Here is a 111,961-nt window from a genome sequence, read left to right on the forward strand (position 1 = left end):
GATGGACGAGCCGTTCTCGGCCGTCGACCCGGTGGTGCGCAAAGGGCTCCAGGACGAACTGCTGCGCATCCAGGACGAGCTGGGCAAGACCATCGTCTTCGTCACCCACGACATCGACGAGGCCATCAAGCTCGGCACCATGGTCGCCGTGCTGCGCGAGGGCGGGCGGCTCGCCCAGTACGCCCCGCCCGCCGAGCTGCTGTCGGACCCCGCGGACGCCTTCGTCGAGGACTTCCTCGGCGCCGACCGGGGCATCCGCCGGCTGTCCTTCTTCGCCTCCGACGCGCTGGAACTCACCACCGACGCGGTGGTCCCGGCCGACGCGCCCGCCGAACGCCTCACCGCCGCCGGGGTGCCGTATCTGCTGGTGACCGACGCCGACGGCCGCCCGCTCGGCTGGAGGGAACGGGGGAGCACCGGCGGCACGGAGCGACTGCTGCCGTACGGGCGGCCGTTCCGCCCCGGGACGGACTCGCTGCGGGCCGCGCTGGACTGCGCGGTCCTCTCGCCCACCGGCTGGGCGGTCGCCGTCGACGCGGACGGCCGGGTGACCGGCGTGGTCTCCCAGCAGACCATCGGCGAGGCGATCCGCTCGGCCCACACCGCGGCCGGCGCGCACTCCGCCCCGGCGCGCGGCGAGGACGAGAAGGTCGCCGGATGAACGGCTTCTTCGACATCCCCAGCGACCTCCAGCACAGCTGGGCCGGCCTGATCGGGGTGCATCTGCGCGAGGCCCTGCTGCCGGTGGCCGCCGGGCTGCTGCTCGCGCTGCCGCTGGCGCTGCTGTGCAACCGGTTCCGCTGGCTGTACCCGCCGGTGCTCGGGGTGACGACCGTGCTCTACGCGGTGCCGTCCCTCGCCTTCTTCGTCGTGCTCATCGACTGGACCGGCCAGACCGAGCTGACCGTGATGATCCCGCTGGCCCTGTACAGCCTGGTGGTGCTGGTCCCGGCGATCGCCGACGGCGTGCGCTCGGTGCCGGACGAGACCCTTTCGGCCGCCACCGCCATGGGCTTCGGCACCGTACGGCGGTATCTCCAGGTGCAGTTGCCGATCGCCGCGCCCGCCGTCATCGCGGGCCTGCGGGTCGCCACCGCGTCCAGCATCTCCCTGGTCAGCGTCGGCGCCCTCATCGGCAACCAGGGCGCCCTCGGCAATCTGATGGCCGCCGCGCAGAAGTACGACCGGCCCGAACTCGCGGCGAACGCGGTGCTGACGACGGCGGTCCTCGCGATCGTGTGCGACGCCGCGCTGGTCGCCCTGCGCCGCGTGCTGACGCCCTGGATGCCCCGCTCCGGACGGAAGCGGACCGCCGCCCCGCGCGAGGAGCTCCTCACGAAGGGCGCCGCCCGGTGAACGTCCTCAGCTTCGTCCAGGCGTTCTTCAGCGACAGCGCCCACTGGCAGGGCTACGACGGCATCCCGTCCCGCTTCCTGGAACACGTCCAGTACTCGCTGCTCGCCCTCGCGATCGCCGCGGCGATCGGCCTGCCCGTCGGACTGCTGACCGGGCACACCGGACGCGGCGGCAACGCGATCGCCGTCGTCGCCAACGCCGCCCGCGCGCTGCCCAGTTTCGGCCTGCTGGTGCTGGCCGTGCTGCTCATCGGCTTCGGCCTGCTGCCCGTGATGATCCCGCTGGTCGTGCTCGCCGTGCCGCCCGTCCTGGTGACCACCTACGAGGCGGTCCGCGCCGTCGACCCCGCTCCGGTCGACGCGGCCCGCGGGATGGGCATGCGGGAGTTCCGGGTCTTGTTCCGGGTGGAGGTGCCGGTGGCGCTCCCGCTGATCCTCAGCGGCCTGCGGACCGCCGCCCTCCAGATCGTGTCCACGGCCACCATCGCCGCCTACGTCAGCCTCGGCGGGCTGGGCCGGTACATCATCGACGGGCTCTACCAGCGCAATTACGAGAAGGTGGTCGGCGGCGCGACGCTGGTGGCGGTCCTCTCCCTGATCACCCTCGTGCTCTTCTGGGGCGTCGGACGGCTCGTGGTGTCGCCCGGAGTGCGCCGCCGCTGACATTCGATCAGTTGTACGACAAATGTGACCCTGACGTTCTTGACCGGGCGTGAGACGGCTGGATTGGATCGGTGAATGACTTCTACGGCGAGAAGCAGCAGATCGAGGACGAGGCACCACGGGGCGGCGGCGGTCGCGCTCGCCGCCGCGGCGGCGCTGCTCACGGGGTGCTCCTCCGGGGACACCTCGGACAATCCGCTCGACGGCGACAAGGCCGAGGCGGGCACGGTCGTCGTCGGCTCGAACAACTTCGCCGAATCCACCCTGCTCGCCGACATCTACGGCGAGGCGCTGCGCGCCAAGGGCCTCAAGGTCACCTACAAGCACAACATCGGCAGCCGTGAGACCACGTACGGCCTGATGAAGAACGGCTCGGTGACGGTCCTCCCGGAGTACAACGGCTCCCTCCTCGCCTACCTCGACCCGAAGGCGGAGCAGACCTCCGCCGACGCGGTCGACGAGGCGGTCAAGGCGAAGCTGGACCAGCAGCTCACGCTGCTGGAGTCGTCGCCGGCCGAGGACAAGGACTCGGTCGCCCTCAACGCGGCGACGGCGAAGAAGCACGGCCTCACCGCCGAGTCCACGCTCGCCGACCTCAAGGACGTCGCGCCCGAGCTGGTCATCGGCGGCTCGCCCGAGTTCCAGACCCGGCAGCAGGGCCTCAAGGGCCTGGAGGCGGTCTACGGGCTGAAGTTCAAGGCCTTCAAGGCGCTGGACGCGGGCGGCCCCCTGACCCAGGCGGCCCTGGCGCAGAACGAGGTGCAGGCGGCGGACGTGTTCACCACGGACCCGACCATCGTGAAGGAGAAGTTCGTCGTCCTGAAGGACCCGGAGAACCTCTTCGGGTTCGCCAACGTCACCCCGCTGGTCCGCAAGGACGGGCTGCCGCAGAAGGGCGTCGAGGCGCTGAACGCGGTCTCCGCGAAGCTGGACACCAAGACGCTGCTCGACCTGGACGCCCAGGTGCAGCTGGAGAAGAAGGACCCGCTGGACGTGGCCAAGGCCTGGCTGAAGTCCGCCGGTCTCGGCTGAGACCCGCCGGGGGGTGCGGCGGATCGTTTCGCCGCACCCCGCGTGCTCATCCCGCGGCGGCCGCCGCCTGCGCGATCAGCAGGTCGATCAGCGCGATCAGCACGTCCCGCGAGGACTCCCGCTCCCGTGCGTCGCACAGCAGCACGGGCACCTCCGCCGGCAGCGTCAGCGCCTCCCGGATGTCCTCCACCGGGTACGGGTGCTCGCCGTGGAAGCCGTTGACGGCCACCACGAACGGGATGCCCCGCCGCTCGAAGAAGTCGATCGCGGCGAAGCTCGACTTCGGCCGCCGCACGTCGACCAGGACCACGGCGCCCAGCGCGCCGAGGGCCAGGTCGTTCCACATGAACCAGAACCGCTGCTGCCCCGGCGTGCCGAACAGGTACAGCACCAGATCGTCGGACACGGTGATCCGGCCGAAGTCCATGGCCACCGTGGTGACACGTTTCTCCTCGACGCCGTCCAGATCGTCGACGTCCAGGCCCGCCATGGTCAGCGGCTCCTCGGTGCGCAGCGGCCTGATCTCGCTGACCGAGCCGACCAAGGTCGTCTTGCCCACGCCGAAACCGCCGGCGATCAGGATCTTGACCGTGTCGGGCGCGCCGCCGTCGGCGGACGCCCGGGCGTCGGTGTCAGAGCCGGCCAAGGCCTTCCCTCACTTTCTGCAGCAGGTCCGGATCCGGGGTGGTGACGGAACGCGGTGGACGGACGGTGATCCGGCCCGCCTCCAGCAGGTCGCAGAGCATGATGACGACCACGCTCACCGGCAGGTCGAGCCGCGCGGCCAGTTCCGCGACCGCCATCGGGCGGGCGCACAGCCGCAGGATCCGCGTGTGCTCGGGCTGCGGCCGGGCGGCCGTCTCGGGCTGCGGGTCCGCCGCCGTCACCGTCGTGATGAGCGTGAAGTCGGCGCGGCTCGGCCGGGTGCGGCCCCCGGTCAGGGTGAACGGCCGTACCAGCCGGCCCGCCGAGTCGCTGCCGCCCACCTCACACGCCTGGGTCTTCGGCGGGACCGCCGGCGTCCCGCGGGGCCGCGCTGAGATGCTCGCCGATCTTCTTCACCAGCATGTTCATCTGGTACGCCACCACGCCGACGTCCGCCTTCGGGCCGGTCAGCACCACCAGATGGGCGCCGGGTCCCGCCGAGGTGAGGATCAGGTAGCTGTGCGCCATCTCGATGAGCGCCTGGCGCACCGGGCCGCCGCGGAAGTCCATGCTGACGCCCTTGCTCAGACTCATCAGGCCGGACGCGGTCGCGGCCAGACGCTCGGCGTCGTCGCGCAGGAAGCCGGTGGACTTGCTGACCACCAGGCCGTCCTCGGAGAGCACGACGGCCTGGTTCACGTCGGCGACCCGTTCCACGAGTCCGGTCAGCAGCTGGTCCAGCTGGGTGTGGGTGGCGGGCAGGGGGCGTGTCATGGAGGTGTTCCTTCGTCAGCGGTCGGCGGTCAGCGGTCGGCTTCGGCGGTCGGGTGCCCGGAGGCGGGCGCGGGCACGCGGGGCGGCCCGCCCTCGGGCACGTCGCCGACGGCGTCCCGCGCCCGGAGCGTGCCCTGCTGGAAACAGGCCAGGGAGGAGGCGGCGTGCTCGGCGGTGAACTCGTCGTCGCACGGGTCGGCGGCCGCGGGCTCCTCGAGCAGCTCGGCGGCGAGGCTGGTCTGCGGCACCCGCCGGGGGAGGGGCGCCAGCCCGCCCTTACGGGCGCCGCCGTCGTCCGGCTCGGGCGCGGCGGCCTTCCGCGGGGTGCCGGCGCCGTCCGGCGGGGTCGCGGAGCCGGCCCGCGGAGTCGCGGTGTCTCCGTCCCCGGACGCGGATTCCGCCCGTGCCGAGCCGGAAACGCCCCGTGCGGGACGGGAGCCGGCCCGCGTGGCCGCGGGACCGGCCTCCGAGGCAGCCGCGTCGTCCCGGTCGGTCGCGGACCCCTCCCCGGCGGCCCCGGGGCCGTCCGTGGCTTCGTCCCGGCCCGCGGAAGCGTCCTCGGCCGCGGCGCCGGAACCCCCGCGCGCCGTGCCCGAGCGGTCACGGGCCGGGAGGGGGCGCGGCGAGGAGGAGGCGTCCTGCGGGGAGGAGCCTGAGGCGGACGCCTCCCGCCCGGCGTCCGACGGCTCGTCGGTCACGACGACCACCTCGTGCGGGAGCAGCACGATCGCCGTCGTCCCGCCGTACGGCGACGGGCGCAGGGTGACCGCGATGCCGTGGCGGTGCGCGAGCTGGGAGATCACGAACATTCCGAGCCGCAGATCGTCGGCGAGGGCCACCACGTCGAACTGCGGCTCCTGGGCCAACTGGGCGTTCAGGGAGGCGTAGTCCTCCTCGGACATGCCGAGCCCCCGGTCCTCGACCTCGACGGCGAGGCCCTTGGCGACCATCGCCGCCCGCACCGTGACCGGGCTCGGCGCCGGCGAGTACACCGTCGCGTTGTCGATCAGCTCGGCGAGCAGATGGATCACGTCGGCCACCGCGGGCGGAGCGAGCGACACCTCCTCGTCGGCGAACACCTCCACCCGCTGGTACTCGGCGACCTCGCCCACCGCGCTGCGCAGGATGTCGATCAGCGCGACCGGTTCGCTCCAGCTGCGGCCGGGGCGCTCCCCGCTGACGATGACCAGGTTCTCCTCGTACCGGCGCAACTGGCTGGCCGCGGAGTCGAGTTCGTACAGGCCCTTGAGGACCTCGGGGTCGGTGTGCCGGCGTTCCAGCGCGTCGAGCTTGCTGAGCTGGAGGTTGACCAGGTTCTGGCTCTGCCGCGCGATGCCCAGGATGATCTTCTGGAAGCCGCGCCGGGTGTCGGCGAGTTCGACGGCGGTGTGCACGGCGGTGCGCTGCGCGGTGTTGAACGCCTGCGCCACCTGACCGAGTTCGTCGTCGCCGTAGTCCAGGGGCGTGGTCGCCGACTCGGGGTCGACCTTCTCGCCGCGCTCCAGCCGGGCCACCACGTCCGGCAGCCGCTCCTGCGCCAGGCCGAGGGTGGCCAGCCGCAGTCCGCGCAGCCGGCGGGAGAGCGAGCGGGTGATGCGCCAGGACAGGCCCACGCACAGCAGCAGCGCGAGCAGCCCCGCGGCGCTCAGCGACGCGGCGGTCACCAGCAGGCTGCGCGCCTCGTCGGCGCTGCGGGTGAGCAGCGCGTCGGTCTGCTGCCGGATCATGGCGCTGTACTGCGGGGTGACCTTGTCCATGGCCTCGGCCCACCGGTCCCGCAGGTCCGGCAGTTCGACCTCACGGGCCTCCCCCTCGGCCGGGGTGGCCAGCACCTGGTCCTCCACCGCCTCCAGCGCGCGCCACTCGGGGCTCGACAGGATCCGCTCGGTCTGCGTCTTCAGGTCGCCGCTCAGCGACGGCTTGATCTGGTCGGCGACCAGCCAGCGCCGGGTGTGCACCAGCTCGGCGAACTCCTGCCAGCTTTCGGCGTCCAGGCGCCCGGACGGCCAGGCGAGGGTGAGCAGCGCGTCCTCCTGGGACACCAGCTCCGCCGCGTGCTCCAGGGACACCAGCGGCTGCGCCTGGGAGGTGAGGTCGCCGTCGTCGACCTGGGACAGCTCCTGGAAGGCGTGGATCTGGTCGTCGATGACCGACGTGTACTGCTCCAGCGCCTCCTCGGCGGTGATGTCGCGGGGGTTGTCGATCTGGGCGCGGTAGTACTCCAGGCTGCCCACCGAGCCGAGCACCGAGTACAGCCGGTCCGAGATGCGCGCCGGCGCCTCGGCTATCGCGTCCGCCTGCCCCATGAGCCGGGCCACGGACCGGTCGGTGGCGCGCCGCTGGGTGTCCAGCGCGGACCGTGAACCGTCCGGTGCGGACAGCCAGTCGGCGGTCAGCGCCCGCTCCCGCTGGAGGTCGAGCGCGGCGTGCGTGCCCATCGCGCCGGTGGACCGGCTCAGCTGGGTCTGCGACCGCAGCTCCAGGCCTTCCGAGAACATGCGGATCGTGGTCACGCCCCACAGCCCGGCGAGGGCGACGCAGGGCACCAGGGCGAGCAGGATCAGCGAGAGGCGTATGGAGCCGAGACGGCGCCGGGCACCTGTCCGTGGAGACATCGTGGTCCTAGAGCTGTCGGGTGGTCGGGACGGTACGCACGGCGGCCGTCAGCGGGTTCCGGCGGCGGCGAACCCGGCGACCGAGTCCGCCTCCGTCTTGGTGACGAACGCCGGCCCGGTGAGGACGGGCGCGGCCCCGCCGCCGCTGACGTTGCCGTTGGTCCGGTACAGCCACAGCGCGTCCACGGCGAGGTAGCCCTGGAGGTAGGGCTGCTGGTCGACGGCGAACCGGACGTTGCCGCCGCGCACGGCGTCCAGCAGTTCCTCGTTCAGGTCGAAGGTGGCCACGTCGGCGTCGCTGTCCGCCTCGGCCGCCGCATCCACCGCGGCGAGCGCGAAGTCGGCCCCGTTGGTGACCACTTGGTCGATGGAGGGGTCCTGGCGCAGCCGGGCCGTGAGGATGCCGGAGACGGCCCGCTCGTCGGTGCCGTCGACGTACAGGTTCTCGGTCGTGCCGCGGAACGTCTTCTTCACGCCGGCGCAGCGGGCCTCGAGGCCGACGTTGCCGCGTTCGTGCACGAGGCACAGCGTGTGCCGGGCCTTCAGGTCGTTCAGCTTCTCGCCGACGGCGCGGCCCGCCAGGCTCTCGTCCTGGCCGAAGAAGGCCAGCAGCCCGGCCTTCTTCCAGGCGTCCACACCCGAGTTGAGGCCGACCACGGGGATGCCCGCGGCCCGCGCCTCGTTCACCGGGTCCTTCATGGCCTGCGGCTTGGCCAGGGTGAGCGCGATGCCGTCGACGCCGTCCCTGATCGCCTGGCGCACCAGGTCGGCCTGTCCGGCCCCGTCCGGGTCGCTGAGGTAGGTCAGTTCGACGCCGTCCTTGGCGGCCGCGGTCTCGGCGCCCTTGCGCACCCGGTCCCAGAACTCGTCGCCCTCGCTGCCGTGGGTGACCAGCGCGACCCGCAGGTCACCGGAGCCGCGCGCGGCGCCCGCGCCGTCGGCCCTCTCGTCCGTGCCGGAGGAGCAGCCCGCCACCAGCAGACCGATCGCGGCCGCCAGGACCGCCGTTCGGCGTCTCGGGATGCGGCGGGGACGAGTGTTCATGAGGAGCGCGGACCTCGCTGTGCGGCAGAGCTAAGTGCGGGGGAGAGACACCGACGGATTCGGGCCACCGCGGCGTGCGGCCATCCGGGTGACTCTCGCTGGCCGGAGCCAATCGCGTGGAACCACTGGTCGTCAAGTGAACAGCCACGCGAAGTGAGGTGCCGCTGCCGCATTGTGATGAACCGTGAGAACGTGGGAAGCGGAACTGCAGGCTCCGTACGGCATGAGGGGGCGCGCACATGGATACCTCGCGCGCTGTTTCACCTCGCGGCGTACGCCCTGTATGCCCTGTATGGTCAACTCGGCCCGCCCGCCGGGGTGATGAACGTCATCACACGGTGAGTTATCGTGTACGGGGCGTGAGAAACAAACGGCATGGCCCGTCGCTTTCCGGCCATAGGAGTGCAGTCGATGGCAAGGCAGGTACGCGCCGAGAAGACCCGCGCGACGATCATCACGGCCGCCGCGGACCTCTTCGACCGGCAGGGCTACGAAGCGACCAGTCTCAGCGACATCGTCGAGCACGCCCGGGTCACCAAAGGGGCCCTGTACTTCCACTTCGCCGCCAAGGAGGACCTCGCCCACGCCATCCTGGAACTCCAGTCCGCGACCTGCCGCCGGCTCGCCCGCGACACCGGAGCGCGCGGCCGCACGTCCCTGGAGGCGCTGATGCGCCTCACCTTCTGCATGGCCCGCATGTTCGCCGAGGACCCCGTGCTGCGGGCCGGCCTGCGGCTGGCCACCGGCGCCACCCGGCCGCGCCCGCCGCTCAGCCACCCCTTCACCGAGTGGCTCGACATCGTCTGGGCCCGGCTGGCGGCCGCCGTCGAGGAGTCCGACATCCATCCGGACACCGACATCGACGTCGTCGCCCACTCCCTGGTCTGCTTCTTCGTCGGCACCCGGGTCGTCGGCCGCACCCGCGAACCCGTCACCCGCCAGCCCCGGCGCACCGCCGAGATGTGGCAGCTCCTCCTCCGCGGCCTCGTCCCCGTCACCCGCCGCGCCCGCTACCTCTCCCTCGCCGCACGGCTGGAACGGGAGACCGCCCCGCTGTGACGCCCGGCGCGCGGGCGCCCGGCGGGTTACGGTGAGCCCCATGCCCGACACCCCCGCCGCCCCCGTGATCGTCGCCGACGAGCCCGGCACCTTCCCGTACGGCGTGCTGGCCGAGCGGCACCCCGCGATCCTCCGCCAGGTCGCCGAGGACACCCCCTACGGCCCGGAGCAGCGCCGCGCGCTCGACGCCCTGCTGGTGAACTGCACCGAGGGCGCCGTCACACCCCTGCCGGCCGGCGCCCACGACCGTGACCGCTGGGCCGCCTGGGGCATGGACGCCCACGCCGGCCGCTCCTGGCACGACGTGCCCTGGCTGTGGTCCGAGAGCTGGTTCTACCGCCAACTGCTGCACGCCGTCCGCTACTTCGAGCCCGGCCCCTGGCAGGGCGTCGACCCCTTCCGCCCCGCGAAGCTCGCCGAGCTCGACGCACCCGCCACGGACGAGGAACTCGCCGCGCTGGACGCCCTCGAGGACGTGCCCGAGGACGCGCGCGCCCGGGCCCTGCTGCACGGCTCCCTCTGGGGCAACCGCGCCGACCTGGGCTTCCGCATGTCCGCCGAGGGCGCCGAGGAGACCGCCGCCGTCCCCGCCCTCGTCGCCGACGACAGCGAGCGCCTGTGGTCCCTGCTCGACGGCTCCCCGGCCGGCGCCCTCTGCCTGGTCGCCGACAACGCGGGCCGTGAACTCGTCCCCGATCTGCTGCTGATCGCCCATCTGCTGGCCCACGGCCATATCGCCCGCGCCGTTCTGCACGTCAAGCCGCACCCGTACTACGTCTCCGACGCCACCACCGCCGACGTCCTCGACGCCGTGCGCCGCCTCACCGCCGCCAAGGGCGCCGCCGGGGCGTACGGACACCGCCTGCGCGCCGCCCTCACCGACGGGCGGCTCGCACTGCGCACCCACCCGTTCTCCTGCGCGCCCCTGCCGTACGCCGACATGCCGGACGACCTGCGCGCCGACTTCGCCGCGGCGACGCTCACCGTCCTCAAGGGCGACCTCAACTACCGCCGCCTGGTGGGCGACCGGTACTGGCCCCCGACCACCTCGTTCGCCGACGTCACCGCCTACTTCCCGGGACCTGTCGCCGCCCTGCGCACCCTGAAGTCCGACGTGATCACCGGACTGGACCCCGGGACGGAGGCGGCGCTGGACGCGGAGGAGGGCGGGCGCTGGCGCACCAGCGGCACCCACGCGCTGATCCAGGTACGGACCTGAGCCCTCAACTCCCGTTTTGGTGCAGGTTTCACGCGAAGGTGTGATCACCAAGCGGCCGGCGGATGCCGCCGGACCGGCACGGGTAGCCCCCGGCCATGACGCAGCCCTTCGCACTCCCGCACTTCTACATGCCGCACCCCGCGCGCCTCAATCCGCACGTGGACCAGGCCCGGGCCCACTCCGCGGCCTGGGCGCGCGAGATGGGCATGCTGGAGGGCAGCGGGGTCTGGGAGCGGGCCGACCTCGACGCGCACGACTACGGCCTGCTCTGCGCCTATACGCACCCCGACTGCGACGGCCCCGCGCTGTCCCTGATCACCGACTGGTACGTGTGGGTGTTCTTCTTCGACGACCACTTCCTGGAAAAGTACAAGCGCACCCAGGACCGCGCCGGCGGCAAGGCCCACCTGGACCGGCTGCCGCTGTTCATGCCCCTGGAGCCGGGGACGCCCGTCCCCGAGCCGGAGAACCCGGTCGAGGCGGGCCTCGCCGATCTGTGGGCGCGCACCGTGCCGGCCATGTCAGCCGACTGGCGCCGCAGGTTCGCCGTCGCCACCGAGCACCTCCTCAACGAGTCATTGTGGGAGCTGTCCAACATCAACGAGGGGCGGATCGCCAACCCCGTCGAGTACATCGAGATGCGCCGCAAGGTGGGCGGCGCCCCCTGGTCGGCCGGGCTCGTGGAGTACGCCACCGCCGAGGTGCCGGCCGCCGTCGCCGGGACCCGCCCGCTGCGGGTGCTCATGGAGACGTTCTCCGACGCCGTGCACCTGCGCAACGACCTGTTCTCCTACCAGCGGGAGGTCGAGGACGAGGGCGAGCTCAGCAACGGGGTCCTCGTCCTGGAGACCTTCTTCGGCTGCACCACCCAGGAGGCCGCCGACCTGGTCAACGACGTCCTCACCTCCCGGCTGCACCAGTTCGAGCACACCGCGTTCACCGAGGTGCCCGCCGTCGCCCTGGAGCAGGGGCTCACCCCGGCCGGGACGGCCGCCGTCGCCGCGTACGCCAAGGGGCTGCAGGACTGGCAGGCCGGCGGCCACGAATGGCACCTGCGCTCCAGCCGCTACATGAACGAGAACGCCCGCCCCGGCCCCGCCTGGCAGACCCTGACCGGCCCCGGCACGTCCGCCGCCGACGCCGGCGCGCTGCTCGCCCGCGCCGCCTCGGAGCGGCTGCGCCCCTACCGGCACGTGCCGTACCAGAAGGTCGGGCCTTCGGTCGTCCCGGAGATCCGGATGCCGTTCCCGCTGTCCCTCAGCCCGGCCCTCGAAGGCTCCCGGCTCCATCTGCTGGAGTGGTCGCACCGCATGGGCATCCTCAGCGAGGGCGTCTGGGACGAGGACAGGCTCGCCGGCTGCGACCTGCCCCTGTGCGCGGCCGGCCTGGACCCGGACGCCACCCAGGAGCAGCTCGACCTCGCCTCCGGCTGGCTGGCCTTCGGCACCTACGGCGACGACTACTACCCGCTGGTCCACGGCCACCGCCGCGACCTGGCCGCCGCCCGGCTGACCACGGCCCGGCTGTCGGCCTGCATGCCGCTGGACGGCGAGGAGGTCCCGCCGCCCGCCAACGCGATGGAACGGGCCCTCATCGACCTGTGGGCCCGCACGACGGCCGGGATGACACCCGAGCAGCGCCGCCCCCTCAGGACGGCCGTCGACACGATGACCGAGTCGTGGGTGTGGGAGCTGTCCAACCAGATCCAGAACCGCGTCCCGGACCCGGTGGACTACCTGGAGATGCGCCGCGCCACCTTCGGCTCCGACCTCACGCTCGGGCTGTGCCGCGCCGGACACGGCCCCGCGGTCCCGCCCGAGGTCTACCGCACGGGTCCCGTCCACTCCCTGGAGAACGCGGCGATCGACTTCGCGTGCCTGCTCAACGACGTGTTCTCGTACCAGAAGGAGATCGAGTTCGAGGGGGAGATGCACAACGCTGTCCTCGTCGTGCAGAACTTCTTCGGCGTCGACTACGCGACCGCGCTGCCCGTCGTCGCGGACCTGATGAACCAGCGCATGCGGCAGTTCGAGCATGTCGTCGCGCACGAACTGCCCGTGGTCTACGACGACTTCCAGCTGTCGGAGGAGGCGCGGGCGGTCATGCGGGGCTATGTGGCCGACCTGCAGAACTGGATGGCGGGCATCCTCAACTGGCACCGCAGCGTGGACCGGTACAAGGACGAGTACCTGTCCCGGCGCGTGCACGGCTTCCTGCCGCACCGGTCCCCGGCACTCCCGGTCCTCGTCTGACGGCCGGCCGCCATGGAACCTCCCGCGCTCCGCCCCCGGCCGATGCCCGGCGACCGCGCCGGCACCCGGCCGGAACCCGTGCCCGCCGCCCCGGGGACGCCGCCCTCCGGGCGCCCGAGGGGCCGGCGGACGGCCGCGCTGCTGGGCACGGCGGCGGCACTCGTGCTGCTGCCGGCCGGAGCCGGCCTGGGCGTACTGGTCACCGCACCGGCGGGCCCGGTCCCGGTGCCCGCGCCGGCCCTCTCCGCCCGGCTCGGGGTGGAGGTGACCGACGACGGCCGGCCGGGGGCCCTGGTGGTCGGCGTGCAGAACCCCGGCCCCGGCTTCACGGCCGGCCTCCGGAAGGGCGACCTGCTGCTCGCCGTCGGCACGACCCGCGTCGACACGGCCGCGGACCTGGCCCACGCGGTGTCCCGCACCCCGCCGGGCACGAAGATCCGCCTGACCGTCCGGCACCCCACGGGCGGCTACCAGCAGCTGACGGCGGTTCCCGGGATCCTCACGTGAGGAGGTGTGCGAGGGCGCGCGGTCGAACGAACGCCCGGACGCTCGGAGCGGAGCGGAGCGGGGCGGGGCGGGGCGGAGCCGGAGATTCCGCCCCCCGGAGGGGGCAACCCCCCGCAACCGGCTCGCGCCGTACCCGTTCGGCGGGCAGGATGCTGCCCGTAGCCCCGACGTCCGCCCTGGGAGGCATCCGGATGACCGGCACCGCGCCCGTGCCCTTCACCGCCGACGACTACAAGGCCCGTATGGACCGGGCGGCGCGGCAGGCCGCCGACGCCGGACTCGCCGGGCTGCTCGTCGCCCCCGGCCCGGACCTGGTGTGGCTCACCGGATACGCACCGCCCGCCGTCACCGAGCGGCTCACCCTGCTGGTCCTGGCCGCCGGGCGGGAACCCGTCCTCGTCGTCCCCACCCTGGAGGCCCCGGACGCCGAGAAGGCCACCGGCGCGCCCGCCCTCGCCCTGCGCGACTGGACCGACGGCAAGGACCCCTACGCCCTCACCGCCGCCCTGCTCGACGCCCAGGGGCGGTTCGGCGTCAGCGACAACGCCTGGGCGCTGCACCTGCTCGGACTCCAGAAGACGCTCCCCGGCACCTCGTACGTCTCCCTCACCGAGGCGCTGCCGATGCTGCGCGCCGTGAAGGACGCCGCGGAGCTGGAGCGGCTCGCCGCGGCCGGCGCCGCCGCCGACGCCGCGTTCGAAGAGATCAGGAACGTCCGCTTCTCCGGCCGCCGGGAGTCCGAGGTGGCCGCCGACCTCGCCGCGCTGCTGCGCCGCTTCGGCCACTCCCAGGTCGACTTCACCATCGTCGCCTCCGGCCCCAACGGCGCCAACCCGCACCACGAGGCCGGCGACCGCCGGATCGAGCGCGGCGACATGGTCGTCCTCGACTTCGGCGGCCTCCGGGACGGCTACGGCTCCGACACCTCCCGCACGGTGCACGTCGGCGAACCCACCGAGGAGGAGCGCCGGGTGCACGACCTGGTGCGCGAGGCGCAGGAGGCCGGCTTCCGCGCGGTGCGGCCGGGCGCGGCCTGCCAGGACGTCGACCGGGCGGCCCGCGCGGTCATCGCCGACGCCGGGTACGGCGAGTACTTCATCCACCGCACCGGACACGGCATCGGCGTCACTACCCACGAGCCGCCGTACATGATCGAGGGCGAGGAGCAGCCGCTCGTCCCCGGCATGTGCTTCTCCGTCGAGCCGGGCGTCTATCTGCCGGGGAGGTTCGGGGTGCGGATCGAGGACATCGTGACCGTCACGGAGGACGGCGGACGGCGGCTGAACGACACGGAGCGGGGGATGGTGACAGTCGACTGAGCGGCACCGTCCGGCCCTTCCGCCCCGTCCCCACCCTGCCTCTCTCCGAACGGCGATGGCGCGACCATGACCCAGGCACCGACACCCACCGTTGACACCGTCCGCCGACTGGCCCGGTCCCTGCTCAAGGACAGCGGACACGGGGGCGGCGCGTCCGCCGCCGCCCCCGACGTGCGGCCCGCCGGCGAGGGCGCCGACCCCACCACCTGGCTGGTGGGCACCCGGTACGTGCTGCACCTCGCCCCGGACCGCGCGACCGGCGTGCGGTGGCGCCGCGCGCTTCGGCTGCGCGAGGTGGTGCGCCCGCACGTGCCCGTCGCGCTGCCCGTCGGGGTGGCGCAGGGGGAGTGGGCGCCCGGCCTGCTGTGCTCGCTGGACACCCGGCTGTCCGGCGGCACGGCGGAGGAGAACACGGTGTCCGCCGTCGGCGAGACGGACCTGGCGGGCCTGCTCACCGGGCTGCACCAGGTGCCGGTACGGCAGGCCGAGTCACTGGGCGTGCCCCGTGTGCCTCCGCGATCGCTGGAGACCCTGCGGCGGGCCGCCGCGGAGGCCGTCGAACTGCTCGACAAGGCCGACGAGTTCGAGGCGGCGCGACTGCGCCAGTTCACCCAGGCCGCGACGGTGCAGCTCGCCGCGCAGGCGGGTTCGGCGGTGCTGGTGCACCACGCCCTCACGGGCGGGAATCTGGTGGTCGGCGCGGACGGCCGGGTGCGGGGGGTGCTCGGCTGGGACACGGCGGTGGTCGGCGATCCGGCCGAGGACATCGCGGGCCTGGCCCGCGCCGTCGGAGCCCCCGCCGCGGTCCGCGCGGCCACGCTGGCGGGCTACGGCGCACGCCCCTGCCTGCGCGGCCTGTGGCTGGCCCGCTGCGACTGCGTCATCCACCTCGCCGAGGCGCTCGTCCACCACGCCACGGCGTCCCTGCCCCTGCTCCGCACGCGCCTCCGCCGGGCCTGGGAGCCGATCATGCTGGAGCGCGTCACCGACCTGCGGGACAGCGACGCGGCCCCGTAGAAGCGGCGCCGTGCCGCCCCGCGCTCGCCCTCCGCCCCCCTCACTCCTGCAGCAGCACCACCGCCGACTCCCCCGGCAGACGCAGCAGACCGTCCCGGCCCGGGACGTCCACCGGTTCCCACGCCGCCAGGACGCGGGCCTCGCGGGAGCCCAGGGGGATGTCGGCCGGGCCGGCGCCCAGGTTCACCGCCACGCGGACGTCGCCGCGGCGGAAGGCCAGCCAGCGCCGGTCCTCGTCGTAGGCCACCTTGGTGTCGGCGAGGTCCGGGTCGGTGAGGTCCGGCTGGTCGCGGCGGAGGGCGAGGAGCTGCCGGTACCACGCCAGCATCCGCGCGTGCGGCTCCCGCTCCGGCTCGGACCAGTCCAGGCAGGAACGGTCACGGGTGGCCGGGTCCTGCGGGTCGGGCACGTCCTGCTCCGCCCACCCGTGCGCCGCGAACTCCCGGCGCCGCCCCTCGCTGACCGCCTTCGCCAGCTCCGGGTCGGTGTGGTCGGTGAAGAACTGCCACGGCGTGCCGGCCGCCCACTCCTCGCCCATGAACAGCATCGGCGTGAACGGCGCGGTCAGCGTCAGCGCGGCCGCGCAGGCCAGCAGCCCGGGGGAGACCAGCGCGGCCAGCCGGTCGCCCTGCGCGCGGTTGCCGATCTGGTCGTGCGTCTGGCTGTAGCCGAGCAGCCGGTGCGCGGCCACGCGCGTGCGGTCGAGCGGCCGCCCGTGGTGGCGGCCCCGGAAGCTGGAGTACGTGCCGTCATGGAAGAAGCCGCCGGTCAGCGTCTTGGCCACGGCCGTCAGCGGGGCCCGGGCGAAGTCGGCGTAGTAGCCCTGCGACTCACCGGTCAGGGCGGTGTGCAGGGCGTGGTGGAAGTCGTCGTTCCACTGCGCGTGGATGCCGAGGCCGCCGTTCTCGCGCGAGGTGATGACACGCGGGTCGTTGAGGTCGGACTCGGCGATCAGGAACAGCGGCCTGCCGGTGTCGGCGGCCAGCTCGTCGACGGCCTCCGACAGCTCCTCCAGGAAGTGGCGGGCGCGGGTGTCCGCGAGTGCGTGCACCGCGTCCAGGCGCAGCCCGTCGATCCGGTAGTCGCGCAGCCACGCCAGCGCGCTGTCCACGAGGTACGCGCGCACCTCGTCCGAGCCGGGCGCGTCCAGATTGACCGCCGCGCCCCACGGCGTGTGATGCGTGTCGGTGAAGTACGGGCCGAACTGCGGCAGGTAGTTCCCCGACGGGCCCAGGTGGTTGTGCACCACGTCCAGGACGACGCCGAGCCCCAGCGCGTGCGCCCGGTCGACGAACCGTTTCAGCCCCTCGGGACCGCCGTACGGCTCGTGCACCGCCCACAGCGAGACGCCCTCGTACCCCCAGCCGTGCCGGCCGGGGAACGGGCACACCGGCATCAACTCCACGTGCGTCACGCCCAGGTCGGCGAGATGCCCGAGCCGTTCGGCGGCGGCGTCGAAGGTGCCCTCGCGGGTGTAGGTGCCGACGTGCGTCTCGTACAGCACCGCGCCGGGCAGCGGGCGCCCGGTCCACTCGGCGCTCCACTCGAAGCGGTCGTGGTCGACGACGGCGCTGAGCCCGTCGGGGCCGTCGGGCTGGCGGCGCGACCGGGGGTCGGGCAGCACCGGTCCGTCGTCCAGCGCGAAGCCGTACCGGGAGCCGTCGTGCGCCTCGGCCTCCCCCCGCCACCACCCTTCCCGCTCGGGATCGCGCTCCAACGCCCGCGTGACGCCGTCGCACCGGAGCGTCACTCGGCCGGCCTGTGGTGCCCACACCTCGAACTGCACGGACGGTTCCCCTTCGTCTGCTCACCGTGATGAAGCGCCTCCATCGTGCGGCATCGGAGATCAATGCGACGGGGGATCCGCCGTTTTGCGGCGGGTGTCGCCCGAAGTACGCGTGCCGTGCGGCCGGCACGGACGGGGACGGGTCTTCCGTTCACGGGGTTTCTGGACAGCTCGCCCCCGGCTGACCGACAATCACCGCGTGACGTCGTCCTTCGAGTTCTCCACGTACCCCGCGCGGCTCTCCGACGCGGAGCGTGACAAGGCGCTGAGCGTGCTGCGGGACGGCGTCGCCAAGGGCCGCCTGTCCCACGACACGTTCATCCGGCGCATGGAGCTGGCGCTCGTGGCGCGGCGCGCCGACGAACTCGCCGCGCTCACCGCCGACCTCCCGCGCGAGAGCCGCCTCTCGCGCGCGGTGTTCGGCACGGTCGAGGCCGTCTCCGGGTTCACCGTCCGGCTGCGCCGTGCCTGGCGGGCCGAGAAGCTGCCGAAGCTGCTGCTGCCGCACCCCGCGCACGGGCATCCGCTGCGGATAGGGCGCGACCCCGCCAACGGGCTGCGGCTCACGCACGAGACGGTGTCCCGCGTGCACGCCGAACTCACCCACCAGGGCGGCCTGTGGGTGCTGCGCGACCTCGGCTCCACCAACGGCACGACGGTGAACGGCCGCCGGGTCGTCGGCGCGGCCGTGGTCCGCGACGGCGACCAGGTGGGCTTCGGCCGGATCACCTACCGTCTCGCCGCCAACTGACCTGGTGCCCGCTGCCGTTGACACATGACGGTGGCGGTACGGAGGACACCCGGAGCCTCCCGTTCGGGTGAGCCGGGCTGGGGTCCCGGGCCCACCGTGCCGATGCACCGGGAATGACGCACACCTCAGTGAAGACGGTAGGGGCGGGGCTGTCCGCCGCCGCCCTGCTCCTGCTCGCCGGCGCGACGCCCGCGGCCCGCGCGGACACCGCGCCGGAGCCCGGGAACTGGCTGATGCTCGGCGTGAGCCACGGGGACGCCCCGGCCGGCGCGGAGGACGGCACCCTGCTGCGCTGCGACCCGCCCGGCGGCGGCCACCCCCACGCGGAGGAGGCCTGCGCACAGCTGTCGGCCGCCGACGGCCGCATCACCGCCCTCCCCGCGCAGGACGCGCTCTGCCCGATGATCTACGCCCCGGTCACGGCCCACGCGGAGGGCATGTGGCGCGACCGCCCGGTCACCTGGAAGGAAACCTTCCCGAACGCCTGCGCGCTGCGGGCCCGCACGGGGGCGCTGTTCGCACTGGACGGGACCTGAACCCCCCTCACCTCAGCCCCACCCGCGCCTGCCGTGCGGCCGCCACCACCGTGCGGGACTGGTGTTCCACCTGGTGGCGGACCGGGACCCAGCGGGCGCGGAAGCGGGCGGCGAAGGCGTCGCTCCAGTGGGCGACCAGGCGGTCCAGGCGGGCCGCCGCCTCGGCGTCGGTGTCGCGCAGCGCGCGCCGCAGCATCGCCGCCGCCCGCAGCGGCACCCGGCGCGCGAAGGCGTCCACGCTGCCGACGTAGGCGCGGGTGCCGTCGGCGGGCGGGGTGCGGACCAGGTCGGCGGCCAGCCCCGGCACCAGCTCCAGCGCCCAGGTGGCCGCCCGCAGCAGCGGACCGCCGGCCTCGGCGGACGGCGGTCCGGGCCGTACGCCCTCCAGCACGTGCCGCACCTCGCCCGCGTCCCGCAGCAGGCGTTCCGCGAGCGCGTGCATCGCCGTGTCGGGCGCCGGGTGCGGGGCCGGGTCGTCGACCAGGTCGCTCGCCCACATCGGCACCTCGACCACCGCGGTCAGACCGCCGTACCGGTGCGCGTGGTACCAGGTGCTGTGCCGGGCGTCGTCGGTCAGGCTCGGGTAGGCCGGGGCGGCCTCCGGCGCGGGCATCACATGCACGCCGGGCCCCGACGCGGGCCAGCCCGCCGCGTCCGAGGCGCCCGTCTCCACCGGGATGTGCAGCTCCGCCGCGGACTTGGCGAACGGTTCCGCCAGTCCGGGCACGTCTCGCGTCAACTGCACCCAGCTGCCGCCCAGATCGGTGCCGTGCAGGGACACCTGGAGGAAGGGCCGCAGCTCGTCGATCACCCCGGTCAGCGCCCGCGTCTCCGGGGGCAGCCGGTCGGCGGGCAGCACCGAGGGCGCCCACTCCGGCTGCTCGGGCCCGGCCGGGCGGAAGAAGCCCAGGTGGTAGTCGTACAGGCTGCGCGGCGCCGGGGTGACGTGCAGGCTCGCCCCGTCGGGGTCCGCGCACAGCAGGAAGTGCCAGGAGACGCCGTCCCGCAGCTCCCGCTCGAGCAGGGCGCGCCGGGCCAGCGCGAGCAGCGTCCCGTTGCCCGCCGGCTCGTTGGCGTGGGCGCCCGCCACGACCAGGACGGCGTGCCGGGCGCGTCCCACGGACAGCAGGTGCAGCGGCCGTCCGCCACGGGACACCCCCACCTGCCGCAGCACACACAGACCCGGCCACTGGACGGTCAGTGCCCGGGCGGAGAAGACCAGCTCGGCCACCGTCGGATAGCGCGACTCCCGCAGCGGACCCACCCCCCGTCACCGCCCGCACTCGCACTGCGCAGTACCCCACGGCCGCGAGACGGTGTCAAGGGCGGCGCGGGGGAGCCGCCAGGGGGCGCTCGGAGGCACACCACGGCCCTCTTCCCGCACGTCGGCCGTCCCGCGCCCGCCGCGCGTCCCCCACGGGTCCGCACCGGCCGTGCGCCGACCGCGCACCGACTCCGCACAGCGCCCCCACCGAGGGAACCACCGTCACTCCGGCACCCGCTCCAACAGCGCCACCGGCGACGCGGCGAACAGCTCCGCCACCCGCGCCTCTCCTGAGAACTCCCGCCCCGGCTCCCGGACATCGGCCCACCGCCCCCGCGGCAGCGGCAGCCGGGTGTCGCCCCAGCCGCCCGACTCCGCGAGGCGCAGCGAGAGGCGGGTCACCGCGGTGACCACCTCGCCGGAGCGGGCGAACGCCAGGCAGTGGTCCGCCGCGGCCCCCACCGCGGTCAGCGGCTCGTACGACGCCGTCGTGCCGAAGACCTCCGGCCGTCGCGCCCGCAGCGCCAGCGCCGCCCGGGTCACCGCCTCCTTGTCGCCGCCGCCCTCGCCGAGCCGCGGGGGGCGCCGGTTGTCCGGGTCGACCAGCGCCCGGTACTCGTGCTCCGTGCCCTGGTACAGGTCGGGCACGCCCGGCATCGTCAGGTGCACCAGCGCCGCCCCCAGCACGTTCGCCCGGATGTGCGGCTCCAGCGCCTCCCGCAGCTCCGCGACCTTCCGCCCCGGCACCCCGCACGGCCCCGCCGTCACGAAGCGCGCCACCGCCTCCTCGTACGGCGGCTCCTGCTCGGTCCAGCTGGTGAACAGGCCCGCCTCCCGCACATGCTTCAGCAGCGCCGCCTGCACCCGCTCCTCCTCGGCCGGGCCCAGCCCGAACACCGTCTGCCAGGCCGCCCACGCCGTCTGCCCGTCGGGCACGGCCTGCCCGGCGCGGGACACCTCCGTGAGGACGTCCGCCCAGCGCTCCGGGCACTCGGTGAGCACGTGCAGCGCCGCCCGCACGTCCGCGCTGCGCTTGGCGTCGTGCGTGGACAGCACCGTCCCCGTGGCCGGCCAGTCGCGCTGCACGCGCGCGCAGTACGCGTGGAAGCGGTCCGGGGCCACCGCAGGGCCGCCCGGCTCGCCGCCCACCTCCGTCGCCGACAGCAGCGGCACGTAGCGGTAGAACGCCGTGTCCTCCACGGACTTGGCCCGCAGCGCCGACGCCGTCTGCGCGAACCGCGTACGGAACTCCACGTGCGCGGGCCCGTCCCCGTACCGCCCCAGCAGCAGGTCCCGCACGACGTCCACCGCGCCCGCCTCCTCCGGGACGGCGAACGCGCGCCGGGCCTCGGCCGCGGCCTCCTCGGTCACCACCGTGGCCGCGTCCTCGGGGGAGTAGGGCCGGTACACCTCCAGCCGCACCAGCAGCTCCGTCAGCGCGGTGCGCAGCGCCCACGGCGCGCGGTCCCGCAGCGCGGTCTCGGGGGCGGTCGCGCACAGCCGGCTCGCCACCCGGGTGAGCCGCTCGGTCTCGGCGGCCAGCTCGTGCGTGAGCACCTTGTACGCGGCCCGCCGCACGGTGGCGTCCCAGTCGCCGCCCCGGTCCGTCTGAGGGGCCGCGTACGCCCGGTAGCGGCCCTGCAGCTCCCCGAACCCGTCCGGGTCCATGAACAGCCCGTCGACGTGGCGCAGGGCGTCGTAACCGGTGGTGCCGGCGACCGGCCAGGAGGCGGGCAGCCCCTCGCCGTCGGCGAGGATCTTCTCCACCACCGTCCAGCGGCCGCCCGTCGCCTCGTGCAGCCGCCGCAGATAGCCGCCGGGGTCGGCGAGCCCGTCCGGGTGGTCGACGCGCAGCCCGTCGACCACGCCCTCGTGCAGCAGCTCCAGGATCTTCGCGTGCGTCGCCTCGAACACCTCGGGGTCCTCCACCCGCACCCCGATCAGCTCGGAGATGCTGAAGAACCGCCGGTAGTTCAGCTCGGTGCGGGCCAGCCGCCACCACACCGGCCGGTACCACTGGGCGTCCAGCAGCTGCGGCAGCGGCAGGGAGGCCGTGCCCTCGCGCAGCGGGAAGACGTGGTCGTAGTAGCGCAGCACGTCCCCGTCGGTCTTCAGCCGGTCCGCCTCCTCGCCGAGCGGCCCGCCGAGCACCGGCAGCAGCACCTGCCCGCCCTGCGCCTCCCAGTCGATGTCGAACCAGCGGGCACGGCGCGAGGACGGGCCGTCGCGCAGCACCTCCCACAGCGCCGGGTTGTGGCGCGGGGACATCGCCATGTGGTTCGGGACGATGTCCACCACCAGCCCGAGCCCGTGCCGCCGCGCGGTGCGGGACAGCTCCCGCAGCCCCTCCTCGCCGCCCAGCTCCTCCCGTACGCGCGCGGGGTCCACCACGTCGTAGCCGTGCGGGGAGCCGGGCACCGCCTCCAGGACCGGCGACAGATGCAGATGGGACACGCCGAGCGAGGCCAGGTACGGCACGGCCTCGGCCGCCGCCGCGAACGGGAAGCCGGGCTGGAGCTGGAGCCGGTAGGTCGCCGTGGGCACCGCCGGGTCAGGACGCTCAGGGGTGGTCATGGGACGTACGTACCCGCGTGGCCGCGTCTCGTGCCCTCGCTGCTCCGTTCGGGGGTTGCTTTCCGGCCCCTCCGGCGTTCGAGGAGCGGGGGTCCGGGGGGGGGGCAGCGCCCCCCGGGAGGCGCGGTCACGCCGGCCGTTGCAGCACCGTCATGCTCCGGTCGGCCAGCGTCAGCCGGGTGCCCGCCGACACCTTCGGACCCGTACCCGGGGGGACGCCGTCCGCGCGGGCGGTGTCGACCACCACCTGCCACTGCGCGCCGTGGTCCACGGGCACCACGAAGTCCAGCGGCTTGGGGGAGGCGTTGAACATCAGCAGGAACGAGTCGTCGGTGATCCGCTCCCCGCGCTGTCCGGGCTCGGAGATGGCGTTGCCGTTGAGGAACACGGTCAGCGCCGACGCCCGCGCCGACTCCCAGTCCCGCTGGGTCATCTCCGCGCCCTCGGGGGTGAACCAGGCGATGTCGGAGAGGTCGTCGTGGGTGCCCTCCACGGGGCGGCCGTGGAAGAAGCGGCGGCGGCGGAAGACGGGGTGGTCCTTGCGCAGCCACACCATCGCGCGCGTGAACTCCAGCAGCTGCCGCCGGACGTCTTCCCCGGCCCCCTCGCCCGCACCCTCCTCCCCGTCGGGCCAGTCCACCCAGGCCAGCTCGTCGTCCTGGCAGTAGGCGTTGTTGTTGCCGCGCTGGGTGCGGGCCAGCTCGTCGCCGTGGCTGATCATCGGCACGCCCTGGGAGAGCATCAGCGTGGCGATGAAGTTCCGCATCTGCCGGGCCCGCAGCCGCAGCACGTCCGGGTCGTCGGTGTCGCCCTCGGCCCCGCAGTTCCAGGACCGGTTGTGGCTCTCGCCGTCCCGGTTGTCCTCCCCGTTGGCCTCGTTGTGCTTCTCGTTGTACGACACCAGGTCGTGCAGGGTGAAGCCGTCGTGGCAGGTGACGAAGTTGATCGAGGCGAGCGGGCGCCGCCCGTCGTCCTGGTAGAGGTCGGAGGAGCCGGTCAGCCGGGACGCGAACTCCGCGAGCGTGCGCGGCTCGCCCCGCCACAGGTCCCGCACGGTGTCCCGGTACTTGCCGTTCCACTCGGTCCACAGCGGCGGGAAGTTGCCCACCTGGTAGCCGCCCTCGCCGACGTCCCAGGGCTCCGCGATCAGCTTCACCTGCGAGACCACCGGGTCCTGCTGCACCAGGTCGAAGAACGACGACAGCCGGTCCACCTCGTGGAACTGCCGGGCCAGGGTGGCCGCCAGGTCGAAACGGAACCCGTCGACATGCATCTCGGTGACCCAGTACCGCAGCGAGTCCATGATCATCTGGAGCACGTGCGGGGACCGCATCAGCAGCGAGTTCCCGGTGCCCGTCGTGTCCATGTAGTACCGGGGGTCCTCGGTCAGCCGGTAGTAGGAGGGGTTGTCCAGGCCCTTGAAGGACAGCGTGGGACCCAGGTGATTGCCCTCGGCGGTGTGGTTGTAGACCACGTCGAGGATCACCTCGATCCCGGCCTCGTGCAGCGCCTTGACCGCCGACTTGAACTCCAGCACCTGCTGGCCCCGGTCGCCCCAGGACGCGTAGGCGTTGTGCGGGGCGAAGAAGCCGATGGTGTTGTAGCCCCAGTAGTTGTTCAGCCCCATGTCGACCAGCCGGTGGTCGTTCACGAACTGGTGCACCGGCATCAGCTCCAGCGCGGTGACGCCCAGTGCGGTCAGGTGCTCGATGATCGCCGGGTGCGCCAGGCCCGCGTAGGTGCCGCGCAGCTCCTCGGGCAGCCCCGGGTGACGCATGGTGAGGCCCTTGACGTGGGCCTCGTAGATCACCGTGTGGTGGTACTCCGTCCGGGGGCTGCGGTCGTCCCCCCAGTCGAAGTACGGGTTGACCACGACCGACGTCATCGTGTGCGGCGCCGAGTCCAGGTCGTTGCGCCGTCCGGGGTCGTCGAAGTGGTAGCCGTAGACCTCCTCGCCCCACTGGACCGAGCCGCTGATCGCACGCGCGTACGGATCGAGCAGCAGTTTCGCGGAGTTGCAGAGCAGCCCCCGCTCGGGGGCGTACGGCCCGTGCACACGGAAGCCGTACCGCTGCCCGGGCATCACCCCGGGCAGGTACGCGTGCCGCACGAACGCGTCGCTCTCCCGCAGTTCGACCGCGGTTTCGGAGCCGTCGTCGTGCAGCAGACACAGCTCTACTCGGTCCGCGGCCTCCGTGAAGACCGCGAAATTCGTTCCGGCGCCGTCGTACGTGGCACCGAGCGGATACGCCTCGCCAGGCCAGACCTGCATGGACACGACTCTTTCAGGTGTACGGCGCCGGTGGGGACGCCTGGGCTCCGAGTGTCCCCGTGTCTCCCCGAACGGGCGGGATCGAGGGCGGGTCCACCTTCCTACCCATGCCCCGGCCGCCGCGGACCGCACCTCCTGTGATTCCCGCTATGAACATGCTCACTCGCCGGCCCGCGCGGAACGGAACGGTCGCTTGGACGGGGGAAGTTGGGAAACGACCCTGTCCATCGGGCTGCATCGCGCACCGCATGCGGAGTACTCTCCTTGATCGTTGGACGGGGAGTGCTCGGGGGACTGGAAGGCGGTGCGCGGGTGGGCTCGGGAGGGCTGGAACTGCCCCCTGGTGACGAGGGTCACGAGGGGAGCGGCTCCACGGACGTCCCGCCCGGTGCGGTGTCCCTGGCACGGCCGATGGACGCGGGTTCGATCGGACCGGAGCTGGACTGGGGCGCGGACGCGTGGCGCGAGGTGCGCACGCGCGCGCAGCGGGCCGGCCGGGCCTACATCTGGCTGAACCTGGTCGAGCAGCGGCTGCGCGCGGTCGTCGCCGCCGTGCTGCGGCCGGTCTACGAGCCCGTGCACGGCGACGACTGGGTGGTCGCCGCCGCGGGACCCGCCGGACAGGAGTGGGTGCAGCGGGCGGTCGCCGTGCGCGAGGTCAGCCGCCGCAAGGGCTATCTGCTCGATCCGGCCGACGACAACGTGCTGTCGTTCCTCACCCTGCCGCAGCTGCGCGAGCTGATGGTGCAGCACTGGCCCTGCTTCGAGCCGTACTTCGACGACCGCCGGGACGTCGAGCTGGCACTGGACGAGCTGGAGGTCACCCGGAACGTGGTCTCCCGCAACCGGGCGCTGTCCGAGGCGGTGCTGAACCAGGCCGAGCGGGCCTCCGCGCGGCTCCTCGAGATGCTCGGCGCGGGCGGCGACGTGCCCTCGGCGCGCCGGCTGCCGGTGGACGCGGTCGAGGACCTGGTCGGCGACCGGTACGCGGACGTGGTCGCCGTGCATCCGGACCGGGTGCGGCTGCTGCGCCAGTTCCCGGCCGAGGACATGTTCGGCGGGGCCCGGCGGCTCGACGCCATCGGCATCGGTCTGAACCTGCTCGTGCAGAACTTCTCGGGGCGCCGCCTGGTGCGGCTCGCCGAGTCCGGCTGCCGGGTGCGGCTGCTGTTCCTCAACCCGGCCTCCAGCGCGGTCAAGCGGCGCGAGCGCGAACTGGGCATCAAACGGGGCGAGCTGGGCCGGTCCGTGGAGATGAACATCCTCCACATGCGCCGCGTGCGGTCCCGGCTGCGTGACCCGGGCGCCTTCGAGATCCAGGTCTACGACGAGACGCCGCGCTGCACGGCCTACCTGGTCGACGGCGACGGCTCGGACGGCATCGCCGTGGTGCAGAACCATCTGCGCCGCACCCGCGGCATGGAGGCGCCGGTGCTGGTCCTGCGCAACGGGGCGAAGGTGGTCAAGCCGGGCGAGACGGAGGAGGGCGGTCTCTTCCCCACCTACCGCGAGGAGTTCGAGCAGATGTGGGCGGATTCACGGCCGGTGTCCTGAACCTCCAGGTCCGCGTGTGTTCCGGGGCCGCCCGGTCCGCCCGGCAAACGGAATGCGATCCTCTGGTTGTCAGTGGCGCGTGCGAGGGTGAAAGCCACTGGGGGAACGCACCGCACAGAAGGGGGGCAGCCCATGGGCTGGCACCGGGAGCTGCTGATCGGCTTCGACCTGGAGACGACGGGGACGGACCCGCGCGAGGCGCGGATCGTCACAGGAGCCGTGATCGAGCTCCGGGCGGGGGGGACGCTGGGGCGCCGGGAGTGGCTGGCCGACCCGGGCGTGCCGATCCCCGCCGACGCGGTGGCGGTCCACGGCATCAGCAACGAGCGCGCGGCCGCCGAGGGCCGCCCCGCCGACCAGGTGGCCGACGCCATCGCCGGTGTTCTCGCCGCCTACTGGAAGACCGGCGTCCCGGTCGTCGCCTACAACGCCTCGTTCGACCTGAGCCTGCTCTCCGCCGAGCTGCGGCGGTACGGACTGCCGTCCCTGCGCGACCGCCTCGGCGCCGACCCGGCCCCGGTCATCGACCCGTACACCATCGACCGCGCCGTCGACCGCTACCGCCGTGGCAAGCGCACCCTGGAGGCGGTCTGCGCGGAGTACGGGGTCCCCCTCGACGCGGCGCACGACGCGACGGCCGACGCCCTCGCCGCCGCGCGCCTGGCCTGCGCGATAGCCGACCGCCACCCGAAGGTCGCGGCCCTCGGCCCGGCGGAGCTGCACCGCCGTCAGATCGAGTGGTACGCGGCCTGGGCGGCGGACTTCCAGGACTTCCTGCGCCGCAAGGGCGACCCGGCCGCCGTGGTCGACAGCACCTGGCCGCTGCGCGAACCGGCGGAGCAGCCCCTGCGGCCCGCCCTCTGACGCGCCCCGCTCAGAACGGGTACCAGCGCACGGTCTCGTCCCCGTCCCGCAGCGACGCCACCCGGCGGCGGAACTCGGCCAGGGCCTTGGGGTTGCCCGGGGCGTGCTGGGCGACCCAGGCACAGCTGGCGGTCTCCCGCGCCCCGCGCAGCACGGAGCACCCCTCCCACTCGCGCACGTCCCAGCCGTAGGTCTCGGTGAAGGAGTCGTAGGCCTCGTCCGGCAGCCCGTAGCGGTCGTGGGAGAGGGCCATCACCACCAGGTCGTGCTCGCGCAGGTCCGACGAGAAGGTCTCCAGGTCGATCAGCACGGGACCGTCCGGGCCGACGTGCACGTTGCGCGGCAGCGCGTCGCCGTGGATCGGCCCGCGCGGCAGCCGGGGCGTCAGCGCGGCGGCCGCCGCCGCGAACCCGTCGCGCCGCTCGCGCAGATACGCCGCGTCCGCCGGGTCGATCGCGTCGCCCGCGAGCCGCAGCCAGCGCTCGACGCCGTCCAGCAGCGCGCGGGGCGGCAGGGTGAAGGGGGGAGGGGGCAGCGCGTGCACCTGCCGCAGCAGCGCGGCGAGGTCCTTCGGCTCGGTGGGCCGCACCGGGTCGGGCAGCCGGTGCCACACGGTCACCGGGTGCCCCTCCACCAGCAGCGCCTCGGACACGGCAGGCCGCACGGCGGGCACGCCCCGCTCGGCCAGCCATCCGGCGACGGCCAGCTCGCGGCGGGCCCGCTCCCTCAACTCCGCGTCCCGGCCCACCTTGACCACCAGGTCCCCGGCGGCGAACACCGCGTTCTCCCCGAGCGCCAGCAGCCGTACGTCCCCGGCGTCCTGGGGCAGCACCCCCGCGGCCTCCAGAACCTCCCGCGCCCGCGCCTCGTCCATCGCTTCCGCCTCCGTGTCCGTACCGGGCCCGCCGGCCCCGCCGGGCGCCTCCGTCCGGCCGTTCGCCGGTCAGTCTCGCATTCGCACAGGTCGGGTGGTGTGCGCGGGCCCTTGACGTGCGGTGTCGTGTTCACGACCATGACCGGGGCCACACCCCTCACCGTGCGAAGGGGCTGATGCCGTGACGTCGGTCACCGAGGCGAGGAGATCCGAGCCCCGCGCGCCCGGCCCGAGCCGCCCGGGACGGCGTGCCGTCGATCACGGCCCGTGGTTCCTGGTGCTGCCCGCGCTGATCCCGATCCTGGTGCTCAGCGTCGGCCCGCTGCTCTACGGCATCCTGCTGTCCTTCACCGACGCCCAGTCCGGCCGTACCGAGCCGACCCGCTGGATCGGCGCGCTGAACTTCCAGGACCTGCTGCGGGACACCCTGTTCTGGGAGTCGTTCCGCATCGGGCTGGTGTGGGCGGTCGGCGTGACGGTCCCGCAGTTCCTGCTGGCGCTCGGCCTGGCCCTGCTGCTCGACCAGGACCTGCGGCTGCGCTGGGCGGCCCGCGCCCTGGCGATCGTGCCCTGGGCGATGCCCGAGGTGGTCGTCGGCATCATGTGGCGCATCACCTACAACCCGGACGCCGGCATCCTCAACGAGACGCTGCGCGACCTCGGGTTCGGCGGCGACCGAGACTGGCTGAGCGGCCTCGCCACCGCTCTGCCCGCGGTGATCGTCGTCGGCGTGTGGGCGGGCATGCCGCAGACCACGGTGGCGCTGCTCGCCGGACTCCAGAACACCCCACGCGAACTGCACGAGGCCGCGGCCGTGGACGGCGCGGGAGCCTGGCGCCGCTTCCGCACGGTCACCTGGCCCGCGCTGCGGCCCGTGGCCCTCGCCATCACGGCGCTCAACCTGATCTGGAACGTCAACTCCTTCGCCCTGGTCTATGTGCTCACCAACGGCGGCCCCGGCGGACGCACCCGGCTGCCCATGCTGTTCGCCTACGAAGAGGCCTTCCGGTACGGGCAGTTCGGCTACGCGGCCGCCATGGGCTGTGTGATGGTCGCCGTGATCTCGGTGCTGCTCGCCGTGTTCCTCGTGGGCCGGCTGAGGGGAGGCGACGAGCGTTGAGGACCCGTCCCGCCGCCCGCGCCGGCCAGTACGCCGCCCTGCTCGCGTACCTCGTCTTCCTGGCCTTCCCGTTCGTCTGGCTGGTGTCCACCGCGTTCAAGCCGGCCACCGAGCTCGCCGGGCTGCACCCCACCTGGATCCCGCGGGACCCCACCCTGGCCAACTTCCGTCAGGCCTTCGACGAGCAGCCGCTGCTGCGCGCCGCCCTCAACTCCCTGCTCACCGCGTCCGCCGCGGCCCTCGTCGCGGTCGCCGTGGCCACCCCGACGGCGTACGTCATGGCCCGCCACCGCGGCGCCCTGGCGCGGGCGGCGACCGGCTGGGTGGTGGTCAGCCAGGCGTTCCCGTTCGTGCTGCTGATCATCCCGCTGTTCCTGGTGCTGAAGAACCTGCGGCTCATCGACTCGCTGCCCGGCCTGGTGCTGGTCTACGTCGTCTGGTCGCTGCCCTTCGCCCTGTGGATGCTCACCGGGTACGTCCGTGCCGTGCCGGCCGAGCTGGAGGAGGCGGCGGCCGTGGACGGCGCGCGGGGCGGCTGCGCACCCTGGTGTCGGTGACCGCGCCGCTGCTCGCGCCGGGCATCGCGGCGACCGCGCTGTTCGCCTTCGTCACCGCGTGGAACGAGTTCTTCTTCGCCCTCGTGCTGCTGAAGACGCCGGAACAGCAGACGCTGCCGGTGCTCCTCACCCGCTTCATCGGCGCCGAGGGGGTCGCCGACCTCGGCCCGCTGGCCGCCGCCGCGTTCCTCGCGACGCTTCCCTCCCTGCTGGTGTTCGCGCTCATCCAGCGCCGCATCACCGGCTCCCTCCTCGCCGGGGCGGTGAAGGGCTGATGACCCGCATGAGCCGCACGACCCGCATGACCCGCACCAGGATGCTCGTCGGGATCCTCGCGTCGGCCCTGCTCCTCGCGGGCTGCTCCTCAGGACCCACCCGTGACGACGGCCGGGTCACCCTGCGCTTCCAGTCCCTGGCCTGGCAGCAGGAGTCGGTCGAGGCCACCAAGGAACTGGTCGACGAGTGGAACGCCCTCCACCCGGACGTCCGCGTGGAGTACGTCCAGGGCAGCTGGGACAGCGTCCACGACCAGCTCCTCACCTCCTTCGAGGGCGGCGAGGCGCCCGACATCGTCCACGACGCCTCCGACGACCTCGCCGACTTCGCGTACGGAGGCCACCTCGCCGACCTCACGGAGCTGCTGCCCGAGCGGCTCACCTCCGACATCCCGGCGCTCGCCTGGCAGTCCGTCACCTTCGACGACGGCGTCTACGGCGTGCCCTTCCTCCAGGAGCCGCGCGTCCTCATCGCCGACGCCGCCCGCCTGAGGGAGTCGGGCGTCCGCGTCCCGACGCCCGAACACCCCTGGAGCTGGGACGAGTTCCGCGAGGTGACGAAGGAGCTGTCCGGCGACGGCCGCTACGGGGTGGCCTGGCCGCTCAAGGAGCCGGTGTCCGCGACCCTCAACCTGTCCCTCTCCGCGGGCGGCCGGCTCTTCCACCGCGACGCCGGCGGGAAGGTCACCGTGCGGTTCGAGGAGGGCGACGAGGTCGTCCCGCGCACCATCCACGAGCAGGTGAACACCGACCGCAGCGCCTCGCCGACCACCCTCGGCAGCGGCGGCTCCGACACCCTGCCCGGCCTCTTCGCGGGCACGTACGCGATGGTGCCGCTCGGCTTCTCGTACCGCCAGCAGATCGTCCAGCAGGCGCCGGAGGGCTTCGAGTGGCAGGTGCTGCCCGCACCGGCCGGGGCCGGCGGACTCGCCCAGGGCGTCAGCCCGCAGACGCTGTCCGTCGCCGAGGACTGCCCGCACAAGAAGGAGGCCGTGGCCTTCCTCGACTTCCTGCTCCAGCCGCGGAACATGGTGCGCCTGGCGCTCGGCGACTGGATGCTGCCCACCGGCCGCCAGGCCCTCGCCGACCCGGCCCTGCGCACCCCCGAACACGGGTGGGCCACCGGCACGGCGCTGGCCGCCCGTCTGCGCCCGGCGCCCGCGCAGTCCGTACGGGGCTACCCGGAGTGGAAGGACAAGGTCGCCACCCCGGCGCTCCAGGAGTACTACAGCGGCGCGATCGGCCTCGACGAGCTGCGGAAGAGGCTGGAGAAGGACGGCAACCTGGTCCTCGCCCGGTACCAGCGGTGAGCAGTGCGCGCGTTATCGAGTTGTACGAGACGTCTCGTCTCGCTTAAGGTCGTCGCATGACCGCTCCCGCGCACATCGCCATGTTCTCCATCGCCGCCCACGGGCACGTGAACCCCAGCCTCGAGGTGATCCGCGAGCTGGTGGCGCGCGGGCACCGGGTGACGTACGCGATCCCGCCCCTGTTCGCCGACAAGGTCGCCGAGACCGGCGCCGAGCCCAAGCTGTGGAACTCCACCCTGCCCGGCCCCGACGACGACCCCGAGGCCTGGGGCACCACCCTCCTCGACAACGTCGAGCCCTTCCTCGCGGACGCCGTGCAGGCGCTCCCGCAGCTCCTCGAGGCGTACGAGGGCGACACCCCCGACCTCGTGCTGCACGACATCACCGCCTACCCGGCCCGCGTGCTGGCCCACCGCTGGGGCGTGCCCGCCGTCTCCCTCTCGCCGAACCTCGTCGCCTGGGAGGGCTACGAGAAGGAGATCGCCGAGCCGATGTGGGAGGAGCCCAAGAAGACCGCACGCGGCAAGGCGTACTACGCCCGCTTCCAGGCCTGGCTGGAGGAGAACGGGATCTCCCTGCACCCCGACGACTTCGCCGGCCGTCCGGACCGCTCCCTCGTGCTCATCCCGAAGGCGCTCCAGCCGAACGCCGACCGGGTCGACGAGCGCGTGTACTCCTTCGTGGGCGCCTGTCAGGGTGACCGCGGCGCCGAGGGGGACTGGCAGCGGCCGGCCGGGGCGGAGAAGGTCGTCCTGGTGTCGCTCGGCTCCTCCTTCACCAAGCAGCCGGCCTTCTACCGGGCGTGCGTCGAGGCGTTCGCCGGGCTGCCCGGCTGGCATCTGGTGCTGCAGATCGGCAAGCACGTCGACCCCGCCGAGCTCGGCGGGGTCGACGACGTTCCGTCCAACGTCGAGGTGCGGTCCTGGGTGCCGCAGCTCGCGGTCCTCAAGCAGGCCGACCTGTTCGTCACCCACGCGGGTGCGGGCGGCAGCCAGGAGGGACTGGCCACCGCCACCCCGATGATCGCCGTGCCGCAGGCCGTGGACCAGTTCGGCAACGCGGACATGCTCCAGGCGCTCGGGGTGGCCCGGCACCTGCCCGCCCAGGAGGCGACGGCCGACGCGCTGCGCACCGCGGCCCTCGCCCTGGTCGACGACCCGGAGGTCGCCCGCCGCCTCAAGGCCGTCCAGGCGGACATGGCCGAGGAGGGCGGCACCCGCAGGGCCGCCGACTTGATCGAGGCGGAACTCCCCGCCCACGGCTGAGGCACACGCCCGCCGTTCCCGGGCCCGACGGCACGGGAAGGGCCCGGCGGTGGCAGCCGCCGGGCCCTGGGCCGTGCCGTCCGTGCCGGTCAGACCGGTACCTTCTCGCCCTCGTCGTCCCGCGCCTTCGGCGTGACGGCCGCGGGCGCCTCGTCGTGCGTCAGGTCGGGCAGCCGGTGCAGCCACTTCGGGAAGTACCAGTTGCGCTCGCCCAGCAGCGCCATCACCGCCGGCAGCAGCACGCCCCGGATGACCGTGGCGTCGATCAGCACCGCCGCCGCCAGGCCCACGCCCATCTGCTTCATGGACTGCATGGACAGCGTCCCGAAGATCGCGAACACGGCGACCATGATGACCGCGGCGCTGGTGACCACGCCGGCCGTGGTGACCACCCCGTGCCGGATCGCGTCCCGCGTCTGGAGCCCGCGCGCCCGCGCCTCACGGATCCGGGACACCACGAACACGTGGTAGTCCATCGACAGGCCGAACAGGATCACGAAGAGGAACAGCGGCAGCCAGGTGATGATGGCGCCCACGCCCTCCGCGCCCACCAGGGACGCGCCCCAGCCGTGCTGGAAGACCGCCACGAGGATGCCGTACGCGGCGCCCACCGACAGCAGGTTCAGCACGATCGAGGTGACCGCGACCGTCAGTGAGCGGAACGACAGCAGCATCAGCAGGAAGGCGAACACCACCACGAACGCGAACACCGGGACCACCGAGCCGACCAGCTGGTCGTTGAAGTCCTTGTTGCCCGCCACCTGACCGGTGATCGGCGCCTCGACCCCGTCGACCTCGCCGAGCGTCGCGGGCCGCACCTCGTCGCGCAGCTTCTCCAGGCTGGCGCCCGCCGCGTCCTGGTCGGAGCCGCCCACCAGCGGCACGTAGACGAACGCCAGGTTCTGCTGGTCGTGCAGCTTGATCTCGACCGGGCCGCGCGAGGCGCCCGAACTGACCGCCTGCTCACGGAAGTCGGCCAGCGCCGCCTTCACCTCCGGCGCGTTGATGTCGTCCGCCTTGACGACCACCTCGGCCGGCTCCGAACCGCCCGGGAACGCCTCGTTGACCCGGTTGTACGTCTGCACGATCGGCAGAGAGTCGCCGAACTCCTGGTCCAGCGTGAGGTTCTCGGTCTTCATGCCGAGCGCGGGCGCGGCCACCGCGAGCAGCGCACCGGTCGCCACCGCCACCGACAGCACCGGCCGGGCGAGGACCCTCTTCAGCACCGCCGACCAGAACCGGCTGTCGTTGCCGCCGCTCGTCCGCCGGCGCAGGAACGGCACCTTGCCCTTCTCGACCCGCTCGCCCAGCAGCGACAGCAGCGCGGGCAGCACGGTCACGGAGCCGACCATGGCGACGGCCACCACCATCAGCGAGGCCAGGCCCATCGCCTCGAACTCGGCGATCCCGGTGAACAGCATGCCCGCCATCGCCACGCACACCGTGACACCGGAGACGACGATCGCCCGGCCGCTGGTCGCGGCGGCGATCCGCAGCGCGGTCCGCGCGTCCCGGCCCGCCTCCCGCTCCTCGCGCTCACGGCGCAGGTAGAAGAGGCAGTAGTCGACGCCGACGGCCAGACCCACCAGCAGCATCACCGAGTTGGCGGTGTCGCTCATCGGCTGGAGGTGGCTGACGAGCCCCATCAGGCCCATCGTCGCCATGATCGCGGTGATCGCCAGGGCGACCGGCAGCAGCGCCGCCACCAGCGCGCCGAACGCGATCAGCAGAATGCCGAGGGCGACCGGCACCGCCGAGTACTCGGCCTTCTTGAAGTCGTCGCCGAACGCGTCGTCGAACGTCTTCATCATGCTGGCGCCGCCGATCTCTTCGATCCGCAGCGACCCGTGCTCCTTCTGGACGTCCGCCACCGCGTCCAGCACCGGCTCGATCCGCTCACCGGCCGTCTGCGGGTCGCCCCGCACATCGAACTGGACCAGCGCGCTGCGCCCGTCCTTCGACACCGTGCCGCTGTCGTACGGCGAGGTGACGTCCGTGACCTCGCCGGTCCGCTCCACGGCCGTCATCACCGCGGCGACCGCGGAGCGGAACTCCGCGTCGGCGGAGGTGAGCCCGGCGTCCTTCGCCTGGACGAGCACGGTCTCGGAAGCCGGCTCCTCGATCCCGGCCTCCTCGATGATGCGGGCCGCGGTGCCGGTCTCCCCCTTGAGCTGTTCACTGTCCTCGACGTCGACCCGGCCCGCGGCCGAGCCGAGCCCCATCGCCAGCACCACGAACAGCACCCAGATGCCGACGGCCGCCCAGCGGTGCCGGGCGCTCCAGCCGCCGGCGCGGGCGGCGAGCCCCCGTACCCGCGTGTCTCCGTTCCCCATGACGGGTCCGCTCCCTCGTCCGCGGCGGCGACCCCCTGCCGCCACCTGACGTTTCGACGGTAGGGGCGGTGTGAGCGCGTCTCGTCGTGCTGCCCGGTGAAGCTGCCGGGCCCGTGGTCATCCCTGTGGTGCGCCCCTTCTCCGCACAGGGGAGGACCGTGGCCCCCTACACATGTCCGGGACACCGGCACGGTGGATCAGGGTCGGGGGGCGGGGGACGGAAACCGGGCACAGCCATTCCGCAACCTTGTTGAACAAGTCACAGCTGTGTGTTCAGGTTGCTCCGGGCCCCGCCCGTCGGTCAGAGTTGCGAGGCCCGCCGCGCGCGGGCGCCCCGGCCGTCGTGCCCGCCCCCACGGGGCACGACGGCCGCACTACAGTCGGGGCCATGGCGACGAGATACGCGGCGCTGCTGCGCGGCATCAACGTGGGCGGCGGCAAGAAGGTTCCGATGGCCGAGCTGCGGGGCCTGCTCGAGAGCCTCGGCCTCCGGGACGTCCGCACGTATCTGCAGAGCGGCCAGGCCGCGTTCACCGCGGGACACGGCGGCGAGGAGTCGCTGGCCGTCGACCTGTCCGGGGCGCTCGCCGGCCGCTTCGGCCTCGACGTGGACGTGATCGTCCGCGACCACGCCTATCTGAGGGGCGTGGTCGAGGCCTGCCCCTTCCCGGCCGGCGATCTGGAGCCGAAGCAGCTCCACGTCACCTACTACTCCGCACCCGTCACCGAGGACCGGTTCGCGGAGATCGACCGCGAGACCTACCTCCCCGAGGATTTCCGCCTCGGCGACCGCGCCCTCTACCTGTACGTCCCCGACGGCCTCGGCCGCTCCAAGCTCGCCGAGCATCTGTCGAAGCCCCGCCTGGCCCGAGGCGTCGTCGCCACCAGCCGCAACTGGAACACGGTGCGCAAGCTGGTGGAGATGACCGCGGACTGAGCCCCGGCTCAGGCGCCCAGCGCCGTCAGCAGCGGCGTCCGGGCCGCGTCGTAGCGCTCCAGGAGGACCTGGGCGACCTCCGGGGACGGGCCCAGCACGTCCGCCAGGACGTCCGCCCCGGCCGCGCCCCGGGCGATCCGGTCGGGCAGCCGGCCCGGCGCCAGGACGTACGGGGCGACGGCGACGCGGGCGCAGCCGAGCTCCCGCAGCTCCCGCACCGCGTCCTCGGTGCGGGGAAGGGATGCGGAGGCGAACGCAGGCCGCACGGCGCACCAACCGGTGTGCCGCCACTCCCGCGCGACGTCTGCGATCACTGCGATCGCCTCCGGGTCGGAGGACCCCGCCGAGGCCAGCACGACCCCGGTCGAGGACCGGTCGGCGGGCGTCAGGCCCGCCTCGTGGAGCCGGCGCTCCAGGGCCGCCAGCAGCAGCGGGGACGGGCCCAGCACGTCCGCCTGGCGGATCCGCAGCCGCGGCGGCGCCTCGGCCAGCACCGCGGGGATGTCCGCCTTGGCGTGGAAGGCCCGGGTGAGCAGGAGCGGCAGCGCGACCACGTCGCGCACCCCCTCCGCGTCCAGGGACCGCAGTACCGCGCCGACGGACGGCACGTTGAAGTCCAGGAACCCGGTCTCCACCCGCAGTCCGGGGCGCTGGGCGCGCACCCGGCGCACCAGGTCGTGGACGGTCGCGGCGTGCCGCGGATCGCGGCTGCCGTGGGCGACGACGAGCAGGACGGGACGACGCATCACACGCACCTCAGCTCTTCACCAGGAGTCCGCGGGTGCGCAGGACCCGGCGTTCGAGCGGGCTGAAGATCAGCAGGTCGACGGCGATGCCGACGGTGAGGATGAGCAGGATCGCCTCGAAGACCATCGCCATGTCGCTGGCGTTGCGGCCGTTCTCCAGGAGCTGTCCGAGGCCGACGCCGAGGTCGGGGAAGGAGGCGATGATCTCGGCGGCCATCAAGGAGCGCCAGGAGAAGGCCCAGCCCTGCTTGAGGCCGGCGACGTAGCCGGGGAGGGCGGCGGGCAGGGTGATGTGCCAGGTGGCCTTGAGGCCGGTGGCGCCGAGGGTGCGTCCGGCGCGCTGGAACAGCGGCGGAACCTGGTCGACGCCGGAGAGCAGTCCGTTGGCGATGGAGGGCACGGCGCCCAGGAGGATGACCGCGTACATCATCTGGTTGTTCAGGCCGAGCCAGATGACGGCGGGCGGGACCCAGGCGACCGAGGGCAGGGACTGCAGGCCCGACAGGATGGGGCCGATCGCCGCCCGGATCAGTTTGACGCGGGCGAGGAGCAGGCCGAGGGGGGTGGCGATGACGAGGGCGAGGCAGAAGCCGAGCAGGCCGCGGGAGACGGAGGTCCAGATGTAGCCGAGGAGTTCCCCCTGGAGCCAGGCCTTCTCCAGCACGTGCCAGACGTCGGCGGGCGCGGGCAGCTTGGTGGGGTCGTCGACGATCCTGAAGGTGATCAGCGACTGCCACACGGTCAGCACGAGCGCGACGGCGACGACCGGCGGGAGGATCTTCTGGGTGAGGGTCTGCCGCAGCGGCGTGCGGGTGGTCTGGACGGTCTCGAGCGCGTCCAGGCCCGCTTCCAGTCCGGCGAGGTCGCCGGCGTCCTTGGAGGTGGTGTCAGTGCTGGCCATGTCGGCGGATCTCCCCACGGAGTTGCTCGGTGATCTCGACGGACAGCTCGGCTACGGCGGTGTCCTCGATGCGGCGCGGGTGCGGGATGTCCACGGTCCACTGCCGGGCGATGCGGCCGGGGCGGGAGGACAGCAGGACGACGCGCTGGGCGAGACGGACGGCCTCGCGGACGTTGTGGGTGACGAAGAGGACGGACAGGCCGGTCTCGCGCCAGATGCGGGTGAGTTCGTCGTGGAGGACGTCGCGGGTGATGGCGTCGAGCGCGGCGAACGGCTCGTCCATCAGCAGCAGCCGGCTCTCCTGGGCGAGGGCGCGCGCGAGGGCGACGCGCTGGCGCATGCCGCCGGACAGCTCGTGGACGCGCTTGCCGTGGGCGCCCTTGAGGCGGACCAGCTCCAGGAGCTGTTCGGCGCGCTCGCGGCGTTCGCTCTTGGGGGTGCCGCGCAGTTTGAGGGCGAGTTCGATGTTCTTGCCGGCGGTGAGCCAGGGGAACAGGGCGTGTTCCTGGAACATCAGGGCGGGCCGGCCGTCGGTGGTGATGGCTCCGGCGGTGGGCCGGTCGAGGCCGGCGACCAGGTTGAGCAGGGTGGACTTGCCGCAGCCGGAGGCGCCGAGGAGGGTGACGAACTCGCCGGGGGCGACGTCGAGGCTGATGTCGTCCAGCACGAGCTGCCGCCCGGCGGGGCCCGCGAAGGACTTCGAGACGTGCTCGACACGGGCCGCGTGCGTGGCCGACTGCGTGCCGTCGGCGGCCTTGGCGAGGGTCGTGGCCATGGTCGTCACCTCCTGGGATGCGTGCGGGTCAGGACCGGACGCCGAGTCCGGCGTCGTCGACGGCGGGCCGGCCGGCCGCCTGGAGGACCTTGCGGAGCAGGGAGAGGTCGTAGATGCCCTTCAGGTCCGGCTGCTCCAGCAGGCCCGCCTCGACGGCGTGACGCGCCTGCGTCCTGAGGGTGGCGGCCAGCGGGTCGTCCAGGAAGGTGATCGACTTCCAGGCCGGGTCGAGCACCTCCGCGGGCAGCGGCTTGCCGGTGTCGGCCGCGAGCCGCGCGTTGGCGGCCTCCTTGGCCTCCTCCGGGTGGGCGTTGATCCACCGGTTGGACGCGACGGACGCCCGCAGCACGGCCTCGACGGCCTTGGGGTGCTTGTCGAGGAACTCCTGGCGGACGACGACGTTGGTGATCACGAACTTGCCGTCCGGCCACAGCGACGCCTCGTCCAGCAGCACCTTGCCGCCCTGCGCGACCAGCCGCGACGCGGTCGGCTCCGGCACCCAGGCCCCGTCGACCGACCCGGACCTGAACGCGTCCGGGGTGACCTTGTTGTCGCTGCGGACGACGGTGACGTCGCCCTTGCCGCTCTGCGGGTCGACCTTCCAGCCCTGCCGGGCGGCCCAGTTGAGGAACGCCACGTCCTGGGTGTTGCCGAGCTGCGGGGTCGCGATCCGCTTCCCCTCGACGTCCTCGAGCGACCTCACCTTGTCCGGGTTCACGACCAGCTTCACCCCGCCGGACGCCGAACCGGCCACGATGCGCAGATTCTTGCCGTCCGCCTTGGCCCAGCCGTTGACCGCGGGGGAGGGGCCGAGGAAACCGATGTCCAGGGAACCGGAGTTGAGCGCCTCGATCGCCGAGGGGCCCGCGTTGAACACCGCGTACTTCGCCTCGGTGCCCCCGAGTTCCTTCTGGAAGAACCCCTTCTGGGCGCCGACCAGGGCGGTGCCGTGGGTGAGGTTGCCGAAGTAGCCGATCCGGACGGCGTCCAGACCGTCGGTCCTGGCGCCCGAGACGACCCGCGCGGGGTCCGTGTCCTTGGCCTGGGACCCGTAACCGCAGGCGGCCAGGGCCGGCAACGGCAGCACGGCCAGCGCCGCGAGGGCGCGGCGCAGGGCGGTCGTGGCAGGCAAGGGAGACGTTCCTCTCGGTGGCGGCCCGGCGGTCACGCGCGGTCGGTGCGCGGCCGGGCCGTCGGCGGGTTCAGAGCTGTACAGGTGCGGGGCGGGGCCGGCGGGCGGTCAGAAGTCCCACCCGTCGTCGTCCGCCTCGTCGTCGACCGGGTCGGGGGAGGCGAAGGACTCGCCGACCATGCCCGCGGTCAGCGTGGTCCCGTCGTTGGGGTCGATCAGGATGAACGACCCGGTGCGGCGGGAGTCGGCGTAGGTGTCGGCGGGCAGCGGTTCGGCGGTGCGGAGGGTGACGCGGCCGATGTCGTTGGCGGAGAGCCGGCCCGGGTGCGGGTGCAGGGACAGATCGTCCAGCGTGAGCCGGGACGGGATGTCCTTGACGATCGCCTTGACCGTGCGGGTGCCGTGCTTGAGCAGCACGCGGTGGCCGACCCTCAGCGGCTCGTCGGCGACGTGGCAGACGGTCGCCTCCAGGTCCTGCGTGGTGGCCGGGGCGTCCTTGGCCGGGACGATCAGGTCGCCGCGGGAGATGTCGATGTCGTCGGCGAGCAGCAGCGTCACCGACTGCGGCGTCCAGGCGACGTCGACGGGCTTGCCGAGCAGGTCGATGCCGGTGATCGTGGTCGAGCGGCCCGAGGGCAGCACGGTGATCTCGTCGCCGACCCGGAAGGTGCCGGCGGCGATCTGCCCGGCGTAGCCGCGGTAGTCGGGGTGCTCGGTGCTCTGCGGCCGGATCACGTACTGCACGGGCAGCCGGGCGTGGCAGCGGGTCAGGTCGTGGCTGACCGGCACGGTCTCCAGGTGCTCCAGCACGGTGGGGCCGCCGTACCAGTCCATGTGCGCGGACGGGTCCACCACGTTGTCGCCGACCAGCGCCGAGATCGGGATGGCGGTCACCTCGGGGACGCCCAGCTCGGTGGCGTAGGCGGTGAACTCCTCGGCGATCGCGGCGAACACCGGCTCCTGGTAGCCGGCCAGGTCCATCTTGTTCACGGCGAGCACCACGTGCGGCACCCGCAGCAGCGCGGCGATCGCCGCGTGCCGGCGGGTCTGCTCGACCACGCCGTTGCGGGCGTCGACCAGGATCACCGTCAGCTCGGCGGTCGAGGCGCCGGTGACCATGTTCCGCGTGTACTGCACATGGCCGGGGGTGTCGGCGAGGATGAACCGCCGCCGGGGCGTGGCGAAGTAACGGTACGCCACGTCGATCGTGATGCCCTGTTCCCGCTCGGCGCGCAGGCCGTCGGTGAGCAGCGCGAGGTCGGGGGCGTCCTGGCCACGGCTGGCGGAGACCCGCTCGACCGCCTCCAGCTGGTCGGCGAGCACCGACTTGGAGTCGTGCAGCAGCCGGCCCACCAGGGTGGACTTGCCGTCGTCGACGGAGCCGGCGGTGGCGAACCGCAGCAGGGTGGTGGCCGAGAGCTCCTCGGTCGTGATCGTGCTCATGCTTAGAAGTACCCCTCGCGCTTGCGGTCTTCCATCGCGGCCTCGGACAGCTTGTCGTCGGCGCGGGTGGCGCCGCGTTCGGTGAGCCGGGAGGCGGCGATCTCCGTGATCACCTTCTCGATGGTGTCGGCGTCGGAGTCGACCGCGCCGGTGCAGGACATGTCGCCGACGGTGCGGTAGCGCACCAGGCGCTTCTCGACCGTCTCGCCGTCCTTGGGGCCGCCCCACTCGCCGGCGGTGAGCCACATGCCGCCGCGCTGGAAGACCTCGCGCTCGTGCGCGTAGTAGATCTCGGGCAGTTCGATGTTCTCGCGGGCGATGTACTGCCACACGTCCAGCTCGGTCCAGTTGGACAGCGGGAACACGCGCACGTGCTCGCCGGGGGCGTGCCGGCCGTTGTACAGGTTCCACAGCTCGGGGCGCTGGCGGCGCGGGTCCCACTGGGAGAACTCGTCGCGCAGCGAGAACACCCGCTCCTTGGCGCGGGCCTTCTCCTCGTCGCGCCGGCCGCCGCCGAACACCGCGTCGAAGCCCTGCTCGCGGATGGTGTCCGTGAGCGGCACCGTCTGCAGCGGGTTGCGGGTGCCGTCCGGGCGCTCCTTGAGGACGCCGCGGTCGAGGTAGTCCTGCACGGAGGCGACGTGCAGCCGCAGCCCGTGCTCGGCGACCGTGCGGTCGCGGTAGTCGAGGACCTCGGGGAAGTTGTGCCCGGTGTCCACGTGGAGCAGCGCGAACGGCACCGGCGCGGGCGCGAACGCCTTCAGCGCCAGGTGCAGCATGACGATGGAGTCCTTGCCGCCGGAGAACAGGATCACCGGCTTCTCGAACTCACCCGCCACCTCGCGGAAGATGTGCACGGCCTCGGACTCGAGGGCGTCCAGGTGGGAGAGGGCGTACGGGCTGTCCGTACCCTCCTCGACGGTGGTGGCGGCGGTCGTCATGCCAGTCCCCTTTCGCTGAGCACGGCGTGAACGGCCGCCGCGGACTCCTGCACGGTCTGGTGCTGCGACTCGATGCGCAGATCGGGCTTCTCGGGCTCCTCGTACGGGTCGTCGACGCCGGTGAGCCCGGACAGCTCGCCCGCGGCCTGCTTGGCGTACAGGCCCTTCACGTCGCGGACGGAGCACACCTCCACCGGCGTCGCCACGTGCACCTCGACGTACGGGGTGCCGTTCGCCTCGTGCCGGGCCCGGACGGCCTCGCGGCTGTCGGCGTAGGGGGCGATCACCGGGACGAGCGCCAGCACGCCGTTGCGGGCGAGCAGTTCGGCGACGAAGCCGATGCGCTGCACGTTGGTGTGCCGGTCCTCGCGGCTGAAGCCGAGGCCCGCCGAGAGGAACTCGCGGATCTCGTCGCCGTCGAGCACCTCGGCCGGCCGGCCCTGTTCGCGCAGCCGGGCGGCGAGTTCGTGCGCGATGGTGGTCTTGCCCGCACTCGGCAGACCCGTGAGCCAGACGGTGGCTCCGGTCGTCACGTGGTTCTCCTGGTTCGTCGAAGGCGCGGTCATGGGGGTCAGCCGTGCAGTCCGCACTCGGTCTTGGCGCGGCCCGCCCAGCGGCCGGCGCGGGCGTCCTCGCCCTCCAGCACGCGGCGGGTGCAGGGGGCGCACCCCACGGAGGCGTAGCCGTCCGTCAGCAGCGGGTTGGTGAGGACGCCGTGTTCGGCGACGTAGGCGTCCACGTCGTCCTGGGTCCACCGGGCGATGGGGGAGATCTTCACCTTCCGGCGCTTCTCGTCCCAGCCGACGACGGGGGTGTCCGCCCGGGTCGGGGACTCGTCGCGGCGCAGGCCGGTCGCCCAGGCCAGATAGTCCTTCAGGCCCTCCTCCAGCGGCCGCACCTTGCGGAGCCTGCAGCACAGGTCGGGGTCGCGGTCGTGGAGCCTCGGCCCGTACTCGGCGTCCTGTTCGGCGACCGTCTGCCGGGGGGTGAGCGTGATGACGTTGACGTCCATCACGGCCTCCACGGCGTCCCGGGTGCCGATGGTCTCGGGGAAGTGGTAGCCGGTGTCGAGGAACACCACGTCCACCCCGGGCAGCGCCCGGGAGGCGAGGTGGGCGACCACCGCGTCCTCCATGGAGGAGGTCACGCAGAAGCGCCTGCCGAAGGTCTCGGCGGCCCAGGTGAGGATCTCCGGCGCGGAGGCGTCCTCCAGGTCCCGGCCCGCCTGCTCGGCCAGTTCCCGCAACTCGACGGTGCCGCGCTCGTCCGGAACGGCCGTCATGCCGGGTCCCCTCCCGTGTCGGATCGGTCCAGACCCCGGGCCAGCAGCCCGAGGAACGTCAGCCGGAAGGCGCGGTTGCAGGCCGCGCACTCCCAGGCGCCGTGCCCTTCCTCACTGGGGCGGAGGTCCTCGTCGCCGCAGTAGGGGCAGTAGAACGGCGCCGCGCGCTCGCTCACGACAGGGCCTCCTCGGAGGCGCGGGTGGCCCAGGACGCGAATCGCTCGCCGTCCTCGCGCTCCTCCTGGAAACGCTTCAGCACCCGCTCCACGTAGTCCGGCAGTTCGTCCGCGGTGACCTTCAGGCCGCGCACCTTGCGGCCGAAGCCGGCCTCCAGGCCGAGCGCGCCGCCGAGGTGCACCTGGTAGCCCTCGACCTGCTCGCCCTTGTCGTTCAGCACGAGCTGGCCCTTGAGACCGATGTCCGCCACCTGGATACGGGCGCAGGCGTTGGGGCAGCCGTTGAGGTTGATGGTGATCGGCTCGTCGAACTCCGGCATGCGCCGCTCCAGTTCGTCGATCAGCGAGGCGCCGCGCGCCTTGGTCTCGACGATGGCGAGCTTGCAGAACTCGATGCCGGTGCAGGCCATGGTGCCGCGCCGGAACGGCGAGGGGCGGGCGCTGAGGTCCAGCGCCTCCAGGGACTCCACCAGGGAGTCGACCTGGGACTCCTCGACGTCGAGAATGATCATCTTCTGTTCGACGGTGGTGCGCACCCGGCCCGAGCCGTGCGCCTCGGCGATGTCCGCGATCTTGGTGAGGGTGGCGCCGTCGACCCGGCCGACGCGCGGCGCGAAGCCGACGTAGTAGCGGCCGTCCTTCTGGCGGTGCACCCCGATGTGGTCGCGCCACCGCGACACCGGCTCGGCGGGCGCCGGACCGTCGGTCAGCCTGCGCTTCAGGTACTCGTCCTCCAGCACCTGACGGAACTTCTCCGCGCCCCAGTCGGCGACCAGGAACTTCAGTCGCGCCCGGTTGCGCAGCCGGCGGTAGCCGTAGTCGCGGAAGATGGACAGGACGCCCTCGTAGACGTCGGGCACGTCCTCGACGGGCACCCAGGCGCCGAGCCGCACGCCCAGCTTGGGGTTGGTGGACAGGCCGCCGCCGACCCACAGGTCGAAACCGGGCCCGTGCTCGGGGTGGCGGACGCCGACGAACGCCACGTCGTTGATCTCGTGCACCACGTCGAGCACCGGCGAGCCGGAGATGGCCGTCTTGAACTTGCGGGGCAGGTTCGAGTACGCCTTGTTGCCCAGGACGCGGCGCTTCATCTCCTCCAGCGCCGGGGTGCCGTCGATGATCTCGTCCTCGGCGATGCCCGCGACGGGAGAGCCGATCATCACGCGGGGCGTGTCGCCGCAGGCGGTGACCGTGGACAGGCCGACGGCCTCCAGGCGGTCCCAGATCTCGGGCACGTCCTCGATGCGGATCCAGTGGTACTGGACGTTCTGACGGTCCGTGATGTCCGCGGTGCCGCGCGCGAACTCCTGCGAGATCTCGCCGACGACGCGCAGCTGCCGCGTGGTCAGCGCGCCGCCGTCGATGCGCACCCGCAGCATGAAGTACGTGTCGTCCAGCTCCTCCGGCTCCAGGACCGCGGTCTTGCCGCCGTCGATCCCGGGCTTGCGCTGGGTGTAGAGGCCCCACCACCGCATGCGGCCGCGCAGGTCGCTGGGATCGATCGAGTCGAAGCCCCGCTTGGAGTAGATCGTCTCAATGCGTGTCCGCACATTGAGACCGTCGTCGTCCTTCTTGACCTGCTCGTTGCCGTTGAGCGGGGTGAAGTGCCCCGCGGCCCACTGTCCCTCTCCGCGGTGACGGCTCGCCCTGCGGCGGGGGGTCGCGGTGGCAGGCTGCTGCGCGGCGGCAGGCTTCTGCGGGGTGGCGGCCATGGTTGATACGTCCTTCGGGACAGCGGTGGATGGTCTCTCGGCGCGAGGCGCCATGCCGGCGGAGCGGCTCTGACCTGCGCTTACGCGCACGCGGGCAGAGTTGTGCGCGTCCTTGCGCAGCAAAGGAAGGGAGAGGGGTGTCGGGCGCTGCTGGGTGCTCTCAGCGCGCCGGACAGATGGCGCTGGACATGCGGCCGAGGTCGACGTGCCGCCGACTCACCAAGGCGATTCCAGTTCCAGGCATGACGGAAGCGTGGCACGGCGAAATGGAGGCAGTCCACCGTCATCCGAAATGTGGACACCCTTGTCTCGTTATACGAGACAAGGGTGTCCTTGGTCACACGCGGTGCGAGCCGTCTTGCCGGAGCCGCTCAGGCGGAGTAGGCCCCCGGCCACGGGCCCGGCGTGGCCACCTCCGGCTCGTCCTCCACCGTGGTGTCGAACAGCCGGAAACCCCGCCGCAGATAGTTGTCCAGGGCGTGCTCGCCGTCCTTGCTGCAGGTGTGCAGCCACACCCGCGCGGTCGGCTTCACCTCCGGCCGGCGGTCCGCCAGGTCCCAGGCGCGCGCCACGCCGTACGACAGCAGATGACCGCCGATGCGCCGGCCGCGGAAGGCGGGCAGCAGCCCGAAGTAGAGGATCTCCACGACCCCCTCGTCCTGCGCCTCCAACTCCACGTACCCGGCCGGGGTGCCGCGGTCGTAGGCGACCCACGTCTCCACGCCGGGCCGCTCCAGATGCTCCTGCCACCGCGCGTACGTCCAGCCCAGCCGGTCGGTCCAGCGGATGTCGCCGCCCACCGACGCGTACAGGAACCGGCTGAACTCGGGGGAGGGCACCTCGGAGCGGACCACGCGCACGTCCCCCTCGGGCACGGCGGCCGGACGGAGATCGGTGGGCGCGGTCTGCTCCAGGGACCAGGTGGTCACGGAGAGGGTCGTCATGTCCGAAAGACAACCATCCGCCGCCCGTCCGTGTCGAACGCCTGCCCACAGGCCGGACACCCGTGGGTCCGCTACCGCTCCAGCGCCTCGTCGACCGCGGCGAGCGGCAGCGCGAACAGCATCCGCCCCGACTGCGCCCACACGTCCCCGGTCGCCTGCCAGTACGACAGGGACGTCGCGGGACCGCTCCAGCAGCGGTACGTCTCGTCCGCGCCGCAGCGCACCGGGCTCGCGCCCTTCGCGTCCTGCCGCCACAGCGTGCCGCGCTCCTCCGGCGCGCCCGCGGCACGGCTGACGTACCAGTCCGAGCGGTGCGCCAGCACCCCGCGCACGTCCGTCAGTTCGGTCGCGTACACCTCGACCGGATCCGTCCGCAGCAGCGCGCCGCGCTCCGGGCGGGGACCGAACGCGTACCGCCACAGCCGGGTCGGGCCCTCCTCGCCGGGGGCCGTCGCCTCGTGCGCCACCAGGCTGTCGGGCGCGGTGCTGCGGTCCAGGGCGATCCCGCCGGGCCGCGGCGCGCCGGCGCCCGCCGTCCCGTAGGAGGCGACCGCCGGCAGGACGTACCGGGCGCCCGCCGCCGACCAGCCGCCGGGCACCCGCCCCACGGCCCGGGCGTCCACCGAGGCCCGCTGCACCCGGTCCAGGTCGTACACGTACAGTGCGCCGCCCTCGCCCCGGCCCGCGGTGACGAGCAGCTTGTCCTGGTACCAGACCATGCCCGACACGTCGGAGCCCAGCCCGCGGAAGTCCCGTCCGCCGTCCTCCGGCACGGCGAGCAGCGCCCAGGTGTAGCGCGGCGCCCGGTCGTCGTCGGCGGCCACGAAGGCGATCCGCGCGAGCCCCTGTTCGGCGGGCGTGCCGGAGCTGCGGGTCCACCCGGAGAGGATCACCCGGTGCGGGCCCCAGCGGCCGTCCTCGTCGGCGTCCCCGGAGGTGGTGACCGCGCCGGCCCGCCAGCCGTCGGTGTCCCGCTCGGGCCAGCAGTACGCCGTGGTCACGGCCGGCTCGACGGGCAGCGCCCGCCGGTCGTCGTCCGTGCAGTCGTCGGCGTCCTTCAGCGCCCCGTCCGGGTCGGCGAGCACGGCGCCCACGCCCACGGCGGGGCCCATCGACGCGGCGAGACGGTTCAGTTCGGCGCCGGGGACGGCGTGTTCGGTCAGCCGCAGCGGCGCGGTGTCGGCGGCCGCGGTGAGCGGCTTCAGGGCGCCGGGGTCGTCGGCGTCGGTGGCCTGCGAGGTGCTGATCATGGTGGCGGCCGCGGTGAGCGCCAGGGCCGTACCGGCCAGCGTGGCGCGCAGCGCCCTGCCTCTGCGGCGCCGGCGATGTCTGCCGCGATGCTTCATGACGTCCTCCCGAGCAAACCAACTGCGTCCGGTGATCCCCGGGTTGACCGTGGAGCAGATGGGACGGCCCGTCCCCGGATGCTACGACAGCCGGACACCGTACGGGACGAAGACCCTGCAATTTCACGCGCGGACCGCCCGAGGGCACGTACCCACGTACAGATGTACCCCGTCGGCGCGGCGGTTTCCGGCCAGATCCTCAGCGCGGGCCGCGCACCAGGCCCGGGGCGGACCCCGTGCGCGGGAAGAGGTCCCCGGGACTGTCCGGCAGCACCACCTCCACCTCGGCGGACTCCGTGAAGCGGTACGGCCGGTGCTCCAGCAGCGCCCCCAGATAACGCCGTACGCGGGACATCTCCGCGCGGACCGTCACCGTGCGGGCCGGGTCGCCGAACACGTCACGGGCCAGATCGGCGGCGCTGCGGCCCGCACGGTGCACGGCCAGCAGATACAGCAACTCGGCGTGCCGAGGGCTCAGTTCACGGGTCCACGAGCCGGCCCCGTCGGACACCCGCACCGACCGCCGGCCCGGCCCGCCCAGGTCCAGCACGATCCGCGCGGCGGGACGCGGCGACGGCTCGTCCGCCGCCCGCACCAGCCAGCCCCCGGCGAGCGGTTCCAGCGTGCACCGCCCCAGCGCCGGCAGCCACCGCTGGCCCGCGGACACCGACTTGGGCAGCGCCAGCCGCTCCGTGTACGGCATCCCGGTCACCGCCGCCGTCCACCCGTGCCGGTCGACGACCAGCGCCCGTCCGTCGGTCCGGGACAGCACCGGCGCCGCCACCGCCCGCAGCCTCTCCAGCGACCGCACGTGCATCTCCCGCAGCCGCGCCTCGGCCAGCTTCGCCACCGAGTCCACCCACGCCAGCGTCGCCGGGTGCATGGTCTCCAGCGGGCCGCTCACGTCGACCACGCCGATCAGCCGCCCGTCCCGCGGGTCGGTGACGGGCGCGCCCGAGCAGGTCCAGGTGGCGTGCGACCGTACGAAGTGCTCGGAGGCGAAGACCTGCACGGGGCGTCCGGTCACCGCGGGCGTGCCCACCCCGTTGGTGCCGACGACGTCCTCCCGCCAGTCCGCGCCGACCTCGAAGCCCAGCCCGTCCGCCTTGCGCAGCACCGGCGCGCTGCCCTCCCGCCACAGCACCCGGCCCTCGTCGTCGGCCACCACCATGATGTGGCGGGCGACGTCCGCGACCGACAACAGCCCCTCGCGCAGCACCGGCAGCACATGCCTCAGCGGCGAGGCCTCCCGGCGCCGGCGCACCTCGTCCATCGACAGCAGCCCGCTGCGCCGGCCGTGGTCCGGGTCCACCCCGCTGCGCAGCACCCGCTCCCAGGACTGCCCGATCACCGGGCGGGGAGGAACGGGCGCGGGCCGCCCCGACAGCGCGGCGGAACGGACCTCGTCGAGCACGCGCGCCGCGCGCACGGTGTCGACGGCGGCCAGATGCGACACGTCCATCGGCGAGAGCGCCACCGGACCTCCCGGGAGTAAACCTGTCGGACCCCAATACTGCCGTCTGCCCCCGATGAGGACGCTCAGTACCGGCACGGGGACAGCACGTTGCAACCCCCTGCAACTCTGGTGACAGAAGCGCTCACTGTCCGAAACTCGAACGACGCCGTCCCGAGCGGCGTGCACGGCTCTTCGGGAGTCCGTGGCGGCGGGGGTGGTGCCGTGTCGGCGCAGCACCACCCCCGCGGCATGCCTGCGGCAGCTGGGCGGTGCGCGGCACGGGGTGCGGCTTGATGCGCGTCGGCGGGTGCGCGTCCGTCGTGGCTGGTCGCGCAGTTCCCCGCGCCCCTTGGGCGCTCGGGTCAAGGGCCTCAGGACACCGGGCGGGCGCGCTCCACGACCGACGTCAGGTCCAGCGTGGGCGGCAGTGTCCCGAACGCGGCGCCCGCGTCGCCGCCCAGCCGCCCCGCGCAGAACGCGTCCGCGACCTCCGGCGGCGCGTGCCGCACCAGCAGCGACCCCTGCAGCACCAGCGCCAGCCGCTCCGTCAGCCGCCGCGCCCGCCCCTCGACGCCCTCCAGGTCCGCCAGGTCGGTCAGCAGGTCCTTGATCGCCGCGTCCAGCCGGTGGTCCGCCCCGCGCGCCCGGCCGACCTCCCGCAGATAGGCGTCCAGCGTCGCCGGGTCCCGCAGCGCCCGCAGCACGTCGAGCGCCTGCACATTGCCCGCGCCCTCCCAGACCGAGTTCAGCGGCGACTCCCGCACCAGCCGGGGCATCCCCGACTCCTCCACGTAGCCGTTGCCGCCGAGGCACTCCGCCGCCTCCACCGCGACCGGCGCGCACCGCTTCGTCACCCAGTACTTCGCCGCCGGCACCGCGATCCGCAGCAGCGCCCGCTCCTGCTCGCCGCCGTCGTCGTACGCCGCCGCCAGCCGCAGCGCCAGCGTCGTCGCCGCCTCCGACTCCAGCGCCAGATCGGCCAGCACGTTGCGCATCAGCGGCTTGTCCAGCAGCTTCCCGCCGAACGCCGCCCGGTGCGCGCAGTGGTGCACCGCCTGCGCCACGGCCTGCCGCATCAGCCCCGCCGAGCCCAGCACGCAGTCCAGCCGCGTGGCCGCCACCATCCCGATGATGGTGCGCACCCCGCGCCCCTCCTCGCCGACCCGGCGCGCCCACGTGCCGTCGAACTCGACCTCGGCGGAGGCGTTGGAACGGTTGCCCAGCTTGTCCTTGAGCCGCTGCAGGGCGAACACGTTGCGGCTGCCGTCCTCCAGCACCCGCGGCACCAGGAAACACGTCAGCCCGCCGGGCGCCTGCGCCAGCACCAGGAAGGCGTCCGACATCGGCGCCGAGCAGAACCACTTGTGCCCGGTCAGCGCGTACGTCCCGTCCTCGGCCAGCGGCCGCGCGGCCGTCGTGTTCGCCCGGACGTCGCTGCCGCCCTGCTTCTCGGTCATCCCCATCCCGAAGAGCGCGCCGGGCTTCTGACCGGCGGGCCGCAGGGCGCGGTCGTAGACCATCGACGTCAGCCGGGGCTCCCACACGGCGGCCAGCTCCGGGTCGGTGCGCAGCGCGGGCACCGCCGCGTGCGTCATCGACAGCGGGCAGCAGTTGCCCGCCTCCACCTGCGTCCACATCAGGAAGGCCGCCGCCCGGCGCACATGCCCGCCGGGCCGGCCCCAGGCCGCCGTCAGGCCCGCCGAGACGCCCTTGCCGAGCAGCCGGTGCCAGGCCGGGTGGAAGTCGACCTCGTCGATCCGGTGGCCGTACCGGTCGTGGGTGCGCAGCCGCGGCGGGTTCTCGTTCGCCTGCACCCCCCACTCCTGCACCTGCGCGGACCCGCACGTGTGCCCCAGCGCCGACAGCTCCGCGAGCCCGTCCTCCCGGGCCTCGGCCGTCAGGTGCCGCTCGACCGCCTCCGCCAGGGCCCGGTCCGAGCCGAACACGTCGTACTGGACGAGCGGCGGAACCTGGTTGGTCACGGTGTGCGTGATGCCTGCCATGAGGCGAACCTACCCCGCCCCCCGCCCCGCCTCACGCGAGGACCGGGCCTGTGGGTGAGTGGCGCCGTGCGTGGCGGATACCTTTGGTTCGTGCAGCCAGCAAGTGATTCCCCAGACGCGCCCTCCGGTCGCCTCCACCGGGCCCGTGCCCTGTACCGGAACGTGTCCAAACGCAGGACGGCCTGGCTGCTGCTCAAGGACACCGTCAACTCGTGCATGGAGTACCGCATCCTGGGCCTGGCGGCCGAGGCGGCGTTCTTCACGCTGCTGTCGGTGCCCCCGCTGCTGCTCAGCCTGATCGGCCTGCTCGGCTACGTCGACGCCTGGACCGGCGCGGACACCATCCAGAGCGTGCAGCGCAACCTCCTGGACGCCTCCCGCACGGTGCTGTCCGACCGGGGCGTCACGGAGATCGCCGAGCCGATCCTCAGAGACGTCACCAAGGGCGGCCGGCCCGACGTGATCTCCCTCGGCTTCCTGATCGCCGTCTGGTCCGGGTCCCGCGCCGTGAACGTCTTCATCGACACCATCACCGTCATGTACGGCCTCGACGGCGTCCGGGGCATCGTCAGGACCCGGCTGCTCTCCTTCCTGCTGTTCATCGTGGCCCTGCTGATCGGCTCGGTCGCGCTGCCGCTGATGGTCGCGGGACCGGACGCGGTGGTGGACGTCGTGCCCTGGTCGACGACGCTCGTGCAGATCCTCTACTGGCCGGTCGTCATCCTGCTCTCCGTGGCCTTCCTGACCACGCTCTACCACGTGTCCGTGCCCGTGCGGTCCCCGTGGATCGAGGACGTGCCGGGCGCGCTGGTCGCCCTCGCCATGTGGGTGCTCGGCAGCTTCCTGCTGCGCATCTACCTCACCAACACCGTCGAGGGCCCCACCATCTACGGCTCCCTCGCGGCGCCCGTGGCCGTGCTGCTGTGGATCGGCGTGTCCGCGTTCGCCGTGCTCGTCGGCGCGGCCGTCAACGCGGCCATCGACCGGGTGTGGCCGGCCGCCGCCACCGCCGCGGCCCGCGAGGCCAACGAGCGGCAGCGGCAGGCGCAGGTCGCCGAGTACGTCGCCCGCACCACGGCGTCCGGGGACGCGGACCCCGACATGCCCTCCGAGTTCCCCGAACGCTGGTCGCGCTTCCTGCCCCCCGAGGACGTCACGGCCCGCCTCCGCACCCACTCCAAGTCCGTCCAGCCCCGCGACGTGAACGGGAACGGGGACGGGCCGGGTCACGACGACAAGCGCCGCGACTGACCTGCCGGGGGGGCGGACCTCCGGGAGGTCACTCCTTCCAGGCCCCGTCCGCCGCGGCCTCCCGCACGACGTCGGAGAAGTCCCGCGGCTCCCGGCCCAGCACCCGCCGCACCCCGTCCTCCACGCGCGCGTTGCGCCCGTCGAGCAGGGTCGCGAACACCTCGACGAGGAACGCGGCCTCCTCGTCCGGCACCCCGAACCCGGTCAGCGTCTCCCGGTAGGCGTCCGCCCGCACCGCCCGGTACGTCAGCGCACGTCCCGTCGCCTCCGAGACCTCGGCCACCGCCTCCGCCCAGGTGAGCAGCCGCGGTCCGGTCACGGTCAGCGTCCGCCCCGCGTACCGCTCCCCGCCGGCCAGCGCGGCCACCACCACGTCCGCGACGTCCCGCACGTCGACGAACGGCTCCGCCACCTCGCCCGCCGGGAACACCAGCTCCCCGCGGCGCAGCTCCCCGGCCAGCGGTCCCTCGCCGAAGTTCTGCGCGAACCACGCCGACCGCACCACCGTCCAGTCCGCGCCGGACGCCCGCAGCGCCTCCTCCGTGGGCAGCGCCTGGTCCTCCCCCCGCGCGGACAGCAGCACCAGCCGCCGCACCCCCACGCCCAGGGCGGCCGCCGCCAGCTCGCCGACCGCCTCGGCCGTCCCCGGCGCGCCCACGTCGGCCGGGTGCACCAGATAGGCCGCGTCGGCCCCGCGCAGCGCGCCCTCCCACGTCGCGCGGTCCGCCCAGTCGAAGCCGGTCGCCCGCGACGCGGGACGCACCGTCATCCCGGCCGCCCGAGCGGCCCGCGCCACCCGGCTCCCGGTCCGCCCCGAGGCCCCGGTGACCACCAGTGTCATGTCGTTCGTACGTGTCGTCCCGTTCATGCCTCCGAGTCAACTGCCGTTCCACGCCCGGAACCATCGTCGAACGGCGCGCCCGCATACGCCCGCGTCTACGCTGGCCCCATGGACGCACTCACCGGCCTGCTGGAGGGTCCCCGCGCCCGCGGCGCGTTCATGATCCGGGCGTGCTTCGACCCGCCGTGGGCGGTGCGGGTGGAGGACCGCGCCCCGCTGACGGTGATGCTCGTCGTTCGTGGCGACGCCTGGCTGCTGCCCGACCGGGGCGAACGGATCCGGCTGCGCGCCGGCGACCTCGCCGTCGCCCGCGGCCCCGACCCCTACACCTGCGCCGACGCCCCCGGCACCCCGCCGCAGGCGCTGATCCTGCCCGGCGGCGACTGCCACTATCCCGACGGACGGCCCCTCAACGGCTCGATGGACCTCGGCGTCCGCACCTGGGGCGACCGGCCCGACGGCGAGACCGTGCTGCTCATCGGCGCCTACCAGATGCGCGGCGAGATCGGCGGCCGGCTGCTGGACGCGCTGCCGCCGCTGCTCTCCCTCGGCGCCGACGTGTGGGAGTGCCCGCTCACCCCGCTGCTGACGCAGGAGGTCACGCGGGACGCACCCGGCCAGGAGGTCGTCCTGGACCGGCTGCTCGACCTTCTCGTCATCGCCGCCCTGCGGGCCTGGTTCGCACGCCCCGAGGCGGAGCCGCCCGCCTGGTACGAGGCCCTGTCCGACCCGGTCGTCGGCCCGGTGCTGCGGCTCCTCCAGGACGACCCGGCCCGCCCCTGGACCGTCGCCGGGCTCGCCGAGAAGGCCGGCGTCTCCCGGGCCGCCCTCGCCCGCCGCTTCACCCGGCTCGTCGGCGAACCCCCGATGTCCTACCTCACCGGCTGGCGGCTCGCCCTCGCCGCCGACCGGCTGCGCGACACCGACGACACCCTCGCCGCCCTCGCCCGCCAGGTCGGCTACAGCAGCGCCTTCGCCCTCTCCACGGCGTTCAAACGGGCCTACGGCGTCAGTCCGCAGGAGTGGCGGAACCGGGCCGCCGCGTAGCCTGGACCCCGTGTACAGGGAGCGCGCGTCACGGCTGCCGGGCGCGGCCGTGTGGACCAGCACCCCCTCCGGCGACGACGGGCCGGGCCGGGTGCTGCCCGACGGCTGCATGGACCTGCTGTGGCACGACGGCCGCCTGCTGGTCGCGGGCCCCGACACCCACGCCCACGTCGACGGGGGAGCGGCCGGCCCCTGGGCAGGGATCCGTTTCCACCCCGGCACCGCGCCCACCCTGCTGGGCGTGCCCGCCCACGCACTGCGTGACCGCCGCGTGGAGCTGGCCGACCTGTGGCCGGCGGCGGAGGTGCGGCACGCGACCGCCCGCGTGCACGCGGCGCACCACCCGGCGCGCGGTCTGGAGGACGTCGCCCTCCGCCTGGCCGCGTCGGCCGCCCCGCCCGACCCGCTGCTGACCCGCCTGGTCGCGGCCCTCGACGCGGGCCGCCCGGTCGCCGGGACCGCCGACGAACTCGGTCTGGGAGCACGCCAGTTGCACCGCCGTTCGCTCACCGCGTTCGGCTACGGCCCGAAGACCCTGGCCCGCATCCTCCGGATGCGCCGCGCCCTGGCCCTGGCCCGCTCGGGCGTCCCCTTCGCCGAGACCGCGATCCGCGTCGGCTACGCGGACCAGCCCCATCTGTCACGCGAGGTACGGAGCTTGACGGGGGTGGCGCTGCGGGAGCTCGTGCCGCCCGGTCCGCCGGTCCGCCGGGCCTGCCCCTAGGGTCTCTCGTTTGGATCATCCCGTCGTCGCGGGGTCTGGCACGCACTCCCCCACTGCCCTGAACGGGCGTGGGGGCACCCCCAGCGGCGTTGTCGTCGGTTGCCAACGCTCCGCGTTGACGCCCTCCTCCGCCTTGCAGCTGCACGCACCGGACCCCGCTCGGGTCGGCCGAAGACGCACCGCGCCTCACCGCCAGCCTGATCCAAACGAAAGACCCTAGTCGCCCGCGGGGAGCGGGGCGAACAGGTCCACCCCGTTGCCGTCCGGGTCGAGCACGACGGCGTACCGCTGCCCCCACACCGCGTCCCACGGTTTCAGCTCGGCACGGGCGCCGGACTCCACCAGCTCCGCGAACAGCGCGTCGACCTCCGCGGGGCTGTCGCACCGCACGGCCAGGGAGGTGCGGCCCCCGTCCGACGGCGGCCACCACCCCGGGTGGAACGACCGGACCGTCTCCTCGGTGTCCAGCATCAACCGCATCCCGCCCGGCAGTTCCGCCTCCACATGTCCCTCCGCCTCGGCCCCTTCCGGGAACGCAGGACCGAGCCGCCGGTAGAAGGCGACGGAGGCGGCCATGTCCGAGACGACCATTCCGATGGCATCGAATCGTGTGCTCATGCGGCCGACGGTAGGGCGGGGGCGGCCGGGGTGTCTTGAACGAATCGGACACGGGGCCCGGCGGAGGGTATAGGCGCCGCCTATACCCTCCGCTCACTTTTCGTCTTTGATTCTCGTTTCGCGGCGCGCGTACGGTCTTCTCATTCCGCGGAATCGTCCACCTCCGCGGAATTCCCCCTTCGAGGAAAGGACCTTCGCATGTCCACCGCACCGCGGAACGAAACGGCCGCCGGAACGCCCGAGCTCACCGGAAAGCGGGCCCTGGTCACGGGCGGCACCCGCGGCATCGGGGCGGCCGTCGTGCGCCGGCTCCTCGACGCGGGCGCCGATGTGCTCACCACCGCCCGCTCGGCCTCCGGCACCGTGCCGGAAGGGGCCCGGTTCACGGCGGCCGACGTGCGGACCCGCGAGGGCGCGGAGGCGCTCGCGGAGGCCGTGCGGGACGGGCTCGGCGGCGTGGACATCGTCGTCCACAACGCGGGCGGCGCCACCCCGCACCCCGGCGCGCTGGCCATCCCGGACGCGGAATGGCAGGACGCGCTGGACCTCAACTACCTGTCGGCGGTGCGGCTGGACGCGCTGCTCGCGCCGGGGATGCGGGAGCGGCGCGCGGGGGCGATCGTGCACGTGTCGTCGGCCGTGGTGCCGGTTCCCGGTCCGCTGTTCCTGCACTACACGGCGGCCAAGGCGGCCCTGGAGAACTACAGCCGCGGTCTGGCCGCCGAGCTGGCCCCCGACGGCGTCCGGGTCAACGTCGTGACCCCGGGCCGCACCGCCACCCCCGGCGGCGAGGAGACGCGCAGGCAGTGGGCCGCCCTGAGCGACACCACCGGCGCCACGGCGACCCCGCCGCTCGGCCGCGAGGGCCTGCCGGACGACATCGCCCACGCGGTGCTGTACCTGGTCTCCGACCGGGCGAGCTGGGTCACCGGCACGAATCTCGTGGTGGACGGCGGGGAATTCCCGCGATGAATTCCTGCGATGAGTTACCGTGGTGCGATTCCCGGTCCTTTCCCGGCCGGCCGCCTCAGAAACGCTGAGAAAGCGGCACGGTCTCCGGCGCGGACCCCGACCACTTCTCCTTCCGCAGAAGCGCGAGCAGCGTCCTCTCCGCCGGGCCCGCGTCCTGCCGGAGCACGGCGATGACCGGCCGGGACAGGGCCGGGGACACCGGGCGGACGACATGCCCGTGACCGGGCGGCACCGCCGACGCGGGCAGCAGCGTCACGCCCAGCCCTTCGGCGGCCCAGCGCACGGCCGTCGCCGCCTGGGACACCCGGGCGGCGGTGGCCGGCATCGGTCCGTGGTCCTTGAGCACTTCCACCAGGACGGCGTCGAGCGTGCTGTCCCGGTCGAACCGCACCCACGGCTCATCCTTCAGCTCGCTCAGCTCCACCCGCTCCGACTCCAGTCGCGGATGTCCTTCGCCCAGCACCACGACCAGCTCCTCGTCGCCCAGGCGGTGGGCGTCGGAGGGGGTGCGGTCGCAGGCCGCCATCAGCGCGAAGTCCAGCGCGCCCCGGCGGCACAGCCGGTCCAGCTCGGCCGCGCTCGGCTCCTCGAAGACCGTGATCTCCAACCGGGGGTGCCGACGGCGCAGTTCGCCCAGGGCGCGGGGCAGCTGACGGGTGCCGAAACCCATCTGCACGGCGACCACCAGCTCGCCCACCAGGTCCTCGGCGCCGGCCCGGGCGGTCGCCCGTGCCCGCCGGGACGCGCTGACGGCGACCTCCGCCTCCCGCAGGAACGCCCGGCCGACCGTGGTGGGCACCAGCCCGGTCGGGGTGCGGGCGAACAGCTTCACCCCGAGTTCCCGCTCCAGGCCGCGGATCTGCTGGGACACCGACGGCTGGGCCACGCGCAGCCGCTCGGCGGCCGCGGTCACCGAGCCCTCCTCGGCGACGGCCAGGGCGTACTCGTACTGGCGCAGGCTCATCGGCTCCGGCGTCCCCTTTCCCGTGATGCGGTCGCGCTGACCGCCATCGTAGGCGCGGGGCCCCCGCGGCCGGGGTCCGCGCACGCGCGCGTAGGCTCCGGCGCATGGCCGATCCCGCGCTCCTCGTCTACACCCGCACCACCGGCTACCGGCACGACTCCATCCCGGCCGGCGTCGCCGCCCTGCGCGCCCTCGGCGGCTTCGAGGTCCACGCCCACGAGGACCCGGCGGCGCTGGAGGAGCCGCTCGACCGGTACGCGGCGGTCGTGTTCCTCTCCACCAGCGGCGAGGTGCTCACCCCGGCCGGGCGCGAGCGCCTAGCGGCGTACGTCGAGGGCGGCGGCGGCTTCGTCGGCGTGCACGCGGCGGCCTGCACCGAGGACGACTGGCCCTACTACGGCGACCTCCTCGGCGCCCGCTTCGCCGGGCACCCCCCGGTCCAGCCAGGGCGCGTCCTCGTGGAGGACCGCGACCACCCGGCGACCCGGCACCTGCCTCCCGTCTGGGAGGTGACCGACGAGTGGTACGACTTCCGCGCCTGCCCGCGGCGGACGGCGCACGTCCTGCTCCGCGCCGACGAGTCGTCGTACACCGGCGGCACGATGGGCGACGACCACCCCCTGGCCTGGTGCCGCGCACAGGGCGCGGGCCGCGTCTTCTACACCGCCCTCGGCCACACCGTCGAGGCCTACGACGACCCGCTCTTCCGCGCCCATCTGCGCGGCGGGATCACCTGGGCCGCGGCCCGCTGACCTCGCGCCACGGCGCAGCACCGCCGAGCAGCACGGCGGCCGGACGGCCGGGCGGCGGCGCCGGGGGAGGGGCCGTGCTGGCGCGCTCCACCAGCCGGGTCGACAGCTCGGTGCGGGTGCTCTCCGGGCGGTGCCCCTCCCGCATGCGCAGCAGCAGGTGCAGGGCGGTGGCCGCCATCTCGGCGAGCGGCTGGCGGACCGTCGTGAGCGGCGGGAAGAGCCAGCGGGCCTCGGGCAGATCGTCGAAACCCACCACGCTCATGTCCTCCGGCACCCGCAGGCCGCGCTCGGCCAACGCCCCGTACACGCCGGGCGCCATCCGGTCGGAGCAGAGGAAGACCGCCGTCGGCGGTTCCGGCAGGCCGAGCAGCTCACGCATGACGCGGCCCGCCGCGGCGTCGTCCGTCCCGTCCGCGTGGCGCACGTACTCGGGGCGGTGACGCACCCCGGCGGAGGCGAGCGCCGAGCGGTAACCGGCGAGGCGTGCGCGGCCGGACAGCGTGCGTCCGGGGGGACCGGCGAGGACGGCGACGCGCTCGTGGCCCAGCGCCAGCAGATGCTCGGTCGCCGTCACCCCGCCCTGCCAGTTCGCCCCGCCGACCGAGACCGCGCCGGACGGCGGTTCGCAGGCCGGGTCGATCAGCGCGAACGGCACGCGGTGCTGCTCCAGCCGGACGCACTGCGCCGGGCTCGGCTCGGCGAGGTGGAACAGGACGCCCGCCGAACCGCGCAGCACGAGCCGCTCCAGCCAGGCGCGGCCGGGCCGCTCCGATCCGGTGCGGGTGCGGGCGGCGCACACGACGACTTCGAGGCCGGCGTCGTGCGCGGCCGTCTCGGCGCCGTGCAGGACGGCGCCGGAGGCGGAGTCGTCCAGGGTGTCGACCACCAGGTCCACCAGGGGGGTCGCCCCTGCCCCGTCGAACCGGTGGCGGCGGACGTAACCGAGCCGGTCCAGGGCCTCCGTGACGCGGCGGCGGGTCTCGGGGGCGACGTCCTCGCGGCCGTTGACGACCTTGGACGCCGTCGGCACGGAGACGCCCGCTTCGCGGGCCACCACCGCCAGGGTCGGCCCGGCCGCCGTCCGCGCACGCCCCGTTCGGCCCATCGGGCCCACCCACCTCTCCCGCCGGATAGAAAGCGCTTCCTACTGTAGATCCGCGGCCGCGGGGCGGGAAGAACCCCGTCATGCGGCCCCGGGCCGCGTCCTGTTCCGGCAGGAAAAGCGGTGGGCGGTGTGGTGCTCTTGTTGTTACCGGCGGGTTCGGTCCGTGGCGCCGGCCCTCAGCGGCCGAGGTGCACGGAGCGCGTGCGGCGCGGGCGTACGCGCGGGGTGAAGGGCGGTGGGCGTATGACAGTGCCGGCGGAGCGGGAGAAGCCCGTGGTCACGACGGCGTACGGTGCCGTGCGGGGGCGGTGGGAGAGGGGTGTCGCCGTGTTCCGCGGCATCCCCTACGCGGCGCCCCCCTTCGGGCCGCGCCGCTTCCGGCCGCCCGTCCCCCCGGAGCCCTGGGACGGCGTGCGGGACGCGGGTGCCTTCGGGCCCACGGCCCCGAAACCCCCGTACTCCCCGGCCTTCGCCGAGTACCTCTCCGACCCCGACATCGAGGGCGACGACTGTCTCAACCTGAACGTCTGGACCCCCGACCCGGCCCCGGGCGCCCGGCTGCCCGTCCTGGTGTGGCTGCACGGCGGCGCGCTGACCAGAGGCTCCTCCGCGGTCCCGGTGTACGACGGCAGCACCTTCGCCCGCGACGGCGTCGTCTTCGTCTCCCTCAACTACCGCCTCGGCGTCGAGGGATACGGCCTCTTCCCGGACGCCCCCGCCAACCCCGGCCTGCGCGACCAGCTCGCCGCGCTCCGGTGGGTGCACGAGTCCATAGCCGCGTTCGGCGGCGACCCCGGCCGGGTCACCCTGGCCGGGCAGTCCGCCGGAGCCATCAGCGCGGGCGCGCTGGTCGCCGCACCGCAGTCCCAGGGGCTGGTGCGGCAGGCCGTCCTGCAGAGCGGACCGCCCGAGTCCCTGGAGCGGGACAAGGTGCGGCGCATGGTCCGCCGGATGGCCACCCGCCTCAAGGTGCCCGCCACCGCCGAGGCCTTCGCCGCCGTCGACCGCCGGCAGCTGCTGCGCGCCCAGGCCGACGTCGGCCGGCTCGGCGGCCCGGTGCTCGGCGGCCCCGCCTTCGGCATCGTCGTCGACGGCGACCTCGTCCCGCGCGACCCCCTGGAGGCCCTCACCGACGGCGCGGCCCCCGGTGTCACCCTGATGACCGGCTGGACCCGCGACGAGTACCGCCTCTGGCTGGTCCCGGGCGGTCTCACGGAACGCATCGACCGCCTCGGCGCGGTCGCCCTGGCCGGGGCGATGGCGCGCTGCCGCTGCGGCAGCGAGGTCCCGCGCGGCTACCGCGCCCTGCACCCCGACGCGGGCATCGCCGAGACCGTCGGCCAGATGGTCACCGACCACCTCCTGCGCGGCCCCCTGCACCGTCTGTCCGACGGCCGCGCGGAACCCTCGTACGTCTACGAGTTCGCCTGGCCCTCCCGCCGCCCCGGCATGGGCGCCTGCCACGCCCTGGAGCTGGGCTTCGTCTTCGACAGCGGCGACAGCCCCGACGCGCGCAAGCTCGCGGGCGAGGGAGCACCGCAAGAACTGGCGGACGCCCTGCACGGGGCGTGGGTACGGTTCGCCACCGACGGCGCCCCCGGCTGGGAGCCGTGGGGCCCGCACCACCCGGTCCAGGTGTACGGCGACGGCGTCCCGCACGTCGTGCACGGCCCCCGCGACCGCGAACTGGCCCTGTGGAGCGCCCCCGACGCCGAGCGGGCCGCGCGCACACCGCAGCCGCCGGAACTCCGCTCGGTGATCCGCCGGCTCCGCCGCAGCGGGGCGCTGCGCCGCGGCTGAGGCCCACCCCCCAGGGGTACCGCTCAGACAGCCGGGTCCCCCGGTGGATCCGGCTCCGGGCGGCGCGTGCCGGCCGGGATGCGCAGTGCGAGCAGCGCCATGTCGTCCTGGCCGTCGCTCGGGTGGTGGTCCGCCAGCACCCGCACGAACTCCTTCAGCGGCCGTTCCGCGTGGGTTGCGGCGAGACCGGCGAGCGCGGTCAGGCCCTCGTCGATGGAGCGCGCGTGGTGCTCGACCAGCCCGTCGGTGAAGAAGAGCAGGAGCGAGCCTGCGGGCAGTTCGCGCGTGTGGTCGGGCCGCTCGATCCCGGTGCTCACCCCGAGCGGCACGCCCGGCTCGGCCTCCAGGTACGCCGTCTCCAGGTCCGGCGTGATCAACAGCGGCGGGAAGTGCCCCGCGGTGCTCCAGCGCAGCACCCAGCCGGTCTCGTGCGGCTCGACACGGGCCAGGCAGACGGTGGTGACGGGGATGTCCGCGGTGGCCTGCAGGGTGCGGTCCAGCTGGACGAGGACCTGGCTGGGCGGAGTGCGGCGGTCGTAGTGCAGAGCGCGCAGCATGCTGTGGATACGGGCCATGGCGGCGGCCGCGTCCAGATCGTGGCCGGCGACGTCCCCGATCGCCACGCCGACCGTGTCGTCGGGCAGCACCATGGCGTCGTACCAGTCGCCGCCGAGCTGGTTCGGCCGGGCGGCCGGCCGGTACACGGTGGCCGCCTCGAAGGGGCTGAGGTCGGGGAGGGTGGGCAGCAGCAGCCGCTGGAAGCGCTCGGCGCTCTCCCGGACGTGCCCGAACAGGCGGGCGTTCTCGATGGCGATGCCGGCCGCGCCGGCCAGGGCGACGACGATGTCCTCGTCCTCCCGGTCGAACGGCCGGCCGTCGTGGCGCTCCGAGAGGTACAGGTCGCCGTAGATCTCGCCGCGGACGCTGATGGCCACGCCGAGAAGCGTCCGCATCGGCGGATGGCCGGGCGGGAACCCCGCGGAGGAGGGATGCGCGGGGATGTTCTCGACGCGCAGCGGCTCCGGGTCGTTGATCAGCAGCCCCAGCACACCGCGGCCGTGCGGGAAGGGCACACCGGAGAGCGCGGCGCGCTCCTCCTCGCTCAGGCCCGCGGTGATGAACTCACTCAGGTACTCGCCGGACTCGTGGAGCACGCCCAGGGCGCCGTAGCGGGCGCCGACGAGGTCCATCGCGGTGGTGACGATGCGCCGCAGCACGGCGGGCAGGTCCAGCTCGCTGCTGATGGCGAGGGCTGCGTTGAGCAGCCCCTGCAGCCGGTCCTTGGCGTCGGCCAGGGCCCGCAGCTGGGTGCCGATCCGTTCCAGCTCGCCGTCCAGGCGGAGCCGGAGGCCGGGGTCCTGGGGAGGCTGCGGCGCGGGACCGTGCCCCTCCCGCTCCCCTTCCTGCTCGCTCAACGCGTCCCCCTCGGCGACGCCCCGGCGGCAGCCGCACGCCGGCCACGGCTGGTCCGCCCATCCAGCCCTCCACGCGAGGGGTACACCCGGCCTCCCGACACGCCCGTGCTCGACCAAAGCCACAGCATGACACGGGCAAAGCGGTCATTTCCCCCATTGGTACGCCATCGGCATGCCGTCGCGCGCGGGCGGACCCGGGTGCTGCCGGGGCGACGGCCCCGCTACCGCGGCGCCTCGCTCACTGCCCCACGCGGCCGTCGACGCACTCCCGGAGCAGGTCGGCGTGGCCGCAGTGGCGGGCGTACTCCTCGATCCGGTGCACGAGCAGCTCGCGCACGGCGATGCTCTCCCGCCCGATGCGTTCGCCGAGGTCCGGATGCGCGTCCAGGACGGCGTCGGTGGCCTCCTGCTCCCGCTTCAGGTCCGCGTACGCGGCGTCGACCACGGCCTGCTCGCCGACGGCCTCGTCGAAGTCCGCGTCCCGCCGCCCGTACAGCTTCGGCAGCGGCTCGCCGTGGGTGATCCAGTTCCGCCAGTCCCGCTCGTCCTCGGCGACGTGCCGCACCAGCCCGAGCAGCGACATCGTCGACGGCGGCACCGACCGCCGCGCCAGCTCCTCCGGGGTGAGCCCCTCGCACTTCATGAGCAGCGTCAGCCGGTAGTTGTGGAGGACGTCCTTGAGCGTCGGCAGCTCACCGTCGGGCCCTGGCCCCTCGTTGTTCCGGGGGTCGTCGTCCGGGTCGGTCCACATGTCGGGGTAGACGGTGGCCTGGGTCCATCGCGCGGGTGCGTCGGTCATGCGGCCCATGCTCGACCGTGACGGTCCCGGCCGCCAATGGTTTTCGCCGCTCCCGGCGGCCGCTCAGGAGGCGGGCGCGACATGGAGCACGGCGGTCGTGCCCCGCACCTCGACGACCGTGAGGCGCATGGCGTCGTCCAGGGTCGCCGCGGGCCCCTCACCGCACCGGAGCCGTACGCCTCCGCCGCCCCGCGACGTGACGCTGCCGCCCCCGGAGCATCCGGCGATGCGGTAGCCCGACCCGTGGACCGGCGCGACCATCTCGACCTCGTCCCCGCCGACCGCCGTTTCCGCGGACGCGCGTGTGGTCGCGGACTTGACCCACCCGCAACGCGCTGTTCGATGCGGAGGGAGGCGCACCGGCGCACACGTAGGCTGCTGCGGTGCGCACGGTGGAACTGTTGTTGGACGAGGCGGCGGAGTCGGCGGTACGGGAGGCCTGGCGGCGGCTGGCGGACGCCGGACTGCCGAGTCAGGCGCGCCACCGTTCACCGACCAACAGCCCGCATCTCACCCTGGCCGCCTGCCCGGAGCTGACGGCCCCGATCCGCTGGGAACTGGCCGAGGCGGCAGCCGCGTTGCCCCTGCCGGTCCGCTTCGCCGGCCTGATCCGCTTCGAGCGGCCCACGTCCGTCCTGGCCTGGTCGCTGGCGCTCGACGCCGCGCTGGCCGACCTGCACCGGAAGGTGTGGGACGCGGTGACCTCGGATTACCGGCCCGAGACCCTCAACCCCTTCCACGCACCGAGCGGCTGGAGCCCGCACATCACCCTCGGCCGCACCCGCCGCCCCGGCGCCTTCACCAGCCGCCGCATCCCCGGCATCCTCCCGCCGCCCCCGCTGTCGGCCCGCCTCACCACCCTGCGCAGCTTCGACACGGAGACGGGGACCCTGGAGATCCTGACGCCCCGGGGCTGAGGCATCCCTCGCTCCCCGGTAGGGCATAGACTCCCCGCTTCGTCTGACGGGAGGTCACCCGAGTGGTCATCGCACGGATGGTCGCCGGAGCCGGTTCGGCCCTGGCGATGCTCACCCTGTCCGGCTGCGGCATGCTGTGGAGCTGCACCGACACGACCGCGGAGCGCGGGGAGGCGGGTGTGCGGGTGGACATCGTGGACGAGAGCGGCCGGCCCGTCGGCGTCACCGCCGAGGTGCCCGGCTGGCGCAGGGAACCTCACCCGCAGGTGCCCGCGGACGGCGATGAGATCCACTTCCAGATCCGCTTCGAGGGGGCCGGGCAGGGAAGCGAACCCGCGGTCGACGCCTGCGCGGTGGACGACAAGCGCGTGGTGCTGGGCTGTCAGACGGTCTACTCGGCCGAGGTGTTCGGCCCGAAGGGCCCCTACACGGGTGACTACTACCTCGCGGTCGACCGCCCCGAACAGGTCGCCGAGGTCCTGCTGATCCCCAACGACCAGTCGGAACACGACCGGCGGACCTGCGAGGACGACATGAAGGACGGCGGCGGGGTGCACCCGCCGGACATACCGACCCCGGGGGAGCAGCTGTAACCCTCCGGTGAGCGTCAGGTGTTCGGCAGGGTCGGGCGGACCTGGCGGAGGAACGTCGCGTTGTCCGGGGTCTCCCGCAGGCGTGTCAGCAGGGTCTCCAGGTCGGTCGCCGAGTCGCGGGAGGTCAGGGCGCGGCGCAGGCCCTGGGTGGCCGTCAGCTCCTCCGGAGTGAAGAGGAGTTCCTCGCGGCGGGTGCCCGAGGTGGTGATGTCCACCGCCGGGAACAGCCGCCGTGACGCCGACTCGCGGTGCAGCCGCAGCTCCATGTTGCCCGTGCCCTTGAGCTCCTCGAAGAAGAACTCGTCCGCACGCGAACCGGTGTCCACCAGCGCGGAGGCGAGGATCGTCAGCGAACCGCCCTCCTCCGTCTGGCGGGCGGCGCCGAAGAACCGCTTCGGGCCGGTCAGCGCACCGGCGTCCACGCCGCCGCTGAGGGTGCGGCCGCCGGGACCCGCCGCGTTGTTGTACGCCCTGCACAGCCGGGTCAGCGAGTCCAGCAGGATCACCACGTCCTCGCCCGCCTCCGCGAGCCGCTTGGCCCGCTCCACGACCAGCTCGGCGAGCGCGATGTGCTGCTTGGCGGGCCGGTCGAACGTCGAGGAGTACACCTCGCCGTGCACCGAGCGCCGCATGTCGGTGACCTCTTCGGGGCGCTCGTCGAGCAGCACCACCATCAGCCGGCACTCGGGGTGATTGCCCGCGACGGCCGCCGCGAGCTGCTGGATGAGCACCGTCTTGCCGGTCTTGGGCGGCGCCACGAGCAGTCCGCGCTGTCCCTTGCCCACCGGCGCCAGCAGGTCGACGACGCGGCCGGCGAGCCCGGAGGCCCGGTGTTCGAGGCGCAGCCGGCGGTGAGGGTGGACCGGGGTCAGGTCGCGGAAGTCGGGACGGCCCGCGAGCGAGCCGGGCGTGCGCCCGTCGACGCGGGCGATGTCGGTGAGCGCGCGCCGGTCGCCGAGGACGCCCTCCACCAGGTCGCCCTTGCGCAGGCCGTGCCGGCGCACCAGGGCGGAGGAGACGACGGGGTCGGACGAGCCGGCCACGAGGCCGGCGCCGCGCAGGTAGCCCTTCCCGGTCGCGTCGGTGTCGAGGACACCGGTGACGGTCACGGACTGCGGCTGCTGACGGCCTGATGTCCGACGGCCGGGGCGGTCGAGAGCGGTGGTCATGTGGTCGGTCCTTTCGAAGGACGAAAAGAAGAAGAGCGGAACGGCAAGGAAGGGGGGAACCGCGGTCTTCGGGAGGGCGCGTCCGCGCCTCACAGCGGTGGGAACCTCGCTGCGGTCGCCGTGCGACCGTGGGGGAAAGCCGTACGCGGGCGGTGCGAGAGCCGACGTGACGGCTGAGAGAGAAGCCGAACCGACGATGATGTCGGCGGTGGAGACCGGCCCGGCGCCCGACGGGCGCTGCACGGCACTCATGGCACCGTACCACGGGGCGGACCCGGGACAAGAGGGTCCCGCGGGCAGGCGGGAGTCCGACGACAGCCCCTACGACCCCCGCAGCGTCCGCGCGATCGACGTGATCGCCTCCGGCCCCACCCGGCAGCACCCCCCGACCAGCCGCGCCCCCGCATCCCGCCAGGCCGTCACCCGGGACGCCGAGAACGTGGGCTCGCCGGTCCAGGCGCGGGCCCGGGCGTCCCACCGTTCGCCGCTGTTCGGGTACACCACCACCGGCTTGTCCGTCACCCGCGCGGCGACGGCGACCGCGTGGTCCGCGTCCTGCGGCGTGCAGCAGTTGACGCCGACCGCGATCACCTCGTCCGCCCGCGCGGCCAGCGCGAACGCGTCCTCCAGCGGCTGGCCCGCCCGGGTGCGGCCGCCGGCCGCCGAGTACGACAGCCAGGCGGGCACCCCCAGCCCGCGCACCGCGCGCAGCAGCGCCTCGGCCTCGTCCGTGTCGGGGATCGTCTCCAGCGCGAGGACGTCCGGGGAGGCGGACGCCAGGACCTCCATCCTCGGGCGGTGGAACCGCTCCAGCTCCGCCACGGACAGCCCGTAGCGGCCCCGGTACTCGGATCCGTCCGCGAGCATCGCGCCGTACGGGCCGACGGAGGCCGCCACCCATCGCGGGCGGCCCGGACCCCGGGCGCGCCGGGCCGCCGTACGGGCGCACTCCACGCTCAGCGCCAGCAGCTCCGCGGCCCGCTCCCGGCCGACGCCGCGCCGCGCGAACCCCTCGAACGTCGCCTGGTAGCTCGCCGTGATCGCCACGTCCGCGCCCGCCTCGAAGTACGCGAGATGCGCCGCCGTGACCGCCTCCGGCTCGTCCGCGAGCAGCCGCGCCGACCACAGCTCGTCGCTCAGGTCGTGACCGGCCGCCGTGAGCTGGTTGGACATGCCGCCGTCCAGGACGACCGCGCCGTCCGCCAGGGCCGCGGCGAGGGACTCCGTGGTGCTCATACGGTGACGTTAACCGAGGCCCCGGCCTCGGCGCGCCCCCCGGCCCGGCTGCTGGGATGCTGAAAGCAAGTGTGGCCCGACCAGGGCGGTGAGTGCCGTGACGACCGCACATCAGGGCGACGACCGCCCAGCCGTGGAGAGACACGACGGCCCCCAAGATCCGCAGGGCGGGCCGTGCGACCCGCGCGGCGACCCGTTCCTGCGCACCCGCTTCGCCGTCCCCGCGCCGCCGGACACGTTCCTGCGCAGGGAGCGGCTGGCCGGGCACCTCGACGGCGCCCTGCGCACCCCCCTGACCATGGTGAACGGCTCCGCCGGCGCGGGGAAGACGCTGCTGGTCGCGGACTGGGTGGCCGGGCACCCCGAGCTGCCCGTCGCCTGGCTCACCACCGACGCCGACGGGCAGGGCGCCGGCGTGTTCTGGGCGTACCTCCTCCAGGCGCTGCGCACCTCCGGCGTGCCGCTGCCCGGGGACATCGCCTCCCCGGCCGACGCGAACCGGGTGGGCGACGCCCTGCCGGTCCGGCTCGCCGCCCTCCTCGGCGAGCGGGACCGGCCGGTGGTCCTGGTGCTGGACGAGTTCGACCGGGTCACCGCCCCGGAGATCGCCGCTCAGCTCGACTTCCTGCTGCGCCACTCCGCGCCGGGGCTGCGGCTGGTCCTCGTCACCCGTACCGAGCCGCTGCTGCCCCTGCACCGCTACCGCGCCGCCGGCGAACTGACCGAGATCCGCGACGCGGAACTCGCCTTCACGCCCGGCGAGGCGGCCCGGCTGATGGAGGCGCACGGCCTGCGGCTGTCCCCGGCCGCGGTGCGCGGGGTCGTGGAGCGGACCCGGGGGTGGGCCGCCGGACTGCGGCTGTGCGCGCTGGCGGCCGAGGAGGCCCCGGACCCCGAGCTCTGCCTCAAGGAGTTCGAGGCCGACCGGAGCGCCGTCGCCGACTTCCTGCTGGCCGAGGTGCTCAAGCGGCAGGACGCAGAGACGCAGGAACTGCTGCTGCGGGTCAGCGTCCTCGACCGGTTCGGCCCGCGGCTCGCCGACGCGGTCACGGGACGCGCGGACGCCGAGGACACGCTGGCCCGGCTGCACCGGAGCAACGCCTTCGTCCAGCACGTCGGCCACGGCGTGTACCGGCTGCACCCCCTGTTCGCGGAGATCCTCCGCGCCCATCTGCGGATGCGCCGGCCCGGACTGGAACCCGAACTGCACCGGCGGGCCGCCGTCTGCCTCCGTACGTCCGGGGCGCTCCCGGCGGCGCTCGGGCACGGCGCCGCCGCCGACGACTGGGAGTTCACCGCCTCCGCCCTGGTCGACGACCTCGCCCTCGGCCAGTTCTTCACCGGCCCCCGCGCCGACACGCTCGCCGCGCTGATCTCCCGGATGGGGCCGCGGGGCGGCGACGGCCCCGCGCCGGAACTCGTGCGGGCCGCCGCCCGGCTGTCCCGCGGCGACCTCGCCGGAGGCGCCGTGCGGCTGCGCCGGGCACGGCAGCGTATGGCGCGGTACGACGGCCCGGCGGGCGAGCCCGACACGGCGGCCGTCCGGATGGGCTGCGCCCTCCTGGACGCCCTCGTCGCCCGGCTGGAAGGCGCGCCCGGCCGCGCGGAGGACGCCGTACGCGAGGCCGAGGAGCTGCGGGACCTGCTTCCCGCCGAACTGCTGGACCGGCACCCCGAGCTGTTCGCGCTGCTGCTGGACCACCTGGGGTCCGCCCGGCTGTGGGCCGGGGACTTCACGGGGGCGCGGGCCGCGCTGACACGGGCGGCGGCAACCGGCCCCGGCGCGGCCGTCACCGCCCTGCCGCGTGAGGACGCGCTGGCCCGGCTCGCCCTCCTGGACGTCCTGCACGGCTGGCCGGGCCGCGCCGAACGCACGGCACGCGAGGCCCTCGCGGAGACCGAACGGTCCGGGCTCGCCCGGCCCGCCGCCTCCGGCGTGGAACGGCTCGTCCTCGCCGCCGTGGCCGTGGAGCGCGAGGAGCTGGGGCAGGCGCGGGCGCTGCTCGGCACGGCGGGCGAGTCGCACCCCGCGCTGCGGGACCCCGTCCTGGAGGCCGGGCGCGCCCTGGTCGCCGCGCGTCTGCACCTGGCGCGGGGCGAGCCCGGTGCGGCGCGGAAGGCGGTGGAGACCGGCGTGCCGGCCGACGCCGTCTCACCGTGGGCGCGGGGCGAGACGGCCCTGGTCGCGGCGGCCGCCGACCTTGCGGAGGGACGGCCGCAGGACGCCGCCGCGCTGCTGCCCGAGGTGCCTCCCGACCAGCCGGCGTGCGCGGTCGGCGCCGCCCGGGTGCTGCTCGCCGCCGGACGGCCCGAGGCGGCCGTACGGCTGCTCGACCGGGCGGCCGTCGACGAGCACGCCGGCCCGGCCGTGACCGTACGGGCCGCGCTGGTACGGGCACGGGCGGCCGACCGGGCGGGGGACGCCGCCGCGGCCCGCCGCCTGGTCGCGCACGCGGTGACGGAGGCCCACCGGGAAGGACTGCGACGGCCCCTCACCGAGGCGGGGTCATGGATCCGCCCCTACCTGACGCCCACCCCACGCCACCGCCGCCCCGCCGCGCCCCGCCCGGCCGGCAGCCCGCCCCCGCCGGTCGAGGAACTGAGCGGCCGCGAACGGGACGTGCTGCGGCGGCTCGCCCTGGCGATGTCCACCGAGGAGATCGCCGCCGATCTGTACGTCTCGGTGAACACGGTGAAGACGCACCTGAAGAACGCCTACCGCAAGCTGTCGGTGGGCCGCCGCAGCGAGGCGGTACGCCGAGCCCGGGAACTGGGCCTCCTGTGAGGCGACGACGGCCATGACCGGCGAACGGACCCCGCGGCCACCCGGCCGGCCCGGGCGTCCCGCGCGGAGCCCGGCGGACGCGCGCGACTCCGCGACGGTGGCGGACGACGCGTCCGCACCCCGCCGCCCCCACGCCGACTACACCGGCGGTGTCTACGGATCCATGCTCGCCGCCTCGGTGATCGTCGGTGCCGGCACGCTCGGGTCCTTCCCGCGGCTCGAACTCGTGCTCCTGCTGCTGCTCACCGGCGTCGTGTTCTGGATCGCCCATGTGCACGCCCACCTGTTCGGGGCGCGGCTGGCGCAGCGTCCGCCGGACCGCGCCGTCGTGCGGCGGGTGTGCCGGGAGGAGTGGACGATCGTCAAGGCGGCGGTGCCGCCTGCGGTCGCGGTGGGGGTCGGGCCCGTGCTGGGTCTCGGTGTGCAGGGCGGCCAGTGGTTCGCGCTGTCCGTCGCCGTGGCGGGGCAGGTGGGATGGTCCGTGGCCGCGGCCCGGCAGGCGGGCGCGCCGGGGCGGCTGCTGGTGCTGTCGGCGCTGGTCAATCTCGTCCTGGGACTGGTCATCCTGGCGAGCAAACTGTGGCTGAAACACTGAGCAACACTGAGCGCGCCCCGGGGCGCCGCTCTCACCTGCCCGGGGTGAGCCGCGTCGCCGCCGAGGGCTGGACCATCGGAAGGTGCGGGCGTGGTCCGCCCGGTTCAGGCACCACCCGGGGAGCGGCTCATGCGCTACGAGATCCGCGTCGAGGGGCAGCTGTCGGAACCGCTGATCCGCATGTTCCCGGAGCTCGACCACGTGACGATGTCCGGGCAGACCCTGCTGTTCGGGCAGGTGGTCGACGAGGCGCACCTCTACGGGCTGCTGGCCCGCTGCCAGTCCCTCGGCCTGCGGGTCCTGGAGCTGCGCCAGATGCCCCAGTGAGCCACCCGGCGGGACGCCGGAGGTCAGGGACGCCGGAGGTCAGGGATGCCCCTCGGCGCGCACCCGGCCGGACCCCACCGCCTCGCCCAGCGCCGCGAAGTCGCGTTCGTTGCGGTCGGCGTAGTCCTGCGCGAACGTCGCGAGCGCCCGGTCGAAGCGGTCGCCGCGCCCCAGGTAGGCGGCGATCGCGACCGGGTCGCCGGACCGCGCGTGGGCCCGCGCCAGGCTCGCCCCGCACAGGCGGGCGAACTGGCGCAGCAGACCGGGGTCCATCGTCTCGGGCCGGGCGATGCCCTTCCAGTCCCGCAGCTGCCGTACGTAGAAGTCGCGGGGCCTGCCGTCGAGGCCCGTCGCGTGCGTCCAGCCGAGCAGGATGTCGCTGGTCGTCTGGATCAGCCGCTGCCCCTCCACGACCCGCCGGCCCTGGTGGCCGGTCTCCTCGCCGTCCGTGTACGGGGCGAGCACCGACTCCTGCGCCTCCTTGGCCTGGAGCAGCAGCGGATCGTCGTCGTCCCGGCCGAGCAGCAGCACGATCCAGCAGCGGGTGCCGACACTGCCGACCCCCACCACCTTCCGGGCCATGTCCACGAGGTGGTAACGGCTCAGCAGATGCCGGCGGTCCGACGCCAGCGACCGCGCGTAGCCGTCCAGCACCGCGCGCAGGCCCTTCTCCTCGGCCGACGCGCCGTCCAGCAGATCCCGCAGCGGGGTGATCAGCGGCGGGTCCGCCGCGATGCGCCGCCCCTGCGGCGTGGCACGGGTGAGCTTCGCGTACGCCTGGAGATGCGTGCGGGTACGCGCCTTGCGGGCCGCCTCGGCCGTACGCCGCCGGGCCTCGGAGGTCAGGGCGGAGGCCGCCGCCTCGGGCAGCCGGTCGGCGTCGTCCTGCGCGTACCAGATGTCCAGCGTCCGCATCCCGGCGAACTCCCGCATGCGCAGCCGGTACGCGGCGACGCAGGCCCGCACCGCGTCGCTCTGCTCCGCCACGGTGAAGCCGTTCGCGCGCCCGGCGATGGCGAAGCTGGCCGCGAGCCGCTTGACGTCCCATTCGAAGGGGCCGGCATGGGTCTCGTCGAAGTCGTTGATGTCGAAGACGAGATGCCGCTCGGGGGAGGCCAGCAGCCGGAAGTTCAGCAGATGCGCGTCCCCGCACAGCTGCACGACGAGCCCGGCGTCCGGGAGCGGCGCGAGGTCCGCCGCCATGATCGCGGCGGCGCCCCGGTAGAAACGGAACGGCGACTCCAGCATCCGCCCGTAGCGGACCGGCACCAGCTCGGGCAGCCGGGTCGCGGACTGCCGTTCCAGCACGTCCACGGGGTCCGGCCGTCCAGGGGCCGGAGCGAACCCGGCATGGGACGAGCGGGGCGCACGGCCACGCGCCCGCCTGCCGTACGAGGCCCGCGCGGCCGGGGAGAGGGAGGCGTCGAACACGTCCGGTACCGCCATCGCCGTCCTCCCGTCGCGCATGACCACGACTCCACGCCGTCCATCCCACCCCGTGCGACCCGCCCGCCGGATCACCCGCGCCGGGTGAGGCGGCCGGGACGCCGTACGGGCCACGCTGAGACCGGCACGACGCGCCGGCGTGGCGCGGGCGGGCGCAGAGGGCCCGCGAGCGAGGAGGAGATGACCGGCATGACGTATCTCGCGTACGACTACCCGCTGCTCAGCGCACTGCTGACGATGGTGGTGTTCTTCCTGTGGATCATGTGGTTCATCCTGCTCTTCCGGGTGATCGTCGACATCGTCCGCGACGACTCCCTCAGCGGCTGGGCCAAGACGGGCTGGCTGGTCTTCACGATCGTCCTGCCCTTCCTGGGCGTCTTCGTCTACGTGATCGCCCGCGGCAGGAACATGGGCAGCCGGGAGATGGCCCAGGCGCGCGCCCAGCAGGAGGCGCTCGACAGCTACATCCGGGAGACGGCGAAGGGGACGGGGGAGCGGACCAGCAGCGTGGACGAACTGGCCCGGCTCTCCGAGATCAAGGCGCGCGGGGACATCTCGGACGACGAGTTCCGCAGGGCCAAGGAGCTGGTCCTGAGCGGCCACGGGCCCCACTCGTGACCGGGACGCCCCGCCCGCCCGCGCGGGGGACACCGTCCGCCACGCCGCGGACACGACACGGAACCGAGGCACAGTCATGACAGCCACACATCCGACACACGGGGCGCACGCGCCGTCGGCGAAGCGCGAGTGGGCGGGCGGCCTGACCGTCTTCGCCGCCGTCACCCTGATGCTCGTGGGGGTGCTGGACATCTTCCGCGGGATCATGGGCATCGCCGAGGACGACGTCTTCGTGACGACACAGGACTACGTCTTCAAGTTCGACCTGACGGCCTGGGGCTGGACCCACCTCGTGCTCGGCGCGATCGCGGTGCTCGTCGGCCTCGGCCTCGGCCGGGGAGCCCTGTGGGCCCGCGTCTCCGGCGTGGTGATCGCGGGGTTCATCGTCATCGCGAACTTCCTGTCCCTGCCGTACTACCCGGTCTGGTCCGTGGTGATGATCGCCTTCTCCGGCTTCGTCATCTGGGCGCTGTGCGTGGGCGGCCGCTCCCGCACCTGACGCCGGACGCGTCCCGTCCGGCGCGATGGGTACCCGGTGCGGCGTGCGGTGTCCCGGGCGGGCGTGGGCCCTGCGGCTCACGCCCGCCGGTGCGTACACGGGGTCCGTCCCCACTGGGAAGGCGGTGGACATGTGCCGTTGGCTCGCCTATTCGGGCACGCCGATCCTGCTCGAGAACCTGCTCTACCGGCCGGTCCACTCCCTGATCGACCAGAGCCTGCACGCCCGGATGGGCGTGGAGACCACCAACGGCGACGGCTTCGGCATCGGCTGGTACATGCCGGACAAGGACAGCCCCGCCGTGTTCAGGGACATCGGGCCGGCCTGGAGCGACCGTAATCTGCGGGAGATCGCCGGGCACGTCGTCTCCCCGCTGTTCTTCGCCCACATCCGCGCCTCCACCGGTACGGCGGTGCAGCAGACCAACTGCCACCCCTTCCGGCACGGCCGCTGGATGTGGATGCACAACGGGGCCATCGAGGGCTTCCCCCTGCTGCGGCGCGACCTCGCCCTGGCCGTCCGCCCGGACCTGTTCCCGTACATCGAGGGGTCCACGGACTCCGAGATGATGTTCTACCTGGCGCTCACCTTCGGACTGGAGGACGACCCGCGCGGCGCCGTCGCCCGCATGGCCGGCCTCGTCGAGCGCACCGGCCGCCGGCACGGCGTCGACCATCCCGTACAGATGACGGTCGCGGTCACCGACGGGGTACGGCTGTGGGCGTTCCGCTACTCCACCCGGCGTCAGTCGCGCTCCCTCTTCTACAGCACCCGCGGCGAGACGCTGAAGTCCCTCCACCCGGACGTGGCGTTCCTGCGCGACATCGCGGACGACGCCCGCCTCATCGTCTCCGAACCCCTCGGCGACCTGCCCGGCGCCTGGAACGAGGTCCCGGAGAGCTCGTACGGGGTGGTGCAGGCGGAGGGCGACGAGATGCACACGTTCGCGCCGGAGTGAGCCGGCCGCGCACCCCGCCGACGGTTCGGCGGGCGCCGAAGCGTCAAGGGCCTAGCGTGGCCCGCATGACCGACGACCACGCCGTGCGCGCGGAGACCTTCGCCGCGCTCCACCACCAGGACACGCCCCTGCTGCTGCCCAACGCCTGGGACCACGCCTCCGCGGCCCTCCTCCACACCCACGGCTTCCCCGCCGTCGGCACGACCAGCCTGGGCGTCGCCGCGGCGGCCGGGCTGCCCGACGGGGCCCGGGCCACCCGCGAGGAGACCCTGCGCCTCGCCGGCGCCCTCGGGTCGCTGCCGTGTCTCCTCTCCGTCGACGCGGAGGACGGCTTCAGCGACGATCCCGGCGAAGTGGGCGCCTTCGCGGCGGAGTTGCGGGCGCGCGGCGCGGTCGGGATCAACCTCGAGGACGGGCTCGGGCCGGTCGACCGGCACGTGGCGAAGATCCGGGCCGTGCGCGCCGCCGCGCCCGGTCTCTTCGTCAACGCCCGGACGGACACGTACTGGCTCGGTGACGGTGAGGGCGCCCTGGAGCGGGTGCGGGCGTACCGGGATGCCGGTGCGGACGGCGTGTTCGTGCCGGGTCTCACCGACCCGGACGGGATCGCCGTCCTGGTGCGCGCCCTGGAGGGGTGCCCCCTCAACGTCCTGTACGCGCCCGGCGGGCCGTCCCTCGCCCGGCTCGCCGGCCTCGGCGTGCGGCGCGTCAGTCTCGGCTCGCTGCTGTACCGGCGGGCGCTCGGCGCGGCGCTGGACGCGGTGGTCGCGGTGCGGGAGGGGCGGACGGCGGCGGAGGGCACGGTGCCGTCGTACCGGGAGGTGCAGGAGTTCGTGGGCTGACGCCCGTGGGGGTCAGTCCGCCGCTCTGCGGGGCCAGTTCCGCAAGGTGAGGTGCAGCGCGTCGATCATCCGGTCCCAGGACGCCTCCAGGTCGCGCGGGGCGCCGAACGCGCCGGCGGACTCCAGGGCGCAGTAGCCGTGGAAGGAGCTGCGCAACAGCCGTACCGCGTCGGTGAGATCGGGCTCCTCCAGGCCGTACGCACGGAGCAGACCGTAGGTGACCTCGGCGGTGCGGCGCAGCGCGGGGGAGTCCGTCACCGTGGCCTCGTCCAGGGGGATCTGGGTGGCGGCGTACCGTCCGGGGTGGGCGAGAGCGTAGCCCCGGTACGCGCCGGCGAAGGCGGCCAGCGCCTCCTTGCCGGTGCGGCCCTCGACCGCCGCCGCGATCCGGTCGATCATCTCGCCGCCCGCCAGCAGCGCCATCCGGGTGCGCAGGTCCCGCAGCCCGCGCACATGCGCGTACAGGCTCGCGTCCTTGACGTCGAAACGCCGGGCCAGCGCGGACAGGGTGACGTTCTCGTAGCCGGCCTCGTCGGCGAGGTCGGCGGCGGCCGCGACGAGGCGGTCGGCGGTGAGTCCGGCGCGGGGGATGCGGGCCTCCGGCGGTCGGGCGGGCGGGGTTCGGGACACGTGAATGTAGCCGACGTGGGCGGCACGCGGCTCGCCCGCGGTTCCCGACGGCCCTTCGGGGCGCCCCCAGGGGCGCGGGGAACTGCGCGACCAGCCCCCGACGGCCCGCACCTGTCGTGACGACGGCACCCACCGGCCACCCCACCGCCGCCCTCGATTCACGCACCCCCCGGATCCTCCCCCCATGGGCCACAACCACGACCACGCGCACGGCGCGACCGCCCCCGCCTCCCTGCCCGCCGCCTTCGACACCTCCGTGCCCGACGAGGCACTGACCCCCGAACAGGCGTCCCGCCGCGCCCTCCTGCGCCGCACAGGCCTGCTGGGCGCGGGCCTGGCCGCCGGCACCGTGCTCACCGGAAGCACCGCCGCGGCGGACGACCGCGGAGGAGACAGCAGAACCCCGCGCGGCGGGTACCTCTGGCTGGCCGGCGACCACCACATCCACACCCACTACAGCAGCGACGGCAAGTACCGCGTCGTCGACCAGGTGCGCCAGGGCGCCCGGCACGGCATGGACTGGCTGGTCATCACCGACCACGGCAGCGCCACGCACGCCAGGATCGGCGTGGAGAAGGTCAACCCCGACATCAAGCAGGCACGCGCCGCCCACCGGGACACCCTCGTCTTCCAGGGCCTGGAGTGGAACATCCCGGCCGCCGAGCACGGCACCGTGTTCGTCCACCCCGGACGCAACGAGGTCGCCGTCCTCAAGCAGTTCGAGAACGACTACGACGGCGGCGTGAAGGGCGCGGGCGACTCCACCCCCGCCAACGAGGCCCTCGCGGTCGCCGGTCTCCGGTTCCTCGCCGAGCAGGTCAGGCGCCGCAAGGTCGAGGACGCGCTGATGCTCGCCAACCACCCCTCCCGCAAGGGTATCGACTCCCCGCACGAGATCCGTGCCTGGCGCGACGCCACCGGCCGGGACCGGCAGATCGCCGTCGGCTTCGAGGGCGCCCCGGGCCACCAGGCCGCCGGACTGCCCGGCCCGCTCGGCCCGGGCGGCGCCCGCGGCATCTACGACGGCAGCCCCGGCCCGAACTCCTTCCCCGGCTACCCGCTGGAGAGCTACCGCACCTGGGGCGGCTTCGACTGGATGACCGCCACCGTCGGCGGCCTGTGGGACAGCCTCCTCGCCGAGGGCCGCCCCTGGTGGATCACCGCCAACTCCGACTCCCACCAGGTGTACGCCGACACCACCGCCCGCGGCGCCGGCGACTTCGCCGCCGACGGCCGCTACGGCGACCCCGTCTACGCCGGGAAGATCGACACCCGGCAGGGCGACTTCTGGCCCGGCCAGTACAGCCGTACCCACGTCGGCGCCGACCGCTTCTCCTACGCCGCCGTCATGGACGGCATCCGCGCCGGCCGCATCTGGGTCGACCACGGGCAGCTGATCTCCGGCCTCGACGTCCGCGTCTCCGGCGGCGGCCGCTGGGCCACCCTCGGCGGCGCCCTGCACGTCCGCAAGGGCGCCAGGGTCACGCTGACCGCCGACGTGACCCTGGCCGGCGGCCCCAACTGGGCCGGTTTCACGCCCGAACTGGCCCGCGTCGACGTCATCCGGGGCGACGTCACCGGCCCGGTCGCCGACAAGGACACGTTCACCGCGCCCACGGCGGCCGTCGTCCGGTCGTACGACGTCAGGAAGTCCACGGGCAGCGTGCGGCTCACCTTCGACCTGGGGCGGGTCGACCGGCCGGTGTACCTGCGGCTGCGCGGCACCGACGGCAACCGGTCCGCCGTCGGCGTCATGGGCGCCGAGGTCGACCCGGCCGGTCCCGCCCTGGACGTCGTCGGCGACGCCGACCCCTGGCGCGACCTGTGGTTCTACTCCAACCCCGTGTGGGTGCTGCCGTCGTGACGGCGTACGCGCTCACCGTGGACGCGGGCGCACGGGACCTGCGGGCGGCGGACCATCTGCTCCACGCGCTGGCGGACCGGCTCGCCCTGCCCGGGGACACCGTCGGCTGCACCCACCTGGTGCGGGACGGGCGCCCGCGAGTCGTGGTGTCGCTGTCCCTGCCCTCGGCGCCGCTCCTGGACACCGTGCGGGAGCGGCTCGCGGCGGGGGAGTACGGCGCCGTCTCGGCGGGACTGCCGGACCCGTCGGGGCGCGCGGTGCTCTACCCGGGGGCGTCCCGGCTCACGGGCACCCTGACGGTCGCGGAGGTGCTGGAACGCTCCGCGATCGACCGGGTGACGGTGCTGGGCTCACCCCTGCCGCCGGAGCCGGACACCCGCATGGTGACCCGCGACCATGTACGGCCCCAGTGGCAGGGCGGCGCCCTGGTCCTCGCCGCCACCCCGGCCCTGGGGGACACGCTGGTGCCCTTCGAGGCGCCGGACCCGACACCCTGCTGCGCCGACCACTGAACCCGCTGAAGCAGGCCGGGGCGTGGGGGCCGGGCAGGCCCCCGTGCCCCGGTCAGCCGCCCAGCACACTCCGCACGAACGCGTTGCCGAACACGCCCTCCGGGTCCAGCTCGCGGACCAGGGCGCGGAAGTCGTGCAGGCGCGGGTAGCGGGACCGCAGTTCGGCCGGCGGGGTGGCGAACACCTTGCCCCAGTGCGGGCGCGGCGCGAACGGCGCGAGCGCCTCCTCCACCCGCCGCACCACCGGCAGCACCGTCGCCGTGTCCTCGATCCAGGTGAAGTGCAGGGCCACCGTGTCCCTGCCGTACGCCGGGCTCATCCACTGGTCGTCGGCGGCCACCGTGCGCACCTCGCAGGTCTGCAGCACCGGCGCGACCGTCTCCCGGACGGCGTCCAGGGCACGCAGCGCGTCCACCGCGGTCTCCCGGGGCAGCAGGTACTCCGACTGGAGCTCCGCCCCGCTGCTCGGGGTGAACTCCGCCCGGAAGTGAGGCAGCCGCTCGTGCCAGGGGCCCGGCGCCCCGAACTGCTCGGTGCAGTTCACCCCCGGCATCCCCGGCACCGGGTGCATCTTCTGCGTCGCGGGCGCCGCCCACGGGAAGCCGGTGCGCGGCCGGTCGGTGCGGTGCTTCACCCACACCTGCCGGAAGCCGGGCTCCCGCCAGTCGGTGAACAGGCTCACGCTGTACGCCGCCGACATCACCGCGTCGAACGTGCCCGCGTCCAGCACGTCGAGCGGCAGCTCGGTGAACACCCGCTGCTCCACCTCGTACGCCGGCTCCAGGTCCAGGGTGAGCGCGGTGACCACGCCGAGCGCGCCCAGCGCGGTGACCGCGCCGCCGAACCGCTCGTCGCCGCGCTCCAGGGTGAGCGTCGAGCCGTCCGCCGTGACCAGCTCCACCGCGCGCACCGACGAGCTGAGCGGCCCGTTGCCGACCCCGGAGCCGTGCGTGCCGGTGGCGACCGACCCGGCGACCGAGATGTGCGGGAGCGACGCCATGTTCGCCAGCGCAAGACCGTGCCGGTGCACCTCGCGGGCCAGCTCCGCGTACCGGACCCCGCCGCCGACCCGCACCGTGCGCGACTCCGCGTCCACCTCGATCACCGGGGGCAGCGCGGCCAGGGACAGCAGGACGCCGTCCTCGCCGGCGTCGGCGATGTCGTTGAAGGAGTGGCCGCTGCCCAGCACCCGCACCCGCGCGGAGTCCGCCACCAGCGCGCGCAGCGCGTCCGTCGTGCGCGGCCGGTGCAGCTCCTTGGCGGCGTACGTGATGTTGCCGGCCCAGTTGGTCACGCTCTCGGTCATCCCTCGTCCTTCCCGCCTGCGGACCCGCGGAAGGGCCCCGACGGAACCTACCTCGGGAGTGACCCACGCCATGTGGGGGGACCCGGCGCCCAGGATGCCCGGCCGGGGGCATACCGTGAGGAGTCGTACGTCGGCACCGGGAGGAGAACACGCGATGGGCAGCCGTACCGCGCTGGTCGAGGATCTGATGGAGCGGTTCCCGCACGTTCCGCGCGAGGCCGTCTTCAAGGAGGACCTGCTGCGCGGCGGTGTGGCCTTCGACCCCTCCGCGCTCAGCGACAACGAGGGCGGCGAGGTCAAACCGAAGTCGTACTTCATCTTCTCCTTCGACCACGGCACCCTGCCGGAGCTGGGCGAGGCCGCGCTGCGCCGCCCGCCGGAGGAGATCATCCTCACCGGAGGACCGTACGACCTGCGCCGCACGGTCGTGTCCGTCCGGGTGAACCCGTCGTCCCCGTACCGGGTCGCCGCCGACGAGCACGGCATGCTCGGCCTCTACCTGGACGGCAAGCGGATCTCCGACGTCGGCGTGCCGCCGATGCCGGAGTACTACCGGCACAAGCTGTCCAACGGGAAGTCGGTGATGGAGGTCGCCCCCACCATCCAGTGGGGTTACCTGATCTATCTGACGGTCTTCCGGGTCTGCCAGTACTTCGGCGCCAAGGAGGAGTGCCAGTACTGCGACATCAACCACAACTGGCGCCAGCACAAGGCCGCCGGCCGGCCCTACACCGGGGTGAAGGACGTCGAGGAGGTCCTCGAGGCCCTGGAGATCATCGACCGGTACGACACGGCGAAGGCGTCCACCGCCTACACCCTCACCGGCGGCGCCATCACCAAGACCGTCTCCGGCCGTGACGAGGCCGACTTCTACGGTCACTACGCCAAGGCCATCGAGGAGCGCTTCCCCGGCCGCTGGATCGGCAAGGTCGTCGCCCAGGCGCTGCCCAAGGACGACGTGCAGCGCTTCAAGGACTACGGCGTGCAGATCTACCACCCCAACTACGAGGTGTGGGACGAGTACCTGTTCAAGATGTACTGCCCCGGCAAGGAGCGGTACGTCGGCCGCGACGAGTGGCACCGCCGCATCCTCGACTCCGCGGAGATCTTCGGCGCGCGCAACGTCATCCCCAACTTCGTGGCCGGCGTGGAGATGGCCGAGCCGTTCGGGTTCAAGACCGTCGACGAGGCGATCGCGTCCACCACGGAGGGCCTGCGCTTCTTCATGTCGAAGGGGATCACGCCCCGCTTCACCACCTGGTGCCCGGAGCCGACCACCCCGCTCGGCAAGGCCAACCCGCAGGGCGCGCCGCTGGAGTACCACATCCGGCTGCTCCAGGCGTACCGGCAGACGATGGAGGACTTCGGTCTCGCCTCGCCCCCCGGCTACGGCCCGCCCGGACCCGGCCGCGCGGTGTTCTCCGTGAGCTCCTTCATGGACAGCCTGCCCGCCACGGAGCCCGTGGAGGAGCCCGTCTAGGAGCCCGTCGAGGCGTTCGGGAAAGGCCGGAACCGAGACGTTCCGGCCTTCTCCGCGTATGGTCCCTGCGAGGGGTCGCGGCACCGCCACACAAAGTGAAGACAGCGCTTGTCAGTTGTGTCGGAGACGTGCAAAGCTCTCGTCCACTGCCGCGAGGTTCCCTTCAACTCCACCCGCCGGTATGGCGAGTTGACCTCGCTTGTGGATGCAGGAGTCTCATGCCCGACCTGCCGAGCCCTCAGGACGCCACCGAGGCGGCCCTGTTCACCGAATGCTGGGACGCGGTGCTCTCCTACGCCGACCTGTGCACGGCGGGCTCGAGCGCCGCCGCGGAACTGGCCCGCGAGGCCTTCGCCGAGGGCATACGGGAACTGCGCGCGGCCGAGTCGGGAAGCGTGCGCGGGACCGGCCGCCGCTCCTCCCGGCTGCCCCGCATCCCGCTGCTGCTGACCGCCGTGCGCAACACGGCCGCCGCGTGGGAGAAGGAGGGGCAGGGCCACAAGCTCGAGCCCGAACTGCGGCTGTGGCTGCACTCGGACGAGGCCGCCCGCTACACCGGCCCGCCGCTCGAACGGCCCATCGCGCTGCGGGGGCTGCGCGACCTCCAGCAGGCGGACGCCGAACTGCTGTGGCTGGCCGAGGCGGAGGCGCTCCCGCTGCCCCTCGTGGCCCGCCGGCTGGGCCTCGACCCCGCCACCACGGCCGACGAACTCGCCCAGGTCGGCCGCCTGTTCCGGGACCGCTGCCACCGCAACCACCTCGACTCGCCGATGGACGCCGAGTGCCGCAGCTACGCCCGGCTGCTCGACGCCGTCACCCGCTCGCCCGCCGCGGACACCCCCGAGGACCTGTCCCGGCACCTCGCCACCTGCCGCCAGTGCGCGGAGGCCGCCGCCTGTCTGCGCCTGCACGGCGGCACCCTGCCCGGCGCGCTGGCCGGCGGCGTCATCGGCTGGGGCGGCCTCGCCTACCTGGAGCGCCGCCGACGCGCCGCCGAGGTCCGGCTGGGCGCGGGGCGCCCGGACGGGCCCGACGCGGACCACGACGACCCGGCGGACGGACGGGACCGCAAGGCGCGGGTCGTCCGGCACGGGCCCATGGCCGCGGCCGTCGTCGTCTCCCTGCTCGCGCTCGCGGTGTCGCTGATGCCGTTCGGGGACGGCGGGGACCCGGGTACGCCCGCCGCCGACAACGACCGCGGCGGCCCCGTGGCCGCGCCCGCGCCCTCCCTGCCGCCGGTGGGCACGGCGCCGTCCGGTTCCGCGGGCGCGGATCCGTCGGAACCCCCGACCCCCAGCTCCCCGCCGAGCAGCGCCGCCGCCCCGCCCTCCCGTACGGCGGACCCGACGCCCGAGCCCGACCCGGAACCGCAGGGCACGTCCTCGGGCGCCGCCGCCACGCCGGGGGACGACTCGCCTGCCGCGTGCGTGGTCGACTACGACGTGCTCAACCAGTGGCCGGACGGCTACCAGGCCGCCGTCACCGTGACGACCCGCCACGCCCTGGACGGCTGGCGCGTCGCCTTCACCGTCCCCGAGGGCCACCGCGTCACCCACATGTGGGATGCGTCGGTGCACCAGACGGACACACGGGTGACCGCTGCCGCGGCCGACTACAACGCCAAGGTCTCGGCAGGCAGCCGCCTGGCCTTCGGCTACCTCACGGCCCGACAGGGCTCGGACACCCAGGCATCCGACTTCACGCTCAACGGCCGGGCCTGCGCGGTGGCGTGAGGGGGGCGGGCGCTCTGAGCACCCCGGCAGCACCGACGCCCGCGCGGCCGCGCGCTCCGCAACTAGCGGGCATTCGTGCCTCCCCCAGTGCCTCAGGGCCTGGGAGGTACCCCCAGGGCGGCACGGGTGGGCGCGGCGGCACCCCGTCGGCGCCGGGCTGCGCCACACCCCCCGGCCCACTGCGACACGGGTGACGCAGCGACCCGCCAAGATGCTCAGACACAAGATGCTCAGACAACGGCAAGACGGCTGACCAACAGCCAAACCCTCCGCTCCGCATCACCCACCGGCAACCGCCCCGCACGGCTCAACGTCACCAACCCGTGCAACGACGCCCAGAACACCTCGGTGAGCAACCCCGCCTCGACACCCTCCCCCGCCACATCCTTCAGCGTCTCCAACAACGCGGCGAACCCGTCCTTCAACGCCTCCGGCGTCTCCTCCGCCGCGAACACCAGCCCACCGTCCAGCTGGAACATCGCGTCGTAGACAGCAGGATTCCGCTCGGCGAAGTCCAGATACGCCCGGGCCAGGGCGGTGACCCGCCCTCGCGTCCCCTCCGCCGACGCGGACCTGGACGCGGCCCGCAACTCCGCCGCCAGCTCGGCAGCCCCCTCCAGGGCCACGGCGCCGATGATCTCCCGCTTCCCGCGGAAGTGGCTGTACAGCACAGGCTGGCTGTACTCGATGCGCTCGGCGAGCCGCCGGGTCGTGACCGCGTCCCACCCTTGCTCCTCGGCGAGTTGCCGCGCCGTGGCGACGATGAGCCGCTCCCGCTCCGCCCGCTCCCGCTGCTTGCGTTCCTGTACCGACATAGACCGATCCTAGCACTGCTAGACAATCAAGCACCGACAGGTCTAGCGTTGACCCATCATCTAGCAATGCTAGAAAATCAGGGAGATCGCATGCTCAGCACGCTCGAAGTCGCCACCGTCGTGATCGTCGGCCTGATGGTCGGCGTGGAATTCTCCGTCGCCTTCGTCCTGAACCGCGTGATCGACGCACTGCCCGAGGACAGCGCCCAGCAGGCACATGCCCATGGCGGCCGCATGCTCGGTGCGGTGATGCCGGTCTGGTACATCGGCTCGCTCGTCCTCGTCGCCGTATGGGCCGTCGCGGGACGGGGCGACCCCGGCCCCGGCACCGGTCTCCTCGTGAGCGCCGCCGCACTGCTCGTCCTCAGCGTGATCATGTCGCTGCTGCTGCTCGTCCCGATCAACAACCGCAACAAGACCTGGACGCCCGAGAACCGCCCCGCCGACTGGAGGGAACAGCTCAACCGCTGGGCCCGCTACCACTACGGCCGCCTCGCCCTGATCGCCGCGGCCTTCACCCTCCTGGCCGTCGCCCGAGGCTGAACCGCACGGCGGCCTCCGGGTGGCCGGTCACCCGCTGCAACTCTCGCCCGCTGCGTGGCCGCCGCCTCAGAGGCGACGGCGTCCACCACGCCATGCGGCGGGATGGGCTTCGCCGTCGGGCCGTGCTCAACCCTCCAGGCTGCCGATGGCCTCGGCCAGCCACTTCTTTTCCTCGGTGCCGGTTGCGCGAGCGATGCGCAGCATGCCCTGCCGGAAGAGGCTGGGCGATTCCTCGGCTCGCACGGGCTCCCCGTCGCGGTAGAAGAAGCTCGCCGGGATGTTGAGGAAGGCCTGCCGCCGGCGCAGCACCGCAGCCTGCTCGGCACGGTCCGGGAGATGGTGCAGGAAGGCAAGCAGAGTGAAGAAGCGCTGCCCATCGGTAATGTCGGCCTCCTTGGGGTGCCGCAACCGGGCGAGCAGTTCGGCGCGGCCCGCCTCGGTGAGGGACAGGATCCGGCGGGGCGCGGCACCGCTTCCGGGCTCGGTGCGCTGCTCGATCAGACCCGCTTTCACGAGCCTGGAGATGGCCGGATAGAGCGCTCCGTCGCTCACTGGGCGGATGTGGCCGCTGAGGCCCTGGATGCGGGCTTTCAACTCGTATCCATGCAGGGGCTCCTCGAAGAGGAAACCCAGAATTGACAGCTCCAGCACGCCCCGAGCTCCTTCCTGCGCCTGTCGGCGCGCTTGCTCGCTCCACCCTGCCATGCTATCTCTTTTCGCTGTACCTCGATTAGAGGTACAGCGAAAAGAGGGGTGCGGTCATGGGGGCAGCAGAACACCGGCGCAGGTTGGTGTCGCTCGCGTATCCGGTCTACTTCGAGCTACTCGCCGGGGTCACGGCCGGGATCATCAACATGGTCTGGGTGGCCCGGCTCGGCGGGAGCGCTGTTGCCGCGGTGGCTGTCGCCACGAATGTCGAGAACCTGCTGCTCGGCGTCATCCTCGTCGCCGGCTCGGGCACGACGGTGCTCGTCGCACGAGCCAGAGGAGCGGGGGATCCGGTGGCGATGGGCTCCGCCGTGCGCGGCGGATGGGTCCTGTGGGCACTCGTCACACCCGTGGTCGCCATCGGCGGGTACCTGTGCCGCGAACCGCTCGCCCACCTCGTACTCGGCGGCAGCAGCGGCGACTCGCTGCCCCTCGCCACTGGCTATTTCTCGATCGCGTTGCCAGGAATCGCGGTGTTCTTCGCCACCAACGTCGTCGACGGCATCCTCAAGGGTGCGGGTGACACCCGCACCCCGATGAAGCTGGCGATCCTCGCGAACGGCCTGATCCTCGGGCTGGATCCCCTGTTCATCCTGGGATTCGACCTCGGGGTGCGCGGAGCGGCGATCGCCACAGTGCTGGGCCGGACAGTCGCGCTCATCTGCGGGTTCGTGGCGCTGCACCGCAACGGCGTACTGCGGCAGGCAGCTCAGGCGGCCCCGTACCGGGCCGGTTCGCTCAGCGCCGATGCGCGCAAGACCGCTGCGACCGGGCTTCCCATGTCGGCCGACTTCGTCGCACGCATGGCGGGGGCGCTCGCGCTCGTCGCCGTCGTCGCCCGGATCGGCGTCAGCGAGGTCGCCGCATACGGGATCGCGACGAAGGCGATGTACGTCGCGACCATGGCCTTCTACGCGGTACGCCAGGCTGCGGCCATCCGCACCGCCCATCTGCTCGGTGCCGGACGCGACGAGCGGCGCGCCATCGGACGACAGGTGTTGCTCGTCGCCGGATCGCTGGGGTTCGCGGCTCTGCTGATACTGCTCGCCGCCGGGCCGTGGATCATGTGGGTCTTCGGCAGTGAGGGAGAGGTGGCCGGGGCAGGCGCACTCTATCTGCGTTGTCTGGGGCCGTACCTGGTGCTTCTCGCTTGCTTCATCGCACTGGGCGGGGTGTTCGAGGGCAGCGGTGGCAGCGCCGCCCTTGCGCGGATCACGGTGTGCGGCACGGCGCTCCAACTCGCACTCGCATACAGCCTGTCGGGTTGGGGGCTGCCCGGAATCTGTCTGGCCATGGCGCTGGCCATGGCACTTCAGTGCGCAGCCATTGCCAGGATGTATCGGCGCACGGAACATCCGACCGTCACTGGCGACGACGACAGTCGGCTGAAGATCGGCGACGCAAGACCCGACAGCCCTTCATCCGGCAATCGACGTGCCTGATGAACGGTTGGGAAGTGCCAAGTACCAGAAGCGGGGCGGTGGGACGGCGACCCCGCCCACCTGGCGCGCCCCATGCGGATACGCCGGGAAATTCGCTGGCGGGCCGCCGCCAGGCCCTCTAGTCTGTGCCGAGTCGGCAAGGCGCCCACGGGCGCTGTTCATGACGAGGTTCTTGGGAGGTGTGACCGATGGCTGTCTCTGTGATGGGCCGTGCCCGCATTCAGTCGATCGTTTCGTTCACCTCCGTGGCCACCGGCTGACCTCTCCTCTTCTCGCGCGTTCCTGAACGCGTGCCGCCGGGGCCGCCCTTCGAAGGGTTTCCCTTGAATCTCTCCTCTCTTTCCGCCTCCTCGCACGCCCTCGCTCCCTACGGCTGGGACGAGGAGTGGGCGGACGCCTTCGCTCCGTACGCCGCGCAAGGGCTGGTGCCGGGCCGGGTGGTCCGGGTCGACCGGGGGCTGTGCGACCTGGCCACCCCGGACGGCGTGATCCGCGCCGACACCGAGTACGTCGTCCCCCGCGATCCGATGAAGGTCGTCTGCACGGGCGACTGGGCCGCCGTCGACCCGGAGGGCGCCCGCCCCCGTTACGTGCGGACGCTGCTGCCGCGCCGTACCGCGTTCGTGCGGTCCACCTCCTCCAAGCGGTCCGAGGGGCAGATCCTCGCCGCCAACGTCGACCACGCGGTCGTCGCCGTGTCGCTCGCCGTCGAGCTGGACCTCGCCCGGATCGAGCGGTTCCTCGCGCTGGCGTGGGAGTCCGGGGCGCAGCCGGTCGTGGTGCTCACCAAGGCCGACCTCGTGCCGGACGCGGTGACCCGGGCGTACCTCGTGCAGGACGTCGAGACGACCGCGCCGGGCGTGCCCGTCGTCACCGTCAGCGCGCAGGACGGCGAAGGGCTCGACGTGCTCGCCGCGGTCGTGTCCGGCGGGACCTCCGTCCTGCTCGGGCAGTCCGGCGCGGGCAAGTCCACCCTGGCCAACGCCCTCCTCGGCGAGGACGTCATGGACGTCCAGGCCACCCGGGACGTCGACGGCAAGGGCCGCCACACCACCACGACCCGCAACCTGCTCCTGCTGCCCGGCGGGGGAGTCCTCATCGACACCCCCGGTCTGCGGGGCGTCGGCCTGTGGGACGCCGGCACCGGTGTCGGCCAGGTGTTCTCCGAGATCCAGGATCTCGCCGAGAACTGCCGGTTCCACGACTGCGCCCACGAGAGCGAGCCGGGCTGTGCCGTCCTCGACGCCATCGAGGCCGGTGAGCTGCCGCAGCGCCGCCTGGACAGCTACCGCAAGCTGCTCCGCGAGAACCAGTACATCGTCGCCAAGACCGACGCCCGCGTCCGCGCCGAGCTCCGCAAGGACTGGAAGCGCAAGGGCGCCATCGGCAAGGCGGCCATGGAGGCCAAGCGGGGGCGGATGCGCTGACACCCCTGTTCCGCCGGGTGCCCTCAGCGGGCACCCGGCGGGGCGGAACAGGGTCAGCCCGACTCCCGTAGCTCCAGCACGTACCGCGCCGTCAGCGCCACCGCCCGGTCCCCGTCCCCGGTCAGCGACCTCAGCGTGTCCGTGGCCGCCGGCCCCGGGATCTCGGCCAGGGCCTGCGTCAGACGGCGGCGCGCGGACGGGCCGAGGGCGGCATCGGCGAGGCGGTCCGCCAGTTCCGCCCCGATACGGTCCGCCACCGCCACGTCACCCGCCAGCGTGCCCAGCGCGTCCGCCGCGTCGACGTCGTTCGCCTCCTCGACGACCATGCCGACCAGTTCCGGCATCGCGTCCGCCACCCCGCGCGCCCCCAGCTCCAGGGCCGCGGTCCGGCGCACGGACGGGTCCGGGTCCCCGAGGGCGTCCCGCAGCAGCGCCGTCGCCCGCTCGCCCGGAATCTCCGCCAGGCACCGCACCGCCCGCCCCCGCACCTCCGGCAGCGCCGACCCCAGCCCCGCCGCCAGCAGCTCCGGGCCCCGCTCGCCCGCCTGCGCCAGCGCCCACCGCAGGGCGCCGGCGACATGCGGGTCCGTCTCGCTCAGCACCGCCTCCACCAGCGCCTCCACCGGCACCGGCGCCGTGTCCACCGACGACAGGGCGGCCCGCTGCCGCATCCCCGCGTCCCCCGACCGCAGGTTCCGCAGCAACGCGACGACCTGGAGGACGTCCTGCCAGTCGGCGGGTTCCGCCGCGTCGATCCGCTGGAGTCGGGTCAGCAGCTCCGTCTCCCGCGCGATGCGCTCCCGCGTCCGCCGGGCCAGGTCCGCGACGAGACCGGACGGGGTGAAGCCGGGGTCGTCCAGGGCACGGCCCGCGTCCCGCAGCGACAACCCCAGCGACCGCAGGCTCTCCACGTGGAAGATCCGCCGGATGTCCTCCTCCGTGTACGCGCGGTACCCGGCCGCCGTACGGCCCGTGGGCCGCACCAGGCCCAGCGACTCGTAGTGCCGCAGCATCCGGGGGCTCACCCCGGACCGCCGCGCCACCTCACCGATCAGCACCCCTGCCTCACCCCTCCGCACCGCCAGGTCCGTCGGGCCCCAGCGACACCACGCGCTTCGCCTCCTCCACCGCGTACGCGAACCCCGCCTCGGGGTCGCGCCGCAACTGCTCCGTCGCCAGCGCGTGGCCCCGTACCCGCGGGTCCGTATGGTCCGCCGCGGCCCGCACCGGCGGGACCGCCGCCTCGCCCAGCTCGATCAGCGCCCGGCTGAGACTCATCTGCGTCTCCCGCCCGCCCCGCCCGAGCTGCGACACCAGCACCTCCGCCAGCTCCGCCGCCTCCCCCTCCGGCGCCAGCAGCACCGCCGTCCGCCAGGCGGTCCGCGCCACCTCGTCGTCCGGGTCGGTCAGCAGCGACCGGGGGATCGCCGGCCACACGCTCCGGTCCCCGATCTTGGACAGGGTGTGCAGCGCCTGGCTCCGCGCCCGGGCGTTGGGCGACCGCAGCTCGGCCACGACCCGCGGCACCGTCACCGTCTCCGGGTGCCGGGTCAGGGCCCACGTCAGCATGTCCCGCACATGGAACACGGATTCCACCCCGCACCGCTCCACCAGCGGCCCCACGAACCCGGGGTCCGGGTCCGACCCGGCCGCCAGCGCCGCGCGCAGCCGCACCGAGGAATCGTCGTGCCGCAGTCCCGCGAGCACCCGTGATGTCATCGTCTCCGCCTTGGGCGTGGTCATCGGAGCACCTCCAGGCCCGCCAGTGAAGACCTTCTCACCGTGTCAAGGTCAAGAACCCGGGGGAGACCCCCTGAGGTTCCATGTCCGATTCCCGCCAGCCCGGCCTTCCCCGCCAGGGGACACTGGACCCTATGACGGACGAGGACAGCAGGTACGAGGCGGTGCGCAGCCGGGACGCCCGGTTCGACGGCGCGTTCTTCTTCGCCGTCGAGACCACCGGCATCTACTGCCGGCCCAGCTGCCCCGCGGTCACCCCCAAACGCGCCCATGTGCGCTTCTTCCCGACCGCCGCCGCGGCGCAGGGCGCGGGCTTCCGGGCCTGCCGGCGCTGCCGCCCCGACGCCGTGCCCAGCTCCGCCGAGTGGAACGTACGGGCCGACGCCGTGGGCCGCGCCATGCGCCTCATCGCCGACGGCGTCGTCGACCGCGAGGGCGTCGCCGGACTCGCCACGCGCCTCGGCTACAGCCCCCGCCAGGTGCAGCGGCAGCTCACCGCGGAGCTGGGCGCCGGACCGGTCGCCCTGGCCCGCGCCCAGCGCGCCCACACCGCGCGCGTCCTGCTCCAGACCACCGGCCTGCCGGTCACCGAGATCGCGTTCGCCGCCGGGTTCGCCAGCGTGCGGCAGTTCAACGACACCGTCCGCGCCGTGTACGCCACTACGCCCACCGGACTGCGCGCCGCCGCGCCCCGCAGGGGCCGCGCCCGCCCCGGCACCCCCACCGCCGGCGTGCCGCTGCGGCTCGCCCACCGGGGCCCCTACCAGGCGCGCCCCGTCTTCGACCTGCTGGAACGGGAGGCCGTCCCCGGCGTCGAGGAGATCACCGGGACGCCCGGCGCGCGCACCTACCGGCGCACCCTGCGCCTGCCCTACGGCACCGGCATCGCCGCCGTCGAGGAGCGCCCGCACACCGGCACCGGCGCCCGCCCCGGCGGCTGGCTCGACGCCCGCGTCCACCTCACCGACCTGCGCGACCTGACCACCGCGGTGCAGCGGCTGCGCCGGCTGTTCGACCTGGACGCCGACCCCTACGCCGTCGACGAGCGCCTCGGCGCCGACGTCCGGCTCGCCCCGCTGGTCGCCGCCCGCCCCGGACTGCGCTCGCCCGGCGCCGCCGACCCCGACGAGGTCGCCGTGCGGGCGCTCGTGGGCCGCGACACGGCCGCCGAGCTGGTCCGCCGCTACGGCAAACGCCTCGACGTGCCCTGCGGCGCGCTGACCCACCTGTTCCCGGAGGCCGCCGTCCTCGCCGGCGCCGAGCCCGACGGCACCCTGGGCGCGCTCACCGCCGCCCTCGCCGACGGCGCCGTACGGCTCGGCCCCGGCGCCGACCGGGACGCGGCGCGGGACGCCCTCGCCGCCGTCCCCGGCCTCGACGACCCTACGATCGCCGCCATCCGCACCCGTGCGCTCGGCGACCCCGACGTGGCCCCGCCCGGCCTCGACGCCCCCGACAGCTGGCGCCCCTGGCGCTCGTACGCCCTGAACCACCTGCGAGCCGCAGGGGAGTTGGAGTGACCCTCATGACGACGACGTACTGGACCCACGTGGACAGCCCGCTCGGGCCGCTGCTGCTCACCGCCGCCCCGACCGGCGAGCTGACCTCGCTCACCGTGCCCGGGCAGAAGAAGGCGACCGTGGTGCGGGACGACTGGACGCACGACCCCGGGCCCTTCCGGGAGGCGGAACGGCAGCTCGCCGCGTACTTCGCCGGCGACCTCAAGGAGTTCCGGCTGCCGACGCGGGCCGTCGGCACCCCCTTCCGGGAGAAGGTGTGGGCCGCCCTGGACGACGTGCCGTACGGCGGGACCGTCACCTATGGGGAGATCGCCGCGCGCGTCGGGGCGCCCCGCGCCGCCGTGCGGGCCGTCGGCGGCGCGATCGGCGCGAACCCGCTGCTCATCGTCCGCCCCTGCCACCGCGTCATCGGCGCCGACGGCTCCCTCACGGGGTACGCCGGAGGACTGGAACGCAAGGTGCGGCTGCTCACCCACGAGGGCGTGCTGCCCCGCGCCTGACCCCGTGAGGGAAGCCCGCTCAGCCCCAGAACACCGCGCCGATCCACGCCGCGGCGATCAGCTGGCAGGTGAACAGCTCCGTCAGCAGGCTCCACCCGCCTGACCGCATCACCGTGCGCACCGCGGCCTTCGCCTCCCCGCGGCGGCCGAGCCGGATCCGCTCGTGGACGTACACCCCGGCGAGGAAGCCGGGGACCGCGCCGATCACCGGCAGCAGCACGAAACCCGCGAACGAGCCGCCGCCCGCGTACGTCAGCAGCCGGGCGTCCACGCCGCCCTCCCGGAGTCTGCGGGGCGGCAGCGCCCAGCGGATCACCTGCGACAGGAACAGCACCACGGTCGCCCCCACCAGCACCCACCACGCGACCGCCTGCGGGTCCTTCAGCGCCCACCACAGGACCGCGGCCCACACCAGCCAGGACCCGGGCACCCCGGGCACCAGCACTCCGCACAGACCGAACAGGAGCACCAGTCCGGTGAGCAGGAGGTCCCACGCTCCCATCTGTCCAGGGTGCAGGAGGGCGGGGGACGGCGCAGATCGGCGGCGCGGCGACTGCCGCGCGGGGCGGCGATTTTCCCGATGCCCCGTTTTCATCCGGCCCGTCCGGTGGACAATTGAGGGCATGAGTCAGCAGGGGGGAAGGCCCACCGGGCCCACCGGTCCCGGTCCCGAGGACGACTGGTGGGGTCAGCTGTACGACGACGCCTCCGACGACACGGGGCCGGCGCCCGCGGCCGACTCCCTGGACGACCGTTTCGCCTCGGCGGCGGGAGCGGTGAACGCGGGCGGGCCGGGGGCCGACGCGCCGCAGCCCCCGCCGGCCCCCGACCCCCGGGACGCCCCCGGCACCCCGGTGCTCCCCACCCAGCGCCGGACCCCGCCGCCGACACCGGAGGCCGCGCCGCCCACCCCGTCGTCCGGCACCGGCGCCCCGACCGGCTCCCCTCCCGCGCCGGAGCCGCCCTCGGACCCCCCGCGTCCCGACGCGGCGACCGCCACCCCCACCACCCCCTCCGGTCCCACCGCCGCCCCCGCCTACGGCGCCTGGACCCCCGTCGCGCCCGAGCCCTTCACCCCGGCCGGTGACGAACCGGAGGACGAGGCGGCCGCCGCCCGCACGTCCGGACTCGGGCCGCTCCCGCCGCCGCTCCCCTCCCGCGCCTACGTCGGCACCCGCCCGCCCACCTACGACGCGGAACCCACCGCCCTCCCCGCCGCCGACCCCGACGACCTGGACGCGCTCGTCCCGGACACCGTGCTGGACGGGGCCCGGTACGGCGCCTGCACCCTGCGGTCCGTCTCCGTGCGCGGAGACTCCGCCCGGTACCGGGGCGAGCCCCGCCGCGACGCGCTGCTGACCGCGCGGTTCGGGGCGGGGGAGCGGGCCCTGGTGCTGGTGGCGCTGGCGACCGGTGTGCGGACCGCCCCGGGGGCGCACCTGGCCGCCGCCGAGGTGTGCCGCTGGATCGGCGCGGCGGTGGGCCGCAGCCACGAGCGGCTCACCGCCGACATCCGGGCCGCCCGCCGCGCCGACCTCAAGGCCGGCCTGCACCGCCTGACCGACCGCGGCCTCGGCAAGCTGCGCGCCGCCGCGACCGAGCAGGGCCTCGACCCCGACGACTACGCCGCCACCCTGCGCTGCCTGCTGCTGTCCGGCGACCCCGAGTGCCGCACCCGGGTGTTCTTCGGGGTCGGCCCCGGAGGGCTGTTCCGGCTGCGGGACCGCGAGTGGCAGGACATCGAGCCGGAGGTGACGGAGGTGAAGGGCGAGCCGGTGCTCGGCTTCGGCTCGCCGCCGCACGAGACGCCGGACGGCGACCGCCTCACCATGGACCTCGGCATCCCCACGCCCCCGAGCCCGTACGAGCCGGCCCCCGAACCGCCCCGCGAGCCCTTCCGTTTCCGTACCTCCGTAGCCCGCCCGGGTGATGTGCTGCTGATGTGCGGCACGGGCTTCGCCGAACCGCTGCGCGGCGAGCCCGGACTGCGCGCCCACCTCGCCGACCGGTGGTCCGGTCCCGAGCCCCCGGGGCTGACGGCGTATCTGGCCGACACCCAGGTACGGGTGAAGGGGTACGCCGACGACCGTACGGCCGTGGCCGTCTGGGAGGCGTGAGCACGCCCGGTGTGAATTCATGGAACCCGTCAGGCATCTCCGGCACCCGAGGGGCAGACGGACACCATGGCCAAGCAGAACATCGCGGAACAGTTCGTCGACATCCTCGTCCGCGCGGGAGTCAAACGCCTGTACGGCGTGGTCGGTGACAGCCTCAACCCGGTCGTGGACGCCGTGCGCCGCAACTCCGCCATCGACTGGATCCATGTCCGGCACGAGGAGACCGCCGCGTTCGCGGCAGGCGCCGAGGCGCAGGTCACCGGCCGGCTCGCCGCCTGCGCCGGCTCCTGCGGGCCCGGCAATCTCCACCTCATCAACGGCCTCTACGACGCCCACCGCTCCATGGCGCCCGTCCTCGCCCTCGCCTCCCACATCCCGTCCAGCGAGATCGGCCTCGGCTACTTCCAGGAGACCCACCCGGACCGGCTGTTCCGGGAGTGCAGCCACTACTGCGAGCTGATCTCCAGCCCCCGGCAGATGCCCCGGCTGCTGGACACCGCCATCCAGCACGCGGTCGGCCGTTCCGGCGTCAGCGTCGTCTCGCTGCCCGGCGACCTCGCCGACGAACCCGCCCCCGACCAGGCGCCCGAGACCGCGCTGGTCACCTCCAGGCCCACGGTCCGCCCCGGCGACGACGAGATCGACAAGCTCGTCGACATGATCGACCGCGCCGAGAAGGTCACCCTGTTCTGCGGCGCCGGCACCAAGGGCGCGCACGCCGAGGTGATGGAGTTCGCCGGGAAGATCAAGGCGCCGGTGGGGCACGCCCTGCGCGGCAAGGAATGGATCCAGTACGACAATCCGTACGACGTCGGCATGAGCGGGCTGCTCGGCTACGGCGCCGCGTACGAGGCGACGCACGAGTGCGATCTGCTGATCCTGCTCGGCACCGACTTCCCGTACAACGCCTTCCTGCCCGGTGACGACGTGAAGATCGTCCAGGTGGACGTGCGGCCCGAGATCATCGGGCGGCGCTCCAAGCTGGACCTCGCGGTGTGGGGCGACGTGAAGGAGACGCTGCGCTGTCTCACGCCCCGGGTGCGCACCAAGGACAACCGCAAGTTCCTCGACCGGATGCTGAAGAAGCACGCGGAGGCGCTGGAGGGGGTGGTGAAGGCGTACACCCGCAAGGTGGAGAAGCATGTGCCGATCCATCCCGAGTACGTGGCGTCCGTCCTGGACGACATGGCCGACGACGACGCCGTCTTCACCGTCGACACCGGCATGTGCAACGTCTGGGCCGCGCGCTACATCTCGCCCAACGGCCGCCGCAGGATCATCGGTTCGTTCTCCCACGGCTCGATGGCCAACGCGCTGCCGATGGCGATCGGGGCGCAGTTCACCGACCGGCACCGGCAGGTCGTGTCGATGTCAGGCGACGGCGGATTCACCATGATGATGGGCGACTTCCTCACGCTCGTGCAGTACGACCTGCCGGTGAAGGTGATTCTCTTCAACAACTCCTCGCTGAGCATGGTGGAGTTGGAGATGCTGGTCGCCGGACTGCCCTCGTACGGCACCACGATGAAGAACCCCGACTTCGCCGCCGTGGCCCGCGCCTGCGGGGCCTACGGGGTGCGGGTGGAGAAACCGAAGGAGCTGGCGGGCGCGCTGAAGGCGGCCTTCAAGCACAAGGGGCCGGCGCTGGTGGACGTCGTGACCGACCCCAACGCGCTGTCCATCCCGCCGAAGATCAGCAAGGAGATGGTGACCGGGTTCGCCCTGTCCGCCTCCAAGATCGTGCTGGACGGCGGGGTCGGCCGGATGGTCCAGATGGCCCGCTCCAACCTGCGGAACGTGCCGCGCCCGTAGGCGGGTTCAGCTGTTCCCGGTCCGCCAGGAGCGGTTCAGGGTGTCGTACTCGTAGTGCGGCAGGCCCTCGACGGCGCTGGTGCGGAAGGGGCGGCCCCGGTCGTCGATCCGCACCGTGCCGGTGCGGCCCTGCGAGGACCAGTCCAGCTCCAGGTACCAGCGGCAGTCGCAGCCCTCGGTGCGGGCGGTGATCATCAGCACCTCGGGGTCGGACGCGGACACCCGGTACGGCATCCGCACCGCCGGGATCGGCGTGCCCGCGTCGTTCCCGGCGACCGCGCGGGCGATCGGCCGGTCCTTGTCCAGGTCCACGTCGAAGAAGCGGGGGGTCAGCGCGCCGCCGCAGCCCTGGTCCATCGCGTACGCGTTGCCGGGCGCCGGCTCCGAACGGCCGGCCACCCGGACGCGCAGCGCCGTGAGGACGACGGCGGTGTCGGACGTCCCCTGGACCGACAGCTCCACCAGCGTCTCCCCACCGTGCACGGCGCCCTGCGTGGCCGCCCAGGTCCGGGCGTCCTGCGGGGCGGGCGGCGGAGGCACCTGGGCGGGAGGCTTCGCCACCACGTAGTCGTGCCCGCAGCCGTACGCCCAGGCGTGGTCGTTCACCGACCAGGTGAGGGGCGGGGGCCCCGCGGGCGCGTGGTCCGGTGCGGTGGCGGAGCCGGTGGGACGCGGCGCCTTGGACGCGGCGCCGTTCCCGCCGTGACGGGCGGAGGGGGATCGTGAGGGGGAAGGGGAGGCGGACGGCGGGGCCGAGGGCGACGTCGAGGGCGCGACGGACCGCGCGGCCCCGGCACCGTCCCCGGCGGTCCCGGTCTCCCCGACGGCCCCGCTCCCGGCGGCCGTCCGCCGGTCTTCCGGCAGGAACGACAGACTCCCGACAGTGGCGAGCAACGCACACGCGACAGCGGCGGCCACGGCCACGCGCTTGCGCCGCCAGCGCCGTTGCGTGGGCCTGTGGCTGTGACCCACGGGCCCGCTCACGACATGCGTGTCGTGCTCACTCGGTTCCACGGCGTGGCTGAAATCGTTCGCCTGCTCGGCGGCGGCCGACCGGTCGTCGTGCGGTGGACGCGCATCCCCCGACGCGGCTCCGGGGCGCGGGGCGTCCGGCCGTTGGCCGGCCGTGCCGGGTGGCGCATCGGACGCGTCCGATGCCGCCCCGCCCCGGGGCCGGCGCCGCGCCTCTGCCGCCCGGAGCCACAGGCGGTGGAGTTCGAGGCGTTCCGCGTCCGTCGCGCCGCAGAGGGCGGCGAAGCGTTCGACGGGGGCGAAGTCCACGGGGACCGCGTCGCCGGCGCAGTAGCGGTGCAGGGTCGAGGTGTTCATGTCGAGACGGCGGGCCAGTTGGCCGTAGCTGCGGTCCGTGCGTCCCTTCAGCTTCCGCAGCAGCGCCGCGAACTCCGTCACCTCGTCCTGTGCCGACACCGGCTCCGTCTCCCCGTCACTCGTCCGAGTCCGCCTCGACCGGGCGTCCCAGGGCATCCCAGGCACCCTGTATCACTGCACGTCGGAGGGGCTGGGATGGTTCCATGCCGGGGAATCGGGCGGCGACGCTTGCGCCGGTCGCCCGCGGCGGCGGATGCTCTGACCACGGCGAACCGCCCCGACGTCCCGGACGGACCATCCCGGCCGTCGCGGTGCACGTGTCGTCATTCCACCACGCACATCCCACGGGGGACACCCATGCCCATCCGCACCCGTGTCGCGGCACTCGCCGCGCTCACCGCCGCCGCGCTCGCCGTGGGCGCGGCCGCCACCGCACAGGCCGGCGCCGCGCCGGGCGGCACCGCGCAGAAGAACGCGTCCGTACAGAAGAACGCGTCCGCACCGAAGAAGGCGGCCGCCCCCAGGTTCCTGGCGGCGTCCGAGCTGCCCCCGCACCCGACCGGCTGGACCGCGGGTCCGGTCACCGACGGCTTCCCGGAGCAGCTCGCGTACTGCCTGGGCGAGGGCGTGCCCGCCTACGACTACCGGCACCGCCTGTTCCACACCGAGCTGGACACCAGCGCCGTGCAGGTCACCGTCGTGACCGGGTCCGCCGCGAAGGGCAAGGCGCTGGCGGACCGGCTGAACAAGGAGATCCGCACCTGCGCGGCCCGGCTGGAGCGGCTGTACCCGGAGATCGAGGCCGAGGGCCGGTACTTCGGCACGCTGCCCGTCGAGGAGGGGGCGACGGTGCACGGCCTGCACACCGAGACGTCGTACGGCGCCACGGACGTCAACCTGCTGTCCGTGGGGCGTGACGGCCGTACCGTGACCGTCGTCGGCTGGGGGCAGATGGGCGACTTCGACGACGCCCCGCTCGCCGCGTTCAAGAAGACCGCGAAGAAGGCGGTCACCAAGCTCTACTGAGGTTCCTGAGTCTCGCGACCACCGTGTGAGAGCCGGGGTCGTCCTCTCGCCACGGGGGTCGGGAGGACGGCCCCGCACACGGGTGTGTGGCCGTTGCACTTCGGCCAACAACGGCTCACGGCCGCTCCGTATGACTGCCGTGTGACCGACCGGGCAAGCATTCCCTGTAGGTGTTCGAGCAGGTGGGGGAATCGGCATCGGCACGCGGGCGGGGGTCATGAGAAGTCAGGCTTCGGCGGATCGGCTGAGGCGCACACTGGGGCGTGCGGATCTGCGGGCGGTGGCCGAGTCCCGCCGCGCCTTGCGCGAGCTGTTACGCCACCGGTGCGATCCGGAGCGGTCCGCGGTCGCGGAGCTGCTCACCAGCGAACTCGTGACCAACGCCCTCGTCCACACCGACCGCGACGCGGTCCTCACGGCGGACGTCGGCCCCTGGGGACTGCGCGTGGAGGTACGGGACTTCACCGCCCGCGAGCCCCGGCCGCGCCCGCAGACGGGCAACGACACCACGAACGGGCGGGGTCTGGTGCTGGTGGAGTCCCTGGCCGACGCCTGGGGCGTCAGGAGACACGGCGTGGGCAAGTCCGTCTGGTTCGCGCTCGGCCCGGAAACGGAGGCGGACGCCGACGCGGCGTGAGGGACGCGGTTTTCCACCGCGTCCCTCACGCCGCGTCGCGCCGTCGTACGGGCGCCGGCCGAGTCGTACGGACGTCAGCCGAACTGCTGCTCCATCTCCTTGAGTTTGCGCTCGAGGCTGTCCAGACGCGGCAGCGCCTGGGTGTCGTCCTCGGCCGTGAGATCGACCGTCCGCGCCTCACCGCCGGAGCGGCGGACCGGCTGCAGGGAGGGACGCGGGGCGGGGGCGGGCAGGGCCTCCGGCGTCGCTATGGCAGGCTCCGCGGCGACCACGTCGGAGTCCCGCTCCACCGTGGCCTCCAGCTCGCGTCCGCCGCCCCGGCCGCCGAAGCCCCGGTGACCGCGGCTGATCGCCTTCAGGCGGGCCCGCTCCATGCGCTCCTGCTCGCGACGGCGCCGCCTCTCCTGCTCCTTGCGGAGCTTGTCCTCGCGGACCTCCTCGACCGCCTCGTCGAGGCTGCGCACGCCCTCCAGCAGCATCAGCGACCAGGCGCGGTAGGTCTCCCGGGGCGCGCGCAGCCAGCGGACCATGCGGATCTGCGGCAACGGGCGTGGCACCAGGCCCTGTTCCCGCAGCGCGGCGCGGCGGGTCTGCTTCAGCGCGCGGTCGAAGAGCACCGCGGCGGACAGGGACATGCCCGCGAAGAAGTGCGGGGCGCCCGCGTGGCCGGCGCCGCGCGGCGCGTGGACCCAGTTGAACCACGCCGCGGCGAAGGCGAACGTCCACACGAGTATGCGCGAGCCGAGGGCCGCGTCACCGTGGCTGGCCTCGCGCACGGCGAGCACCGAGCAGAACATCGCCGCGCCGTCCAGGCCGAAGGGCACGAGGTACTGCCACCCGCCGGACAGGCCGAGGTTCTGCTCACCGAAGCCGACCAGGCCGTGGAAGGACAGGGCGGCGGCCACCGCCGCACAGCAGAACAGCAGCACGTAGGAGACGGTGCCGTAGAGGGCTTCCTTGCGCCTGCGGCGCTCCTCGCTGCGCTCCCACGAGTCGTCGGCGCTCGTGTCCTTGACCGAGGAGCGCTTGCCGCGCGCCAGCACCGCCACCGCCGCCAGCATGCCCAGGAGCAGCACGGCGCCCGGAAGCAGCCAGTTCAGCGATATGTCGGTCAGTCTCATCTAGGGGTCCCTTGCATTGGGATAGGGCGTAACGCCCGCCATAGTGGCCCAATCCCGGCGTCCCTCAGGGGGTTTCGGGGCAAGAGGCCGCCAATACAGTGCGAGGGGGGTGCCCTGGGCGGCTTTCTGCTCGAACTGCCGCATGAGGGGCGGGAGTTGAGTTCGAATAAGACTACCCGTACGGGTGGTTCCGCGGACACTTCCCGCGTGCGGTGGGGAAATTGTGAAGTGCTCGTGACCTCACGGCCCCGCGCGGCGCGCGTCCCCGGCGCGCACAACGGCGGGGCGGCCGGACGATCTTACCTCGTCCGGCCGCCCCGCCCTGTCCCACGCAGCGTCAACTAGCCTGCCCGACCAGCTCCTTCTCCCGCTCGTGGGTCCGTGCCGCGGTCTGCTCCTTGGCGCAGGTGCGCGGGCAGGTGGCGCAGATGTCCGCCGGGCGCAGGGTGTAGAACATGCAGCAGCTCACCCGGTCCCGGGTGGCGGCGGCCGGCTCCCCGCCGGGCCCGGACGGCCTGCGGAACGCCGCCGCGCCGACGTACGGCTTCGTCGCGCCCGGCAGCAGCAGCTCCAGCTCGCGCAGGGCCCGCTCCTCCTCGCCGAGCAGCTGGGCGACGTACCAGAGGCTCTCGACGATCTCGTCGGTCGCCATGCCCCACAGGGCCCGGCCGCGCCGGCGCATCCGGGGGCCGAATCCGGCCAGCACGGGCTCCAGGTGTTCGGCGACCGCCGCGCGGACCTCCGCCCGCAGCGCCTCCTCGCCGTGCACGACGAGCGCTCCGGGCAGGGCGGCGGCCGGGTCGTCCGGCAGGCAGGCGAAGCCGGCCGGGCGTACGGCCATGCGGCCGACGGCGAGCCCGGCGGCGGTGCGGTCGAACGAGACGTGCGTCACGGGGTAGCGAGGGACCCGGCGGTGCAGGAACCACGGCACGGTGATCAGCAGACAGGCCGGCCAGGCGTAGCGGTGCAGACCGAAGCTGGCGATGACGTCCGGGCGGCCCTGCTGTCCGTAGTCCCGCCGCACCTGTGTGTCGTCCCAGGCGAGGAAGTCGTCCAGTCCGTCCCCGCCTGCGGCGAGGTCGGCGGCGGCGACCCAGCCGCCGCCCCGGGGGGCCGCCTCTCCGGCGCCGAGTTCGGTGACGGCGAGGGCGGGGAAGGCCTCCGCCAGACGGGCGTACGCGTCCGCGACGGCCGAACCGGGCACGGCCATGGGACCACCCCTTCACGTCTCGTGGAGCCGGGCAATAAAAGGTAAGCCTCACCTTACCCAACATCGCGGAGATGTGAACTGGCGTCCGATGCGCTTATGGTGCTTGACGCACAGGTGCCAACCCGCCGTAATGACCCCAAGTACCGACACGTCCGCAGGAGGACCTTGTGAAGCAGGGCACGCAGGGCTCCGCAGGGACGACGACGGGCGAGGCGGCAGCGGCCGCCGAGGCCGCCGCCAGGACCGCGGGGAGCCGCTACCGGGTGCCCGCCCAGCCGGCCGCCGGGGAGGCGGACCGCCGCCGTGACGCCGGCGGCGGTCGCGAGAGTTCCGCGCGCGGCGAGCACACCCACGGCGAGCCCGTCCTTCCCCGGCCCCGGCCCGCCGTCCAGCGGCCGTCCGTACGCGGTCAGGTCCTCGCCGCCCTGCGCACCGCGCTGGTCACCGGAGACCTGCGGCCCGGCGAGGTCCACTCGGCGCCCGTACTGGCCGAACGTTTCGGCGTCTCCGCCACGCCCGTCCGCGAGGCCATGCAGCAGCTCGCCCAGGAGGGCGCGGTCGAGGTCGTGCCCAACCGGGGCTTCCGGGTCGTCGAGCGCAGTGCGCGCGAGCTGGCGGAGCTGGCGGAGGTGCGCGCCCTGATCGAGGTGCCGGTGATGCTGCGGCTGGCCCGTACGGTGCCGCCCGAGCGGTGGGCCGGACTGCGCCCGCTCGCCGAGGCCACCGTCCGCGCCGCGTCCTCCGGCTGCCGCGCCACGTACGCCGAGGCCGACCGCGCCTTCCACAGCGCGGTCCTCGCCCTCGCCGGGAACCAGCAACTGGTCGGCGTGGCGGAGGAGTTGCACCGGCGCGCGCAGTGGCCCCTGGTGGGCGGCGGCGCCCCCGGCGGCGGCACCCGCGCCGAACTCGTCGCCGACGCCCACGAACACACGGCCCTGCTGGACGCGCTGGTCGCGGGCGACCTGGACGTGGTGCGGGCGCTGGTGGGGGAGCACTTCAACGGGGCGGAGTAGCAGGGGCGTCCCCTCCGACACCCTCCGGGTGCCCTGAGCCCCGGAAGATCCGCACGCGCCCCCGAACCCCCGGTTCACCCGAACGAGGTACCCGCACCGTGCCTCACGCCGTCGCCGCGTCCGTCTCCGGGGGAGTCAGGCGGTGGGCGAGCCAGGTGGGGACTCCGCCCAGGAGGCGGAACAGGCGGCTGGCCTCCTCGCGCAGGCGGGAGGCCTCCGGTTCGGTCTCCGTGTCCGCGAGGGACACCAGCGCGGGCGCCGTGCCGACCAGGTAGCCCAGCTCCTCCCGGATCCGCAGCGACTCCGCGAACCCGTGCCGGGCCTCCGTCAGCTCGCCCTCGCGCAGGGCGAGTCCGGCGAGGTGGCGCCAGGTGGCGGAGAGCAGCAGCGGGTCGGCGTGGGCGGTGGCGCCCGCGTGGGCCCGCCGGTAGGCGGCGCGGGCGGCCTGCGGGGAGCCGGTGAGGTTCTCCGCGATCAGCCCGCGCCGGAAGTCCAGCAGCGGCCGCCCCTTCGCGCCCGGCGCGATCAGCGCGGCGGCCCGGCCCAGCGCGGCACGCGCCTCGTCGGCCCGGTCCCGGACCTGGAACAGCGTGGCGGCGTAGGCCAAGTACCCGCGTTCACAAGCGGCGGCGCCCCGCTCGTCGTCGGTGTGCGCCAGCGCCTCGGCCGTGCGCAGCGCGTCCTCCGCGTCCTCCCACCCCGTCTCGGTGTACAGGCACCGCTCCACCAGCAGCGACGCCCGTTGCAGGGCCGCCTGAGGGGTGGCGGGGGTGAGCAGTGCGGCCGCGTCCACCCAGCAGGCGCGGGAGCGAAGCCGCCACACCGCCGTCTGGAGGGGATCGTCTTCGGCGGTCGTTCCGTCACCGGACATGGCGGTATGCGCCACGTTGCCCTCCCCGAGCACGCCATCGAGCTGTTGAGTGGTGGCCGCATCTCAGCACGAACCACCCGGCCCGGCCAAGAGGGCGGGTGAAGGATTTCACAAAGTCATGGGGAGCGGGACGGAACGGGGGAGTCCGGCCTGTGGCCGGGTTGGGGAGGGCGGCACCTGCGCGGCTGGATCCGTCGTGTGCCGGGTGCGGGTCGGTTGTGGCTGGTCGCGCAGTTCCCCGCGCCCCTGGGGGTGTTGCACCTGCGGTCGGCGGGGTGCCTCGGCGGCGGGCCTCGCGCCCCTGGGGGTGTTGCACTCCTGGCAGGCCCGGTCGCGGGCCGGACGGCGCTCAGCTCATCCGCAGCGCCAGGAAGAAGTCCAGCTTGTCCTCCAGGCGCGACAGGTCACGGCCCGTCAGCTGCTCGATGCGGCCGACCCGGTAGCGCAGCGTGTTGACGTGCAGGTGGAGGCGGGTGGCGCAGCGGGTCCAGGAGCCGTCGCAGTCGAGGAACGCCTCCAGGGTGGGGATCAGCTCGGCGCGGTGCCGGCGGTCGTACTCGCGCAGCGGGTCCAGCAGTCGGGCGGTGAACGCGCGCCGCACGTCGTCCGGGACGAACGGCAGCAGCAGCACGTGCGAGGCCAGCTCCTGGTGTCCGGCCGCGCAGACCCGGCCGGGGCGTGCCGCGGCGACCCGCCGGGCGTGCCGCGCCTCCTCCAGCGCGCCGCGCAGCCCCTCGGCCGAGTGCACCGCGGCGGACACGCCGACGGTGAGCCGTCCGTCGCCGTCGAGGCCCGCCGTCAGGGGCCCGCGCACGGACTCCAGCAGCGCGTCGGCCTGCACGCCCGGGCCGGCCTCGTCGTGCTCGTCGGTCACCGAGGGCAGCGGGACCAGCGCGATCGCCTCGTCGCCGGTGTGCGCCACCGCGATCCGGTCGGACGGCTCGGGCCCGGTCGACGCCGGGTCGACCAGGATCTCCTCGAGCAGCGACTGCGTGACCGGGCCGCCGTCGCCGCGCCCGTCCTCCCACTCGACCCGGGCGACCACGACCTGCCAGTGCGGCGCGGAGCCGAGACCGGGCAGCAGTACCGGGGCGGCCACCCGCAGGCGCGCCGCGATCTCCGCGGGCGCGGCGCCCGTCTGCACCAGCTCCAGCACCTCCTGCGCGAGCCGCCGCCGCACCGTGCGCGCCGCGTCCCGCCGGTCCCGCTCGACGGCGATCAGCTGGGTGACGCCCTGGAGCAGATCCAGCCGCTCCTCGGCCCAGTCCCCGGCGTCCGCCTCGACCGCCAGCAGCCAGTCCGACAGCATCGTCCCGCGCGGGTCCCCCGGCTCCGAGGACGGACCGTGCCCGCTGCCCCACACCGGAAAGAGGCTGTACGTCGTCCGGTCCAGCACCACCCGGTGCGGACCGCGCCGCCCGGTCCGCACGGCCGCCAGATGCTCCGCCGCGAGCCGCGCGCACGCCTCGGGGTCCAGCGCGGGCACGGTGCCGCGCGCCCCCGTGGTCTCCTTGGGCGCCGCGATCAGCCGGCCGGTGGGGGAAAGCACCCAGGCGCGCAGGTCCAGGTCGGAGCCGAGCAGGTCGAGCACCACGTCGGGGCCGCCGCCCGCCGGTCCCGAGGTCATCATCCGCCGGTGCCGGTCGACCACGGCCGCCAGGTCCCCGGCGCGCTCGCCGGAGACCTGGCGCACGACGTGCTCGGTGATGGTCGCGAAGGCCACCGACTCGTGCACCGCGAACAGCGGCAGCCGGTGCCGCGCGCACGCCACGACCAGGTCGTCGGGGACGTCCCCCAGCTCCGCCTCGCCCGCTGCCAGCGCGGCCACCCCGGCCTGCACCAGGATCCGTACGAAAGGCTCGGAGTCGGCGGCGTCGCGGCGCCAGGCCAGACCGGTCAGCACCAGCTCGCCGCCGGACAGATAGCGGCTGGGGTCGCGCAGGTCGGTGGTCATCACCCCGCGCACACCGCGGTCCAGCTCGTCCTCCCCGCCGAGCAGCTTCAGGCCCAGCGCGTCGGTGTCCAGCAGTGCGCGCAGCCGCATTCTCGTCGCCGCCGTTCCTTGTCTCGGTACCCGTGAGGAGGGTGAAGAATGGTCGGGAGGGGCCCGTGGGACTGGCCTGCGGACATACGTGGTCCGCTCCCGATCGCCTCCCGCGTTGCTGGAGGAAGACCGGAAGGTTACAGGGGCTCTCCGTTCATACGAATCTACAAGATGCCCGCAGTGGCCAGCCAACTCCTTCATGGTTTCCGTGACTGACCCGGGTGGAGCAGGCGGCGGTGTACTGGGCGCACTCCACGTGAACACCGCAGGAACGAGCCGGGCCCGCCGCACACGGATTGGCTCAATCTGTACGCCCCTCACGAGACGAAGAAGAGAGCCGGTCATGGACTTCCTTCGCCCCGCCAGCTGGGAGGAGGCGCTCGCCGCGAAGGCCGAGCACCCCACCGCTGTGCCGATCGCGGGCGGCACCGACGTGATGGTCGAGATCAACTTCGACCATCGCCGTCCCGACTACCTGATGGACCTCACCCGCATCGGTGAACTCTCCGCATGGGAGGTGGGCCAGGACACCGTACGGCTCGGCGCCTCCGTCCCCTACGCGACGATCATGGAGCGGCTGCGCCCCGAGCTGCCGGGCCTCGCCCTCGCCTCCCACACCGTGGCCTCCCCGCAGATCCGCAACCGGGGCGGCGTCGGCGGCAACCTCGGCACCGCCTCCCCGGCCGGCGACGCCCACCCCGCCCTGCTCGCGGCCGGCGCCGAGGTCGAGGTGGAGTCCGTACGCGGGTCCCGCCGCATCCCCATCGACGACTTCTACACCGGCGTGAAGCGCAACGCGCTCGCGCCCGACGAGCTGATCCGCGCCGTCCACATCGACAAGGCCGACGGACCGCAGCAGTACTCCAAGGTCGGCACCCGCAACGCCATGGTCATCGCCGTCTGCGCCTTCGGTCTCGCCCTGCACCCCGGCACCCGCACGGTCCGCACCGGCATCGGCTCGGCCGCCCCGACCCCGATCCGGGCCAGGGCCGCCGAGGACTTCCTGAACGCGGCCCTGGAGGAGGGCGGCTTCTGGGACAACGGGAAGATCATCACCCCGTCCGTGGCGAAGCGGTTCGCCGATCTGTGCGCCGCCGCCTGCAACCCCATCGACGACGTGCGCGGCACCGCGAGCTACCGCCGTCACGCGGTCGGCGTGATGGCCCGCCGCACGCTGACCTGGACCTGGGAGTCGTACCGAGGCGCCCACCGCACCACGGAGGGAGTCGCCTGATGCGCGTCAACTTCACCGTCAACGGACGCCCCCAGCAGGCCGACGACGTCTGGGAGGGCGAGTCCCTGCTCTACGTCCTGCGTGAGCGCCTCGGCCTGCCCGGCTCCAAGAACGCCTGCGAACAGGGCGAGTGCGGCTCCTGCACGGTACGGCTCGACGGCGTGCCCGTGTGCTCCTGCCTGGTCGCCGCCGGACAGGCCGAGGGCCGCGAGGTCGTCACCGTGGAGGGCCTCGCCGAGTACGCCCGGCAGCGCGCCCGCGACAGCGGTGACACCGGCGGCGCCTGCGGCACCTCCCTCGACGAGGCCAAGGGGTGGCGGGCCGACGGCGCCGACGCGCAGACCGGCGAGGGCGCCGGACTCTCGCCCGTGCAGCAGGCGTTCATCGACGCCGGCGCCGTCCAGTGCGGCTTCTGCACACCCGGGCTGCTGGTCGCCGCCGACGAGATGCTGGAGCGCAACCCCGACCCGTCCGACGCGGACATCCGCGAGGCGCTCTCCGGCAACCTGTGCCGCTGCACCGGCTACGAGAAGATCATGGACGCGGTCCGCCTCGCCGCCGCCCGCCAGTCCGAGGGGGTCTGAGCATGCCCACGAACGGCGTTCCCACGAAGATCACACAAGGCTCCGGCACCAAGGGCGGCATCGGCGAGTCCACCCTCCGCCCCGACGGCACGCTCAAGGTCACCGGCGAGTTCGCGTACTCCTCCGACATGTGGCACGAGGACATGCTCTGGGGCCAGATCCTGCGCTCCACCGTCGCCCACGCCGAGATCGTCTCCGTCGACACCGCCGAGGCCCTCGCCACCCCGGGCGTGTACGCCGTCATGACGTACGACGACCTGCCCACCGAGGTGAAGCACTACGGGCTGGAGATCCAGGACACCCCGGTCCTCGCCCACGGCAAGGTCCGCCACCACGGCGAGCCCGTCGCGATCGTCGCCGCCGACCACCCCGAGACGGCCCGCCGCGCCGCCGCGAAGATCAAGGTGGAGTACCGCGAGCTGCCGGTGATCACCGACGAGGCCTCCGCGACCGCACCGGACGCGGTCCTCGTCCACGAGCACCGCGACGACCACCACGCCGGGCACGTCCCGCACCCCAACATCGTGCACCGCCAGCCCATCGTGCGCGGCGACGTCGCGGCGGCCCGGGAGCGCGCCGACGTCGTCGTCGAGGGCGAGTACACCTTCGGCATGCAGGACCAGGCCTTCCTCGGCCCCGAGTCCGGGCTCGCCGTGCCCGAGGAGGACGGCGGCGTCCACCTCTACATCGCCACCCAGTGGCTCCACTCCGACCTGCGCCAGATCGCGCCCGTGCTCGGCCTCCCCGAGGACAAGGTGCGCATGACCCTGGCCGGCGTCGGCGGCGCGTTCGGCGGGCGCGAGGACCTGTCCATGCAGATCCACGCCTGCCTGCTCGCCCTGCGCACCGGGAAGCCCGTCAAGATCGTCTACAACCGCTTCGAGTCCTTCTTCGGCCATGTCCACCGCCACCCCGCCAAGCTGTACTACGAACACGGCGCCACCGCGGACGGCACGCTGACGCACGTCAAGGCGCGCATCGTCCTCGACGGCGGCGCCTACGCCTCCGCCTCGCCGGCCGTGGTCGGCAACGCCTCCTCGCTCGGCGTCGGACCGTACGCCGTGGACGACGTCGACATCGAGGCGATCGCCCTCTACACCAACAACCCGCCCTGCGGCGCGATGCGCGGCTTCGGCGCGGTCCAGGCGTGTTTCGCCTACGAGGCGCAGATGGACAAGCTGGCGGCGCGGCTCGGCATGGACCCGGTGGAGCTGCGCCGGCGCAACGCCATGGAGCAGGGCACCCTCCTGCCCACCGGGCAGCCCGTCGACTCCCCGGCGCCGGTCGCCGAACTCCTGCGCCGCGTCAAGGCGATGCCCCTGCCGCCCGAGCGCCAGTGGGAGTCCAGCGAGGGCGCCGACGTGCGCCAGCTCCCCGGCGGCCTGTCCAACACCACGCACGGCGAGGGCGTCGTCCGCGGCGTCGGCTACGCGGTCGGCATCAAGAACGTCGGCTTCTCCGAGGGCTTCGACGACTACTCCACCGCCCGCGTCCGCATGGAGGTCGTCGGCGGCGAACCGGTCGCCACCGTGCACACCGCGATGGCGGAGGTCGGCCAGGGCGGCGTCACCGTCCACGCCCAGATCGCCCGTACCGAGCTGGGCGTCGCCCAGGTGACCATCCACCCGGCCGACACCCGTGTCGGCTCGGCCGGTTCGACGTCCGCGTCCCGCCAGACGTACGTCACCGGCGGCGCGATCCGACACGCCTGCGAGCTGGTCCGCGAGAAGGTCCTCGACCTCGGCCGGCGCAAGCTGGGCACCTACCACCCCGCCTGGGCGCACGCCGAACTCCTGCTGGAGGGCGGCAAGGTCGTCACCGACGGCGGGGAGGTCCTCGCCGACCTGGTGGACGTCCTCGGCGACGAGGCCGTCGAGGTCGAGGAGGAGTGGCGGCACCGGCCGACCGAACCCTTCGACCTGCGCACCGGCCAGGGCAACGGACACGTCCAGTACTCCTTCGCCGCGCACCGCGCCGTCGTCGAGGTCGACACCGAACTCGGCCTGGTGAAGGTGATCGAGCTGGCCTGCGCCCAGGACGTCGGCAAGGCGCTGAACCCGCTGTCGGTCGTGGGCCAGATCCAGGGCGGAACCACCCAGGGCCTGGGCGTCGCGGTCATGGAGGAGATCCTGGTCGACCCGCGGACGGCGAAGGTACGGAACCCGTCCTTCACGGACTACCTCATCCCGACGATCCTCGACACCCCGACCATCCCGGTCGACGTCCTGGAACTGGCCGACGACCACGCACCGTACGGCCTCCGGGGCGTCGGCGAGGCCCCGACGCTGTCCTCGACGTCGGCGGTGCTGGCGGCGATCCGGGCGGCGACGGGGCTGGAGTTGAACAGAACGCCGGTCCGGCCGGAACATCTGACGGGCATGTCGTAACGCCCTGGCTTGCAACGCCGGGTGCGGGTGGTCCGTGGCTGGTCGCGCAGTTCCCCGCGCCCCTCAGGGCGCTTCCGCCGCCGCTGCGGGCATTCGTGCCGCTTAGGGCGGCACGGGTGGGCGCAGCGGCACCCCCGACGCCGGGGCAGGTGACCATCCCCCCGGTACCACCCACCTCGTTCGTCTCGGGCCGTCCCCCGGGTCGTGCACCTCCCCAAATCCCGTCCCCACCGCCCACGGTGGGCACCGGGTGCCCCTATGAACCTTGGGAGCAGGCCCACATGACCCAACAGTCACTGCAACCGACGACCACCGCCGAGGACGCGGGAACAGGATCCCGCGTCCCGTCAGGACGGTCCTGGCTCGACCGCTACTTCCACATCACCCACAGAGGATCGACCCTCGCCCGCGAGGTACGAGGCGGCACCACCACCTTCATGGCGATGGCGTACATCCTCCTCCTCAACCCCCTGATCCTCTCGGGCGAGGACGCCGCCGGGAACACCCTCACCCCCACCGCCCTCATCACCGCCACCGCCTTCGCCGCCGCCCTCTCCACGCTCCTCATGGGCTTCTTCGGCAAGGCACCCCTCGCCCTCGCCGCCGGCCTCTCCGTGTCCGGCGTCCTCGCCTCCCAGGTCGCCCCGGAGATGACCTGGCCGCAGGCGATGGGCATGTGCGTGATGTACGGCGTGGTCATCATGCTGCTGGTCGTCACCGGCCTCCGCGAGATGATCATGAACGCCATCCCGCTCGCCCTGAAGCACGCGATCACCATGGGCATCGGGCTGTTCATCGCCCTGATCGGCTTCTACAAGGCCGGTTTCGTCCACCAGGGCGAGTCCACCCCGGTCACCCTCGGCCCGTCGGGTGAACTCGCGGGCTGGCCCGTGCTGTTGTTCGCGATGACGCTGCTCGCCGTCTTCGTGCTGCAAGCCCGAGGGGTCCCCGGGGCCATCCTCATCGGGATCGTCGGCGGCACCGTACTCGCCGTCGTGCTCAACGCGTTCGGCGTGGTCGACCCGAAGCAGTGGGCGAGCGGACCGCCCGAGCTGAAGGGCGGCGCGGTGTCGATGCCGGACTTCTCGCTGTTCGGGCACGTGGAGTTCGGCGGCTGGGGCGAGGTCGGCGCGATGACCGTCGGGATGATCGTCTTCACCCTCGTCCTGGCCGGGTTCTTCGACGCGATGGCGACCATCATCGGCGTCGGCACGGAGGCGAAGCTCGCCGACGACAAGGGCAGGATGCCGGGCCTGTCGAAGGCGCTGTTCATCGACGGCGCCGGCGGCGCGATCGGCGGCGTCGCGGGCGCCTCCGGCCAGACGGTGTTCGTCGAGTCCGCGACCGGGGTGGGCGAGGGCGCCCGTACCGGCCTGTCCTCCGTCGTCACCGGGCTGTTCTTCGCCGCGTGCCTGTTCTTCACCCCGCTGACGGCGATCGTCCCGGGCGAGGTCGCCGCCGCGGCCCTGGTGGTGATCGGCGCGATGATGATGTCGAACGCCCGCCATGTCGACTGGGCCGACCGCGCCACCGCGATCCCGGTGTTCCTGACCGTGGTGGTCATGCCGTTCACCTACTCGATCACCGCGGGCGTGGCCGCCGGCGTCGTCTCGTACGTCGCGATCAAGGCCGGCCAGGGCCGGGCGCGGGAGGTCGGACCGTTCATGTGGGGGCTGGCCCTGGTCTTCCTGGTGTTCTTCGCCCTCGCCCCGATCGAGAGCTGGCTGGGCGTGCGCTGAGCCCGGTCTCCTGCTATTCACGTCACCGCAGGTGAGGAGAGCGACATGCTGGACATCGCCGAGGAGCTGGATCGGTGGGTCGCCGAGGGCCGTGACTTCGCCGTCGCCACCGTGGTGGCCGTCGGCGGCAGCGCGCCCCGCGGGGCCGGCGCCGCGCTCGCGGTCGACGCCGACGGCACGGCGGTCGGCTCGGTCTCCGGCGGGTGCGTGGAGGGCGCGGTGTACGAGCTGTGCGTGCGGGCGCTCGAGGACGGCGTGACCGTCCTCGAGCGCTTCGGCTACAGCGACGAGGACGCCTTCGCCGTCGGCCTCACCTGCGGCGGGATCATCGACGTCCTGGTCACCCCGGTACGAGCCTCCGACCCCGTCCGGCCCGTGCTGGCCTCCGCGCTCGCGGCGGCGGCCGGCGGGCGGGCGGCGGCGCTCGCCCGCGTCGTCGAGGGCCCCGAGCACCTGCGCGGCCGCGCGCTCACCGTCGGCCCCGACGGTGCGTACGAGGGCGGCTTCGGCGCGCACCCGGACCTGGACCGCACGGTCGCCGCCGAGGCGGGCGCCTTCCTGGACGCGGGCCGCACCGGCACCGTGGAGACGGGGGAGGCGGGCTCGCGCTGCGGGGCGCCGGTCACCGTGCTGGTGGAGACGTCGGTGCCGCCGCCCCGGATGATCGTGTTCGGCGCGATCGACTTCGCGGCGGCGCTGGTACGGGTCGGCAAGTTCCTCGGCCATCACGTCACCGTGTGCGACGCGCGGCCCGTGTTCGCGACCCGGGCCCGCTTCCCCGAGGCGGACGAGGTCGTCGTGGAGTGGCCGCACGCATACCTGGCCCGTACGGCGGTCGACGCCCGCACGGTGCTGTGCGTCCTCACCCACGACGCCAAGTTCGACGTACCGCTGCTGAAGCTGGCGCTGCGCCTCCCGGTGGCCTACGTCGGCGCGATGGGCTCCCGCCGCACCCACCTGGACCGCGACGCCCGCCTGCGCGAGGCCGGCCTCACCGAGCGGGAGCTGGCCCGGCTCAGGTCCCCCATCGGCCTCGACCTGGGCGCCCGCACCCCGGAGGAGACGGCCCTCTCCATCGCGGCGGAGATCGTCGCCGAGCGCCGAGGCGGCACCGGCATCGCCCTCACGGGCGCGGAGACCCCCATCCACCACGACGCGCGGAGTCCGGCCCGCCGCACCGGCCCGGTCGCCTGAGCGGCGGCCGCGGACGTCAGCCCCGCCGCAGCAGTCGGTCCATCGCCCGCCCGAACATCACGCGCCCCGCCCGCGCCAGCAGCCCGTCGCACGCGGCGGGGAGGAAACGCACACGGACGTCCTCCCGCCACACCACCCGGCACCGTCCGCCGGGACGCGCGTGCACCTCGATCTCCGCCCACCCCAGGACCGTCCGCCCGTGCTTCTCCAGCCGGCAGAACCCGGGGGAGTCGCCCGCCGGGGGCCGCCACGCCGTGACCTCCATCGGGTCGTCGAAGCCGAGCGGACCCGCGCCCGTGCGGGCGACGAACAGGGTGCCCTCGCCGGTGGGCGGGGGAGTGGTGACGGTGATCCGGGTCAGCGGGACCACCTCACCGTGCCGGGGCCACGTCGTGACCCGCCGCCAGGCCTCGGCGGGGGGCAGGGACACGGTGCGCTGGAGCTCGAAGGTGGCCACGCCCCGATCCTAGGAGTCGCTCGCCGCTCCCGCCCTCAGCGATACACCGCCCCCGGCTCCGCC

Annotated in this window: 102 protein-coding genes and 1 pseudogene (2 of these 103 only partly in view); 53 read left to right on the forward strand and 50 right to left on the reverse strand. The window is 73.8% G+C overall.

Going from position 1 to position 111,961, the window contains the following annotated elements:
• The 4 genes from ACP7TJ_RS26320 to ACP7TJ_RS26335 all read left to right on the forward strand — a co-directional run.
• Positions 1-661, forward strand: the 3' portion of a protein-coding gene (locus ACP7TJ_RS26320; protein WP_376724137.1) for an ABC transporter ATP-binding protein. Its footprint begins 473 nt before the window's first position; the window shows 661 of its 1,134 coding nt (coding positions 474-1,134); its start codon lies beyond the left edge, outside the window; its stop codon occupies positions 659-661.
• Positions 658-1,356, forward strand: coding sequence for an ABC transporter permease (locus ACP7TJ_RS26325; protein WP_093766218.1), 699 nt, complete (start codon positions 658-660; stop codon positions 1,354-1,356). Before ACP7TJ_RS26320 ends, ACP7TJ_RS26325 begins: the two co-directional genes overlap by 4 nt.
• Complete coding sequence (locus ACP7TJ_RS26330; protein ID WP_427765823.1) at positions 1,353-2,018, forward strand: ABC transporter permease; 666 nt, start codon at positions 1,353-1,355, stop codon at positions 2,016-2,018. The genes ACP7TJ_RS26325 and ACP7TJ_RS26330 overlap by 4 nt, the downstream gene beginning before the upstream one ends.
• 75 nt (positions 2,019-2,093) lie before the next feature.
• Entirely contained in the window at positions 2,094-3,050 is a 957-nt protein-coding gene (locus ACP7TJ_RS26335) for an ABC transporter substrate-binding protein (RefSeq protein WP_387790387.1), read from the forward strand.
• Between the two features lie 46 nt (positions 3,051-3,096).
• On the opposite strand, the gene ACP7TJ_RS26340 is transcribed toward ACP7TJ_RS26335, so the two are convergent.
• Genes ACP7TJ_RS26340 through ACP7TJ_RS26360 form a run of 5 tightly spaced genes read right to left on the reverse strand, consistent with a single transcriptional unit; the run spans position 3,097 to position 8,128 of the window.
• Positions 3,097-3,696: a GTP-binding protein gene (locus tag ACP7TJ_RS26340; protein ID WP_427765826.1), complete on the reverse strand. Its 600-nt coding sequence runs from the start codon at positions 3,694-3,696 to the stop codon at positions 3,097-3,099.
• Positions 3,683-4,036 carry a DUF742 domain-containing protein gene (locus tag ACP7TJ_RS26345; protein ID WP_093766214.1) on the reverse strand — a complete coding sequence of 118 codons (354 nt, stop codon included), beginning with the start codon at positions 4,034-4,036 and terminating at the stop codon, positions 3,683-3,685. Before ACP7TJ_RS26345 ends, ACP7TJ_RS26340 begins: the two co-directional genes overlap by 14 nt.
• Position 4,037: 1 nt before the next feature.
• A complete protein-coding gene (locus ACP7TJ_RS26350; RefSeq protein WP_093766213.1) occupies positions 4,038-4,469 on the reverse strand; it encodes a roadblock/LC7 domain-containing protein in 432 nt (143 codons plus the stop codon).
• A 29-nt stretch (positions 4,470-4,498) separates the two neighbouring features.
• Entirely contained in the window at positions 4,499-7,084 is a 2,586-nt protein-coding gene (locus ACP7TJ_RS26355) for a nitrate- and nitrite sensing domain-containing protein (RefSeq protein ID WP_427765830.1), read from the reverse strand.
• Between the two features lie 48 nt (positions 7,085-7,132).
• Positions 7,133-8,128, reverse strand: coding sequence for a substrate-binding domain-containing protein (locus ACP7TJ_RS26360; RefSeq protein ID WP_093766211.1), 996 nt, complete (start codon positions 8,126-8,128; stop codon positions 7,133-7,135).
• A 411-nt stretch (positions 8,129-8,539) separates the two neighbouring features.
• On the opposite strand from ACP7TJ_RS26360, the gene ACP7TJ_RS26365 reads away from it, so the two are divergent.
• The 6 genes from ACP7TJ_RS26365 to ACP7TJ_RS26390 all read left to right on the forward strand — a co-directional run bounded on the left by ACP7TJ_RS26365 (position 8,540) and on the right by ACP7TJ_RS26390 (position 15,501).
• Entirely contained in the window at positions 8,540-9,187 is a 648-nt protein-coding gene (locus ACP7TJ_RS26365) for a ScbR family autoregulator-binding transcription factor (protein ID WP_427765833.1), read from the forward strand.
• Positions 9,188-9,227: 40 nt separating this feature from the next.
• Positions 9,228-10,406 carry a damage-control phosphatase ARMT1 family protein gene (locus ACP7TJ_RS26370; RefSeq protein ID WP_427765836.1) on the forward strand — a complete coding sequence of 393 codons (1,179 nt, stop codon included), beginning with the start codon at positions 9,228-9,230 and terminating at the stop codon, positions 10,404-10,406.
• A gap of 95 nt (positions 10,407-10,501) precedes the next feature.
• Positions 10,502-12,658, forward strand: coding sequence for a germacradienol/geosmin synthase Cyc2 (cyc2, locus tag ACP7TJ_RS26375; RefSeq protein ID WP_427765839.1), 2,157 nt, complete (start codon positions 10,502-10,504; stop codon positions 12,656-12,658).
• A gap of 12 nt (positions 12,659-12,670) precedes the next feature.
• Entirely contained in the window at positions 12,671-13,165 is a 495-nt protein-coding gene (locus ACP7TJ_RS26380) for a PDZ domain-containing protein (RefSeq protein WP_167744146.1), read from the forward strand.
• 191 nt (positions 13,166-13,356) lie between these two features.
• Positions 13,357-14,484 carry an aminopeptidase P family protein gene (locus tag ACP7TJ_RS26385; RefSeq protein WP_167744147.1) on the forward strand — a complete coding sequence of 376 codons (1,128 nt, stop codon included), beginning with the start codon at positions 13,357-13,359 and terminating at the stop codon, positions 14,482-14,484.
• 66 nt (positions 14,485-14,550) lie between these two features.
• Positions 14,551-15,501 carry an aminoglycoside phosphotransferase family protein gene (locus tag ACP7TJ_RS26390; RefSeq protein WP_093766205.1) on the forward strand — a complete coding sequence of 317 codons (951 nt, stop codon included), beginning with the start codon at positions 14,551-14,553 and terminating at the stop codon, positions 15,499-15,501.
• Between the two features lie 40 nt (positions 15,502-15,541).
• On the opposite strand, the gene treZ is transcribed toward ACP7TJ_RS26390, so the two are convergent.
• A complete protein-coding gene (gene treZ / locus ACP7TJ_RS26395; RefSeq protein ID WP_427765844.1) occupies positions 15,542-17,287 on the reverse strand; it encodes a malto-oligosyltrehalose trehalohydrolase in 1,746 nt (581 codons plus the stop codon).
• A gap of 199 nt (positions 17,288-17,486) precedes the next feature.
• Between treZ and ACP7TJ_RS26400 the strand changes: the two genes are divergently transcribed.
• Positions 17,487-18,038, forward strand: a complete 552-nt coding sequence (locus ACP7TJ_RS26400; RefSeq protein ID WP_093766203.1) for a DUF1707 and FHA domain-containing protein — start codon at positions 17,487-17,489, stop codon at positions 18,036-18,038.
• A 113-nt stretch (positions 18,039-18,151) separates the two neighbouring features.
• Positions 18,152-18,574 (forward strand): SSI family serine proteinase inhibitor, encoded by a 423-nt coding sequence (locus ACP7TJ_RS26405; RefSeq protein ID WP_208839834.1) that lies wholly within the window; start codon positions 18,152-18,154, stop codon positions 18,572-18,574.
• Positions 18,575-18,581: 7 nt separating this feature from the next.
• Here ACP7TJ_RS26405 and ACP7TJ_RS26410 read toward each other — a convergent pair whose 3' ends face one another.
• The 3 genes from ACP7TJ_RS26410 to glgX all read right to left on the reverse strand — a co-directional run bounded on the left by ACP7TJ_RS26410 (position 18,582) and on the right by glgX (position 24,684).
• Complete coding sequence (locus ACP7TJ_RS26410; RefSeq protein WP_427765849.1) at positions 18,582-19,838, reverse strand: M14 family zinc carboxypeptidase; 1,257 nt, start codon at positions 19,836-19,838, stop codon at positions 18,582-18,584.
• A gap of 222 nt (positions 19,839-20,060) precedes the next feature.
• Entirely contained in the window at positions 20,061-22,412 is a 2,352-nt protein-coding gene (treY, locus tag ACP7TJ_RS26415) for a malto-oligosyltrehalose synthase (protein ID WP_427765852.1), read from the reverse strand.
• Positions 22,413-22,539: 127 nt separating this feature from the next.
• Complete coding sequence (gene glgX / locus ACP7TJ_RS26420; RefSeq protein WP_093766528.1) at positions 22,540-24,684, reverse strand: glycogen debranching protein GlgX; 2,145 nt, start codon at positions 24,682-24,684, stop codon at positions 22,540-22,542.
• 312 nt (positions 24,685-24,996) lie between these two features.
• Here glgX and ACP7TJ_RS26425 point away from each other — a divergent pair, with 312 nt between their 5' ends.
• Positions 24,997-26,238 carry an SAV2148 family HEPN domain-containing protein gene (locus ACP7TJ_RS26425; protein ID WP_093766199.1) on the forward strand — a complete coding sequence of 414 codons (1,242 nt, stop codon included), beginning with the start codon at positions 24,997-24,999 and terminating at the stop codon, positions 26,236-26,238.
• Between the two features lie 132 nt (positions 26,239-26,370).
• Positions 26,371-27,102 carry a 3'-5' exonuclease gene (locus ACP7TJ_RS26430; protein WP_390920816.1) on the forward strand — a complete coding sequence of 244 codons (732 nt, stop codon included), beginning with the start codon at positions 26,371-26,373 and terminating at the stop codon, positions 27,100-27,102.
• Positions 27,103-27,112: 10 nt separating this feature from the next.
• On the opposite strand, the gene ACP7TJ_RS26435 is transcribed toward ACP7TJ_RS26430, so the two are convergent.
• On the reverse strand, positions 27,113-27,976 hold the full coding sequence (locus tag ACP7TJ_RS26435) for a phosphotransferase enzyme family protein (protein WP_167742323.1): 864 nt from the start codon (positions 27,974-27,976) through the stop codon (positions 27,113-27,115).
• 181 nt (positions 27,977-28,157) lie between these two features.
• Here ACP7TJ_RS26435 and ACP7TJ_RS26440 point away from each other — a divergent pair, with 181 nt between their 5' ends.
• The 4 genes and pseudogenes from ACP7TJ_RS26440 (at position 28,158) to mgt (ending at position 32,503) form a co-directional block, all read left to right on the forward strand.
• Entirely contained in the window at positions 28,158-29,096 is a 939-nt protein-coding gene (locus ACP7TJ_RS26440; RefSeq protein WP_189908986.1) for a carbohydrate ABC transporter permease, read from the forward strand.
• A pseudogene (locus tag ACP7TJ_RS26445) lies at positions 29,093-29,928 on the forward strand (carbohydrate ABC transporter permease). The gene ACP7TJ_RS26440 and the pseudogene ACP7TJ_RS26445 overlap by 4 nt, the downstream one beginning before the upstream one ends.
• A 26-nt stretch (positions 29,929-29,954) precedes the next feature.
• Positions 29,955-31,238, forward strand: a complete 1,284-nt coding sequence (locus ACP7TJ_RS26450) for an ABC transporter substrate-binding protein (RefSeq protein ID WP_427767480.1) — start codon at positions 29,955-29,957, stop codon at positions 31,236-31,238.
• Positions 31,239-31,294: 56 nt separating this feature from the next.
• A complete protein-coding gene (gene mgt, locus ACP7TJ_RS26455; RefSeq protein ID WP_167742321.1) occupies positions 31,295-32,503 on the forward strand; it encodes a macrolide-inactivating glycosyltransferase in 1,209 nt (402 codons plus the stop codon).
• An 89-nt stretch (positions 32,504-32,592) separates the two neighbouring features.
• Here the strand turns inward: mgt and ACP7TJ_RS26460 are convergent, their stop codons facing one another.
• Entirely contained in the window at positions 32,593-34,836 is a 2,244-nt protein-coding gene (locus tag ACP7TJ_RS26460) for an MMPL family transporter (RefSeq protein WP_228918872.1), read from the reverse strand.
• Positions 34,837-35,224: 388 nt separating this feature from the next.
• Here ACP7TJ_RS26460 and ACP7TJ_RS26465 point away from each other — a divergent pair, with 388 nt between their 5' ends.
• Positions 35,225-35,773 (forward strand): DUF1697 domain-containing protein, encoded by a 549-nt coding sequence (locus ACP7TJ_RS26465; protein ID WP_427765858.1) that lies wholly within the window; start codon positions 35,225-35,227, stop codon positions 35,771-35,773.
• An 8-nt stretch (positions 35,774-35,781) separates the two neighbouring features.
• Here the strand turns inward: ACP7TJ_RS26465 and ACP7TJ_RS26470 are convergent, their stop codons facing one another.
• The 15 genes from ACP7TJ_RS26470 to ACP7TJ_RS26540 form a co-directional block, all read right to left on the reverse strand.
• On the reverse strand, positions 35,782-36,519 hold the full coding sequence (locus ACP7TJ_RS26470; protein WP_167742319.1) for a sirohydrochlorin chelatase: 738 nt from the start codon (positions 36,517-36,519) through the stop codon (positions 35,782-35,784).
• A gap of 10 nt (positions 36,520-36,529) precedes the next feature.
• Entirely contained in the window at positions 36,530-37,420 is an 891-nt protein-coding gene (locus ACP7TJ_RS26475; protein ID WP_093766189.1) for an ABC transporter permease, read from the reverse strand.
• Positions 37,407-38,195, reverse strand: coding sequence for an ABC transporter ATP-binding protein (locus ACP7TJ_RS26480; RefSeq protein ID WP_367543763.1), 789 nt, complete (start codon positions 38,193-38,195; stop codon positions 37,407-37,409). Before ACP7TJ_RS26480 ends, ACP7TJ_RS26475 begins: the two co-directional genes overlap by 14 nt.
• A gap of 28 nt (positions 38,196-38,223) precedes the next feature.
• Positions 38,224-39,327 carry an ABC transporter substrate-binding protein gene (locus tag ACP7TJ_RS26485; RefSeq protein WP_427765863.1) on the reverse strand — a complete coding sequence of 368 codons (1,104 nt, stop codon included), beginning with the start codon at positions 39,325-39,327 and terminating at the stop codon, positions 38,224-38,226.
• A gap of 108 nt (positions 39,328-39,435) precedes the next feature.
• Positions 39,436-40,770 carry a sulfate adenylyltransferase subunit 1 gene (locus ACP7TJ_RS26490; protein WP_189908991.1) on the reverse strand — a complete coding sequence of 445 codons (1,335 nt, stop codon included), beginning with the start codon at positions 40,768-40,770 and terminating at the stop codon, positions 39,436-39,438.
• 2 nt (positions 40,771-40,772) lie between these two features.
• Positions 40,773-41,711: a sulfate adenylyltransferase subunit CysD gene (cysD, locus tag ACP7TJ_RS26495; RefSeq protein WP_167742314.1), complete on the reverse strand. Its 939-nt coding sequence runs from the start codon at positions 41,709-41,711 to the stop codon at positions 40,773-40,775.
• Positions 41,708-42,277 (reverse strand): adenylyl-sulfate kinase, encoded by a 570-nt coding sequence (gene cysC / locus ACP7TJ_RS26500; RefSeq protein ID WP_031020415.1) that lies wholly within the window; start codon positions 42,275-42,277, stop codon positions 41,708-41,710. Before cysC ends, cysD begins: the two co-directional genes overlap by 4 nt.
• Positions 42,278-42,282: 5 nt before the next feature.
• Entirely contained in the window at positions 42,283-42,993 is a 711-nt protein-coding gene (locus ACP7TJ_RS26505) for a phosphoadenylyl-sulfate reductase (protein WP_167742313.1), read from the reverse strand.
• The gene (locus ACP7TJ_RS26510) at positions 42,990-43,169 is read right to left on the reverse strand and encodes a hypothetical protein (RefSeq protein WP_093766183.1); all 180 of its coding nucleotides are present in this window, start codon (positions 43,167-43,169) and stop codon (positions 42,990-42,992) included. The genes ACP7TJ_RS26505 and ACP7TJ_RS26510 overlap by 4 nt, the downstream gene beginning before the upstream one ends.
• Entirely contained in the window at positions 43,166-44,881 is a 1,716-nt protein-coding gene (locus ACP7TJ_RS26515) for a nitrite/sulfite reductase (protein WP_093766182.1), read from the reverse strand. Before ACP7TJ_RS26515 ends, ACP7TJ_RS26510 begins: the two co-directional genes overlap by 4 nt.
• A 160-nt stretch (positions 44,882-45,041) precedes the next feature.
• Entirely contained in the window at positions 45,042-45,125 is an 84-nt protein-coding gene (locus tag ACP7TJ_RS26520) for a putative leader peptide (RefSeq protein WP_310887545.1), read from the reverse strand.
• A 127-nt stretch (positions 45,126-45,252) separates the two neighbouring features.
• Complete coding sequence (locus ACP7TJ_RS26525) at positions 45,253-45,825, reverse strand: GNAT family N-acetyltransferase (protein ID WP_397629640.1); 573 nt, start codon at positions 45,823-45,825, stop codon at positions 45,253-45,255.
• Positions 45,826-45,896: 71 nt separating this feature from the next.
• Complete coding sequence (locus ACP7TJ_RS26530) at positions 45,897-47,171, reverse strand: hypothetical protein (RefSeq protein WP_367559540.1); 1,275 nt, start codon at positions 47,169-47,171, stop codon at positions 45,897-45,899.
• Between the two features lie 199 nt (positions 47,172-47,370).
• Positions 47,371-48,648, reverse strand: coding sequence for a GAF domain-containing protein (locus ACP7TJ_RS26535; protein ID WP_380795854.1), 1,278 nt, complete (start codon positions 48,646-48,648; stop codon positions 47,371-47,373).
• A gap of 350 nt (positions 48,649-48,998) precedes the next feature.
• Complete coding sequence (locus ACP7TJ_RS26540) at positions 48,999-50,630, reverse strand: acyl-CoA dehydrogenase family protein (protein ID WP_266550073.1); 1,632 nt, start codon at positions 50,628-50,630, stop codon at positions 48,999-49,001.
• A 90-nt stretch (positions 50,631-50,720) separates the two neighbouring features.
• Between ACP7TJ_RS26540 and ACP7TJ_RS26545 the strand changes: the two genes are divergently transcribed.
• Positions 50,721-51,881, forward strand: coding sequence for a YihY/virulence factor BrkB family protein (locus ACP7TJ_RS26545; protein ID WP_093766178.1), 1,161 nt, complete (start codon positions 50,721-50,723; stop codon positions 51,879-51,881).
• Between the two features lie 28 nt (positions 51,882-51,909).
• Here ACP7TJ_RS26545 and ACP7TJ_RS26550 read toward each other — a convergent pair whose 3' ends face one another.
• Entirely contained in the window at positions 51,910-52,749 is an 840-nt protein-coding gene (locus ACP7TJ_RS26550) for an NAD(P)H-binding protein (RefSeq protein ID WP_220451477.1), read from the reverse strand.
• A gap of 81 nt (positions 52,750-52,830) precedes the next feature.
• Here ACP7TJ_RS26550 and ACP7TJ_RS26555 point away from each other — a divergent pair, with 81 nt between their 5' ends.
• Complete coding sequence (locus ACP7TJ_RS26555; RefSeq protein ID WP_189908996.1) at positions 52,831-53,769, forward strand: AraC family transcriptional regulator; 939 nt, start codon at positions 52,831-52,833, stop codon at positions 53,767-53,769.
• Positions 53,770-53,779: 10 nt separating this feature from the next.
• Positions 53,780-54,493 carry a helix-turn-helix domain-containing protein gene (locus tag ACP7TJ_RS26560; protein ID WP_427765874.1) on the forward strand — a complete coding sequence of 238 codons (714 nt, stop codon included), beginning with the start codon at positions 53,780-53,782 and terminating at the stop codon, positions 54,491-54,493.
• A 216-nt stretch (positions 54,494-54,709) separates the two neighbouring features.
• Here the strand turns inward: ACP7TJ_RS26560 and ACP7TJ_RS26565 are convergent, their stop codons facing one another.
• Complete coding sequence (locus tag ACP7TJ_RS26565; protein WP_427765877.1) at positions 54,710-55,111, reverse strand: VOC family protein; 402 nt, start codon at positions 55,109-55,111, stop codon at positions 54,710-54,712.
• A gap of 198 nt (positions 55,112-55,309) precedes the next feature.
• On the opposite strand from ACP7TJ_RS26565, the gene ACP7TJ_RS26570 reads away from it, so the two are divergent.
• Positions 55,310-56,083 (forward strand): SDR family oxidoreductase, encoded by a 774-nt coding sequence (locus ACP7TJ_RS26570; RefSeq protein WP_093766173.1) that lies wholly within the window; start codon positions 55,310-55,312, stop codon positions 56,081-56,083.
• A 55-nt stretch (positions 56,084-56,138) separates the two neighbouring features.
• Here the strand turns inward: ACP7TJ_RS26570 and ACP7TJ_RS26575 are convergent, their stop codons facing one another.
• Entirely contained in the window at positions 56,139-57,047 is a 909-nt protein-coding gene (locus tag ACP7TJ_RS26575; RefSeq protein ID WP_093766172.1) for a LysR family transcriptional regulator, read from the reverse strand.
• Between the two features lie 104 nt (positions 57,048-57,151).
• Here ACP7TJ_RS26575 and ACP7TJ_RS26580 point away from each other — a divergent pair, with 104 nt between their 5' ends.
• Positions 57,152-57,799, forward strand: a complete 648-nt coding sequence (locus ACP7TJ_RS26580; RefSeq protein WP_401406396.1) for a ThuA domain-containing protein — start codon at positions 57,152-57,154, stop codon at positions 57,797-57,799.
• Here ACP7TJ_RS26580 and ACP7TJ_RS26585 read toward each other — a convergent pair.
• Complete coding sequence (locus ACP7TJ_RS26585) at positions 57,777-58,904, reverse strand: LacI family DNA-binding transcriptional regulator (protein WP_427765881.1); 1,128 nt, start codon at positions 58,902-58,904, stop codon at positions 57,777-57,779. The two genes, ACP7TJ_RS26580 and ACP7TJ_RS26585, sit on opposite strands and share 23 nt — an antisense overlap.
• A 243-nt stretch (positions 58,905-59,147) precedes the next feature.
• On the opposite strand from ACP7TJ_RS26585, the gene ACP7TJ_RS26590 reads away from it, so the two are divergent.
• Complete coding sequence (locus tag ACP7TJ_RS26590) at positions 59,148-60,704, forward strand: carboxylesterase/lipase family protein (protein WP_367494973.1); 1,557 nt, start codon at positions 59,148-59,150, stop codon at positions 60,702-60,704.
• A gap of 23 nt (positions 60,705-60,727) precedes the next feature.
• On the opposite strand, the gene ACP7TJ_RS26595 is transcribed toward ACP7TJ_RS26590, so the two are convergent.
• The 3 genes from ACP7TJ_RS26595 to ACP7TJ_RS26605 form a co-directional block, all read right to left on the reverse strand.
• Entirely contained in the window at positions 60,728-62,119 is a 1,392-nt protein-coding gene (locus ACP7TJ_RS26595) for a PP2C family protein-serine/threonine phosphatase (RefSeq protein WP_380880994.1), read from the reverse strand.
• Between the two features lie 238 nt (positions 62,120-62,357).
• On the reverse strand, positions 62,358-62,927 hold the full coding sequence (locus tag ACP7TJ_RS26600) for a DinB family protein (protein WP_193458030.1): 570 nt from the start codon (positions 62,925-62,927) through the stop codon (positions 62,358-62,360).
• A gap of 54 nt (positions 62,928-62,981) precedes the next feature.
• On the reverse strand, positions 62,982-63,179 hold the full coding sequence (locus tag ACP7TJ_RS26605) for a hypothetical protein (RefSeq protein ID WP_427765885.1): 198 nt from the start codon (positions 63,177-63,179) through the stop codon (positions 62,982-62,984).
• A 122-nt stretch (positions 63,180-63,301) separates the two neighbouring features.
• Here ACP7TJ_RS26605 and ACP7TJ_RS26610 point away from each other — a divergent pair, with 122 nt between their 5' ends.
• Together ACP7TJ_RS26610 and ACP7TJ_RS26615 are read left to right on the forward strand one after the other, a co-directional pair.
• Entirely contained in the window at positions 63,302-63,835 is a 534-nt protein-coding gene (locus tag ACP7TJ_RS26610) for a 2'-5' RNA ligase family protein (protein WP_093766167.1), read from the forward strand.
• A 62-nt stretch (positions 63,836-63,897) separates the two neighbouring features.
• The gene (locus ACP7TJ_RS26615; RefSeq protein ID WP_427765888.1) at positions 63,898-64,428 is read left to right on the forward strand and encodes a hypothetical protein; all 531 of its coding nucleotides are present in this window, start codon (positions 63,898-63,900) and stop codon (positions 64,426-64,428) included.
• Between the two features lie 14 nt (positions 64,429-64,442).
• On the opposite strand, the gene rho is transcribed toward ACP7TJ_RS26615, so the two are convergent.
• Both rho and mmuM read right to left on the reverse strand, forming a co-directional pair.
• Entirely contained in the window at positions 64,443-65,597 is a 1,155-nt protein-coding gene (rho, locus tag ACP7TJ_RS26620) for a transcription termination factor Rho (protein ID WP_427765891.1), read from the reverse strand.
• A 321-nt stretch (positions 65,598-65,918) separates the two neighbouring features.
• Positions 65,919-66,833 (reverse strand): homocysteine S-methyltransferase, encoded by a 915-nt coding sequence (gene mmuM / locus ACP7TJ_RS26625; protein ID WP_403159490.1) that lies wholly within the window; start codon positions 66,831-66,833, stop codon positions 65,919-65,921.
• 133 nt (positions 66,834-66,966) lie between these two features.
• Here mmuM and ACP7TJ_RS26630 point away from each other — a divergent pair, with 133 nt between their 5' ends.
• The 3 genes from ACP7TJ_RS26630 to ACP7TJ_RS26640 all read left to right on the forward strand — a co-directional run bounded on the left by ACP7TJ_RS26630 (position 66,967) and on the right by ACP7TJ_RS26640 (position 70,540).
• Positions 66,967-69,618, forward strand: coding sequence for a LuxR C-terminal-related transcriptional regulator (locus tag ACP7TJ_RS26630; protein WP_427767483.1), 2,652 nt, complete (start codon positions 66,967-66,969; stop codon positions 69,616-69,618).
• Positions 69,619-69,631: 13 nt separating this feature from the next.
• On the forward strand, positions 69,632-70,213 hold the full coding sequence (locus tag ACP7TJ_RS26635; protein ID WP_380870708.1) for a hypothetical protein: 582 nt from the start codon (positions 69,632-69,634) through the stop codon (positions 70,211-70,213).
• Positions 70,214-70,342: 129 nt separating this feature from the next.
• Positions 70,343-70,540: a hypothetical protein gene (locus ACP7TJ_RS26640; RefSeq protein WP_093766163.1), complete on the forward strand. Its 198-nt coding sequence runs from the start codon at positions 70,343-70,345 to the stop codon at positions 70,538-70,540.
• 39 nt (positions 70,541-70,579) lie between these two features.
• On the opposite strand, the gene ACP7TJ_RS26645 is transcribed toward ACP7TJ_RS26640, so the two are convergent.
• On the reverse strand, positions 70,580-71,986 hold the full coding sequence (locus ACP7TJ_RS26645; RefSeq protein WP_401406381.1) for a DUF2252 domain-containing protein: 1,407 nt from the start codon (positions 71,984-71,986) through the stop codon (positions 70,580-70,582).
• A 180-nt stretch (positions 71,987-72,166) separates the two neighbouring features.
• Here ACP7TJ_RS26645 and ACP7TJ_RS26650 point away from each other — a divergent pair, with 180 nt between their 5' ends.
• The 4 genes from ACP7TJ_RS26650 (at position 72,167) to ACP7TJ_RS26665 (ending at position 74,903) form a co-directional block, all read left to right on the forward strand.
• Complete coding sequence (locus tag ACP7TJ_RS26650; RefSeq protein ID WP_167742299.1) at positions 72,167-72,604, forward strand: SHOCT domain-containing protein; 438 nt, start codon at positions 72,167-72,169, stop codon at positions 72,602-72,604.
• Between the two features lie 76 nt (positions 72,605-72,680).
• Entirely contained in the window at positions 72,681-73,103 is a 423-nt protein-coding gene (locus ACP7TJ_RS26655) for a DUF7144 family membrane protein (RefSeq protein ID WP_093766160.1), read from the forward strand.
• Between the two features lie 130 nt (positions 73,104-73,233).
• Positions 73,234-74,061 carry a class II glutamine amidotransferase gene (locus ACP7TJ_RS26660; RefSeq protein ID WP_093766159.1) on the forward strand — a complete coding sequence of 276 codons (828 nt, stop codon included), beginning with the start codon at positions 73,234-73,236 and terminating at the stop codon, positions 74,059-74,061.
• A 65-nt stretch (positions 74,062-74,126) separates the two neighbouring features.
• Positions 74,127-74,903, forward strand: a complete 777-nt coding sequence (locus ACP7TJ_RS26665) for an isocitrate lyase/PEP mutase family protein (protein WP_427765897.1) — start codon at positions 74,127-74,129, stop codon at positions 74,901-74,903.
• A gap of 12 nt (positions 74,904-74,915) precedes the next feature.
• On the opposite strand, the gene ACP7TJ_RS26670 is transcribed toward ACP7TJ_RS26665, so the two are convergent.
• Positions 74,916-75,494 (reverse strand): TetR/AcrR family transcriptional regulator, encoded by a 579-nt coding sequence (locus ACP7TJ_RS26670; RefSeq protein ID WP_367472026.1) that lies wholly within the window; start codon positions 75,492-75,494, stop codon positions 74,916-74,918.
• A 223-nt stretch (positions 75,495-75,717) separates the two neighbouring features.
• Here ACP7TJ_RS26670 and ACP7TJ_RS26675 point away from each other — a divergent pair, with 223 nt between their 5' ends.
• On the forward strand, positions 75,718-77,397 hold the full coding sequence (locus ACP7TJ_RS26675; RefSeq protein WP_193458024.1) for a PHP domain-containing protein: 1,680 nt from the start codon (positions 75,718-75,720) through the stop codon (positions 77,395-77,397).
• Positions 77,379-77,909 (forward strand): hypothetical protein, encoded by a 531-nt coding sequence (locus tag ACP7TJ_RS26680; RefSeq protein WP_367486664.1) that lies wholly within the window; start codon positions 77,379-77,381, stop codon positions 77,907-77,909. Before ACP7TJ_RS26675 ends, ACP7TJ_RS26680 begins: the two co-directional genes overlap by 19 nt.
• Positions 77,910-77,961: 52 nt before the next feature.
• Here ACP7TJ_RS26680 and ACP7TJ_RS26685 read toward each other — a convergent pair whose 3' ends face one another.
• Positions 77,962-79,215 carry an FAD-binding protein gene (locus tag ACP7TJ_RS26685; RefSeq protein WP_427765902.1) on the reverse strand — a complete coding sequence of 418 codons (1,254 nt, stop codon included), beginning with the start codon at positions 79,213-79,215 and terminating at the stop codon, positions 77,962-77,964.
• A 154-nt stretch (positions 79,216-79,369) separates the two neighbouring features.
• Here ACP7TJ_RS26685 and ACP7TJ_RS26690 point away from each other — a divergent pair, with 154 nt between their 5' ends.
• Both ACP7TJ_RS26690 and ACP7TJ_RS26695 read left to right on the forward strand, forming a co-directional pair.
• Positions 79,370-80,695 carry a radical SAM protein gene (locus ACP7TJ_RS26690; protein ID WP_189909011.1) on the forward strand — a complete coding sequence of 442 codons (1,326 nt, stop codon included), beginning with the start codon at positions 79,370-79,372 and terminating at the stop codon, positions 80,693-80,695.
• Positions 80,696-80,913: 218 nt separating this feature from the next.
• Positions 80,914-82,428 (forward strand): cellulose binding domain-containing protein, encoded by a 1,515-nt coding sequence (locus ACP7TJ_RS26695; protein ID WP_427765904.1) that lies wholly within the window; start codon positions 80,914-80,916, stop codon positions 82,426-82,428.
• 230 nt (positions 82,429-82,658) lie between these two features.
• On the opposite strand, the gene ACP7TJ_RS26700 is transcribed toward ACP7TJ_RS26695, so the two are convergent.
• On the reverse strand, positions 82,659-83,243 hold the full coding sequence (locus ACP7TJ_RS26700) for a TetR/AcrR family transcriptional regulator (protein ID WP_387790344.1): 585 nt from the start codon (positions 83,241-83,243) through the stop codon (positions 82,659-82,661).
• A 90-nt stretch (positions 83,244-83,333) separates the two neighbouring features.
• Here ACP7TJ_RS26700 and ACP7TJ_RS26705 point away from each other — a divergent pair, with 90 nt between their 5' ends.
• Positions 83,334-83,786 (forward strand): DUF1772 domain-containing protein, encoded by a 453-nt coding sequence (locus ACP7TJ_RS26705; protein ID WP_367463328.1) that lies wholly within the window; start codon positions 83,334-83,336, stop codon positions 83,784-83,786.
• 126 nt (positions 83,787-83,912) lie between these two features.
• Here ACP7TJ_RS26705 and ACP7TJ_RS26710 read toward each other — a convergent pair whose 3' ends face one another.
• Positions 83,913-84,437: a PadR family transcriptional regulator gene (locus tag ACP7TJ_RS26710; RefSeq protein ID WP_167742291.1), complete on the reverse strand. Its 525-nt coding sequence runs from the start codon at positions 84,435-84,437 to the stop codon at positions 83,913-83,915.
• Between the two features lie 110 nt (positions 84,438-84,547).
• Between ACP7TJ_RS26710 and ACP7TJ_RS26715 the strand changes: the two genes are divergently transcribed.
• Together ACP7TJ_RS26715 and rsgA are read left to right on the forward strand one after the other, a co-directional pair.
• A complete protein-coding gene (locus tag ACP7TJ_RS26715; protein WP_427765908.1) occupies positions 84,548-85,936 on the forward strand; it encodes an MATE family efflux transporter in 1,389 nt (462 codons plus the stop codon).
• 323 nt (positions 85,937-86,259) lie between these two features.
• Positions 86,260-87,363, forward strand: a complete 1,104-nt coding sequence (gene rsgA / locus ACP7TJ_RS26720; protein ID WP_167742289.1) for a ribosome small subunit-dependent GTPase A — start codon at positions 86,260-86,262, stop codon at positions 87,361-87,363.
• Between the two features lie 53 nt (positions 87,364-87,416).
• Here rsgA and ACP7TJ_RS26725 read toward each other — a convergent pair whose 3' ends face one another.
• Both ACP7TJ_RS26725 and ACP7TJ_RS26730 read right to left on the reverse strand, forming a co-directional pair.
• Positions 87,417-88,421, reverse strand: a complete 1,005-nt coding sequence (locus ACP7TJ_RS26725; protein ID WP_167742288.1) for a HEAT repeat domain-containing protein — start codon at positions 88,419-88,421, stop codon at positions 87,417-87,419.
• 7 nt (positions 88,422-88,428) lie between these two features.
• Positions 88,429-89,106, reverse strand: coding sequence for a HEAT repeat domain-containing protein (locus ACP7TJ_RS26730; RefSeq protein ID WP_189909017.1), 678 nt, complete (start codon positions 89,104-89,106; stop codon positions 88,429-88,431).
• Positions 89,107-89,237: 131 nt separating this feature from the next.
• Between ACP7TJ_RS26730 and ACP7TJ_RS26735 the strand changes: the two genes are divergently transcribed.
• Positions 89,238-90,623 (forward strand): bifunctional transcriptional activator/DNA repair enzyme AdaA, encoded by a 1,386-nt coding sequence (locus tag ACP7TJ_RS26735; RefSeq protein WP_427765912.1) that lies wholly within the window; start codon positions 89,238-89,240, stop codon positions 90,621-90,623.
• A gap of 5 nt (positions 90,624-90,628) precedes the next feature.
• Positions 90,629-91,123, forward strand: a complete 495-nt coding sequence (locus tag ACP7TJ_RS26740) for a methylated-DNA--[protein]-cysteine S-methyltransferase (RefSeq protein ID WP_189909019.1) — start codon at positions 90,629-90,631, stop codon at positions 91,121-91,123.
• Between the two features lie 19 nt (positions 91,124-91,142).
• On the opposite strand, the gene ACP7TJ_RS26745 is transcribed toward ACP7TJ_RS26740, so the two are convergent.
• Positions 91,143-91,625: a DUF456 domain-containing protein gene (locus ACP7TJ_RS26745; RefSeq protein ID WP_093766144.1), complete on the reverse strand. Its 483-nt coding sequence runs from the start codon at positions 91,623-91,625 to the stop codon at positions 91,143-91,145.
• 121 nt (positions 91,626-91,746) lie between these two features.
• On the opposite strand from ACP7TJ_RS26745, the gene ACP7TJ_RS26750 reads away from it, so the two are divergent.
• Together ACP7TJ_RS26750 and ACP7TJ_RS26755 are read left to right on the forward strand one after the other, a co-directional pair.
• Entirely contained in the window at positions 91,747-93,240 is a 1,494-nt protein-coding gene (locus ACP7TJ_RS26750; RefSeq protein ID WP_403447991.1) for a protein phosphatase 2C domain-containing protein, read from the forward strand.
• 66 nt (positions 93,241-93,306) lie between these two features.
• Entirely contained in the window at positions 93,307-95,052 is a 1,746-nt protein-coding gene (locus ACP7TJ_RS26755; RefSeq protein WP_093766142.1) for a pyruvate dehydrogenase, read from the forward strand.
• Positions 95,053-95,058: 6 nt separating this feature from the next.
• Here the strand turns inward: ACP7TJ_RS26755 and ACP7TJ_RS26760 are convergent, their stop codons facing one another.
• Positions 95,059-96,480 (reverse strand): helix-turn-helix domain-containing protein, encoded by a 1,422-nt coding sequence (locus ACP7TJ_RS26760; protein WP_427765917.1) that lies wholly within the window; start codon positions 96,478-96,480, stop codon positions 95,059-95,061.
• 258 nt (positions 96,481-96,738) lie between these two features.
• Between ACP7TJ_RS26760 and ACP7TJ_RS26765 the strand changes: the two genes are divergently transcribed.
• Complete coding sequence (locus tag ACP7TJ_RS26765; RefSeq protein ID WP_266550112.1) at positions 96,739-97,407, forward strand: hypothetical protein; 669 nt, start codon at positions 96,739-96,741, stop codon at positions 97,405-97,407.
• Between the two features lie 217 nt (positions 97,408-97,624).
• Entirely contained in the window at positions 97,625-98,044 is a 420-nt protein-coding gene (locus ACP7TJ_RS26770; RefSeq protein WP_093766139.1) for an ATP-binding protein, read from the forward strand.
• 74 nt (positions 98,045-98,118) lie between these two features.
• Here ACP7TJ_RS26770 and ACP7TJ_RS26775 read toward each other — a convergent pair whose 3' ends face one another.
• Both ACP7TJ_RS26775 and ACP7TJ_RS26780 read right to left on the reverse strand, forming a co-directional pair.
• A complete protein-coding gene (locus ACP7TJ_RS26775; protein ID WP_093766138.1) occupies positions 98,119-99,165 on the reverse strand; it encodes a DUF2637 domain-containing protein in 1,047 nt (348 codons plus the stop codon).
• A 337-nt stretch (positions 99,166-99,502) separates the two neighbouring features.
• A complete protein-coding gene (locus ACP7TJ_RS26780; RefSeq protein WP_427765922.1) occupies positions 99,503-100,375 on the reverse strand; it encodes a (2Fe-2S)-binding protein in 873 nt (290 codons plus the stop codon).
• A 167-nt stretch (positions 100,376-100,542) separates the two neighbouring features.
• Between ACP7TJ_RS26780 and ACP7TJ_RS26785 the strand changes: the two genes are divergently transcribed.
• Positions 100,543-101,388 carry a GntR family transcriptional regulator gene (locus tag ACP7TJ_RS26785; RefSeq protein ID WP_093766136.1) on the forward strand — a complete coding sequence of 282 codons (846 nt, stop codon included), beginning with the start codon at positions 100,543-100,545 and terminating at the stop codon, positions 101,386-101,388.
• Between the two features lie 103 nt (positions 101,389-101,491).
• Here the strand turns inward: ACP7TJ_RS26785 and ACP7TJ_RS26790 are convergent, their stop codons facing one another.
• Both ACP7TJ_RS26790 and ACP7TJ_RS26795 read right to left on the reverse strand, forming a co-directional pair.
• A complete protein-coding gene (locus ACP7TJ_RS26790) occupies positions 101,492-102,259 on the reverse strand; it encodes a hypothetical protein (RefSeq protein WP_093766135.1) in 768 nt (255 codons plus the stop codon).
• A gap of 349 nt (positions 102,260-102,608) precedes the next feature.
• Positions 102,609-104,303: a PucR family transcriptional regulator gene (locus ACP7TJ_RS26795; RefSeq protein WP_427765925.1), complete on the reverse strand. Its 1,695-nt coding sequence runs from the start codon at positions 104,301-104,303 to the stop codon at positions 102,609-102,611.
• A gap of 343 nt (positions 104,304-104,646) precedes the next feature.
• Between ACP7TJ_RS26795 and ACP7TJ_RS26800 the strand changes: the two genes are divergently transcribed.
• From ACP7TJ_RS26800 to ACP7TJ_RS26820, 5 genes are all read left to right on the forward strand, one after another.
• Positions 104,647-105,537, forward strand: coding sequence for an FAD binding domain-containing protein (locus ACP7TJ_RS26800; RefSeq protein WP_093766133.1), 891 nt, complete (start codon positions 104,647-104,649; stop codon positions 105,535-105,537).
• On the forward strand, positions 105,537-106,121 hold the full coding sequence (locus ACP7TJ_RS26805; protein WP_367486633.1) for a (2Fe-2S)-binding protein: 585 nt from the start codon (positions 105,537-105,539) through the stop codon (positions 106,119-106,121). The genes ACP7TJ_RS26800 and ACP7TJ_RS26805 overlap by 1 nt, the downstream gene beginning before the upstream one ends.
• A 2-nt stretch (positions 106,122-106,123) precedes the next feature.
• Positions 106,124-108,508 (forward strand): xanthine dehydrogenase family protein molybdopterin-binding subunit, encoded by a 2,385-nt coding sequence (locus ACP7TJ_RS26810; protein WP_427765929.1) that lies wholly within the window; start codon positions 106,124-106,126, stop codon positions 108,506-108,508.
• A gap of 281 nt (positions 108,509-108,789) precedes the next feature.
• The gene (locus ACP7TJ_RS26815; protein WP_266402010.1) at positions 108,790-110,247 is read left to right on the forward strand and encodes an NCS2 family permease; all 1,458 of its coding nucleotides are present in this window, start codon (positions 108,790-108,792) and stop codon (positions 110,245-110,247) included.
• A 45-nt stretch (positions 110,248-110,292) separates the two neighbouring features.
• Positions 110,293-111,441: an XdhC family protein gene (locus ACP7TJ_RS26820; RefSeq protein WP_427765933.1), complete on the forward strand. Its 1,149-nt coding sequence runs from the start codon at positions 110,293-110,295 to the stop codon at positions 111,439-111,441.
• 16 nt (positions 111,442-111,457) lie between these two features.
• Here ACP7TJ_RS26820 and ACP7TJ_RS26825 read toward each other — a convergent pair whose 3' ends face one another.
• Both ACP7TJ_RS26825 and ACP7TJ_RS26830 read right to left on the reverse strand, forming a co-directional pair.
• Positions 111,458-111,898 (reverse strand): SRPBCC family protein, encoded by a 441-nt coding sequence (locus ACP7TJ_RS26825; RefSeq protein WP_086703522.1) that lies wholly within the window; start codon positions 111,896-111,898, stop codon positions 111,458-111,460.
• A gap of 35 nt (positions 111,899-111,933) precedes the next feature.
• Positions 111,934-111,961, reverse strand: the final stretch of a protein-coding gene (locus tag ACP7TJ_RS26830) for a polysaccharide deacetylase family protein (protein WP_380868045.1). 749 nt of this gene lie beyond the right edge of the window; 28 of the gene's 777 nt are visible here — the last part of the coding sequence; its start codon lies off the right edge, out of view — the gene reads right to left on this strand; the stop codon is at positions 111,934-111,936.

The sequence above is a fragment of the Streptomyces sp. DSM 41931 genome, assembly GCF_050271085.1.
GTDB lineage: Bacteria > Actinomycetota > Actinomycetes > Streptomycetales > Streptomycetaceae > Streptomyces > Streptomyces albogriseolus.

Bases quoted from the DNA above. Each gene is read 5' to 3' on its own strand.
- ACP7TJ_RS26350 (WP_093766213.1), bottom strand. From the start codon at position 4,469: ATGACACGCCCCCTGCCCGCCACCCACACCCAGCTGGACCAGCTGCTG.
- ACP7TJ_RS26405 (WP_208839834.1), top strand. From the start codon at position 18,152: ATGACGCACACCTCAGTGAAGACGGTAGGGGCGGGGCTGTCCGCCGCC.
- ACP7TJ_RS26735 (WP_427765912.1), top strand. From the start codon at position 89,238: ATGACGGACGAGGACAGCAGGTACGAGGCGGTGCGCAGCCGGGACGCC.
- ACP7TJ_RS26580 (WP_401406396.1), top strand. From the start codon at position 57,152: ATGGCCGATCCCGCGCTCCTCGTCTACACCCGCACCACCGGCTACCGG.
- ACP7TJ_RS26335 (WP_387790387.1), top strand. From the start codon at position 2,094: ATGACTTCTACGGCGAGAAGCAGCAGATCGAGGACGAGGCACCACGGG.
- rho (WP_427765891.1), bottom strand. From the start codon at position 65,597: ATGACCACCGCTCTCGACCGCCCCGGCCGTCGGACATCAGGCCGTCAG.
- ACP7TJ_RS26470 (WP_167742319.1), bottom strand. From the start codon at position 36,519: ATGCGTCGTCCCGTCCTGCTCGTCGTCGCCCACGGCAGCCGCGATCCG.
- ACP7TJ_RS26750 (WP_403447991.1), top strand. From the start codon at position 91,747: ATGAGTCAGCAGGGGGGAAGGCCCACCGGGCCCACCGGTCCCGGTCCC.
- ACP7TJ_RS26530 (WP_367559540.1), bottom strand. From the start codon at position 47,171: ATGAAGCATCGCGGCAGACATCGCCGGCGCCGCAGAGGCAGGGCGCTG.
- ACP7TJ_RS26685 (WP_427765902.1), bottom strand. From the start codon at position 79,215: ATGACCGAGAGCGTGACCAACTGGGCCGGCAACATCACGTACGCCGCC.
- ACP7TJ_RS26700 (WP_387790344.1), bottom strand. From the start codon at position 83,243: ATGTCGGTACAGGAACGCAAGCAGCGGGAGCGGGCGGAGCGGGAGCGG.
- ACP7TJ_RS26430 (WP_390920816.1), top strand. From the start codon at position 26,371: ATGGGCTGGCACCGGGAGCTGCTGATCGGCTTCGACCTGGAGACGACG.
- ACP7TJ_RS26780 (WP_427765922.1), bottom strand. From the start codon at position 100,375: ATGGCCGTGCCCGGTTCGGCCGTCGCGGACGCGTACGCCCGTCTGGCG.
- ACP7TJ_RS26730 (WP_189909017.1), bottom strand. From the start codon at position 89,106: ATGACCACGCCCAAGGCGGAGACGATGACATCACGGGTGCTCGCGGGA.
- ACP7TJ_RS26515 (WP_093766182.1), bottom strand. From the start codon at position 44,881: ATGGCCGCCACCCCGCAGAAGCCTGCCGCCGCGCAGCAGCCTGCCACC.
- ACP7TJ_RS26655 (WP_093766160.1), top strand. From the start codon at position 72,681: ATGACAGCCACACATCCGACACACGGGGCGCACGCGCCGTCGGCGAAG.
- ACP7TJ_RS26435 (WP_167742323.1), bottom strand. From the start codon at position 27,976: ATGGACGAGGCGCGGGCGCGGGAGGTTCTGGAGGCCGCGGGGGTGCTG.
- ACP7TJ_RS26800 (WP_093766133.1), top strand. From the start codon at position 104,647: ATGGACTTCCTTCGCCCCGCCAGCTGGGAGGAGGCGCTCGCCGCGAAG.
- ACP7TJ_RS26640 (WP_093766163.1), top strand. From the start codon at position 70,343: ATGCGCTACGAGATCCGCGTCGAGGGGCAGCTGTCGGAACCGCTGATC.
- ACP7TJ_RS26570 (WP_093766173.1), top strand. From the start codon at position 55,310: ATGTCCACCGCACCGCGGAACGAAACGGCCGCCGGAACGCCCGAGCTC.
- ACP7TJ_RS26475 (WP_093766189.1), bottom strand. From the start codon at position 37,420: ATGGCCAGCACTGACACCACCTCCAAGGACGCCGGCGACCTCGCCGGA.
- ACP7TJ_RS26790 (WP_093766135.1), bottom strand. From the start codon at position 102,259: ATGTCCGGTGACGGAACGACCGCCGAAGACGATCCCCTCCAGACGGCG.
- cysC (WP_031020415.1), bottom strand. From the start codon at position 42,277: ATGACCGCGCCTTCGACGAACCAGGAGAACCACGTGACGACCGGAGCC.
- ACP7TJ_RS26465 (WP_427765858.1), top strand. From the start codon at position 35,225: ATGGCGACGAGATACGCGGCGCTGCTGCGCGGCATCAACGTGGGCGGC.
- ACP7TJ_RS26665 (WP_427765897.1), top strand. From the start codon at position 74,127: ATGACCGACGACCACGCCGTGCGCGCGGAGACCTTCGCCGCGCTCCAC.
- ACP7TJ_RS26590 (WP_367494973.1), top strand. From the start codon at position 59,148: ATGACAGTGCCGGCGGAGCGGGAGAAGCCCGTGGTCACGACGGCGTAC.
- ACP7TJ_RS26795 (WP_427765925.1), bottom strand. From the start codon at position 104,303: ATGCGGCTGCGCGCACTGCTGGACACCGACGCGCTGGGCCTGAAGCTG.
- ACP7TJ_RS26480 (WP_367543763.1), bottom strand. From the start codon at position 38,195: ATGGCCACGACCCTCGCCAAGGCCGCCGACGGCACGCAGTCGGCCACG.
- ACP7TJ_RS26755 (WP_093766142.1), top strand. From the start codon at position 93,307: ATGGCCAAGCAGAACATCGCGGAACAGTTCGTCGACATCCTCGTCCGC.
- ACP7TJ_RS26490 (WP_189908991.1), bottom strand. From the start codon at position 40,770: ATGAGCACGATCACGACCGAGGAGCTCTCGGCCACCACCCTGCTGCGG.
- ACP7TJ_RS26810 (WP_427765929.1), top strand. From the start codon at position 106,124: ATGCCCACGAACGGCGTTCCCACGAAGATCACACAAGGCTCCGGCACC.
- ACP7TJ_RS26385 (WP_167744147.1), top strand. From the start codon at position 13,357: ATGACCGGCACCGCGCCCGTGCCCTTCACCGCCGACGACTACAAGGCC.
- cyc2 (WP_427765839.1), top strand. From the start codon at position 10,502: ATGACGCAGCCCTTCGCACTCCCGCACTTCTACATGCCGCACCCCGCG.
- ACP7TJ_RS26525 (WP_397629640.1), bottom strand. From the start codon at position 45,825: ATGACGACCCTCTCCGTGACCACCTGGTCCCTGGAGCAGACCGCGCCC.
- ACP7TJ_RS26450 (WP_427767480.1), top strand. From the start codon at position 29,955: ATGACCCGCACCAGGATGCTCGTCGGGATCCTCGCGTCGGCCCTGCTC.
- ACP7TJ_RS26645 (WP_401406381.1), bottom strand. From the start codon at position 71,986: ATGGCGGTACCGGACGTGTTCGACGCCTCCCTCTCCCCGGCCGCGCGG.
- ACP7TJ_RS26550 (WP_220451477.1), bottom strand. From the start codon at position 52,749: ATGAACGGGACGACACGTACGAACGACATGACACTGGTGGTCACCGGG.
- ACP7TJ_RS26585 (WP_427765881.1), bottom strand. From the start codon at position 58,904: ATGGGCCGAACGGGGCGTGCGCGGACGGCGGCCGGGCCGACCCTGGCG.
- ACP7TJ_RS26650 (WP_167742299.1), top strand. From the start codon at position 72,167: ATGACCGGCATGACGTATCTCGCGTACGACTACCCGCTGCTCAGCGCA.
- ACP7TJ_RS26505 (WP_167742313.1), bottom strand. From the start codon at position 42,993: ATGACGGCCGTTCCGGACGAGCGCGGCACCGTCGAGTTGCGGGAACTG.
- ACP7TJ_RS26575 (WP_093766172.1), bottom strand. From the start codon at position 57,047: ATGAGCCTGCGCCAGTACGAGTACGCCCTGGCCGTCGCCGAGGAGGGC.
- ACP7TJ_RS26770 (WP_093766139.1), top strand. From the start codon at position 97,625: ATGAGAAGTCAGGCTTCGGCGGATCGGCTGAGGCGCACACTGGGGCGT.
- ACP7TJ_RS26660 (WP_093766159.1), top strand. From the start codon at position 73,234: ATGTGCCGTTGGCTCGCCTATTCGGGCACGCCGATCCTGCTCGAGAAC.
- ACP7TJ_RS26815 (WP_266402010.1), top strand. From the start codon at position 108,790: ATGACCCAACAGTCACTGCAACCGACGACCACCGCCGAGGACGCGGGA.
- ACP7TJ_RS26520 (WP_310887545.1), bottom strand. From the start codon at position 45,125: ATGCCTGGAACTGGAATCGCCTTGGTGAGTCGGCGGCACGTCGACCTC.
- ACP7TJ_RS26555 (WP_189908996.1), top strand. From the start codon at position 52,831: ATGGACGCACTCACCGGCCTGCTGGAGGGTCCCCGCGCCCGCGGCGCG.
- ACP7TJ_RS26695 (WP_427765904.1), top strand. From the start codon at position 80,914: ATGCCCGACCTGCCGAGCCCTCAGGACGCCACCGAGGCGGCCCTGTTC.
- ACP7TJ_RS26355 (WP_427765830.1), bottom strand. From the start codon at position 7,084: ATGTCTCCACGGACAGGTGCCCGGCGCCGTCTCGGCTCCATACGCCTC.
- cysD (WP_167742314.1), bottom strand. From the start codon at position 41,711: ATGACGACCGCCGCCACCACCGTCGAGGAGGGTACGGACAGCCCGTAC.
- ACP7TJ_RS26365 (WP_427765833.1), top strand. From the start codon at position 8,540: ATGGCAAGGCAGGTACGCGCCGAGAAGACCCGCGCGACGATCATCACG.
- ACP7TJ_RS26765 (WP_266550112.1), top strand. From the start codon at position 96,739: ATGCCCATCCGCACCCGTGTCGCGGCACTCGCCGCGCTCACCGCCGCC.
- ACP7TJ_RS26325 (WP_093766218.1), top strand. From the start codon at position 658: ATGAACGGCTTCTTCGACATCCCCAGCGACCTCCAGCACAGCTGGGCC.
- mmuM (WP_403159490.1), bottom strand. From the start codon at position 66,833: ATGAGCACCACGGAGTCCCTCGCCGCGGCCCTGGCGGACGGCGCGGTC.
- ACP7TJ_RS26690 (WP_189909011.1), top strand. From the start codon at position 79,370: ATGGGCAGCCGTACCGCGCTGGTCGAGGATCTGATGGAGCGGTTCCCG.
- ACP7TJ_RS26775 (WP_093766138.1), bottom strand. From the start codon at position 99,165: ATGAGACTGACCGACATATCGCTGAACTGGCTGCTTCCGGGCGCCGTG.
- ACP7TJ_RS26820 (WP_427765933.1), top strand. From the start codon at position 110,293: ATGCTGGACATCGCCGAGGAGCTGGATCGGTGGGTCGCCGAGGGCCGT.
- ACP7TJ_RS26705 (WP_367463328.1), top strand. From the start codon at position 83,334: ATGCTCAGCACGCTCGAAGTCGCCACCGTCGTGATCGTCGGCCTGATG.
- ACP7TJ_RS26380 (WP_167744146.1), top strand. From the start codon at position 12,671: ATGGAACCTCCCGCGCTCCGCCCCCGGCCGATGCCCGGCGACCGCGCC.
- ACP7TJ_RS26635 (WP_380870708.1), top strand. From the start codon at position 69,632: ATGACCGGCGAACGGACCCCGCGGCCACCCGGCCGGCCCGGGCGTCCC.
- ACP7TJ_RS26565 (WP_427765877.1), bottom strand. From the start codon at position 55,111: ATGAGCACACGATTCGATGCCATCGGAATGGTCGTCTCGGACATGGCC.
- ACP7TJ_RS26540 (WP_266550073.1), bottom strand. From the start codon at position 50,630: ATGGCAGGCATCACGCACACCGTGACCAACCAGGTTCCGCCGCTCGTC.
- ACP7TJ_RS26390 (WP_093766205.1), top strand. From the start codon at position 14,551: ATGACCCAGGCACCGACACCCACCGTTGACACCGTCCGCCGACTGGCC.
- ACP7TJ_RS26740 (WP_189909019.1), top strand. From the start codon at position 90,629: ATGACGACGACGTACTGGACCCACGTGGACAGCCCGCTCGGGCCGCTG.
- glgX (WP_093766528.1), bottom strand. From the start codon at position 24,684: ATGCAGGTCTGGCCTGGCGAGGCGTATCCGCTCGGTGCCACGTACGAC.
- ACP7TJ_RS26715 (WP_427765908.1), top strand. From the start codon at position 84,548: ATGGGGGCAGCAGAACACCGGCGCAGGTTGGTGTCGCTCGCGTATCCG.
- treY (WP_427765852.1), bottom strand. From the start codon at position 22,412: ATGACCACCCCTGAGCGTCCTGACCCGGCGGTGCCCACGGCGACCTAC.
- ACP7TJ_RS26745 (WP_093766144.1), bottom strand. From the start codon at position 91,625: ATGGGAGCGTGGGACCTCCTGCTCACCGGACTGGTGCTCCTGTTCGGT.
- mgt (WP_167742321.1), top strand. From the start codon at position 31,295: ATGACCGCTCCCGCGCACATCGCCATGTTCTCCATCGCCGCCCACGGG.
- ACP7TJ_RS26460 (WP_228918872.1), bottom strand. From the start codon at position 34,836: ATGGGGAACGGAGACACGCGGGTACGGGGGCTCGCCGCCCGCGCCGGC.
- ACP7TJ_RS26370 (WP_427765836.1), top strand. From the start codon at position 9,228: ATGCCCGACACCCCCGCCGCCCCCGTGATCGTCGCCGACGAGCCCGGC.
- ACP7TJ_RS26675 (WP_193458024.1), top strand. From the start codon at position 75,718: ATGGGCCACAACCACGACCACGCGCACGGCGCGACCGCCCCCGCCTCC.
- ACP7TJ_RS26360 (WP_093766211.1), bottom strand. From the start codon at position 8,128: ATGAACACTCGTCCCCGCCGCATCCCGAGACGCCGAACGGCGGTCCTG.
- ACP7TJ_RS26605 (WP_427765885.1), bottom strand. From the start codon at position 63,179: ATGGTCGCGCCGGTCCACGGGTCGGGCTACCGCATCGCCGGATGCTCC.
- ACP7TJ_RS26600 (WP_193458030.1), bottom strand. From the start codon at position 62,927: ATGGGCCGCATGACCGACGCACCCGCGCGATGGACCCAGGCCACCGTC.
- ACP7TJ_RS26805 (WP_367486633.1), top strand. From the start codon at position 105,537: ATGCGCGTCAACTTCACCGTCAACGGACGCCCCCAGCAGGCCGACGAC.